The sequence below is a fragment of the Pantoea cypripedii genome, assembly GCF_002095535.1.
GTDB classification, from domain to species: Bacteria; Pseudomonadota; Gammaproteobacteria; order Enterobacterales; family Enterobacteriaceae; genus Pantoea; species Pantoea cypripedii.
On the sequence record NZ_MLJI01000003.1, the window covers coordinates 344,578 to 459,920 of the forward strand.

Sequence of the window (115,343 nt, forward strand, 5' to 3'; positions counted from 1 at the left end):
TCACCCGTCCCCAGCGCTGGGCCAGCATCGCTGGTAGCGCGCGCTGCGTGGCTAAAAATACGCTGCGCAGATCGACAGCCATCATCTCTTCCCACATTGCCAGCGTGATCGCCGTGCAACGTGCCTGGGTCAGCATACCGGCGTTATTCACCAGCACATCAATACCGTCATAGCGGGCAATACAATCGTCCACGCCCGCGGTGGCACCGGCGATTTCGCCGACATCCGCCACCACACCATGACAATCGGCACCGCGTTGCTGGCAGCGCGCCACCATCAGCGCAAGTTTGTCGCTGTCGCGATCGGTCAGCACCAGCCGCGCACCTTCGCGCGCAAACAACTCAGCAATGGCTGCGCCAATACCACTGGCAGCCCCGGTGATCACACAACGTTTATTTTGCAGTTGCATCACGGCTCCTTAGTCCGGCCAACGCACAGTCAGACCACCATCCACAATCAGGCTTTGTCCGGTGAGATAGCTGCTCTCTTCACTGGTCAGAAACGCGATCGCTTTGGCGATTTCTTCCGGGCGACCCACGCGTCCCAGCGGGATGGCTCCGGCAGCCTTTGCCAGCCCTTCCGGACCCAGTGAATTCTGCTTATCCAGCGACTGCGGCGTTTCGATCAATCCCGGAATGATGGCGTTGCAGCGTACCCCGCGCGCAGCCAGTTCCACTGCCAGCGATCGGCAGATACCCGGCACTGCGGCTTTCGCTGCGGCATAGTGAGCATGATCCTGCCAGCCGTAGACACCACCGGCGATGGAGGAAACCGCCACCAGACTGGCACCGGTGCGCAGATGAGGGGTGGCGGCACGGAAACAGCGCATCACCCCGGTCAGGTCAACATTGAGCATGTCGTCCCAGCGTGCATCGCTCATCTCTTCAATCGGCGCACGTCGCAAAATGCCCGCATTCGCCACCATATAATCGAGGCGACCAAAGTGCGCCACGCCCTGCGCGATAAAGGCATCCACCGAATCCGTTACGGCGACGTCGAGCGGCAGCCAGAGAGCATCGCCACCGGCGGCTTCCACCTGTGCCGCAGCGACGGCCGGATCGTGCGGATCGGCGGGATAGTAACCGGCGATCACCTTCACACCACGTTGTGCATACAGCGTTGCCAGCGCCAGGCCGATACCGCTGGCGGCGCCGCTAATCGCGGCGACCGGTTGAGCTGAAACAGAATCCTGCATGGTTATTCCTTAAGCTGAAGTGACTGCGGCGCGTGAGGCCGCACGCTGATGCGCGTTAGCCCGCGCGAAGAACATGATGATGCCGGAGATAAAGCACGGCACAGCCCCGAACCACAGCGCAGCATCCTGCCAGTGGCCGCCGCTGCTCAGGACGCTGGTCGTCCCGACGCCAGCGATAATCGCGCCGACCGGTCCCATCGCACCGATCAATGCCCCGGCGGTAGCGCGGATGGCAGTCGGGAAACTTTCACTGATAAAGAACAGCGCCGCCGCGTAAGGACCGATGAGGAAAAACAGACCGATGCTGTAGAGGGCAACGATAGTGGCGAAGTTGTCCGGGCAATACAGCATGGCGGCAAAGGAGACACCACCCAGCATCCAGCCCACGGCGATGGTGTTGCGACGACCGAAGCGGTCACCGAGCCAGCCGTGTACCAGGTAACCGCAGTAACCCACGAGATTGGACAGGATCAGAATCAGCAACGAACTGTTAAAAGAGACTTCGTGGGTTTTGGTGATCACGGTGGTACCCAGCACGCTGAAGATCTGGATGGCAAACCAGTTGATCAGCACCGCGCCGCCCAGCACCAGCGTGGCACGCAGCGAAGGGCCACGGAATGCCGCCGCCATACCCGCGTTATGCTGTTCTTCATAAGAAACCTGATAATCCGCCGCGACCTGGCGCGCATCGCTATCGTGACCTGCGGCGCGCAGCTGCTGGATCTTTTTCTGTACCTGAAACTGCGGGGTTTCTTTCAGCTTCAGCGCCAGTACCGCAATCACCAGCGACGGCAACGCGGCGAAGATAAAGCTGCCCTGCCAGCCGATAACGGGCATCAGAATGGCGGTCAGCGCTGAAGCCACCAGCGCACCCACCGGCCAGCCGCCCTGCACCAGGCTATAAACGAAACCTTTGCGTTTGTTGAGTTTTGGATCGTCCAGCGCGGTATACAGCTCAGACAAATAGGTGGCGTTAACGGTTTGCTCGGCATAACCCAACCCGGCGACAGAACGAATCGCGGTCAGCGCACCTTTACCCCAGGCACCGCCCACCGCCGTCAGCAGCGAGCACAGCGCCGCACCGCCCACGGTGATGACAATCCCCATGCGACGACCAAGGCGATCCACCAACGGACCAATCGCCAGCGCGATCACCGCCCCGCCGACAGCAACCCAGGTGGCGATTTCCGCCTGCTCGACCTCGCTCCAGCCAAAATGGCCACCGATTTCCGGCAACAGCGTGCCGAACAGGATGAAATCATAAACAGCAAAAACCCAGGCAAAAAAAGCAATCCAGGTGGCAAATTTTACATCCCTGATGGTCAACTGCTGCGGCTGCCAGCCATTTACGGAGATTTTTTTTAAAGATGCTCATAGCGCTATCACTCTGTCAGGGGTCAGGTCACCGTAAATGGTGACCCTGGGGGTTCTTGTAGGGAGCGCATTCATGCGCTCCGGGCTCAGCGCGGTTGGCGCTGTTTAAAGTCGTCGGCGATTTCGTCAAAAGTAACGAAACGCACGCCTTCATGGCTGCGGATGTACTGAATCAGACGTTCCAGCATCAGCAACACCTGCGGGCGACCGGATACATCGGGATGGATGGTCATGGTGAAGACCGCGTAGTCGTTTTCGCGGTAGACCCAGTCAAACTGGTCACGCCACATCTCTTCCAGATGGCGTGGGTTGACGAAACCGTGGCTGTTGGGCGATTTTTTGATGAACATCATTGGTGGCAAATCGTCGAGATACCAGTTGGCGGGGATCTCCACCAGGTCGGTTTCCGCTCCGCGTTCCAGCGGCTTCATCCAGGCATCGGGATGCTGGCTGTAATCGATTTTGGTCCAGCTATCCCCGACGCGGACGTAATAAGGATGGAAATCGTTATGCATCAGGCTGTGGTCATACTTGATCCCTTTCTTCAGCAGTAACTCATTGGTGACATTGCTGAATTCCCACCAGGGCGCAACGTAACCGGTAGGACGTTTACCCGCCAGCTGAGTAACCAGTTCGATGCTGCGATCCAGCACCGCTTCTTCCTGCGCCGGTGTCATGGCAATCGGGTTTTCATGGCTGTAACCGTGAATACCGATTTCGTGTCCGGCATCCACCACCGCTTTCATCTGCTGCGGGAAGGTTTCAATGGAATGTCCTGGAATAAACCAGGTGGTACGCAGGTTTTGCTCGGCAAACATCTTCAGCAAACGTGGTGCGCCCACTTCGCCGGCAAAAAGCCCGCGTGAAATATCATCCGGCGAATCTTCCCCGCCGTAAGAACCGAGCCAGCCCGCAACGGCATCAACATCCACACCAAATGCGCAAAGGATTTCTTTGGCCATATCTGCAACTCCATAAATGTACATTTAAATAAATATCCATTTAGTATTTGCAATTGGGATGCCAAAATCTTTGCCACGGTGGTCTGGCAGGATGGAAGCCGGAAATTAATATAAATTAATCAATGTGTTGAATAATTTGTATCATGCGAAATATTGTGTTGGTAAGATTTTTACGCCGAAAGGCTAAAGATGTACATTTGTAGTTATGATCCATTATCGTGCGAATTGCACCAGGATTGTGCCTTGCCGGTCGCGGCTTTGCAGCCCGTCAGGATGTGATAATGTAGCGCGATGAAAACAGGACCGATGAAATGACAATGCGGACAAAAAGCTCCCCGGCAGCGACAGAAGAAACCGCTTCTGCGCGCTATGAAGTTATTCGCCAGCTTTTATATACCGTGCTGAAGCAGAAACGCGTGCCGCAAGGTCTGGTGTTACTGGAAGGCCCGCTGGCGCAGCTGTTTGGCACCAGCCGTGTGCCGGTACGCCGTGCGCTGAGTTTATTACATGATGAGGGGCTGATTGCCCGCTTTGAAGGCCGTGGCTTTATCGTGGCGAAGGAAGCGCAGGAAGTGGAACCGCTGCGCATCGCCCTGACGCGAGAATTGCTCGGGCTGGATGAGCAGGAAGCGCTGGTGGATACCCGCAGTACCGGGGAGAAAGTGCTGGAGAACCTCCAGGTAGTGCTTTCCACCGCTATGGTGTTTGGCTGTTACCAGGTGGATGAGCAGCAAGCGGCGCAGCATTACAACATCAGCCGCGCGGTGATCCGCGAAAGCCTGATGCGCCTGCGTGATAAAGGACTGGTGGAAAAAGAGCCCTATTCCCAGTGGCTGACCGGCCCGCTGACCGCGCGTGAAATTGCCGACCATTTTGAAATTCGCGCCAGCCTTGAACCTACGGCGTTACGCAAAGCAGGCCGTCATCTGGCGGTCGATTGGCTGACGGCATCACTGGAAAAAGCGCAGAAATTCAAAGGCAAACAATTGACAGCCGCCGAGCTGGAATTGCTGGAGGAAGATTTGCACGTACGCTGCCTCGAACCGGCAGGCAATAAACTGATGATGCAAATTCTGCGACAGAATCAATCCCCCTTTATCGTCACCCGTATCTTTTATGATTTGCTCGCCATCCCGGTGGAAACCGCGATGCTGGAGGAGCACAGCCTGGTGTACGAAATGTTGCTGAAAGGCAACTGGGAGCTGGCGGCGGCTTGTCTGCGCGACCATCTCGAACGGGCGCAGGTACGTACCCTGCAACGCCTGAAAGTTCTCTCGGTGCTGCCGGTCCCTGCTCTGCCGTCATTTATGGAGCGTCGTTGAAAATATCCATTTTTGACAGCCCATTAGCTCTATAAATTGTGCCGCAACCACCTGGTGCGAGTTTGGGCTGTTTTTTACTTAAGATGTGATCGTTTTCTCATCAGACTGCATAACTATTCTTGTATGGTAGTAGGACGAAACTCACCTGCAGGTAATAATTATGTCTTCCTCTGCTGTAACTTCGACCCAGGCTTCTCAGACAACAGATACCTCATTAATTAAACGGGTTGCCGGGGCATCAGCCATTGGCACTGCGGCGGAATATTACGATTTCTTCGCTTACGGTACGGCTGCGGTACTGTTTTTCGGCCATCTGTTTTTCCCCAGCCATGATCCTCTGGTCAGTACCCTCGCCGCTTTCGCCACTTATGCGGTAGGTTTTCTGGCGCGTCCGATTGGCGGCATCGTGTTTGGTCATATCGGCGATAAAGTTGGCCGTAAAAAAGCGCTGGTGGCGACGATTCTGATCGTCGGCCTGGGGACTTTCTGTATCGGGCTGCTGCCAACCTACGAAAAAATTGGCCTTTGGGCGCCCGCGTTGCTGATTCTGATTCGTCTGTTGCAGGGTTTTGGCGTGGGTGGTGAACAGGCTGGGGCCGTATTGATGACAGCGGAATATTCACAATCTTCACGCCGGGGTTTCTTTGCCAGCTGGGTGCAGATTGGCGCACCAGTCGGCTTTCTGCTGCCGCTGGCGTTGTTTGCCATCCTTAACGCGACGTTATCTGCCGATCAGATGATGGCCTGGGGCTGGCGTGTGCCCTTCCTGTTAAGTGCGCTGCTGGTGATTGTTGGCTTGTTTATCCGCATGCGTATTGATGAATCGCCGGTTTTTGCCGCCATCCGTGCCACTAAAGCAGCAGAGTCACGCCCACTGAAAGAAGTGATTCAGGGAAATCCGCGCCTGGTGATCAACGGCGTGGCGGCCAAATTGATTGAAGCCTGCGCTTTCGCCCTGTTCACGGTGATCATCCTCGCATGGGGTAAAGCCAACCAGATCGACGCAGGTATTCTGATGAATAGCATGATCGTCGCGGTGATCCTGGAAGTGTTCTCGATCCCGCTGATGGGGGCGTTATCCGATAAAATCGGACGCAAACCGGTGTATATGATCGGTGCATTGCTCATCGTGTTATCTATCGTGCCATTCTTCCTCGCGCTGTCGCAAAACAGCTACTGGCTGACGCAAATCGCCATGATTGTGGCGCTGACGCTGGGTCACAGCATGTGTTACGCCCCGCAGGCCTCCTGGTTTCCGGAACTGTTTCCCACCCATATTCGCTGTAGCGGCATCGCGGTGATCTGGCAGGTCGGTTCACTGATCGGCAGCGGCGTGCTGGGACTGGTGGCGGTGAAGATTCTGCAGGCAACCGGTGGACACTGGTATGGTCTGGCGATTTATGTGGCGGTACTGGGGGTGATTTCCGTGATTGGCCTGCTGCGACTGCCGGAAACCGCACCGGGTCGGCGCAACGGCGAATATCAGGAGTGGCAGCAGCATTGATGTTACCGGGCGGCATGGCCTGCGCCGCCCATGAGTGACAACGTAACTAACTTACCAACCGATAATGCGCGACCAGCTTAACGGCTGGTCATTTTCCGCCTGTAACACCTGGTATTGCTGATGCATGGCGGCAGTGGCACAGGCGTGATTCGGCAGAATACGCACGCGTGAACCCACCGGGAAGTCTTGCACGCTCAGGCTGCCATCAGCGGGCAAAGCGATGATACCGTGTTCCTGATTGGTGGTGCTGAGGCAGACATCTAAAGGGTTTCCCTGCATATCACACACCAGCCCGTAACCATAATCCACCGGGCCAGCCGCAGTGCCACGATCGCGCGACATCGCCATCCAACCGGCATCGACAAAGACCCAGTTCTTTTCACTATTGTGACCAATCACCGTGCTCACCACTGACAGGGCAATGTCCTGCTTCTGGCAGACGCCGACGTTATGCATCACCAAATCAAAAGTGGTAAACACACCGGCACGTACTTCGCTGATGCCCTCAAGCTCTTCAGCGTAATGCGCGGTGGGCGTTGCACCGACGCTGAGAATCGGACAGGCGATGCCCGCCTCACGCACCCGGCGCGCGGCGAGACGAATGGCGTCGCACTCATTGCGCGCTGCCACGCGAATCGCCTCTTCACTGCGACAGTTGTAGGATTCACCGGCATGGGCCAGCAGTCCACGCACCACCGCACCCTTGCCTTCCAGCTGCTGTGCTATCTGCAACAACACCTCGCTCTCTGGTGGAATGCCACCACGGTGACCATCGCAGTCAATTTCGATAAAGACTGAAAAAATGACGTCGTGCTGACGGGCAAATTCCGTCACCGCCTGCGCCTGTTCAGGCGTATCCAGCAGGATATGCACATCCACCCCCTGCTGCATCAGGCGCGCAACACGCGGCAATTTATGGGGCGCGATGCCAACCGCATACAACAAATTGCGATAACCCGCCGCCGCAAAACCCTCAGCTTCGGCCAGGGTGGATACGGTAGCCGGATGTTCAGCATTCTTCAGGAGATAAGACGCGGCTTCAACCGAGCGCAGCGTTTTCAGATGCGGACGGACTACGCTGCCGAGGTGAGCAACACGCTGATACAGCCGATCAATATTGCGCTGATAACGCGCTTCGTCGATCAACAAAAAAGGCGTTTCAAGTTGATGAAGCCAGTCGGGGGTCAATTTCACGGACATCTCCTGCGGAAAAAGTGCGCTGAAGCAGCCAGGTCAAGCGCCTGGCCCTGAAATGACAAAATATATAAAATTAGAAAAAAATCTATCCCATTCGGGCATCCACGATGCCCGCCTTGAGATTATTTTTTGCCTGGCAGGGAGACGCAGAGCAGACCGGCGACAATCAATCCGACGCCAGCAAGGCTGCTCCAGCGGAAGGTTTCGCCAAACACCGGCAATGAGATCGCCGCCAGCCATACCAGTACATAACTGATACTGAGCAATGGATAGACCCGGTTCAGTGCCAGATGACGCAACGAAAGCATCCAGCACAGCATTGACAGCGCATAAGCGCTCAAACCAATAAACAGAAAAACCAACGGCTGCGGATGCTGCCAGAGTAACGGGGTGAGAACATCCGGCCACGCTGGAAATTGCAGCATCGCGCTGCGCATCAGCAACTGCGCCAGTGACACCAGCACCACGCTGCACAACGCCAGTCCATAGCCTTTCATAGATGACTTCCCATCAGGGCCACACCTGCCACAATCAGCAGCGTGCCGAAAATCTGTCGCGCGGTAAACGTTTCCCGCCAGATCAGACGAGCGGCACAGGCGACCAGTACAAAGTTAAGACTCAGCATCGGATAGGCCATGCCAACCGGAACCATGCGTAACACCGCGAGCCAGATCAGCATCGCTACGCCCAGCAGTAACATGCTGAGCGCAATCCACATCAGTAAACGTGCCTTGCCGTGGCGTCTGCCAATATATGCCGCCTGTTTCTGGCACAGCTGCGCAATGCAGCTCAACAGGCTAACCATCAGGATCAATAACAAGCTCATGGCAGTGAATGATATCCGTAATAGACCAGCCGCCCCTGACGATAGATAAAGTCAGGTTTCGGCAAACCTGGGTCCGGATTGGCATCGACAGACGACATCATCAGTACCAGTGAGACGTTACCGTGCTGACGATGCTCAGCCAGCCAATTGCTGAAGGCATCAGCCGATACATAACGTTGCTGTGCATCCGGGTAGTGCAAGCCGTATTCCACTTCACCCTGTTGATCGTAGAGAAAAATATCGCTGCGCTGCACTTGCCATGCCACCGCTGAAGCCACCCCTGGACCATTTACCAGAATATAACGGCTGTCGGCCAACTGCCCGGCGACCACATTGAGAAAGCTCTGGGGCTGCTTGGAATCACGTACCTTGTCCGGGATGGCAAACCCAATAATCAGCGCCAGTACCAGCGGGCAAAACGCAGCCAGTTGCCAGTTACGCCGACTTAACGCCCCCGCCAGGCCCCAACCGCCAAAGGCCAGCACGCCCAGCAGCAGCTTATAATGCTCAGTCACACTGAAAGGAGGACGGTGTGCAACGCCCCACGGTGCCAGCACCACAACCAGTGCCAGGGCCGCGATGCCGCCAAACACGATGTTGATCCAGGCATTCGCTTTCAGCGCTTTGATCACCTGCGGCGTCATGCTATGCGCATAATGCGCCATCAGCAGCGCCAGTGGCGCAAAGCACGAAAGAATGTAGGTTGGCAATTTGCCTTTGGCAATGCTGAAGAATAGCAGCGGCATCAGCACCCAGCTCAGCAGGTAACTTAACCCCGCCTGCTGACGGCGCTGACGCCAGCCCTGCCACAATGCGCCAGGCAGCAGCCCCAGCCACGGCAGTGAACCCGCCAGCAACACCGGCAGGTAATACCAGAACGGCGCTTTATGCTGTGCATCGGATTCGGCGAAGCGCTGGATGTGTTCAACCCAGAAGAAGTAATGCCAGAAATCACCTTGCTGACGATAAATCGCCAGTGACCAGGGCGCACTGACCAGCGCTGCGACCAGCACGGTCAGCGGGCCAAAGCGCAACAGCTCGCCAAATCGACGTTGCGCGATCGCCCAGGGCAAAATCGCCAGCACCGGCACCGCCAGCGCCAGAAATCCTTTGGTCATAAAACCCATGGCACAGGCGACACCCAGCAAAACGTAGCCGAGGAGCCGCTGCCGTGTGTCGCTGGCCTGAGCCACCAGCCAGTAACTCGCCATGGCGGCTACCAGCCACAACGTCAGGATCGGATCGAGTACCGCATAGGTACCCACACCGTAAACCAGCAGCGAGGTGAGGAAAATGATACTGGCGCTCAATGCTACCGTACGGTTGGCAAATAACCGCATGCCAAGCCAGAACACCAGCAGTGCCGAGAGCGTGGTGCTGATAATGGAGCCAGCACGGACGCCAAAATTCGTATGCCCAAATAGCAGCTGTCCGAGATTATTCACCCAGTAACCCGCTATCGGTTTTTCGAAATAACGCAGGTCAAAAAAGTGCGGCGTCACCCAGTTACCGCTGACCAGCATCTCCCGACTGATCTCCGCATAACGGGTTTCATCTGGTTGCCATAAGGCACGGAATTCGATGGGGATAAGGTAATAAAGTGCAAATACAAACAGAAGCAGAGCCGTTTTGGTGCCAGTACGCATCCGTGGTTACCTGTATTGTTCTTGCTGGCAGCCGAGCCAGCCTTCGCGTCCGGGAATTTGTCCGCGCACGATGTTGCCAATGGGCAATGTGCTTAAATCGTCAGGTAGCAGTTCACTCAGCGGACAGAATTGAATGCCCAGCTTTTCCGCCCGGGTCAGCAATTCCGCAAACGCCTGATGTCCGACAATCCCTTCCACCTCGGCGTGGATAGTGTAAACCGCTGAATCTCCTGCATCGCGCAGATGATCAAGCAGATAGTCGTTAAAATCAATCGCGCTGACTTTCGGGCCCACCACTTCATCCCAGGTGGGTAACGTCACCGGAATCTGCACCGTACCCAGCGTACCGTCACTCAGACGCGGCAGGAATGGTCGGGTACCGCGACAATCGCTGTTGTAACGAAAGCCAAACTGTTGTTTTGCTTCGACAACCCGGCCATCGGCACGCCAGCCAGCCACCGCCGAACAAGTGACATTGTCACCTATTATCGCTTCCAGTGCCTGCTTACCACGGGCAATCTCTTCGACTAATCGTTGCTCCGGCCATACCCCAGCCCAGGTTTGCCAGGCAAAATGGTCCCAGGCGTGCAAGCCAACCTCATGATGATCCGCCGTCGCGCTGATGATCTCCTCCAGGCCGCGGCCAATTTGCTTCCCCGGCCAGGCGGTACCGGCCAGCAAAATGTCCCAGCCATACAACGATGCTGCGCGTGAACGCAGCATTTTCCATAAAAAGCGCGGCTTCATAAGACGCCACAAGTGGCGTCCCATGTTGTCCGGCCCGACGCTGAAAAAGAAACTGGCCTGCACCTGATGCAGACTAAACAGTTCCAGTAGCGCTGGTACGCCTTGTTGCGTACCGCGCCAGGTATCGACATCAACGCGCAAGCCTACTTTTTTCATGACTTCTCAGCCTGCAACTCAACGGTGCGCAGGAAGAAGTCGAGGGTGTTGTCGATGGTGATATCCATCTGCACTTCTGGCGTCCATCCCAGCAGACGACGGGCGTTTTTGATCGACGGCTTGCGATGTTCAACGTCCTGATAACCTTTACCGTAGTAGCTGCTGCTTTCCACTTCGCGGAAACCGGCAAACGGCGGGAACTGGCTGCGCAGCGGATGGCGTTCAAAGCTGGCCAGCAACTGCTCGGCAAGTTCCTTGATGCTGGCTTCGTTATCCGGGTTACCGATATTGATAATCTGTCCATCACAATTGTTTTGCTTGTTCTCGATAATACGGAACAGCGCTTCCACGCCATCACGGATATCGGTAAAGCAACGTTTCTGCGCGCCGCCGTCAATCAGCTTGATCGGCGAACCTTCCACCAGATTAAGGATCAGCTGGGTGATGGCGCGCGAGCTGCCGATACGTGCGGCATTGAGGTTATCCAGACGCGGACCCATCCAGTTAAACGGACGGAACAGGGTAAAACGCAGTCCCTCTTTCTCACCATAGGCCCAGATCACGCGGTCCAGCAGCTGTTTGGATACGGAGTAGATCCAGCGCTGTTTGTTGATCGGTCCCACCACCAGGTTGGAGTTATCTTCATCAAAATGGCGGTCGGTACACATGCCGTACACTTCTGAGGTGGACGGGAAAATGATGCGCTTTTTGTATTTCACGCAATCACGGATGATTTTCAGGTTTTCTTCAAAATCCAGTTCGAAGACGCGCAGCGGATTTCGGGTGTACTCAATTGGCGTAGCGATCGCCACCAGCGGCAGCACCACGTCACATTTCTTGATGTGATACTCAATCCACTCTGAGTGAATGCTGATATCACCCTCAACAAAATGGAAGCTGGGGTGGCCCAGGAAACGGCTGATCGCATCAGAGCTGATGTCCAGGCCGTAAACTTCGAAGTTGTCATCTTCCAGCAAACGCTCAGTCAAATGGTTACCGATAAAACCATTCACACCGAGGATCAGCACGCGTGTACGACGTTTCACCGCAGCAACCGGCTTAGAGTAGAGCAGCGCACTCGGCACCATACCGAGGCTTTGCGCCAGCTGGCTACCGTTCATATAGACACCGTTCTCGCTCTGTCCGGTGATCACTTCCAGCGCACCTTCACCGCAGGCGATCAGGAAAGGTTCAACCGATAATACGGTCCCCGGTTTAGCACCGTGTGCCGCAGGATGAACGCGCCCTTTCCAGACGATAAATTTCACTGTGCCGGCATAACCAAAAGCGCCAGGCCAGGGATCGGTGACCGCACGAATCAGGTTATTGATTTCATGTGCAGGACGTGACCAATCGATACGTCCATCTTCCGGTGTGCGACGCCCTACTACCGTGGCTTCACTCTCATCCTGCGGTTGGGCATTGATCTCGCCGCGCTTCATCGCCGGTAATACGCTTTCCAGCAGTTGAGTGGCACTCAGCACCAGCTTGCGATGCAGCGTCAGCACATTGTCCTGCTCGTCGATTGGCACGCGAACCTGAGACACGATATCGCCAGCATCGGCGCGTTTAACCATGCGGTGCAGGGTCACACCCGTTTCGCTCTCGCCATTGACCAGTACCCAGTTCAGCGGCGCACGTCCACGGTATTTCGGCAGCAGAGAACCGTGCAGGTTATAAGCACCAAGACGGGCGCTATTGAGAATCTCGTCGTTCAGCAGGTTACGGTAGTAAAACGAGAAAATGATTTCCGGTTCCATCGCTTTAATGCGATCAACCCATAACGGATGATTGACATCATCCGGGGCATAAACCGGGATGCCCTGTTCTGCGGCGATACGAGCAACCGAACCAAAGAAGTGGTTTTCATTAGCCGCGTCCGGATGAGTGAAGATGGCACTAATCTCGAAGCCAGATTGCAGCAGGGCATTAATACCTGCACAGCCCATGTCGTGATAGGCGAAGACGATGGTTTTCATTGCTCAATTTCCTGTACAGATGCATCTTTTTGCGGATGGATAACACGTTGAATAAAGTAGCGCGGACGAGCGCGGACATCGTTGTAAATCCGGCCAATATATTCGCCGAGAAGTCCCATGCCGACGAACTGCGCGCCAACAAACATAAACAGCACGGCAAACAGCATAAACACGCCATCGCCAGCCCAGGCTGCGCCGAGGAATAAACGCAACACAATCAAAATTAAAGAAAAGGCAAAACCGGCCAGCGCAATGATGCTGCCCACCACACTCAACAGACGCAGCGGCGTGGTGGTCAGACAGGTCACCAGGTCGTACATCAGGTTAATCAAACGCATAAAGCTATATTTGGAATCACCAAATTCGCGTTCAGCGTGTTTAACCGGTAACTCAATGGTGCGGCGGGCAAAGGTGTTTGCCAGAATAGGAATAAAGGTACTGCGCTCGTGGCAATTCAGCATGGCATCAATAATATGACGGCGATATGCTCGCAGCATACACCCGTAATCACCCATGGCTTTGCCAGTAACACGTTGAATCAAATGGTTAATGGTGCGTGATGCCCGACGGCGGAACCAGCTGTCCTGACGGTTCTGACGAACCGTGCCGACCACGTCGTACCCTTGCAGGGCAGCGGCAACCAGATTCGGAATCTCTTCCGGTGGATTCTGTAAATCCGCATCCAGGGTGATAATCAGATCGCCGCTGACATGGCTGAATCCCGCCATAATTGCAGAGTGCTGACCATAGTTACGGTTGAGCAACACGCCCACCACGTGGCTGCCTGGCATATCGGCAGCATCGGCGATCATTTCACCTGAGCGATCACTACTGCCGTCATCGACCAGCAGGATTTCATACTCCAGATTAATGGTGTCGCACGCAGCGTGGGTACGACGGATCAGCTCCGGCAGGCTCTCTTGTTCGTTGTAGACCGGGATCACCACGGACACTTTACGAATCGGTTTTTCTTCCAGCATTTCAGACTCCGGCTAGCGTGCGCAGCGCTTTGATGACCCGCTCAACATCATCATCAGTCATATCAGGGAACAGCGGAATGGAGCAGATGCGGTCGCTGTTCCATTCAGTATTAGGTAAGGAGAGTTGCGGATACTGCTCGCGATAATATTTGTGGGTATGGGCGGCACGGAAATGCAGGCCAGTACCAATATCGACCGCCTTCAGCGCTTCCATCAAACCGTCACGGCTGATACCACAACGCGCCTCATCCACACGAATGATGAACAGATGCCAGGCGTGCTGATGTGACCATGTGGGTAATGCCAGCGGCAGGAACGGCGTATCAGCCAGTTCCGTCAGGTAGCGCTCTGCAATGGCTTTGCGACGTGCATTGATGTCAGCCAGTTTTTTCAGCTGTACCAGCGCAATGGCGGCACTGATATCCGGCAAATTGTATTTAAAGCCGGGCATGATCACTTCAGCCTGCGGCCTGCGTCCGTGGGTATGACGATCGTAAGCATCAACCCCCAGACCATGAAATTTCAGACTGCGAATGCGGTCTGCAAGGTCAGCATCATCCGTCACCACCACGCCACCTTCGGCGCAGGTAATATTTTTAATGGCGTGAAGTGAAAAGATGGCTGTGCCGACCTGCCCAACGTGACGCCCTTTATAAAGGGTGCCAGCCGCATGAGCTGCATCTTCGATTACCGGGATACCGTGACGTTCGCCGAGCGCGCGAATCGCATCGATATCAGCCGGGGCACCAGCGTAATGCACGGGAATAATGGCGCGTGTGCGGGGTGTAATGGCCGCTTCAACCTGCTCAGGCGTTACCATCAAGGTGTCACGATCAATATCTATCATCACCGGCGTAGCACCCATCAGGGTGATGATGTTAAGGGTTGAAACCCAGGTCTGTGAGGGGGTAATAACTTCATCGCCAGGCTGAATGCCCAGCCCCATCAGGGTTACGTGCATACCCGCCGTGGCGGAACAGACGGCAATCGCATGCTGGTTGCCGGTTAACTGGCAAAAGGCCTGCTCCAGGGCGGCACATTGTGGACCGGTGGTAATCCAGCCGGATTCAAACACCGCTTTAACCGCTGCTAATTCTTCTTCACCCAGCGAAGGGCGAGAGAATGGGAGAAAAGACATGGATTAGCTTCCTTAATGTGTAATGCCTTTCACTTCGTAAGGGTAAAAAACATAGCCAGAATGATGATATGAAAATGTTATGTTTAACGGGCTATATCTCTATGAGTTCACCAGATAAACAATTAGTACAGCATGTTAGACTTCGCAAATAATTCTCACATTTTGAAAGCATTAGAGACATTAGGTTGTTTCTCTGTAGACCAAAATACGATGGAAAACTTAACGGAACATTAAATAGAGTGCAGATGGAGTCACTTTTCAGACTAACGTTGAAGCTTTGTAGAAAAAGAGGAGCCAGATCACGCTGTTTTCTGCTGTGCAAGAAATGAGGTGCTATCGGGGTTTCAAGGCGATTCATCGCTGCGGTTTAGCGATTGAAGCGGTATGGATGATGTTGTGATGTTTCTGAAAACAACTGTTTAGGAGATTAACTATACTGTTCTTAAGGGAAAACTAAGGAAATTCTATTATGCTGATTTACTTAGCTTTTACTTAACCACAGGCACGGAGGTTGCTGCCGTGAAAACCGATACCGACCGTCTCTCACAAGCCGCGCTGCGTCGTCATCATATTGGCGTAAAAACAAAAGGATTGCGCTTCCGCGGTGCGCTTTATGTGTTTCGCTATAACGCCGGACACTATGACGTATTTCTGGACAATGCTCGCGTAATGCAGCTGGAAACCAGCAATGTGCAGGAAGCGATACAAATGTTTAAGCAACAGCAGTGACCCCGGCTACTGCTTGCTAAATATTGTGCTTATTATCGCGGGTTGCGGCGGCATTTTATTTGGCTTAATTTCCAGAATTTTGTGGCAGCGAAGCCTCTCGCGCGCCATCGCTTTCGCTCCCTGGCTATCTCTCGCTGCTATAAGTCTTTTTATTAACTCGATTATTTAATAGGCACGTCATACTGCCATGATAAAATAATCGGCCATTTCTTCAGCAAATCCCTGATTCGTATATAGAAGTAATAAACAATTCTAAACAAAATTAATCATTGCCCCCCAGGGTAAAAGGCTCTATATTGGCCGCGTTTTTTTCACAGCTGATACTTTTTTGTTCAATTAACCAACCGGTGCGCTTTTCCCGCCGTCGGTTGTAGGAGAGATATGATGACGGATAAAGTCCGTATTGATAATTTTGGTGCCAACTCATTCAACGGAAACAACGACGAGTTCTTAGCCCGTCAGGCTGAGTTCGAATCGAATGTCAGGAGTTACCCGCGCAAATTACCTTTAGCGATTGCCAAAGCGAATGGCGTATGGATTACCGATGTTGAGAATAAACAATATCTTGACTGCCTGGCTGGCGCAGGAACTTTGGCTCTGGGTCATAACCACCCGGAAGTTCTGCAAAGCATCCAAAATGTCATTACCAGCGGCTTGCCGTTACATACCCTCGATCTGACTACTCCATTAAAAGATCAGTTCTCTGAATCCCTGCTGTCACTGCTGCCGGGTCAGGGTAAAGAATATTGCCTGCAGTTCACCGGTCCTTCCGGTGCTGATGCTGTTGAAGCCGCACTGAAACTGGCTAAGAAAGTGACTGGCCGTAGCAGCGTGATCAGCTTCTCTGGTGGTTACCATGGTATGACCCACGGTGCGCTTTCGGTAACCGGCAACCTGTCACCGAAAGAAGCGGTCAACGGCATGATGCCGGAAGTCCAGTTCATGCCTTATCCGCATCAGTACCGTTGCCCGCTGGGTCTCGGTGGTGAAGCCGGCGTGAAAGCACTGACCTATTACTTCGAAAACCTGATAAACGACGTTGAAAGCGGCGTGCGTAAACCTGCTGCCGTGATCCTTGAAGCCGTTCAGGGTGAAGGTGGTGTGAACCCGGCCCCGGTTGAGTGGCTGCAACGTATCCGTAAAGTGACTCAGGAACACGGCATTCTGCTGATCCTCGACGAAGTCCAGGCTGGCTTTGCCCGTACCGGTAAATTCTTCGCCTTCGAACACGCTGGCATTGAGCCGGATATCATCGTGATGTCAAAAGCTGTGGGTGGCGGTCTGCCGTTGGCGGTGCTGGGCATTAAGAAACAGTTCGACGCCTGGTCACCGGGTCACCACACTGGCACCTTCCGTGGCAACCAGCTGGCAATGGCTACCGGTCTGACCACCCTGAAAATCCTGAAAGAACAGGATATCGCTGGCAAAGTTGCCGCACAGGGCGAATGGCTGAAAGCGCAGCTGGCTGCAATGCAGCAGCGTTATCCGGTAATCGGTCATATCCGTGGCATGGGCATGATGATCGGTATTGAGATCGTTAAACCAAACGAAGCTGCTGACCACATGGGTGCTTACCCGGCTGATGGTGAGCTGTCTGCCCTGCTGCAGAAAAAATGCTTCGAAGCGGGTCTGATTCTGGAGCGTGGTGGCCGTCATGGCGCAGTCCTGCGTCTGCTGCCGTCGCTGCTGATCACCAACGATGAGCTGGCGATTTTCCTTGATAAATTTGAGCAGGCGCTTCTGGGCGCAGGCATCAAACCTGTTTGATTCGGAAGAGTTAGATGACTGAAGTAAACCCGATTCTGGCCGCTTCTGCCCAAAGCATTGAAGCGTACCAGCAGGCGATTGCGCAGAGCAGCGCCGCGGTTGTGCAGTGGCTGAAGCAGCCTGAGATGTATCAGGGCAAAACGGTTGCCGAACTGCGCGAGCGTATCAAGCTCGACTTCAATCCGAATGGCCTGGGCAACCAGGCCGCGATTGAACGCGCGATTGAATACTTTCTGAAAGACAGCCTGTCGGTGCATCACCCACAGTGCGTAGCGCATCTGCATTGCCCAAGCCTGGTCGTTAGCCAGGCGGCGGAAGTGCTGATTAACGCGACTAACCAGAGTATGGATTCCTGGGACCAAAGCCCGTCAGCGACCGTCATCGAGATCAAGCTGATCGAGTGGTTGCGTGCGCAGGTTGGCTACCCGGCTGGCGATGCGGGTGTCTTCACCAGCGGCGGTACCCAGAGCAACCTGATGGGCCTGATGCTGGCGCGTGATGCGTTTTATGCGCGTCAGGGTCACTCAGTGCAGCAGGATGGCATCACTGGCGATCTGCGTAAGATTAAAGTGTTGTGCTCCGAAAACGCTCACTTCTCCGTACAGAAGAACATGGCTCTGCTGGGTCACGGCTACCAGTCGGTAGTTCAGGTGAAATCAGATCGTTTCGCCCGTATGGATGTTAACGACCTGAAAGCCAAACTGGCGCAGGCGGATGCCAATGGCGAGCAGATTCTGGCGATCGTAGCCACCGCAGGTACTACCGATGCCGGTGCGATTGATCCGCTGCGTGAAATTGCCGGTATCGCGGCTGAGCGCAACATCTGGGTTCACGTTGATGCAGCCTGGGGCGGCGCGCTGCTGCTGTCAGAGAAGTATCGCGATTACCTCGATGGCCTGGAGCTGGTGGATTCCGTAACTCTCGACTTCCACAAGCAGTTCTTCCAGACCATCAGCTGTGGTGCGTTCCTGCTGAAAGACGAACGGCACTACGAGCTGATGCGTTATCAGGCGGCTTACCTGAACTCAGAGTTCGACGAAGAGCAAGGCGTGCCGAACCTGGTCTCCAAATCCCTGCAAACCACGCGTCGCTTCGATGCGCTGAAACTGTGGATGGGCCTGGAAGCGCTGGGGCAGAAACAGTACGCGGCGATTATCGATCACGGCGTCACGCTGGCACAGGAAGTGGCAAAATATGTTGCTGACCTGCCGCGTTTCGAGCTGGTGATGCAGCCACAGCTGGCTAGCGTGCTGTTCCGTTTCCGCCCTGAGCAGCTGGCTGCCAGTGGTGATGCGGCAGTCGCGCTGTTCAACCAGCGTATCGGCGATGCCCTGCTGGAGTCTGGCCGCGCCAACGTCGGTGTGACCGAAGCGGATGGCATCACCTGCCTGAAGCTGACACTGCTGAATCCAACCGTAACGCTGGAGGATGTCAAAATCCTGCTGGCGCTGGTGGAAAAAACAGCGGATCAGCTGCTGAACGCCTAATTTTGCTTGGTGCGCAAAGCTAGCGAAAATATGAAAAGGGTGCTGAAAAGCACCCTTTTTATTTCGTACAGACAATCAAAACGATTAAAAGAAAAGAATTGGGTGCATTGAGGCCAGCCGCAACACTATAAAGAGTGGCGGGGATCACTCCCCGCCGGTTGCTCTTACCTGGGTTCGTAATCCATGAGTGCAGCAACCTCCATGTGGCCGGTTCGGATTCGCACCTCACAGAGGTCTTTCCTCGATACCAGTATGGCGGCTATGACCGCCCCTAATACGATGGTGGCGATCAGGATCGCCTTATGCTGCTTCATGGTTGCTTCCCCTTGCCTTTCGGCGCGTAAGAGGCTATCTTTATGTTGTCGAAGCATAAAGATGGGCCTCAAGTTGATTTATAGTCACTTGGGGCTTTTTTCTTTCTGCCGTCGGCAAATGCTTAAGGCAGAAAGCCTCAAGCACCCGTCGCGATTTTATGTCAACCCTCTGAACTATCCAAAATTTTTTATATATTACGCTGCGGTAATTTGCGTTTTTATCCCGGTTTTGCGACCCACGACCGACTTTTAACGATTCCGCGCCAAAAACTCACTCAACCGCGCCAGTCCCTGCTGCAACTTGTCCGTTGACGAAACCGCATGGCACCAGCGTAGCCAGCCGTTGCCTTCAGGACCAAACGCAGCACCAGGCGCCAACCCCAGAGCGCTTTCCCGCACCAGTCGTTTCGCCAGCGTAGTGGTATCGTCAAATCCTTCAATGCGAAAGAACGCATACATGCCGCCACCGCTTTCCGGTACGCTGACGCCCGGTAATTCCCGCAGGCCGTTCACCAGATACTGGTAACTGTGTGCCAGCTCGGCACGCAGGCTGATAATTCCGCTTTCCCCGCCCAGCAGCGCCGCCTGTGCCGCGCGTTGACAGGGTTCGAACAGGCAGCTGGTATTGAACTCAATCAACTTCTCCAGCGCGCCAATGATGGATGGCGGAGCCACCACCCAGCCGACGCGAAAACCGGTCATCAACCAGGCCTTAGAAAAGGTATTTACCGAAATAAGCCGGTCGTCCGGCGTGGCATAATCCAGAAATGAGGGCGCATAATGCCGATCGCTGGCATAGATCAAGCGCTGGTAGGCGTCATCACTGAGGATCCAGATACCGTGTTTACGACAATGCACAAGGATTGTCTGGACCTCATCATCGGTAATCGTCCAGCCGGTAGGATTACCCGGCGAGTTGATAATCAACATGCGCACATCGGGTGTTAGCGCACTCAGCAGCTGGTCCATATCCAGCGCCCATGCCTCGTCTTTCACCGTCAGCGCCACACGATCCACCGAGGCCCCAAGAATCTGCGGGATTTCAACCACATTCGGCCAGACCGGCGTGATCGCCACCACTTTATCACCGGGCGACAGGACAGTTTGCGCCACCAGCATCAGGCCGTTAATTCCGGCACTGGTAATCGCCAGTTGATCGCTGCTGATAGTATGACCGTGCAGCTGGCTCAGGTAATCGGATAACGCCTGACGCAAATAGGGTCGCCCGAGGTTCTGGATATACCGGGTCTCTCCCTGCTGTAACGAGGTAATGGCCGCATCGGTAATAAACTGTGGCGTGGGTTTGTCGGATTCGCCAAACCAGAAGGCGAGCATATCGGGACGATCCATCCCTTCATTGGCAATTTCGCGGATGAGCGAGGGTGAAATCTGGCTGATGGTGTGGCGCGAGACGAGGGGAAAAGACGACTGCATGAAAAAACCTCCAACGATTATCCCTGTTTAACTGTTATTTCAATACATAGCACCCACCTGGTATACCACGCAGCGCAAAAGTTCAGGAATAGCAATTTTGTCTGGCTGGGTTGTCATTCAGTTCACGCACATAATCGATAAACGCCTGTAAGGGGGCGGGGATCAGTCGACGATCGTTGTAGTAAAGCCATAACCCGGAAAAACTGAGCCACCAGTCGGCCAGAATCGGCTGTAGCTGCCCACTGGCGAACGCTGGTTGTAACCAATCTTCAAACAAATAAACGATGCCCACACCGGCGATGGCCGCCTGCACAGTTAAATCCATCGCCGCACCAATGCTACAGGTTAAGGGACCATTGGGCTGCAAACGCAGGATTTCACCATCGCGGGCAAACTCCCATTCTGCCATCACCCCGGTGGCGTAACGACCGCGCAGACAACGATGTTGCATCAGGTCGCGGGGATGTTGCGGGATGCCATATTGCGCCAGATACCCGGGGGCAGCCGCAGCAGCAAAGCGCTGGGTGCGCGGGCCAATGGGCAGCGCCACCATATCCTGCTCCAGATGGTCGTCATAACGGATACCGGCATCGCAGCCATCGCGAAAAATATCCTGCACGTTACTTTCGGCGACAATTTCCAGCTGAATATCCGGATAGCGTTGCAGAAAACCTGGCACAATCCCCGGAAGCACCAGACGCGCGGCGCTAACCGGCACATTCAGGCGCAATGTGCCACCCGGCGTGTTGCGAAAACGGTTCAATGCATCGAGCGCCGCATCCACCTCATTCATGGCCGGTAGCAGGCGAGCCATCAAGGCCCTGCCCGCTTCGGTCAGCGCGACGGTGCGGGTGGTGCGATTAAACAGACGCACGCCCAACTGCTGCTCAGCACGGCGCACCGCATCACTCAGCCGTGAAGGATTGCTGCCGATCATACGGGCCGCCTCACGAAAGCCCCCTGCTTTGGCTACCGCCACCACGGCGTGTAATAAGGCAATATCTAATGACATTGTGCGCCACTCCGTACACTGTGTCCTGATTTCACCGGATAGTTGCACAGCCCAGCCACCGTTACAATCTTCAGACACCCTATGACGGAGGTTCTTATGTCTCATCCCGTATTGACTTACCCACTCGGCGACCGCAACGTGAATCGTCTCGGCTATGGTGCAATGCAGCTGGCCGGGCCGGGCGTGTTTGGTCCGCCACAAGATGAAGCGCGCGCTTTACAGGTGCTGCGAGAGGCGATTGATGCCGGTGTGAATCATATCGATACCAGCGATTTCTATGGTCCCCATGTCACCAATCAGCTCATCAAAAAAGCGCTCTATCCGTATGCAGAGGATCTGGTGCTTGTGACTAAAGTCGGCGCGCGTCGTGACCAGCAAGGCGGCTGGTTGCCAGCTTTTACCCCAGTGGAGCTGACGCAGGCGGTGGAAGATAACCTGCGCAATCTGGGTCTTGAGGTGATGGATGTGGTGAATCTGCGCGCCATGTTTGATGTGCATGGTCCGGCGGAAGGCTCTCTGGAGGAACAACTCACCGCGCTTATCAAACTAAAAGAACGTGGGCTAATACGCCATATTGGTTTAAGCAACGTCACGGCGAAACAGGTGGCTGATGCCCAGGCCATGACTCCCATTGCCTGTGTACAGAACCTCTACAATCTGGCAAACCGCCAGGATGATGCGCTGGTGGATCACCTGGCAGCGCAGGGCATTGCTTATGTACCCTTCTTCCCACTCGGCGGCTTTTCCCCGTTGCAATCAGAACAGTTGACGTCGGTGGCAAACGAACTAAGTGCAACGCCATTGCAGGTCGCACTGGCATGGTTGCTGCAACGATCGCCGAACATCTTGCTGATTCCGGGCACCTCCTCGCCAGAACACCTAAAACAGAATCTGGCCAGCGCCGGGCTGCAACTATCGGACGACATCGTGGCAAGACTGGAGGGATTGGCCGCAGCCTGATCCCTCAATTCCTGTCTGGCCCTAAGATAAATAAATTTCTTTCAGCCGCTTTTTAAAGGTTTGGGGATCATGCTGCTGGCGGATCCTCAATATTGCCTGCGCCGAGCGCTGGTTGATACTTTCCGGGTCATGCAGGACATCAGCAATATATCCCTTTAGCTGGCTGACCACGGTATTCCTGATTTTCTGTTTAGTCTGCTCTGAATCGATAGTAAATTCATACATATCATTCAGTTTGTAATCGATAAGCCAGCCGGTGGTCGGAGGGTTAATTTCGGGTAATGCACGCACATTGGTGGTTATTACCGGACAACCACACGCCTGCATTTCCAGCACGGAAAAACCATAAGTGTCCTGCCAGGTGGGAAGCAGGCCAACATCCGTCTCTTTTAATAACGCAATGACAGATGAATTGGGTAACGAAGCGGAATGCTGGAAGAAAGGCCATTTTTTGATTAACCCTTCGATTTGACTGTAGAATTCTTCACGGTCCTGATATTGCCGATGAGCTATATTATGTTTGCGTGACAAATCACCAATGATATTCACCTGTATACGGTCAATATTGATGATCCCCTCGTTTGCCAGTTCAGAAAACGCCATCACCACTTCGGCCCCGCCTTTGCGGTAAAACTCATTGCCGATAAAGGTAAAAGTGACCTTATCTCCGGTGACTTCGCGCCCTTTATCTGTGAGTAAAGGCTGGGGGGGATGCATCACGCATAGCTTCGCGGCGATAACCTCTTTAAACGCCGGGAAGGCTTCCAGCAGCTTCAGCTGGATATTGCTGGTGGCTTCGGAAATGGCAATCAACTGGATGCACTCTTTACGGGCCGCAAGCTGCATCAGGTTATGAAGTTCGGGATTGTCTGTCTTGGCTACGCCTGCAACCGGCAGGACGCGTGGAATTTCGGTTTCGAAGGTCGAAACCCAGCGGTCCGACGTGCGGGCAACTTCATTAAAAAGATGAATGATATCCGCATCATTCGCCGCCAAACCGGGAACAGGCTGAAAGACAAATATCTTATTTTTCTTCAAAAATTTCTGACGCAGGGCATTGATGTAAAGATATATGTTTTTCTTTTTCAGATTCACATAATTGTTTTCAGAATCCACCATTATGTTTCTTTTTTCCGGATAACCATCACTACTCACTACAATTTTCATCAATCCTCCTTAACACTTGACGAGTTTATAAGAATTAAAAAATCGCCAGTAAGACAGTTATAAAATAATTTCGTCATGAGTAAAGGAGTTGCGGGAAAATTAGGAAAAGTAGTAGTAATTTGTTTGGGAAGTATTAACAGGATGATAGAGCCAAGTGTAAATTATGTTTCCAACGTTCAAACAGTGCCAGTTGATAATGTGGAATGTCAGCCTGAGCTGACATTCCGACCGTCTCAGCGCCCTTTCTTTTTCCGACCTGGCTGGGTGAAACGCTTACGTGATGCCGGATGCGCTTCTGCTTTGTCGCCTTTCTTCGGGCCATTGCTCACGGGTTTGTTCGCGTTGCTGGTCTTTGCCGGGGCCTTTTTCGTCGGCTTATCTTCTGAAGACGAGTTTTCAATCAGCTTAAACAGGTCGATCAATTCATCATCGGTCAAATCGCGCCACTCACCGAGCGGCAACCCTTTCAGATTGACGTTCATAATGCGGGTACGCTCCAGTTTGGTGACTTCAAAGCCAAAATGTTTACACATGCGGCGGATCTGACGATTAAGCCCCTGCACCAGCGTGATACGAAACACAAAGGTCGATTCCTTCTTCACTTTGCATTTTTTGGTCACGGTACCGAGCATAGGGACACCCGCGCCCATTCCGGTAATAAATTCGTCTGTGATCGGTTTATCGACCGTTACCACATATTCCTTTTCGTGGTTGTTGCCAGCACGCAGGATTTTGTTGACCAAATCACCATGGTTGGTGAGGAAAATCAGTCCCTGCGAATCTTTATCCAGTCGGCCAATCGGAAATACGCGTTTGCTATGGTTGACGAAATCACTGATGTTATCGCGCTCACCTTCTTCCATGGTGGTGATGATACCCACCGGTTTATTCAGCGCAATCAACACCAGATCGTCGGCGTCACGGGGTTCAATCAGCTGACCATTCACTTTAACTTCATCACCGGCAAACACCTGAGCACCCACAGAGGCACGTTTACCGTTGATAAAAACGTTGCCCTGCTCGATGTAACGATCGGCATCGCGACGCGAGCAAATGCCGCTTTCGCTGATGTATTTATTAAGGCGGGTGGATGAGTTGGTCAGCATGGTTCCTCCGAAAAAAGAAGCGGACTATACAACAACCTTTGGCTTTCTGTGAGTGCTTTACGCAAAAGATGATAGCGGCGTTACGCTTGTAACGCCGTCAATCCATCACGTTCGATCAGCGTACGCAGTGGCGCAAAAAGCGGTTGCGGCAGTTGCTCAGGGGAGAACCAATGCCAGCCCTCGCATTTCTCCGGTTCAAGGCACTGCGGCTCACCATGGTGGCTGTGCGCCACCATAAACAGCGTGATGTAGTGTTTTTGCACTTCGGGAAAAACATCACTGACGAATGCGCCGTTTCGCAAGTCCTGCAACTGCAATCCGGTCTCTTCCTCAGTTTCACGGCGGGCACATTCCTCCGGGGTTTCACCAAATTCCAGATGCCCGCCCGGTGCGGACCAGTCACCCGCACCATGGCTGCCTTTACGGCGTCCCAGCAACAGTTTTCCGTTACGGAAAATCAAAACACCAACACCAATTTTCGGTGACATCGTTATTCCCTTATTAAACCCCAATCGGTTGATAGCCCTGCCATTCAGGACGGAACGGCGTGCCGTTAGCGTCCGGGGTCAGATGCACAAACAGGTTACCTACTTTATCCAGCAGCAGACAATCGTCCACATCCTTAAGATTGTCTTTGTGCTGATGATCTGCCCCCTTCAGCAGGTTTTCCAGTCCCTTCGCTTTGGCCTCTGCGGCATCGTTAGCGACAAACAGGTCGAACGCGTGCAGCTCCGCGAGATTGGAAGGATGGTAAGCTCCGGCATTAACAAAGAACAGGCGCTGGCTACCGGTGGTGGGTTCCGGCAACAGGGAGATGCGGTAACCATCCGCCCAGGTGATGCGGGCATAACCATCGACATGGATCTTATCTGCATCGTCCAAACCAGGCTTCACGCAGTGCCGGGCCAGGCCTCCTCAGGTTGTTCTGCAGCGACAAACTGGATGTCATGCACTTCAATGTTCGGATTTTCCGGCATTGCCACCGACATAAAACATAAACAGATTACACCGAAGTCATTTCCTTGTGCTGAACGTAAATGGAAAAGCTGCGTTATAAAGCATGGTATATATCGATACAACTGTTTCGTGCTGATACCATGCCCGGCTATAGCCCAGGCCGAAAGCGCAGCGCCATTCCCATCAGCAACATAATCCCCGCGCTCATCAGAATCCATGCACTGTCCAGCGACGCTGCGTGGTCACGTACCATTCCGGCAATCAACGGCATCAGCGCTGCGATCAGATACCCACCGCCCTGCACAAAAGAGAGCAATGCCCCGGCCTGTTCTGCTGTTTGCGCATGGTCAAGGGTGACAATCAGGGAAAGCGGGAACAGCGCGCCGATACCCAGCCCAAGCAGCAATGTGGGTAGCCAGGCCAGCACACCACCGAACGTGATCAGGCAAATTAATCCACCCAGGATCAAGGCCAGTACCAGCAACAATGGACGGCGACGATCGGGAAAACGATGGATTAACGCCGAAAGCAGAAAGCCCGCCGCCACCTCCGTCAGCGTTAACGCCCCCAGGACATAGCCACTTTGCTCAGCGCTCCAGCCATGCTGCTGATAAAACGGCGGCAGCCAGGCCAGTACCAGCGTGTAGGCCGCAGTGCCGATGCCAAAAAACACCATCAACAGCCAGGCGCGCGCGGCATGGATCGCTTGTGGTTGTTTTGCCACCACTGCTGATACTGATAATGGCAACGCCCGTCTCCACAACAATAAAGCGACCAATGCGGGCAGTGCCGGTAGCGCCAGCGCCATTGCTAAACCCTGCCAGGATGCCAGCGGAACGGCACTGATGGCAGCCAGTGCCGCACCCGCCATAATCCCGGTGGTAAACAGCGCCATCAGCGTACTGGATTTGGCGCTGAAGCAACGTTTAATCAACGCGGGCATCAGCGCCTGGATCATGCCAATCCCTGCACCGGCCAGCAGCGCGCTGGCGATCAACACCACGGATTGCAGGGCCAGACCACGTACCAGACAGGCCAGCACCAGCAGGGTCAAGCCGAGGGCGATACCCTTGCTCTCCCCGACGGTGCGCAGCAGTCGCGGCCCAGCCAGCGCAGCAACCCCCATCATGATCACCGGTAAAGTCGTCAGCAGGCTAATCTGTGTAGCACTAAGATGGGCATCCTGTTGCAGGTAAGGATAAAGCGGCCCCAGCGCCGCCATCACCGGTCTGAGATTCAGGCCGATAATAAAAACCACTAAAGCAAACAACCCGATTGCGGGTAAGGTACGTTTCACATTGCTTCTCCGCCGATGATTTATCTTAACGTTAAGATAAATCATCAGGAAGAAATAGTCCGACCGCACAAAGCAACACAGTAACCACAATAAGTGAGGGGGAAAAGTGGCGGATCACGTCGATTTTGTGACACAACAATGGGCCAGCGCGATGCCTGAGCTGGATGCATCATCCATGGCGATATTTGGTCGCATGCTGCGCATCATGAAACATCTGGCGAAAACCCGAGCCGAGGCCCTGTCCCCGTTTGGTTTTCGTGATGGGGAGTTTGACGTGCTGGCCACGTTACGCCGGGCGGGCTCACCCTTCTGTTTATCGCCGACGCAGTTGTATAAATCGTTGCTGGTCACCTCCGGCGCGATGACGAATCGTCTGAACCATCTAGAAGAGGCGGGGCTGATCGCCCGGGTCGCTGACCCGCAAGATAAACGCAGTAGCCTGGTCGCGTTAACGGTTGCCGGACGGGAGAAAATCGAGCAGGCATTGCAGGTGCATACGCAAACGCAAAATACGCTGCTGGCTGCACTGGCACCCGCGCAGCAGCAGCAGTTGTCGGCCCTGCTCAGCCAGTTGCTGGTCGCCAGTGAGCACGAGGCGTAAGTAAACGGCTCAGCCATGTGTCAAAATATAAATTCATTCACCCTTTTTTCCGCTATGTTAGCGGTCCGCTTCGCTTTTTTACGGACAGGATATGCAGAATAAATTTGCTCCTTCACAGATTCTTCTCCACTGGCTGACATTTTTCCTGGTGGTCATTGCCTATTGCACCATGGAGTTTCGCGGGCTGGCAACGCGTGGATCCTGGCAGGGTTTTGCGATGATCATCGGCCATTTCAGTACAGGAAGCTGTGTGCTGGTGCTGATGTTATCGCGTGTATTGCTGCGCTTGCGTCATCGCAGCCCGGCCATCGTGCCAAAGCCAGAGGGCTGGCAAACCGGTCTGGCGCATTTGATGCATCTGGGGCTATATCTGTTTTTTATCGCGCTGCCGATTCTCGGTATTCTTTCACGATTTTATCTGGGGCGAACCTGGTGGTTGTTTGGTATTCCGATGCCGGTCAGCGCTGCGCCCGACCCGGATTTTGCCGATATCCTGACAGGATTGCATAAAACGCTCGCGCCTTACGGCTACTGGCTGGTGGGAATCCATGCAGTGGCGGCGCTAACCCACCACTATCTGATGAAGGACAACACCCTGCTGCGTATGATGCCGTCCCGACGCTCACGCTGACCTTCCACGCCCGGCTACCTGACTGGCCGGGCGACCGAAGTAGCGCTGGAACGCCACGCTAAAATTACGGGGATGCTGATAACCCACCTGCCAGGCTGCCTGTGCCACCTGATACCCTTCTTCCAGCAGCCGATGTGCCTGCTCCATTCGCAGTGCCAGCAACTTCTCACCGGGTGTGCAGCCAAAATGCTGCTGAAAGCCCTTTTTCAGCTGGTATTCACTCAAGCCCACCGCCAGTGCCAGCGCCGCCAGGGTAACAGGTTCAGCCAGATGCGCCCGCATCCAGTTATGTGCCTGTTCCAGCCGGTCGATATCCTGAGGATGGTGTTTCTTCGCCTGTGCAGCCGCAGGTTGCAGTTGATGGCGATGTAACGCCAGCAGATTCAGCGCCTGAATCTCGCGCAGCAACGGGTCGGGCTGCACCTCGTTAAGTTGTGCGCTGGTGGCGTGACCAAACAGGCTGAACAGATGGCGTTTCAATTGCGGCTGATGCAGCAAATTCTCCGCAGCATCTTCCCCGAGATAACGCTGCACGCTCTCGGCGTTCAGCACCAGCCGCAGCTGTTGCACCCGCTCCCCCGCACGATATAACCGTTCGCCGCTACCTAGCTAGCTAGGTGTCCCGCCTGGAACAACACTTCATAACCGGAATCGGTACGGAAACGCGAGCTGCCCAGCAAACCGAAGGTCAGTACCAGCTGCGGCGAGTTTCCGCCTGGCTGGGAGCTTTCTGCCAACGCTTTTAACGGCTGATAATCAGACTGTACCAGGCGTATCCCACTGACCAGGCTGAACTGCCGCGAACGAAAAACCCCCGCACCGGGCTGGTGTTCAATCCATGGCTCATCATCACCGCCAGGGTTCCGTTGCATCGTTTTCGCCTTCACGCAGAGTCAAATCGCCGTTTCGCAGACCAATGAGAATAAATTGCATTGGCATGAAACGCTAGTCTGTAGCCATCACCGTTACTTTGGAGACAGCTATGCCATCCCCGTTACCCTTTCTTGACAACCTGCTGGCGCAACACGCCCTGAGTGGCGCAGTGGTTCTGGCCTTTGAACACCAGCTATTTGATTTTCTGACGCGGGGTGCCGATGCTACTGCCGTCGCGCAACATTTTGGCTGGCAGCCTGAGCCGGTCGGACACTGGCTGCGCTTGCTGTGGAGTGGTGAATTGTTGCAGCAACAGGCGGAAGGTTACCGTACCCACCCTGACGCCCAGGCCTATCTGTGCCGCAGCGGTACACGTTATATCGGCGATGCCTGGCGTTATCGTCAGCAGTTGTTGCAGCAGTTTGCCCGCCGACTGCCCGATCTGCTGAACCGCAGCACGCCACGCAGGCAGGATCCGCTGGAAATCGACACCGCCTGGGCCGATGCCGCCCTCAGCCAGATCGCGCAGGAACAACGCGCGCTGAGTGGCGACACCGCCTGTGCCATCGCCAGCGATCTGGCTGATTTTCAGCGCCCGGTACAGCTGCTGGATATGGGCGGGGGCCCAGGATTGATTACGCTGGCATTAGCAGAACGTTTTCCGCAGCTCTCCGGTGTGGTGCTTGACCTGCCCAAAACCGCGACCGTGGCGCAACATAATATCGAACGCGCCGGGTTAAGCGCACGCTTCCGTGCGCTTTCACAGCTGCCGGAAACACAGCAGGTTGACATCATCTGGTGTTCATCCTTGCTGTACTTTATGGAGGACAGGCAGGCGATGTTGCAGCAGTTGTTCCGCCGTCTGAAGCCGGGAGGATTATTGATGAGTGCCCATGCGGAAGTGTCTTCCGACCCAGCAGAGGCGCGTCAGGTATTGCCATTTTTCACGCCATTGATGATGCGTGGTTACAGTGTCACGAATGAAGGTGAGTTAACGCAGCAATTACAGCAGGTGGGATTTACCATCGAAGCGATTAAGCGGCTGCAACCCTTCCCGATGTCGCCGCTGAATGTCCATCTGGCGCGTAAACCTAAAACGTCAGACTAAAACTGTCATCCAGCAGCGCGAAGATCTCTTCATCAGGCAGGCCATCAGCCAGCGTCAGGCTGAGCCAGTGTTCTTTATTCATATGATAAGCCGGGTAGATGCCCGCCTGCTGGCGCAGTGACCCGCTCAGCTCCGGGCGGGTTTTGATGTTCATCACCTGCACCACAGCGCCCTCCGGCAGTCCCAGTTTATGGCTCTCCAGTGGGAAAACCACGGCAAACCATTTACGGTGGCGCGGATGACGCAGCACCGCGTATTGCGGATTGGTTTTCCAGGGGTAATCAGGTTCGACCTGGTATTGCTGGTTAACCCAGTCAAACAATTGCTGGCGATTCATGCTTCACTCCTGTGGGCAAAAAAAAAGTCGTGGCGCGATGGCCACGACTTTACTCACTTCTGACTTATCAGGCCAGATGAAAGCGCCCTACCGTTTGCGCCAGCTGAGCAGCCTGATCTTCCAGCGAACTGGCCGCAGCTGACATCTGCTGCACCAGCGCAGCGTTCTGTTGTGTGGTGCCATCCATTTCGTTGACCGCAATGGTCACCTGGCTGATCCCCCGCGCCTGCTCATCTGAAGCAGTGACAATTTCGCCGATAATGGTACGTACAGAATGCACTGCCTGGGTCATTTCCTGCATGGTTTTACCGGCATCCTGCACCAGCTGAACACCGCTGCCCACCCGCTGGCTGGACTCTTCAATCAGCGCGGCAATTTCTTTCACCGCATTGGCACTGCGCTGTGCGAGGTTACGCACTTCAGAGGCCACCACGGCAAAGCCACGCCCTTGCTCACCGGCACGCGCCGCTTCCACAGCAGCGTTAAGCGCCAGGATGTTGGTCTGGAAAGCGATGCTATTGATGATGGCGGTGATGTCGCCAATCTTTTTCGCGCTGTCATCAATCTGCGCCATGGTTTGCACCACTTCACCCACCAGCGCCTCACCACGACTGGCGATTTGCGTGGCATTGTCGGTGAGCGTAGTGGCCTGATGCGCATTGGCAGCGTTGTGTTTCACCGTAGCGGTGATCTGCTCCATGCTGGCGGCAGTCTGCTCCAGCGCAGCGGCCTGTTGTTCGGTGCGAGACGCCAGGTTGAGGTTACCGCTGGCGATTTCTCCCGCCCCCTGACGTACCGACGCGCTGGCATCCTGAATCTGTCCCACAATGTCACGCAGCTGGTTTTGCATGGTGCCGAGGGCATAGAACAGGCTGCTGGTATCGCGTGATTTCACTGCGATGTGGTTATCCAGTTTGCCATCGGCAACCGCCAGCGCGATGGTGGCGGCTTCCAGCGGTTCACCACCAATCGGTTTCAGCACTTTGCGGCTGAACAGCAGGCCGAGCAGCGTACTGACCAACAGAATGCTGATGACCATCATTACGATGGCGTTGATCAACTGGCGATTGGCGGCGGCCATCACTTCACTGACCGGGGCGACGACGCCGAGATACCATTTCTGATCGCTGTTGCCGATCACAATCGGTTGCCAGGTCACCAGCGCGTCAGCACCGATAATATCGTCATGGCGTTCAATGACATGATTGCTGAAATCGTTGGTATTACCTTTCCATGCTTTGCTGGTCAGGCTTTTATCCGGGTAAGACACCACGTTTCCGGCGCTGGAAAGTAGCATTGCGTAGCCAGTGCCTGCCCAGGGTTTGATTTTATTGACCCGATCCTGCAACGATGCCAGCGAGATATCGGAAGTCACCACGCCCCACAATTTCCCCTGGCTGACAATCGGTGCCGCAACGGAGGTCAGCAGCGTTGGTACGCCGTTGTAAGCGTAGCTGTAGGGTTCGATCAGCATGTCCTTCTGACTTTTCTGCGGCAGCAGATAATAATCACCCTGCCCAGGGGTCAGAAAGGAGGCCAGTGGATGCATAGTAAAGTTGCCAGACTGGTCACGATCCACGAACCACGCGTAGCGCCCTGTCGGTGCCTGACCCGGTTTATCGGCAAACTCGGCATCGTGTCCGTCAAAGGCGTTTTCTTCCATGATCACGGAGACGGAAAGGTAGCTGGGATTGTCGCGCAGCGTCGATTCCATCATCTTGTCGATGACTTTGCGATCCTGCACTCCCGCACCAGGCAGCGCGATAATACTGTGCCCCAGGTTATGCGCCACATCACGCGCATAGCTGAGGTCCTGCTGGATTTGTAGCGCCTGACTTTGCGCAATTTGTTGCAGATAATTTTCTGCCAGCGATCGTTGTTCGTGGCTGGATTGCCAGTTAAGCACACCAATAGTTACGGTAAAGCCGAGGGTAATGGTTAAGGCGCCCGTCAGCAGCATTTGCGTGCGGGTGCTCATTTTTTTCTTATCAGACAGTCGTTTGGCCATGCTGGCGCTCCTGGAGTTGACACTTTCCGGTAAAAAGAACCACTCCCTGTGCACTCACATTCCTTCGAATAATCTATCGGCGATGTCCGGGGGAACTTGATGGCCTGGCAGGTCTGATCAGTGGCAGGTGAAGTATTAATGTGTTCAACTCGGAGAAATGTCAGAATAGACTCGCTGTGGAAATGCAGCAGTGACGAGACAATTACTACTGGAAAAGTAATGCAGATAATTAACATCAAGAAAATGCTTCCGACAGCCGTATCAATCGTGCCAAAAGCCATCAAATTTGACGAAACAGAATACTTATTACGCACTCCTGCTAATTCAAAACGCTTACTTAAATCTGTCCGGAGTTTGATTTGTTATAGCAATCAAGCTGCCAACGTTAAAAGCATACAGCAATGAATTCATAATCCGCTCTTACCTGTAGCAGCGTGATTTAACGCTCAAGGCGGGTATTGGCGCGGCAAACAACACCGCGCCAACTGATAAACCTTATTATTTAAAACTATCACTCGCCGCTTTGGCGATGGCGATTTCATTCGGGTTGGCCGAGCCACTGACGCCCACCGCGCCCAGTGTATTGCCCTTCCACACCACCGGGGAACCGCCGCCCAGCGGGATCACGCCCGGCAACGTGGCAATGGCGGGTTCTTTGCCATTAGCGCGATCCATATATTTGTCGGTTGGCGTGCGGTACAACGCCGCGGCACGGCCCTTCAGAATCGATGAATCAATACAGCCGACCGGGGCATTGTCCATACGCTGGAACGCCAGCAGTTCACCTGACTGATCCAGTACCGCGATACAGACGTTGGCATTCAGCGCGTGGGCTTTTTCCTGCGCGGCGGCAATCAGTTTCTGCGCGTCACTCTCTGTCAAAATGGTTTGTGTGGTAACGGCCTGGGCACCCGCCGCACCGAACAGAGCGGCACTCAGCAGCGCCAGAGACAGGATCTTTTTCATTTTCAATCACTCCATAATAAGGGAGCCAGATCGCGGCTCCCGTGGATTACCCGCGCCGACGGCGCAGAAGATAAATTAACCACAGCAGTACCATCACCGCGACAACAGCGCCAGCGATAGTTAGAGGTTGGGCGTAACGGATCAGCCAGCTGCCGCTCTCACCCTGCAATGTCTGGCTGACATCGGCGCTGGTGATCGCGTGCTGTGGATTGCCGAAACTGGTGGAGACATAATTCGCCACTTTCGCCAGCTGTTCCTGACTAAACTGAGTCCGGAATTCCGGCATAAAGGCGTGCCCAGCGGCAGTATTGCGATCAACCCCTTCGGCGATAGTCATGATCAGATTGGCCGGGTCAGCGGCCAGCACCGCCGACGATCCCACCAGCGACGGGTAAAAATGCTGCGCATCGTGCGTACCCCGACCATCGCTGGCATGGCAGGTGGCGCAGGCTCCGTTGTAAAGCTGCGCACCGCTCATGGCATCCGCTGAGACATAATCATTGATATCATCTTTCATGCCCGTTTCAATCGCCGACAGCGGCGTACTGGCAGGGGCAACGGCGGGGGCTTTACGATCGGCACCGCCGATGGCAGGCACCTGCTTCAGATAACGCGCAATGGCTTGCAGGTCACTGTCATCCATTTTCGAGAACGAGTTCTGGACCGCCGTGCCCATCTCTCCGGCGGCAATCGCTTTACCATGCAGCGCACCGGTGCGCAGGTAGGTTTCGATTTCGGCTTCGCTCCAGTCACCAATGCCAGCTTTGGCATCCGGCGTGATGTTGGGTGCGCTCCAGCTACCGACTTTCCCGCCAGACAGGAAACGATCACCCTGCTCCGCCATCATGCCGTTGCGCGGCGTATGGCAGGTGGAGCAGTGCGCCAGGGTGCGAACCAGATACTCACCACGTTCGGCACTGCCCGCTGCGGCATCGCTGCCCGGCACCGCGCTTTTATCGAGGAACATCAGGTTCCACATCGCCATCACCGGACGGAAAGAGAACGGGAATGGCAAATGGGTTTCCGGTGCCGGATGATCATCAGCAGGCACGCCCAGCATCAGGTAGGAATACAGCGCGTGGATATCCTCGTCTGACATCCCGGCAAACGCGGTGTAAGGCATAGCCGGGTAAAGATAATGATTACCCGGTGCTTTACCCTCACGCATCACCGCGGTGAAGTCGGCGAGGCTGTAGTTACCAATACCGGCGCTTTTCGATGGTGTGATATTTGAACCGTAAATCATACCCATCGGCGACTGGATGGCATAACCACCGGAAAAAGGCTGGCCGCTTTGTGGACTGCGATGGCAGGCGGAGCAGTCACCGGCGGTTGCCAGATATTCACCGCGTTTGACCAGATCTGGCGAGGCATCCTGCGCCAGACTTACGCCGCTCAGCAGCAACAGGCTGGCGCTGGCGATGCGAAATAACCTATTTAAGCGCATCGGTCAGATCTCCCTGGCAATGGTATCGGCCATACGGATCGCCAGAGCGATACCGGTCAGCGTCGGGTTAACGGTTGCCGAAGTGGGCATAACACCCGTGGTGGCGAGGAACAGATTCGGGTGATCCCAGCTGCGGCAATGAGCATCCACCACCGAATCCTGGCGGTTATCCCCCATAATGGTGGTGCCCATAATGTGGTACTGGTTGCGCCAGCCGGTGGGCGCTTCAATCACTTCGCCGTTAAACGCCTGTAAAAAGTTGGCAAAGTCTTTGTATGCCTGTGGGCGCATACCACGCACGTAATTGTCGAGGTGATAGTTCACCTTGAGCATTGGCAGACCAATGGAATCTTTACGGTCGTAATTCGGCACCACGCGGTTAGTCGGGCTGGGCAGGGTTTCGCTCATGGTACTGATATTCATAATGCGTGACGCGCGATCGCGGATAGCATCATCCAGCGCCTGGCCCATCATGCCCTGTTTCAGCAACGGCACCGTCACATCGACGTTGGGTACCAGGTTACGCAGCGAATAACGAATGGCGGAATGCTGTGCGCGGCTGGCTTCATCGCGACGATTGGCGATAGTGCCATGCTGGACCGAACCACGACCGGTCCACAGCGGTTCATCAGCCAGGAAAGTCAGGCTCAGACCGGTATGATCCATCAGATTACGGCCCACCTGATCGGAACTGTTGGCAATGTCATTCATCAGCAGCAACTTAGGTGTTTCCAGCCCGTGTGCCGCCACCACAAACACTTTCGCGGTGAGACGAGTATCTTTGCCATCCGGCTTGCGATAGGTCAGTGCGACAATTTTATTGCCCGCGCCCTTTTCCAGTTTCCAGGCAACACATTCGGTCAGCAGCTTCACACCCAGCGCGACTGCCTTATCAACATGCATATCACCGGAATACATCGCGCCAATCGGGCAGATCGGTTCGCAGTTGTTATTGCCGGCACAGGCCGGGCGGCCATCGTAAGGGCGAGAGACACGCGCATGAGGTTCATGCACCACCTGATACCCCATCGGGCCAAGTTTGGCCTGCATGCGCTGCACCATATAAGGTTTCGCTTCCGGCGGCAGCGGATACTCGGCAGATCGCGGAGGATAATGACCGCGCCCCTGGCCGCTCTGATCCTCTTCACCGGTGCCCACCACACCAATTTCACGTTCGGCTTTGACATACCAGGGTTCCAGCTCGGCATATTCAAACGGCCAGTCGCGCCCCACGCCATAGACGCTTTTCAGTTTGAAATCATTGGGTAACAGACGCCAGCAGGCGGATGCCCAGTGGCGGGTACTGCCCCCGGCCACGCGCAGGTAACTGGTGACATACTCAAAATCCTCATCCCCTTTGGCATCGATATAGCCTTCGGTGTAGGAGTTAGGCGCCCAGGGCAGATTCGGGTACGGTGCGCACCAGTTACGTTTACTGGCACCGTTGCGGTAGTTTTCCACCACTTTCCAGCGTGGGATATAGGGGCCGGCTTCCAGCATAATCACCGACTTACCCGCTTTAGCCAGCTGGTAAGCCGCATTAGCGCCGAGTGCGCCGGAGCCGATGATCACCACATCAGCATCAAATTCGCTCATTTTGTTTTCCTGCTCACGTTTCTTGTTATGTGTTGTTGTGCTGCGCCAGCAACGCCTCGGCTTCCACGAGGGTTTTGGCTTTTCCCTGGATCATTAACAGCCACGGGGCATCCGGTTCTTTGATGCTGCTGGCGGCAGCGGGCGAGCGATCGCCCCAGGCGCGGATTTCTGCTGGCATCGCGGGCGCATTAACCCCCGGCGGCACTTCAGCCCAGTAATCACCACCGGCTCGCGCGTAGGTAGGGCGGATGGTGTGATCGCGCGTGGGTTCGTACATCAGTGCGGACAGAAAGGTGACAAAATGCGCGTCATCCACCGCTTTGGTGGTCGAGGGATGACCGGTGTAGCCGAGATACCACGGTGAAATAATGGTCAGCGCGGTTTTAACCTCGTCATCGCTTAACTGGGCGACAATCTGTTCACGATCTTCGCTGCGCAGCGCATTCAGCCGCGTCATCAGGCTGGCGAGCTGGGCGGGGAATGTGCTGTCCTGCTGGCACAGTAAGGTCCACAGGCGTTCGGTGATGCCGATATCCAGCCCGCGTCGCCCGGTAAGCAACTCACTGGCACGCAGCAGCAAGGCTGCGCCACTGTCAGTGGGCGCCGCCAGCAAAGGTTGCATCGGGATAGCGACAATGACCGGTGTCGCCATCATCAGTTGTAAAAAGCGTCTTCTTTCCATTTTCAGCTTCTCACGCTAGCCAGCATTCAGGGCCGACAGCGCCCCTTTAGCGGCTTCGGCATCAACATTGCCATCTGGCGTGCTGACGCCAATCGCCCCCACTACCACGCCATTGAGTTTCACCGGCTCGCCGCCAGGCAGCGGCACCACCGCCGGATTGCCCAACATCCCGATATTCCCTGCCGCGATCTTCTGCTGGAAGCTGGCAGTCGGTACGCCGAACGCCGCTGCGGAATGGGCTTTTTTCGGTGCCAGCTCGCTGTTCGCCAGCGTCGCACCATCGAGACGGTCAAAGCTAATCAACTGACCAAAGGGATCAACCACCGCGACCACGCCACCAATCTGATGGCTACGGATGATTTGCTCAGCTTTTGCCACCAGCGACTGTGCCTGCTGATGCGTGAGTATGGAAACCTGGTTAACCGGTTGGGCGGCCTGCGCAGTGGCGCAGATCAGTCCGCTGCACAGCAGCGCTGTCGTAATCAATTTCATGATGGAGTCCTGAAATAATGGGTTAAGGGATGTTAAGTATTTTGCCCGCTCAGCTCCGGGCGAAGCGGCGTTGCAGCAGATGGTCGAGGCTCCATTTGCCGCCACCATGCAGGCACAGCAGCAGGAAACCGGCAGCGCAGGAGATGTTTTTCAGCCACACCATCAGGTGTGCATGGCTGTAGCCCTGGTAGAACAGGAAACCCGCCACCACCGAGAAAACCGCCATAAAAATCGCGGTGAAACGGGTGAGGAAACCCAGGGCAATCGCCAGTCCACCGCCGACTTCCAGCAGGATCACCAGTGGCAGGAAAAAGCCCGGTACGTTGTTACTGGCCATCAGTTGCAGGTTGTCGCTGTAGTGCGCAATTTTGTCGACGCCGGAGGTAAAAAACAGGCCGACAGCCATCACCCGACCAAGTACGGAAAGCAGATCTTTGGACTGATTCATGATGTAACCATTCTGATATGTAGTTGTTAATGAACCAGACAGTACATTTTAAATCTTTACTAACTTTTACCATTTCGTGCTGACACAAAAGGGGCGTTTTTTTGCGCGGGCGCGCGGATGACACAATTTTGTACCGAAGGAAGTAAGCAATTGTTTCTTTTGTAACAGGCGGTTGAGAGCAGAGTTTGAAGTCGATCACACTATAGGCTCGCGCCAGAACCTGACGATGCGCGGTCACACAATGCTGATTTCTGCAGCCTCCCGGCCCGATTGTTTAACAAAAAGCGTTAGCCAGTATGCAGCTATTGATGTCATCAGAAAGTGAACAAGTTGTTAACGCAGTATGGCGCGCTGTTTGCCGTGATTTTGCCCGAAGTTCTCCCGCTAAAAATGGCGATAAATTCCCAACAGGAATGAATTCATAACTAACACAGAATATTTTTTATCGGTTTCCGATGCCAGGATGACGCTAAACCCTATCGGAGAACCATCATGACTTATCGCTTTCTCGTGACGACCACGAGCCTCGGCCAGGGAGGCCGCAACTTACTCGCTGACGCCCATTGCGTCGTGGATTATCTGGACAACGCCAACGATGCGGCGGAAGTGGAACGTCGGATGAGCAGCGTACCTTATGACGCGGTGATTTCACGTACGGTTGAGTTAAGTGCCAAAGCGATAGCCGCCTGCCCGACGTTAAAAATCATCTGCAAACACGGTGTTGGCGTAACCAACATCGATGTTGAAGCCGCAACCCAGCAGGGGATCCCGGTGCTGACAACCCCGGCGACAAACGCGCAATCGGTCGCGGAACTGACGCTGGCGCTGATGCTGAACTGCGCGCGTCGCCTGCCATTCTTCCAGCAGGAAGTGGCTGCCGGTCGCTGGACACGCAGCGGTGATGGTGAAGAGTTGCAGGGGAAAACGCTCGGCCTGGTGGGCTTTGGTGAAATCGGCCGACGTGTAGCGCGCGTTGCTCACGCCATTGGCATGCAGGTAGCATTTTTCGATCCGGCCATTGCTGCCGATGCCGATTTTGCTGGCGCACAGCGCTGTGCATCCCTGGACGATTTACTGCCGCTGGCTGATGTGCTGAGCCTGCATTGCCCGGTGACACCGAAAACCCGCCAGATGATCAATGCGAACTCGCTCGCACTTCTGCCACAAGGTTCCATCCTGATTAACACCGCACGCGGCGAGCTGGTGAATGAGGAAGCACTGGCAACGGCGCTGCAAAATGGGCAGCTGCGCGCGGCGGCGCTGGACACCGTGGCCCAGGAACCGATGGCGGCCGATCATCCTTTCCGCACCCTGCCGAACCTGATTATCACCCCGCATATTGGCGGATCTACTCCCCAGGCACTGGACGCTGTGGCGCAAAGTGCGGCACGTCAATGCCTGGCCTGGCTCGATAACCAACATATTCACCTTCCTGCCTGTGTTAATCCGCAGGTACTTAACCGGAGTTAATTATGACGATGCGAAGTGACTGGCCGATTGGCTATTTTATTGGCGAACGTGGCCCACAAATTGATAACGCTCTGCTTGCAGCCTTCCGCCAGCTGCCGGTGCCCAATATTGGCGACTCAATGGGCCGTAGCGTCGGCGCATTAGGGCTGACGGCTTATCACAACGATCCGCAGCTGGTACTGTGTGGCCCGGCGCTCACCGTCAAGGTGCGTCCCGGCGACAACCTGATGATTCACAAAGCCATTGAACTGGCGCAACCGGGCGATGTGATCGTGGTGGATGGTTCTGGCGATCTGACCCAGGCGCTGATTGGTGGCCTGATGCGCACTTCGGCTGTGGCGAAGAAGATTGCGGGTTTCGTCATTGACGGGGCAGTACGCGATCTTAACGAATGGGCTGAGGGTGGCGTGGCGGTCTGGGCGCGGGGTAACACGCTGCGCGGCCCTTCAAAAGACGGCCCAGGTGAAGTGAACACCACGGTGCACTGTGCCGGTCTGGTGATTTCCCCTGGTGACCTGATCGTCGCCGACGCTGACGGCGTGATCGCCATTCCGCATGACGAGCTGAGCGTACTGCTGCCGCGCGTACAACAACATGCGCAGCGTGAAGAGAAAATCCGCGCCAGCAATCTCGCCGGAACCAACGATCCAGAGCGTTTTAATGCGATTCTGCGTGCCAAAGGTTGTCCTCTTTAAAGGCCCCTGAATCATTCAGGCTACAGCCAACGCCCCTGTAGCCTGAAACACCTGCGCCTTCATCATTATAAAAACAGTGGAGTACCCTACCGTGCTGAAGAAAATTTCACTGAGCGAGTCGTTACCGCCACCGATCACCTGGCGTGACAATTTCACACCAGAAGAAGGTAAAGCCTTTGGTGCGCAGCTTTCCGCGCGACTGGAGCGATTACCGGCCGCCCGCCCATTATGGTTAATTATTTTTGCGCTGGCCCTTGGCGGCTGGTTTGAAGTTTATGATGTGTTTCTCACCGCCTATATCGGGCCGGGCATGGTACGTGAGGGAATTTTCACCCACGGCAGCCATAGCTTCTTCGATCCCAGCAGCCTTGGGGCGTTTGTGGCGGCGATGTTTCTGGGTGTTTTTCTCGGTACGCTACTGATTGCCAATCTTGCGGATCGCATGGGACGGCGCAAAGTCTTCATCATCGCCTTGCTGGTGTATGCCATCGCCAGCGGCATTATGGCCTTCCAGCATCATCCCTATGCCATTGTGTTCTGGCGTATTGTCTCAGGGATCGGTGTGGGTGCAGAGCTGGTCACCATCGATGCTTACGTCTCAGAATTCATCCCGGCACGTCTGCGTGGTCGTTCATACGCGTTTGTGCAGGCGATTCAATATACCTCGATTCCGACTATCGCCTTTTTGTCATGGCAACTGGTGCCGCTGGCGCCATTTGGGCTGACCGGCTGGCGCTGGGTGGTGTTATTTGGTTGCATCGGGGCGGTGATTGTTTGGTTGATCCGTATGGGGCTGCCGGAAAGCCCGCGCTGGCTGGTTGAACAAGGTCGTTACAAAGAAGCCGAAGATATTGTGCGCCGCCTCGAAGCGAAGGTGGCCAAATCGACCGGCGCGGTATTACCCCCCGTCAATGTCGAAGCGCTGAAACCGGTGGAGAATATCCCGGCAGTGAAAAATGAGATGTGGCGGCCACCTTACCGTCGCCGCACCATTATGTTGCTGGTGTTCAACTTCTTTCAGTCAATTGGCTACTACGGATTTGCCAGTTGGATCCCGACCCTGCTGGCCGCGAAAGGTGTCACCTTCACCCATAGCCTGCTGTATTCGTTCCTGATTGCGTTTGCCAGCCCGCTGGGACCGCTACTGGCCATGACCTTTGCTGATCGTATCGAACGTAAATGGCTGGTGAGTGGGTCGGCGCTGGCGATAGCGCTGGTGGGTACGGTGTTTTCCTGGCAATCGCAGCCGGTAATGCTGGTCACCCTCGGTTTGTTGCTGTCACTGGCCAGCACCTGTATGACTTTCTCGTATCGCGCCTATCAGGCGGAATTGTTCCCGACACGTTTTCGTGCCAAAGCCATTGGCATGGTTTATTCGGTGAGTCGCATCAGCGGCATGTTATCAGGCTTTACCATCGCATGGGTGCTGCATGAGATGGGCGTGGGTTCGGTGTTTATGGTGATATCCACCGCGATGGCGATTGTGGTCTTCACCATTGGCATTTTTGGTCCACGCACTCTGAATCGTCGTCTGGAGGAGATTGCTTCATGATGTCCGGTTTGGCAAAAATTGCGTAAATCGCCTGATTTGATCGCAATTAAAACATCAGGGGGATGCTTGCATCCCCTTTTTTGATCCAGCGCAAAAACATTCAACGCATCTCCTGTCAGCTTATTCCTCACAGGGTCTTCACACCCACATAACAAGAGGATACGAAGATGAGCACTAAAGTGACTTTAGCAGGCGTGTTATTGGTCTGGCTGGTGTATGTCGGCTGGATGGTGAATTACTATGCAGGTACTTTCTCGTTGTTTACCCATTGATTGGCGCAATGGCGTAATTTAACGTGCGCGGTCCATCCCCGCGCGTTAAATTGCGCCGCTGCAAAATATAGCCCAAAAATTCCTGCCATTACGCCATTTATTGCCCTGCACTCAGATAAAGAATTTTGCCTCATCTCTCATTTTCATTTCATTCAACGTGAAAATTTCAGGCTGAAATCGCCAGTAATGAACAAAAAACCGGCACCTGTCGCGGCAGCGACAAACATATAAAACCGTAGCAATTACAATGTCTTTTTCATTCATTAAGCACCGAAAATACGCGAATTAACATGCTGATAAAATCAGGGAAAATTCATTACTGAAGCGTAGATGAGTGTGTTTACACTGCTGAAGTTGACGAGGTACCGTTCGTTCAACACTTCAGTCTGTGACCATTCAAACAATCATCTATTGAGAGGTTCGTTATTATGCGAATACAAACTCCCTATTCCCATCTGACAGCACATCTGGATAGCGTATTTTTTGATGAGACATCATCGAGATATAAAACAAATCAAACAATTAAGAACTTCTGTAAAAATCTAACGAACGTTATGAATGCTGGTGTAAGTTATAATAAACTGTTATCAAATTCATCAACAAGTCGTGTTCGTGGTGATTTATCACATATTAAAAAGCTTTCAAAAAAGATACCCGTGGCAGAAGAGGCAATTATTGCCAAAATAGAAAAAGCCAAGTCGGAGGGGGAAAACCTGACTTACTTTACCAGGACACAGGCAAAAATATCTGATGATATTGATAAACTTCAGTGTCTACTTAAAATGGCAGATTTGCTGACCCTGGGATTGCGTCATCCCGACCCCTCCTCTGTTATTGCTCCTGCGGGTAAACTTATTACTGTATTAGCTTATTTATACGAGTTTATTGATGACAGGAAAGTTTTTAAATATTTCTCGATCCATGGACATTATCAGCTTAATGCCCCTCGTCTTCCGCAAAATAATCAGGTTGTGAATCCTGTGCTACCCTCCGCCCCTGCCGCTGACGATCATTATTTAATGGGTCATCACAGTGGAATAGCCCCTGGTGAAGCCCCTCCCACCTACGAGCAGGCTATGCAACAAGGGCAAAATCAACGTATGAATGCCTATGCGAGTCGTGATTATCCCCGACCCGGCTGGTCAATGAACCGAATATGATCTACTATTCGACTCATTATATGAGCCGAATAAACATCCAAATCGGCTCGAATTCCGAGCCGAATAAGCATCCCATTCAGCTCAAACGCCATGAAATTTGAGGTGAATCATGTGGATATGGCAACAACCCAACTGGCCAGCATTCCACTGGCAGGATGAGATATTGCTGCCCCGGCTCCGGCATTTGCAGCAGCAGCGTGGCGTTTTGCTGGGACGAGCCAGTATTGCAGACAATAACGATCACCAGACGCTGGATACATTGCTGACAAATATTCTCTCTTCTTTAGCCATTGAGGATGAGCGAGTCAATGCCCAGTCGGTACGATCCTCACTTGCCCGCCGCTTAGGCGTATCGCTGGACCAACCCTATCCGGTGTCTGAACGTTCGGAAGGATTAGCCGCAATGATGATGGATGCCATTACCCTGCGCGACCAGCCTTTAACGCTGACACGTTTATATGAATGGCATCGCTGGTTATTCCCTGTGAGTGAATGGTCAATTCAACGTTTCAATGTCGGAGGTTTACGGGGTGAGGAGCCAATGCAGGTGGTGTCCGGACGGATCGATCGCCCCACGGTTCATTTTGAAGCGCCACCTCGTGCCGGGCTGGATTCACAGCTACAGCAGTTTATCGACTGGTTTAATCACAGTAGGCAAGACGTTTTGCTCGATCCTTTATTACGCGCCGGATTGTGTCATTTATGGTTCGTGACGTTACATCCCTTCGACGATGGTAATGGGCGCATCACGCGCGCATTGACCGACCTGGCTCTGGCGCAGGCTGACAGTCAAAGTATTCGATTATATGCCATGTCGGCATCCATTCTGGCTCGCCGGTCTGATTACTACCGCATTTTGCAGGAGACACAACGCGGGGAGATGGATGTGACAGCCTGGCTGGCATGGTTCCTGGAGGTGCTCAACGACAGTCTTGAACAAGCCCTGGTCGTGATAACCCGCACCCAGCAAAAAGCCCGCTTCTGGCTGAATCATCAGGGAGCCGCGCTCAGCATGGAACAAACGAAGGTGCTTAATCGCTTGCTGGATGGCGGTGAGCAGGGCTTCGCGGATGGCATTAGCGCAGGTCAGTATCAAAAAGTGGCAAAAGTGAGTAAATCCACGGCGACACGCCATTTGAACGAGTTACTGGAGAAGGGCTACCTGGAGAAACTTCCGGGCGGTGGCCGCAGCACTCGCTATCACATCAAACATTAATGCAGAAACAACAACGCCGTCATAAACGACGGCGTTGTTTCATATCAGGCGACCTTTACGGCGCGAACTTTCTTTTCCGGTGCATCGGCAGCCACTTCCCCGGCATCATCCGCTTCGGCTGTTTCAGCTGGCGCAGATTCTTCGGCGTTGACCGGTTCTGGCAACTTGCTGGTGCGCAGAATGTGTTGCACTGCGTCTTTCTGCTCAGCCAGTTGCAGGCCCAGCGCCTCGGCCTGGCTTTCATCCATCTCTGGATTATTTTGCAACAGCCAGTCAGTAAAGGCATCTGCCATATCGAGCATCTTGTCCCAGGCATCTGCGTCTTTTTTATTGGCAAACGTCATTTTCTCTTCACCCTTTCTGACCACAACATATTTGGTTTCGACTGCCATGATGCACCTCGTTAACTGTATTTATATACAGTATATTCCGAATTATCGTTGCAGGGCAATGGCTTTTTGCCCGTCAGGCGATCAATTCCTGCAAAAAATCCGCGAGTGCTTTACGCGGATCATCCTCTTCAGAGACGATCATCTCAATCCCCCACTGCCCCAATACCTCTTTTGCCACCGGATTATTACGGTTGGTAAACAGGTAGGATTTGGGCCGTGCTGACGCCAGACCGGTTCGTCCCCACATTTTCGTCAGCCGATAAAATAACAGACGGATATTAAAATCACTGATGCTGTAACCGACAAACAACACCGAATTCCCCATCACATCATGCGTCAGCTTAATATCCAGCGGGGAATCAAAATAGAGTCGTTCAAAGTAGCTGCTTTCGTCCAAAACAATCGAGGTATCATCATCGAAATCACCGTGTAATTTGATGATATGGCGCTTATCTTCCGTCAATGACACCAGATCAGCCGCGTTAGCCACTTTGCTGTAAGGTACATTATGCGCTTCGTGCGCCATCTCCAGCCAGCGATCGTAATTGGTGGTGTAAATCCGCGAGAAATTACCCTGAGTGATCATGGTATGAATTTCTGAACTGCGCACATCAATATCCGGGCGATGCCACTCGCGGTCCATCCAGCTGCGTAGCGGACCCAGTGACCCTTTACGTTGTTTGTAATACTCCGCCAGCGAAAGATGAGTGCCATAGGTATTGAAGATCTTAGGGTCATAACCGAGTTCATTGGCGAGATGCGCGATCAACTCATGCCACTCTGGCAACCCCAGGTTACGAGAGATACCCGCTCCGGCGAACAGGATTAGCTTACCGGCATCATAAGCACGTTTCAGTTCCGGTTTCATGCCAATCCCCGCGACGTTTTCAGAAAAGTGGCAAAACGATCCAGCGCCAGTCGCCGCATGGAAACCTCATTTTTTAACTCGCCCATTTCAGCAAAAGTTTGTGTATGTCCTTCAGGGATAAATACGCAATCCCACTGGAATTCACGCGGTCCGGCGGCCTCAGCAGCAATGGTGCCACGGACTTCACCTTCAAACAGATACATCTTACGACCATCACAGTAGCCGAGCACGGTTTTGGCCGTCACGCTCTGACTCTCCAGCCCCTGTACCAGCTTGGTAAAGCGCTCCGCCTCCAGGCGGTTCCAGAAGATGCGTGTCAGCCCGGCAGGCAGGCCGTTTAACCCGTCGAGGTATAAACCGGTATGTTCAACAAACAGCGGGCGGCCAATAATCGAGAACGCCTTGGTGAGCTTATCGCGCACCAGCTCGACCTCATTTTCTGTCTGGATTTCTTCAATACGGCGCGCGATGGGGAGCACCTCCACGCCCACCGGTTCGAGGATGGTACGTACCTCGGCCAGTTTATGCTCATTAGCAGAAAGAAAGCGTATTTTCATTGCAACCAGTTGATTTCAAATGGGTGAATAGCAGCAGATTATAAGTTTATGCCGCAGGATAGCTGCTTTCGATGACAGTTTATTGTGACGACGCGACTTTAGTCCCACCGTGTTTGTGAGGATAGTGCAGTTTATTCTGAATGCAACCGATTGACGCACAAAGGAGAAAAAGGATGGGCGGCGTTAATTATCTCTGGTTTGTCGGGTGCTTTGGCCGGGGCTGTCTGCCCCGGCGGTGACAATGAGGCATCACAACACCCGCGCCAGAAAACGTTTCGTGCGTTCGTGACGTGGCTGGTTCAACACCTGATGGCTGCTGCCCTGCTCAACGATGCGGCCATCGACCATAAACACCACGTTATCCGCCACCTCGCGCGCAAAGCCAATCTCGTGGGTGACAATCACCAGCGTGGTGCCGGATCGCGCCAGCTTTTTGATCACATCCAGCACTTCCCCCACCAGTTCCGGATCGAGCGCTGAAGTCGGTTCATCAAACAGCATCACACGCGGATTAAGCATCAGCGCCCGGGCAATGGCGATACGCTGCTGCTGTCCACCGGAAAGATGGCGAGGCCAGGCATCGGCCTTATGGCGTAAGCCCACAATATCCAGCAGCTCACCCGCCCGGATGACCGCCTCCCTGCGGGAAAGCTGACGATGTGCCACCGGTGCTTCAATCAGGTTCTCCAGCACCGTCAGATGCGGGAACAGATTGAAGTTCTGAAACACGTAGCCCACGTTGATACGCTGACGCAGAATGGCGTTCTCTTTCAGTTCATAAAGTTTATCGCCGCGGCGCTGATAACCGATGTACTCACCATCGATCTGGATAAACCCCTCATCCACCCGTTCCAGATGGTTGATGGTACGCAGCAGCGTCGATTTTCCTGAGCCGGAAGGGCCGAGGATCACCGTGACCGAACCCGGTGCCAGCTCCAGTGACACATCATCCAGCGCCTGATGGCTGCCAAAAAACTTGCTGACGCCAGTGATACTGATGGCACCGGTAGCGTGCAGATTGCGGTAATCAATGGCTTCGGACATGGGAGAACTCCTCGTTAGCGGCATCCGTTGCCACGCGATTGCGCCGTTGACGCCAGCGCGATGGTTGCGGTTCGCGGCTGACGCTACGCGCCAGCCAGCGTTCGACACTGTGTTGTAACAGCGACAATACGGTCGTGATGATCAGATACCAGACGGCACCGACCATCAGCAGCGGGATGACCTGCTGGGTGCGGTTGTAGATCATCTGAATGGTGTAAAACAGCTCCGGCATCGCCAGCACGTACACCATCGCCGTGCCTTTCGCGAGGCTGATCACTTCATTAAACGCGGTGGGAATAATGGCACGCAGTGCCTGCGGCAGAATGATGCGAAACGTACGACGCGATGAGGATAAACCCAGCGCGGAAGCAGCCTCAAACTGACCATGATCGACGCCGAGAAAACCGCCGCGAATGATCTCCGCACTGTAAGCGCTTTGCACCAGGGTCAGGCCAATCACCGCCGCCGGAAACTGCCCCAGCACGTTAATGGTCTGGAAGTGCCCCCATGATAACGCCGTGAACGGGACACCGAAGGAGAGCGTGTCGTACAAATAGGAGAAGTTATACAGAATGATCAGTACCACAATCAGCGGCAGCGATCGGAACAACCAGATATAGCCGAACGCCAGCGAACTCAGCAACCAGGATGATGACAAGCGTGCCAGCGCCAGCAGACCGCCAAATATCAGGCTGAAGAACGTGCCAAAAAGTGTCAGCAACAGAGTTTGCCCTAAGCCACTGAGGATCACCGGGTCGAAAAACCAGCGGGCAAACACGCCCCACTCCCAGCGTGGATTAAACGCTACCGAATCAATCACCCCTGCCAGGATAAACAGCGCGACAATGGCCCCGATAGTCCGAGCCGGATAGCGTGCAGGGACCACGGTTAAACGTTGTTCAGTTTTCATGCGGGTTCCTTAGCTGGCTTCGGCCACGCTATGCACATCGATCACCTTGAGAAAACGCAAACGCCCGTCATTGGGTGGCTGGCCATAGATCTCCATATCATCACGCAGTTCAAACTGCGGCTGATAACCATGGCCGATATACAACCGCACCGCTTCCGGCTGGCGAAAGCCGGTGGTGAGGTAGATACGCTGATAACCGGCGCGCTGCGCACGCCGCTCCAGCTCTTGCAAAATCAGCAACGCCAGCCCCTGGCGACGCAGATCCCCGCGTGTCCAGATGCGTTTCAGCTCGGCGGTGTGCTCGTCATAAGGTTTGTAGGCTCCCATCGCAATGATTTCTCCCTCCCGCTCCAGCACGATAAACAGGCCGCGCGGCGGTAAGTACCATTCGGTCAGTTCCACTTCTTTGCTGTTGCGGAAAAAATCACCGTAGCGGGCCTCATATTCACCAAACAATCCGTTCAGGATCGGTTGGAGTTCCGGCGCTTCCGGCGAAACCTCGCGGAAAAATTGCTGGCTCATCTCGTCTCCTTAATCGCCCAGACCGGCCGGATTCACTTCAGAATGATCGATGTGTTCTACACCCTCACCCCAGCGATTTAACACCCGCAGGTAATCACCGTTCTGCATCACGCCGTTAAGCGCGGTGCTGATCGGTTCTGCCAGGCCGCTGCCCTTTTTCACCGTCACCGCGATATGTGCCGCCTTTGGCCAGCCCCCGTCCACGCTGCCGACCAGACGTGTCTGCCCGGTCAGCGCGGCTTTCCATGCCCCAATCACATTCGGGCCGAAGTAAGCGTCAGCGCGACCGGATTGCAGCGCCAGAGTTTGAGCCGCGTCATCTTTGGTGTAGATCGGCGTGAACGGCTTCAGCCCTTTGGCCTGGTTCTCTTTATCCCACGCCAGCAGAATCGCTTCCTGATTGGTTCCGGAGCCGACGATGATGCGCAGCCCGGCGATATCTGCGGCTTTGGTCAGGGACTTAATCGGGCTGCTGGTTTTGACATAGAAACCGAGGGAGTCTTTACGGTAGGTGGCAAAATCAAAGCGCTCTTTGCGTTCTTTGGTCACGGTGATATTGCTGATGGCCGCATCGTATTTACCGGATGCCACTCCCAGCGGCCAATCCTCCCAGGAGGTCGGGACGATGTTAAGTTTCAACCCGAGGCTATCCGCCACCAGCCGGGCGATATCCACTTCACTGCCGAGTAACGTTTTGTTGTCATCGCTGAATACCGTTAGCGGCGGGGAGTTCTGCGCGGCCACTGCCACGGTAAAGCTACCCGGCACGGCAAAATGGTGTCCGGCGGGGATCTGCGCCACTGCTGCGCTATTTTTACCGGTGTTAATCGGGGTCTTGTTGGCTTCGAGACTGACCTGCTGACCATTCAGCGCCACCTCTTCGGCGATGGCGGCTGCGCTGCTGGTCAGTAATAACAGGGCGATGAGGGCGATCTTCTTCTGCATAGCGGCTACTCGCTTTTATTGTTGTGTGAACTGGTTTTGCGGATCCGGCAGGGCAAAACTGGCGCGTAACGTGCTGCCCGGGTATTCACGGCGCGACAAACCCCGCGCCTGTAAAATCGGTACCACGCGATCGACAAAACGTTCGAAGGTATCCGGCGTGCCACCCTGGATGATAAAGCCGTCTGTAGCTGCGCTTTCGAACCACAGTTGCAGGCCGTCGGCGACCTGCTCCGGCGTGCCGTGGAACAGCGGACGCGGCGTGGCCGCTTCAAGCGCGGCCTGACGCAGCGTATGGCCCTGCTCGCGTGCTTTGCGTTTGATCTCATCGGTGGTGCTGCGGAAGCTGTTCTGCCCAATATCACCAATATCGGGAAAGGGTTCATCCAGCGGATACTGCGAGAAATCGTGGTGATCAAAGAAACGTCCGAGATAATTCAGCGCATCGGTGATCGAGACCAGCGCTGCGGTGGTTTGATACTGGCGTTCCACATCGTCGGCATCATCACCCACAATCACGCTGACGCCCTGGAAAATATGTAAATCCTCTGGCTGACGACCATTCGCCACCAACTGCGTTTTCACATCCCGGTAGAATGCCTGGGCCTCTTCCCGCGTGGGCTGGTGAGTGAAAATCGCATCCGCATGGCGTGCGGCCAGCTTTTTACCGTCTTCGGATGCGCCAGCCTGGAAGATAATCGGGCGCCCCTGCGGCGTACGGGCGATGTTGAGCGGCCCCTGCACCTGGAAAAAATCACCATGATGATCCAGCGTGTGCAGTTTGGCGGGATCGAAGAACTGGCCGCTCTCCTTGTTGCGTATAAAGGCATCGCCTTCCCACGAATCCCACAACCCTTTCACCACCTGCAAATATTCATCGGCGATGCGATAGCGCAATGCGTGTTCCGGGTGTTGCTGACGCGAAAAGTTCTTCGCTGATCCTTCCAGCGGTGACGTCACCACGTTCCACCCTGCCCGCCCACCACTCAGATGGTCGAGACTGGCGAACTGACGCGCCACGGTAAAAGGTTCGCTGTAAGAGGTGGAAACGGTGCCCACTAATCCGAGATGCTGCGTCACGCCAGCCAATGCCGACAGCAGCGTCAGGGGTTCGAAACGGTTGAGGAAATGAGGAATCGACTTTTCATTAATAAACAGGCCATCGGCAACAAACAGGAAATCCAGCTTGCCCTGTTCTGCTTTGCGCGCGATATGCCTGGCGTAGTCAAAATTGATGCTGGCGTCTGCCTGTGCTGCCGGATGGCGCCAGGCAGACATATTGCCGGATGCGCCGTGCAGAATCGTGCCCAGTCGCAGTTGTCTTGTCGTCATAATCGTTTCTCTCTGTCCATAGCGCATGTCGATTAAAAGATGGGGTAATTTGTTAGCTCAGGATGACGTCACGACATCGTGCGTTGAGATGTTGCAACGCCTGCTGAGCCAGTTGTGCGAAGTAACTGGCAGCGGGAGCGATCAAGGCTTCATCCGGGTTAAATCCGCCATGATGCAGACCAAAATCGCTGGCGCTGCCGATGCTGACAAAAGCACCGGGGATCAGTTGCAGGTAAAAGGCAAAGTCCTCACCGCCGAGGTGCAGATCGGCGGTTTGCACCCGATAGCCGGCCTGTTGCGCGAGATGGCTGGCAAACGCTGCCCATTGTGGGTCGTTCTCCAGCACCGGCGGACCGGCGTGCCAGCTCAGAGTGGCAGTGGCACCCTGCGCGGCGGCGACACTTTCCACCAGACGACGCACGCGTTGTTCCAGCTGTTGCCGGACCAGCAAATCATGCGTACGTGCGGTACCACCAAACTCAACTTCCCCCGGCAGCACATTCCAGGTTTTGCCGCCGTCGATGCGGGTAATGCTGAGCACCAGGCTGTCGAGGGTATTAAAACTGCGGCTGGTCAGGGATTGCAGCGCCTGAATGATCTGGCTGGCGACCACGATGCTATCCACCCCCTGTTCCGGATGCGCCGCATGGGCCCCTTTACCGTTGACGCGAATCACAAAGCGATCGGCATTGGCATAAAAAGCACCGCCGCGCGTGGCGAAGGTACCCGTCGGCAATCCTGGCTCGTTGTGCATACCGAAAATCGCCTGCACATCCTGCAACACGCCCGCCCGGATAAATTGCCGTGCACCGGTGGCATTCTCTTCACCTGGCTGAAATAGAATGCGAATACGCCCCGGCAACTGCGCTTCCTGCGCTTTAAGTTGCAGTGCCGCGCCCAGCATCACCGCGCTGTGCACATCATGTCCGCAGGCGTGCATCACTCCGGTATGGCGCGAGCGATAGGGCAATCCGGTCGCTTCATGGATCGGTAAGGCATCGATATCTGCGCGTAGCGCAATCACGGTGTCACCCTGGCCGATTTCCGCCACCACGCCCGTTTCCAGCGCATAATCCAGCAGACGTATCCCTGCCGCCTGCAACCATCCACGCAGCCGTGCGGTGGTCTCAACTTCGTGGCTGGAGAGTTCCGGCCAGCTATGCAGCTCGCGCCGCCAGTCAATCAGCTGCTGTTGTGAAAATTGCGTCATGGGTGTCTCCGGAGTGCGTCGTTCAGGCTGCAACCAGACGATGGGTTGCCAGCAGTTCGAGGGATTTCAGACGGGCATGCTCATCCACCACCGGTGAATCAATCACAAACTCGTCGATGCCGAAGTTTTGATGCAGTGCCTCAAGCTGCGCATGTACCTGGGCGGCCGTGCCTTTCAGCAAAGAAGGTGTACGCGGTTCAATCACATAATCGTGGTACCCGCCCTGGCGTACATAGCGTTCTGCCTGCTCAATGCTGCCGACATTAACGCTTTGGCCGTCTTGCACCGTGACGCGATAAAAGCGCAGGTTGCTGACCAGCAGATCAGCTTCTGCCGGGGAATCCGCCACCACCACCTGCACCGCCACCAGCGCGCGCTGGCCGTGGCTGAGCTGGTGGTAACGTCCCAGCACCTTTTCCAGCAGTTGACGATCACCATTGAGATGGGCAGCAAACACCAGTTGCCAGCCGAGTTCTGCCGCCAGTTGAGCACTCTCTTCACTGGCTCCCAGCAGGAATCGATTGGCTGGACGGGCGGGCTGTGGAGTTGCGTTAAGGGTTTCCTCATCACTGTATTGCGCCGCGGGTTGTAACCAGCCATCCAGCAACGCCAGCTGCTCAGCAAAACTGCCTTTTTCATCCTGATGAACGCCCAGCTGGAGCGCCCGGGTGGACAGCGGCAGCCCACCGGGTGCCTTGCCAACGCCAAGATCGATACGACCCGGTGCCAGCGACGCCAGCAGATTAAAGTTTTCTGCCACTTTATACGGGCTGTAGTGCTGCAACATCACGCCACCCGAGCCAACGCGGATATGATGTGTCTGACCAATAATCCAGGCGATCAGTAATTCCGGTGCCGGGCTGGCCAACTGGGCCGAGTTATGGTGTTCAGCCAGCCAGAAGCGGTGATATCCCCATGCTTCTGCCTGTTGTGCCAAATGCAGGGTGCGGTGCAACGCGTGAGTTGCACTCTCTCCTTCGGCAATCGGCGATTTATCCAGCAAACTGAGTCGGTATGACATACGCCTTATCCTTTCTGCAATGAATATGGCGGCTAGTGTGGAACGGGGCTTTTATTTCGTAAAACAACAAATTCGACAAAGTGAATTAGGAAAATGGAAATAGGAGTGGCATTTTTGGCGGCCTGGCTAATAACCGTAGCGGCGTGATTTATCACGCGGGGTTTACCGCCACCCGGCAAAAAATTGCGCGATAAATCGCGCCGCTACGGATCCGCGCGGTAATTGACACTCAATTTTTGATGATTTACAGCCGGGTATCCATTGGCTGAGCGCTTCTGTTTTTAATTATCTCAAGGATTTTTTGCAGTTCTGGTTTATAGACTGAGGAAGAATTATTCAGACTGTCTTCATCTATCCTCAATTCTAACCTCCCCCAAATATCAATGATTTCCCTGACGACCTCACTGGAATCGCCCTGTGCATATGAGCGGTCAGCGATCAAAACCCCTTTCGGCGTGTTCGACATAATACCAGGCCGTTCGATAGTCGAACTCACTTCGCCATATTCTTTCGCAAGATCATGTAATTTTTTCACCCCACCCATATTTCTTAGCGTATAGGTCGGTACATCTTTAATGACATTGAATACAGGAATTTCTTTACCGACTATTTTAGACCCATGCCTGACGCCCGCCATACGCAAATAAACCTGCAACTCATCCTGGAGCTTTATTTTTTCAAAATAAAATGTTTTATGCTTTTCAAGAATTTCTCGTCCTTTATCCGGATGAATGATTTCAATCTGGGAAAAAATCGGTGGGCGTTGTTCAAACAAAACCTGGAACCGTGCGCCCAATTGTCTTATTTCCTCCACATGTTGTGACTCTTCGTAACTCAGAGGATTGGTATAGGCTTGAGGCGGTTGGAAATCACTCGGCCCAGAATAACCGTCATAGGATGGCGGCGCGACAGGCATCTGCGGATTATTCGATGCAGGTAATAGCGTTAGCTGAGATAATCGCGCAACCGGCAGGCGTGGTGCCGGACGGTTATTGCCCCGCCTGGCCGAAGAGGCTGCCATATGAACAAAAGGAAAACCGATACGATCGGACATGTTTACACTCCCTGGTTTAGATGATTTTTATTTCCAAAGTCGCTGCTATGGATTTATGTGCTTAACAGTAAGCGATACTGATAAAAATAAAATGGTATTGGTTATGATAATTCACTGAAGGTCACATCATAAAAATCATGTCAACCGCCAAAATGATTTATCTCTGAAATAAATTACATATAAGGTTTTATTTATGACAACTGAAAACATCTTCTGTACAGCGCCATTGGAATAAACCATTATCGGGAACAGCTGAAACTATTCGCTTTTGCTAACCGGAGATTCTGTCTATGTCACAGCATGCTTATAAACCTGGCGAAACGCGCCATCCCTTGTCTGCCCACGATCGCACGCGTGCGCCACAAATCATCGCGGCAATGGACCAGTTGCGAGCGAACTTTTCCGGCACGATGCGGGAAATGTATGACCAGATGCTGGCAGGGACACCTATTGCCCCAGGTATAGTCACCGAATACATCGAGCAGGACGGGATACAGGGTTGGTGGGTGAAACCGGAACAGCAAACAGATTCGCGAGCAGTAGTGTTTATTCATGGCGGTGGTTATACGCTGGGCAGTGCCATCGCCTATCGGGGTTTTGCCAGTCAGTTAGCGGCGCGCACCGGTATTGCCACATTTGTCCCGGACTATCCTTTAACCCCAGAACATCCCTTCCCGGCAGCACCGGAGGCGCTTGCGCGACTTCCTGGCTGGCTGGCGACCCAGGGAATGACTCAGCTGGCGTTAGCAGGGGATTCTGCCGGCGGTGCACTGGTGCTGGGATTGTTACAAAACCCGCAGGTGGCGGCTGATGTGGCTTCTGCCGTGGTGTTTTCGCCGTATCTCGACCTGGCGTTTACCGGGGACTCCTTTAATAATCCGGCGACTCACGACCCCATTTTCCATCCTGAAATACTGACTCAACTGGCAGGGATTTATCTCAATGGCACCCCCGCCACCAACGGCTTAGCATCACCGTTGTACGACGTACCCGAACGCTTACCCCCGCTGGCAATTCAGGTGGGAACAGACGAATTGTTGCTGGATGATGCCACACGTTATGCCGCCGCTGCGGCAGCACGAGGCGGTGAAGTGTGTCTGGATATTTATGAAGGTATGCATCATGTATTTCAGAGCGAAATAGAACTGGAAGCTGCGCGCCATGCACTGGATGCCGCTGCAGAGTTTATTACCCGCCACTGGCGATAAATAGACATGCTTGCATTCTGTCTGCTGTGCCAGATGCAGGGGGCGTTGCTCAACCGTCCCAAGGTTCGCGTTCCCGGTGGGAATGGATTAATGGCATACGGACGCATTGATGTTCGTGGTATCCCTGATTTCTCTAAATGCAGTGTGAAATGAAAATAATCATCTTTATCGTAATTGTCATTGCTGGAATCGTGTTTATACCTGACACAGTTGTCGGCCATGTTGTGGACAGTCTGGGTTTAGCTCAAGGTGATGGCGAGGAGGGAATGAGTAATTTCTTTTTTATCATTTTGTTAATCAAGACCGCTTTTTCAGCCGCCATTGCCCTGCTGATTCTATGCAGATATCGGAAGCCTCAATGAGGAATTAATTAATGGAATGGAGATTGAAGTGTACTCACCCTGTGACCTATCTGATTAAAGGACCAAATTAAGCTCCAGGCTATTGAGCATTTACCTTTTTCAGCAAAGCTTAGTGCATTTCCTTGGTTCAACTCCCCGACGCGGCGTTCGATGATAAAAACCGCCCGTCGGGTAATTGATAACAAAGGAATTCACCATCATGAAGCAACGTTTTCACTTGCAGGCATTCAGTTTTGCTCTGCTGACAGGGATATTCAGTGCTCACGCAGCGGACACGCCGGTTAAAGGCGGCACGCTGATTTATCTGGAGCAACAACCACATACCAACCTTTATCCTCCGGCGGGTGGTTTCTATCCCAACGGTGGCATCCTGAATCAGATCACCGATAAGCTCACCTGGCAAAACCCTAAAACCTTACAGGTTGAACCCTGGATTGCCGAAAGCTGGAGCAGCAACGCCAACAAAACCGAATACACCTTCAAAATTCGTCCGGGTGTGACCTTCTCCGACGGCACACCGCTGGATGCTAACGCGGTGGCAAAAAACTTTGATACCTATGGTCTGGGGAATAAAGCGCAGCGTTTGCCGGTGTCTGAGGTGATTAATAATTACGATCATAGCGAAGTGATTGATCCGCTGACGGTGAAGTTTTATTTCACCAAACCCTCGCCGGGCTTTTTACAAGGCACCGCCACCATCGGATCGGGACTGGTGTCCCTCAGCACTTTAAAACGCAGCTTCGATCAGTTGGGCGATGCGCGCCATATTATTGGCTCAGGCCCGTTTGTGGTCAGCAATGAACAGCTGGGCCGCGAGGTCGATCTGGTGGCGCGCAAGGATTACCACTGGGGGCCGAAAAATATTGCGCAGCAAGGCCCGGCCAATCTCGACGGCATCAAATTTATCGTTACACCGGAAGACAGCGTGCGCATTGGTGCATTGCTGGCAGGCCAGGCTGATTTTATTCGCCAGGTGCAGGCGTATGACGAAAAACAGGCCAAAGAACAAAACTTCCCGATTTATGCCGCTCCGACGCGTGGCGTCAATGACAGTATCAGCTTCCGCCCGGATAACCCGCTGGTCAGCGACCTGAAAGTGCGCCAGGCACTGCTGCACGCCACCAACGCACAACAGGTGGTGCAAACCCTGTTCTCCCCTAACTATCCGCAGGCCACCTCAGTGATTGCCGCAAGCGCGGCGGGTTACGTCAATCTGAGCGACAAACTCAACTATGACCCGACACTGGCGAAACAACTGCTGGATGAAGCAGGCTGGAAAGTGGGTAGCGACGGGATCCGCGAAAAAGGTGGCGAGAAACTGGCGTTGACGGTGTACGAATCCCCGCCGCAGCCACAGAACAAAGAAGTGCTGCAACTGGTAGCCCAGCAATGGCGTCAGGTGGGTGTCGCCCTGACGGTGAAAGCCGGTGATGCAGGCAGCAAAACGCTGGATAACCTGGACCCGCTGAAAACCCCACTGACGGTCTCCGAAGTGGGACGTGCCGACCCGGATGTGGTGAAAAGTATGTTCTATCCCACCAATCGCGATGCGTTGCTGCAAAAAGGCGGCTCCAGCGACAAAGTGAAAAGCTTCCGCGACGACAAACTGAATACGCTGCTGGTCAATATCTCGGCCGAGGTTGATGCGCAAAAACGCCTGCAACTGACCGGTGATGCGCAGCGTTATCTGCTCGACAACGCCTATGTCATCCCCATCTTCGAGGAACCGCAGGTGTTTGCCGGTGCGCCCTGGTTAAAAGGCGTCAGTTTTGAAGCGGTGGGCCGCCCGTCGTTCTACGGCGCGTGGCTGGAAAAACACTAAGGCAGGTTGATGATGCAACATTCTCTGCTGCACAGATTAGGTCAAAGCCTGCTGGTACTGTGGGCGGCGTTCACCCTGTCATTCTTGCTGCTGCAGGTGCTGCCGGGGGACGCGATTCTGATTAAGTTTCAGAACCCGGATCTTGGCCTTAGCCCGGCGCAAATTGCCGAGATGCGGCTGGCCTACGGTGCTGACAACCCAATCTGGCAGCAGTATGGGCATACCCTGTTTGCCATGCTGCGTGGCGATTTCGGTTACTCGGTGCAGGCGGGCGTTCCGGTCAGCGAACTGATCGCCAGCAATCTGCCCGCCACGTTAAGCCTGGCGCTGCCGGGCTTTTTACTGGCGGCGTTGCTGGCGTTTGCCCTGGCAGCGTTATCTCGGCTGCCGGGATTACGCCTGCTGCGCACATTTTTGCAGTCCATTCCGGCGTTGTTTGTCTCACTGCCGACGTTCTGGCTTGGTATCGCGCTCATCCAGGTATTCTCGTTCCAGCTGCGCTGGATTCCGGTCATCAATCCTTCAGCGTTACAGGGGCTGATTCTGCCAGTGATCACGGTGGCGGTGCCCATCTCCGCGCCACTGGCGCAGATCCTGCTGCGGAGTATTGATGACGTCTCCACCCAACCCTTCGTGGCAGTAGCACGAGCCAAGGGCGCGAGTGAAAACCGGGTGTTGTGGCGTCACGTATTGCGCAATGCGCTGCTGCCGGTGCTGAACGTGGCCGGTTTACTGCTCGGCGAATTGATTGCCGGAGCGCTGATTACCGAAACAGTATTTGGCCTGAGCGGGCTGGGACAGCTGACGCAACAGGCGGTCAACAATCAGGATGTCGCGGTACTTCAGGCGGTGGTGATGATCTCCGCGCTGGGGTTTGTGCTGATTAATTTGCTGGTCGATTTGTTGATGCCGCTGCTTGATCCCCGGCTCCAACCGATCGCAGGAGGTCACTGATGAGTCTGGTGGATTACGCGGCGGCCCGTCTGAGTTCGCGCAGGAAACATCGCTGGCACGGCGTACAACTGCAACCCGGCCTTTGGCTGGCATGGGTGGTGATGATACTGGCGCTACTGGCGGCTTTTGCGCCCGGATTGTTTAGCCACTTCAGCCCCACGGAAGGCATTGCTGGCGCACAGCGCCTGCCTCCGCAGGCAACTTACTGGCTCGGTACTGACCAGTTAGGCCGCGATCTGTTCACCCGCATCGTTTATGGCGCATCGCAGTCGCTGGCGGCGGCATTTGCTGCGGTGGCGATGGGCCTGATTGTCGGCACCGCACTGGGCGTGATCGCCGGAGCGGTCGGGCAGCGCACCGAAACCTTACTGATGCGGCTGGTGGATGTACTGCTCTCCATCCCGTCCCTGCTGCTCTCGCTGAGCATCCTGATTTTGCTGGGTTTTGGCACGGTACACGCTGCGCTGGCGGTGGGGATTGCTTCCATTGCCAGTTTCGCCCGCCTGGCGCGCGGTGAAGTGGTACGCGTGCGGCGTAGCGAGTTTGTCGAGGCTGCCTACGGCAGTGGCGGCAGTTTCTGGACCGTGCTGTGGCGGCATATCCTGCCGAATTCGCTGACAGCAGTGATCGCCTACGCGGCATTGCAATTTGGTCAGGCGATTCTGGCGCTTTCAACTCTGAGTTTTCTCGGCTATGGCACGCCGCCACCGACCCCGGAATGGGGGTTACTGATCGCTGAAGGCCGCAACTATCTGGCAACCGCCTGGTGGCTGACGATCTTCCCCGGCATTGTGGTGGTGGCGGTGGTGCTGGCAGCCAATCGTATTAGCCAGCAACTGGCGGGAGGGACGAAATGAGCACGATCCTGGCAATTGAAAACCTCACCCTGAGCTATCGCCAGCAAGGCGAATGGCGTCCGGTGGTGCATAACGTCAGTTTTAACCTACAGGCGGGGGAAATGGTGGCGCTGGTGGGTGAATCGGGTTCCGGCAAAACCACCACCGCACAGGCGATCATCGGCCTGCTGGCGGAAAATGGCCGCCGCGACAGTGGCCGCATTGTGCTGAACGGAACTGATATCAGCGGCTGGTCCGCCAAACGGCTGGACAGCCTGCGCGGCGTGCGCATCAGCCTGGTGCCGCAGGATCCCGGCAACTCACTCAATCCGGTGAAAACCATCGGTGAACAGGTGGGTGAAATGCTGCAACTGCACCTGCGTATCAGCCGTAAAGAACGCCAGCAGCGGGTGATTGAGCTATTGAACCGCGTGGGATTGAGCCACCCTGAGCAGCGCGTGGATCAGTACCCGCATCAACTCTCCGGCGGCATGAAACAACGCGTCCTGATCGCCATCGCCCTCGCCCTGCGTCCGCAAATCATCATTGCCGATGAGCCGACCAGCGCACTGGATGTCACGGTGCAAAAACGCATTCTCGATTTGCTCGATATCCTGCGGCGCGAATCCGGCACGGCGGTGTTATTTGTCACGCACGACCTGGCGCTGGCGGCTGAACGCGCTGACCGGCTGCTGGTTTTTCGTCACGGCGAGATCCAGGAACAGGGCGATACCACGCGGGTGATCAATGCCCCACAGCATCCCTACACCCGGCAGCTGTTGCAGGATGCCGCGCTGGATTCACTGGCGCTGTTGCCGCCACCTGCGACAGCGCTTGCTACCCCGGCAATTCAGCTTGCTGCCATCAATAAACGTTTCCGGCTTGGGCGTCAGCAGCAGTTTCAGGCATTAAACGCCGTCAGCGTCAACGTGCCGCGCGGCACCACCCATGCGCTGGTTGGTGAGTCAGGATCGGGCAAAACCACGCTGGCGCGCATTCTGCTGGGATTTGAACAGGCCGACAGTGGCCGCGTGGTGATTGACGGTATCGATGCCAGTGGCCTGAGTAACGAAGCGCGACGTCAGCTGCGGCGTAAAATTCAGTTCGTGTATCAGAACCCCTATGCCTCACTTGATCCACGTCAGACGTTGTTTGCCATCATCGAAGAACCGCTGCGCAATTTTGCCCGCCTGACAGCGGAACAACGTCGCCAGCGTGTTACCGCCGTCGCACAGCGAGTGGCGTTGCCACTGGAGTTACTGACGCGTAAAGCGCGCGAGTTGTCCGGCGGCCAGCGTCAGCGCGTGGCGATTGCCAGGGCGTTAATTGTTGAACCGGCGATTCTGGTACTGGATGAAGCCACCTCGGCACTGGATGTCACCGTGCAGGCGCAAATTCTGCAACTGCTGCAACAGTTGCAGCGCGATCTCGGCCTGACCTATCTGTTTATTACTCACGATCTCGCCACCGTACGGCGACTGGCGCATAGCGTCACGGTGTTGCGCGCCGGGGAAGTGGTGGAGCAGAGTGACGTTGTCACGCTATTTGCTGCCCCCCGTCATCCCTACACCCGGTCATTAATTGAGGCGATTCCCGCTTTCCGTCCGCTGATTAAGGAGTCTGCATGACGTGTAAACGCATTGGTTTTTTCACCCGCCTGCTCGATGAAGGTAGCGCACAGCTGCGCTACCGGCTGGCTACCGAGCAAATCCAGCACGCAGAACGCTTTGGCTTTGATAGCGCATGGATTGCGCAGCACCATTTTCACGAGCATGAAGGTGGCCTGCCATCACCGCTGGTGTTTCTCGCGCATATCGCGGCCCATACCCGCACCATTCGTCTCGGTACCGGCATCATTACCCTGGCACTGGAAAATGCGCTGCGCGTCGCTGAAGACGCCGCGGTGCTGGATTTGCTCAGCAACGGACGCCTTGAGGTCGGTTTTGGTTCCGGCGGCACTGCCACTTCCTTCCTGCCGTTTGGCCTGACCATCGAGCAACGCGCCCCCTTCTTTGCCGAACAACTGCATAGCGTACTGAGCGCCTGGCGTGGCGATACCCTGGCGCATCCGGATAACCATCTTTATCCCGCCGCACCGACGTTATCGCAACGCGTCTGGATCGCGACGTTTTCCGTTGAGGGCGCTGCGCGCGCCGGTCAGGCGGGGCATGGCCTGATGTTATCGCGCACCCAGCCGCGTCCCGTCGGACAAGAAGATTTGCCACTGGATGCGTTGCAGAACCCGATGATCGACGCCTATCTGGCTGCGCTGCCGGAAGGGATTGCGCCGCGTATTCTCGCCTCACGCACCGCCTTCGTCGCAGACTCCACCCACTATGCGCGTCGCCTCGCCGAACCGGGCCTGCAGCGCCAGGCTGACCAGTTCCAGGCCAGCGGGCACAGCATCCTGGGCGCGTCACTGGATGATCATATCCGTCAGTTTGACGCCCATCTCGGCGATCCCGCCGCGGTGCTGGCCTCGCTGGCGCAGGATAGCGTGCTGGCACGTGCCACCGATATCACCTTCCAGGTGCATTCGATTGATCCTCCCCATGCCGATATTTTGCGTTCGATTGAACTGATTGCCGACCACATCGCGCCACCGCTGCGCAACGCATAACAGGAGAAATTCATGTCTCAACCCGATGATTTGCTGGCAGCGCTGGCCGATATTGATCCCGCCTCAGCGCTGGCGCAGGCACGCGCGCAACGTGATGCCGCCACCCGTCACACTCAGGGCAGCTATGAGGTGTTATTTAGTCAGCATGATGACGATTTCCCTTTGCCGGAACGTTTCGCACTGGCTGCTCAGGTTGCCGCCTGGCATGGCGAAGTGACTTTACAGGCGCACTACCAACGTCAGATACAGGATGCGCAGCACAGCGCGCGCGAAGAAGCGGGACGGGCTTTCGCCGAGCTGCTCACTTTCCATCCGGTAGAGGCCTCGCCGCAGCACATTGCCAATCTGCAAAGCGCAGGCTGGACAGCGCGCGGTATTGTCACACTGGCGCAACTGATCGCGTTTGTCAGCTTTCAGAGCCGTCTGCTGGCCGGTTTCCGCCTGCTCAACGGCGATGACTTACACACCCAGCAGCACGCCGTAGCCGGAAAATGGCATAGCGCGCCACTCACCTTTAGCGGCAAAACCGCCCTCACCGCCTTTACCCAGCAGAAACTGGGATGGGAACCCTGGCTGGCCGCCAAACCGCTTGAAGAATTTGACGCCACGGAAAAAGCCACGCTGGCGCGTTTTGGCCATAGCGATTCTGACTATTTCCGCCTGCTGGGGCGCAACCTGCCGCTGCTGGAGCAGCGTACCCTGGCCGATAAAGGCATCTTTTATACCGCAGGTGGCCTGCCACGCGCCGAACGTGAACTGGCGGCCACGGTGGTCAGTAAGGTCAACGGTTGCATCTATTGCGCCTCAGTCCATGCCCGTAAAGCCAGTCAGCTGGCGAAACAGGAGGCTGCGGTGCAGAAGTTGCTCAACGTGGTGCCGGGCGCGGAACTGTCACACGGGCAGTCACCGCGCTGGCAGGCGCTTATCGATTTCAGCGCCGCGTTGTCCGTCACCCCGGCCAGTGCCAGCCAGGTACAGTTGCAGGCGCTACGCGCGCATGGGCTGGATACCTTGCAGCTGCTGGATCTGGTGCAGTCCACCGCCTTCTTCGCCTGGGCCAACCGCCTGATGCTGACGCTGGGCGAACCCTTCCTGCCTGAAGACGCCAAAGGATAACTATGACAGCCCTTTCCACTGAACAACTTGTCCACTGGCGACGTGAACTGCATCAGCATCCTGAATTATCTAATCAGGAACACGCCACCACCGCGCGCATCACCCGCTGGTTGCAACAGGCTGATATTCGTTTGTTACCGCTGGCACTGGAAACCGGAGTAGTGGCGGAGATGGGTCAGGGCGACACGGTGATTGCCCTGCGCGCCGACATCGATGCTTTGCCGATTGAGGAAATCACCGACCGTCCGTGGAAATCACAGCAAAAAGGGGTGATGCATGCCTGCGGCCATGATCTGCACAGCAGCGTGATGCTCGGCGTGGCGCATCAGCTCAAACGGATTGAAGCGCAGTTGCCAGGCCGGGTGCGGATTCTGTTTCAACCCGCCGAGGAAACCTTTAATGGCGCACAGCAGCTGATTGATGCCGGAGCATTGCAAAACGTGCAGGCTATTTTTGGTTTGCACAATGCACCGGATTTGCCGGTGGGTACGTTGCGCACGCGCGGCGGTGCCTTCTATGCCAACGTGGATCGTTTTCAGATACACATTCACGGCAAAGGCGCGCACGCGGCGCGACCTCACGAAGGTGTTGATGCGATTGTCATCGCCAGCCATATCGTCACTGCGCTGCAAAACCTGCCTGCTCGCGTGTTTAGCGCGCTGGAATCGGTGGTGGTCAGCGTGACGCGCTTCACTGCCGGTAATAGCTGGAATGTCCTGCCACATCAGGTGGAGCTGGAAGGCACGGTACGTACCCATAACGCGCAGATTCGTGAACAGGTAGCGCATAAAATACGCAACCTGATCGCGGGTATCGCGGCCGGGTTTAATGGCGAGGCTGAGCTGCTGTGGCAGCCAGGCCCTCCTTCGCTGGTGAATACACCCGCCTGGGCCGACTTCGCGCTGCGTCTGGCGCAGCAGCAGGGATATCAGACGGAAGTGGCAATCCCACAGATGGGCGGTGAGGATTTTGCGTTTTATCTGCACCATGTGCCCGGCACCTTTGTCAGTATCGGCAGTGCCAGCACGCAGGGCCTGCATCATCCCGCATTCGACCCGGATGAAGCGATGCTTGCACCCGCAGTGGCGTACTTTACCGCTCTCGCACAACAGGCGCTGGCTGAGGTGCAGCAAACTCAGGAACTGGCCTCGTGACGGTACGAACAAGGAGAAAACCCATGGCAATTATCGCTCCACTGCCGCAACTGGATCATGTGGTGATCAATGTGGCAGATCGACTGGATGAAGCGCGTACGTTGTATCAAAGGCTGGGTTTTCAACTCACCGAACGCGGCCATCATTCGCTTGGCTCCAGCAATCATCTGGCGGTTTTTGGCGAAAACTATCTGGAGCTGCTGGGTTATGAACCGCAACGCGGCAACCTGCGCCAGGATTTGTGGCAGTCCCCACTGGGCTTAAGCGGGCTGGTGTGGAAAAGCGACGATGCTGACGCGGTGTGGCGCTATCTGGAAAGCCAGGATATCGATGGCGAACCCCCTGCCAGTTTTTATCGTCCGGTTACCCTGCCTGATGGATCACCGCAGCAGGCACGCTTTCGCACCGTGCGTATACGTCCGGCACTGGTGCCGAATGGTCGCAGTTTTTTCTGCCAGCATGAGACGCCACAGGCGGTGTGGCAAGCGGCGTGGCAACAACATCCCAATGGCGTCAGCAATATCATCGAATTTGTGGTGGTCGCGCAAGACCCAGCCGCCGCCGCGCTGGTGTACAGCCGCTTATTTGGTGCCGGAAGGTTGCTGGCCTGCCAGGAAGGCGCTTTCGTGTTAAAAGCCGGGGCCGCAACGGTGCGTTTCGCCGCAGCCGACTATGTGCTGCAACGCTTTAATAGCCTGCCAGCAGATTATGACGGCAGCGCGCGCATGGCGGCATTGAGCCTGCAAACTCACGATCTCAGTAAGGTGAAAGCCAGCCTACTGCTGGGGGATGTGCCTTTTAGCGAGACGGAACACGCGGTGATTGTGGCGGCAGAGCAGGCATTGGGTGTGGCATTGCGTTTTCAGCAATAACCCGTCGCCGCGCGACGGGAGATGATTTAGGCCGCAGCCCGTTCTGCCCCCAGCAAATCCAGAATGCGGCTGCGCAGTGCGACCAGTTGTACGTCATCGCGACGGCGCGGCCAGGGCAGATCCACCGTAATAATGTCCAGCACCCGCGCCGGACGCGGACTGAACACCACCACGCGATTCGCCATCACCAGCGCCTCTTCAACATCATGGGTCACCATCAGCGTGGTAAATTGCTGCTCCTGCCATAAATCGACAATCTCCTGCTGCATACGCAGCCGGGTGAGTGAATCCAGCTTACCCAGCGGCTCATCAAGGATCAGTAAACGCGGATGGTTGACCAACGCCCGTGCCAGCGCCGCACGTTGCGCCATACCACCGGATAACTGATGTGGCCAGGCGCGGGCAAATTGCGTGAGTCCAACGCGTTCCAGCATGGCGTTAATGCGCCGTTCACGGGTGGCCCGACTTTCGCCACGAATCTGGAGTCCCAGCCCGACATTGTCGTAAACCGTGCGCCACGGATAAAGTGTCGGATCCTGAAAGACCACCACACGTGAAGGGTCCGGGGCCGTGATTGCACGCCCTTCTTCTGCCAGCAATCCGCTGACCGGCTGTTCAAGCCCTGCCAACAGCCGTAACAAGGTGGATTTGCCACAGCCGGATGGCCCGAGCAATGCGACAAATTCACCGGTTTTCACTTGCAGATTAATGTTTTCCAGCACCGGTAAGTCTCGCCCTTCAAGGCTGAAATGATGGCTTACCTGCTGAATATCGATATTAACGCCTGATAATGCGCTCGCCATTTATGTGCTCCACCCATTTGCCAAATAAAAAATATCCGCTACCGCAGTCAGCCAGGGAAATATAAATTCCAGCAATCTTTGTGTCTGATTTTCATAAAGAGAAACTGCATGAAGACATGCGGGATTGTTATTTTGTTGCGAGCCAGGCGTTTGCCATATTAACTGCAATGTTTTTTTACAAGGAAGGAATATGGCAATGCAAAATATCTCTCTGACTCGTCGTTCCTTATTACGTGGGCTGGGTTTATTAGGTGCCGCAACGGCAGTGAGTCCCTCAGTATTTGCAGCAGATGCACCGCTGAAAACCATCAAATTGGCCTGGGGACAAACTGCAGTTTGTCAGGCACCGATTTCCGTCGCGTTAAAGCAGGGATTCTTCAAAAAATATGGCCTCAATGTGGAGCCAGTTAATTTCAGCGGGCCAACCGATGCGCTGTTGCAGGCGATTGCTACCGGCCAGGCCGATGGGGGGATTGGCATGGCACTGCGCTGGCTGAAACCGCTGGAACAAGGGTTCGATGTTGACCTTACGGTGGGAACGCACGGTGGTTGTATGCGCCTGCTGGCCCCGCAAAATAGCGGCATTCACCAGGTTAAAGATCTGGTGGGTAAATCTGTCGCGGTGAGCGATCAGGCCAGCCCTATCCGTAACTTCTTTGCTATCCAGCTGGCGAAACAAGGGATTAATCCCGACACGCAGGTGAACTGGTTGCAATATCCGTCTGATCTGTTTGGGGAAGCCCTGCGCAAAGGTGAAGTTCAGGCGCTGGCAACCGACGACCCACAGGGCTGGCTGCTGAAAAAAGCACATAATCTGGTTGAGGTCGATAATAACCTTAACGGCGAATATGCTCACCTGACCTGCTGTGTGCTTGGCCTGCGTGGTTCGCTGGTCAGGGATGATCCCGCCACCGCGCGTGCGATCACGCAGGCCATCGTCGATGCTCAGCAGTGGACTGCCGATCACCCGGAAGAAACCGCGCGAATATTCCAGCCTTTCGTGCCGGGTTCAGTGCCGGTGGACGATATTGCCGCCATGCTCAAAGAGCACACCCACCATCATCATTCCACCGGTACGCAGCTGCGCAGTGAAGTGGCGGTATACGTTGATGAACTGAAGAAAATCAACGTCATTCGGCCAGATACGGATGCGCAGCGTTTTGCCGAACACTACGTACCGCAACTGCTGACGGAGACCGCGACTCATCAGCACGCCAGCAATATGGCATCGATGAGCAACATGTCCAGTTAAGGAGAGGATGATGGCCAGTGATACCCTGACAATAACCCGCAGTCATCAGGTGGCACGCCGGGTTCAACCCGCTATCTGGTTAGCGCTGGTGCTGTGGTGGGCGCTGGTGGCACTGATGGTGATGGTGCCCGATAAGCCAGTGGGTTTTGCGCCACCCCGCTTCGTCAATGAAACCCATGAGTTATTTGCTGCATGCGCCGGTTTACTCAGCTTGCTGGCGGTTGTTGCCGGGATATTTCCCCGCCTCCGTCTGGTGGCTTCCCTCAGCCGCAGCGGCCCCTGGCTGATTGCGCTGGCGTTGCTCATCGGGCTGTGGGAAACGGTCACGGCCAAACTGGCATTATTACCCGTTCCCTTCTTCGCGCCGCCGCGCGCGCTGGTTGAAGCTTACGCGACAGACTGGCCGCGCCTGCTCGACAGCGTGTTAAATTCACTGCGTCTGCTGGCGCTGGGCTTTCTGTATGGCAGTCTTGTGGGTTTCATCACCGGAGTGGCGATCGGCTGGTCACGTGGGCTGGGGTACTGGGTGCACCCGATATTGCGTTTCCTCGGCCCGGTGCCCTCAACCGCGCTGCTGCCTCTGTCGCTCTATTTCTTTCCTTCCAGCTTTTCCGCCGCCGTCTTTCTGATCGCTCTGGCGACCTGGTTTCCGGTCACAGTGCTGACCTGGTCAGGTGTCGCCAGTGTCGATAGCCGTTATTACGATGTGGCGCGCACCCTCGGTGCCAACGCGTTGTTCCTGGTACTGCGGGTTGCCGTACCCGCGTCACTGCCCCATCTGTTTGTTGGTCTGTTTATGGGGCTGGGTGCGTCCTTTTCGGTGCTGGTCGCCGCGGAAATGATGGGAGTGAAATCTGGCCTGGGCTGGTATTTGCAATGGGCGCAAGGCTGGGCCGCCTACGCCAATATGTATGCCGCGTTGATTGTTATGGCACTGCTGTTTTCTTCTCTGATTTCTCTGTTGTTCCTGGTTCGGGATCGCACGCTGGCGTGGCAGCGTAGCGCAGTAAAATGGTGACCCGCACCGTCACTCCTTAACTGTATGAGGTTAACTATGACTGCAAAGATAGCTGGCTCGATCACAGAACTGATTGGAAACACGCCACTGCTGCGACTGTCGCGCTATGCATCCCGGCACCACATCAAGGCAGAACTGATCGCGAAGCTTGAACTGTTTAATCCCAATCACAGTGTGAAAGATCGTATTGCGCTGAGCATGATTGAGGCCGCCGAACGCAACGGGCAAACTCTGAAATAAAAATTACTGATATCTCATATCATGACTGCCCATTTCACTTATATGAGAAATTCGCCCATGCTGGTCACATCAAATCGATGAGAGGTGACCAACATGAAAATGAATGCAATTGTCTGGCCGGAAGGCTTTGTACCGGGTTTTACCGATAATTACTGCTCGAATGAAGTGATTGTCGCGGGTCTGACTGCGGCTGAGATCTGGCCATTGCTGGCAACACCGTCGCTGTGGCCGACCTACTACAAAAACTCAGCCAATGCGCGTTTTTACGACAACAAAGGCCCGGTGCTGGCGCAGGATGACCGTTTCTACTTTGAGACCTTTGGTTTCCCGGTGGAAGCGCGTGTGACTGAGTATGTTGCGCCGTCAGCCGGTGAGCCCGGACGTGTTGCATGGCATGGCTGGGCAGGCGAAGAAGGTGCCGATGATCGCCTTGACGTGCTGCATGCCTGGCTGGTGGAAGATCTGTCGGACAACCGCGTGCGCATTCTGACCCAGGAAACGCAGAACGGTAACCCGGCGAAAGAACTGGCAAAAGCGCAGCCGAACCCGATGATTAATGGACATCAGGACTGGCTGGATGGCCTGGTGGCGGCAGCCAGAGCGAAAAAAGCGTAATCAAGTAAAAGCCAGTCAGTTTCATCTGACTGGCATATATCATTATCGGTAACAGTTAGCCTGCCATCAAAACAGAATTACTTATCTAAAATCTCTCATCACGTCTGCAACACACCATCCCTCATTTTTATCACATTGAATCAAATATATTTTAGTAAAAAACTAAAGTTGAAGATTTTACGGACGATAACAACAGGTGAATTTTTTTTATTGATTTGGGACTCACTCAAACTACGTACTGATGTTTTTTTAATCAAGGAACAGATGTGAATTCACCCTTTGTTAAGAAGGCTGCATCCGTATTGGTCGCAGCTTCTCTCACCAGCAGTTGCTCATCCATGCATGATTTCGCCCGTGATTACGGCACAGCAGCCGGTTGTATTGGCGGTGCCGCATTAGGCGGTGGCATAACCTATCTCGTTACTCATGACGCTAAAAAAGCGCTGGTCGGTGGTCTGGCAGGTGGCGCAGCAGGATGTGTAGTTGGCAACGTCTGGCAGAGTCGCGAACAGGCGCTGGAAAAAATCGCCCAGGAAGAAAAAATCCGAATTAGTACCGAGGCATTGAGGACGCAGGAAAATAGCAAACAGGATCAGGTTGGGTTCGTCGCTCAGGTTGAAGATGGCTCCATGTTTAACAGTGGTAGCGCAGACCTCACCAGCACTGGGCTGCGGCAGGTACAGAAAATTGCTGCCGCGATGAGAAGTGGTCAACAGGATGACAAAGGCGTGCTGCTGGTAGTGGGGCATACCGATGCCACCGGCAGCCCGGCGTATAATCAGCAACTTTCCGAGGCTCGTGCTCATAATGTGGGGCTGGTACTGGAACAGAGTGGTATCAGGGCCAGTCAGCTCTATTTCCAGGGCGTAGGTTCATCCCGCCCATTAGCTAACAACGACTCAGATAGCGGGCGAGCACAGAATCGCCGGGTGGAAATTGTGGCACTGGCCAATGAAGGTCTGTTACGCCAGCGTCTGGCCCTGGAAGATAACAACCCACGTTATTTGCGTTACAGTTCAGCCGCCGAAAATACACTGGCTCGCACAGTACCGCCTAAGAAAACGCAAACTAACACCAAAAAACCGCAAGTTTCGTCGACGCAGGTGATCACGACGCCAAAGGCAAGTGCCGTTGTGACCAATCCTGCCAACTTTATCGACTTTGGTGGTTCACCCGCCTCCACACATCCGACAGGCCTCGCCAGTAACCTGAAACCGCTCTCCCAGGGATTCAGTCTGATTAGCCAGGCACAGGCCAGCAATGTCGCGGGCAGTTGCCTGACCGACCTGCCACGCGTCAGCGGATTGGCGAAAAATCTCGCCAGTGGCCAACCGATTGAGAAACATGCAACGCAGGAATTCCTGCCGAATATGAATGGCCGTGCCTGGGCCGGATTGGTTAATGGCAACCTCGTCACCCTCACTCCGGTATCGGTCTTGAAAGACGGGGCAAAAGTGACCAAAAATCCACAGGTAATCATTACGCCCGGCTACGCCCAGGGAAAACGCACCTCACTGACAGCGATGTCCGGTATCGCGAATAGCTGGGAAGGTGAGGACAGTATTCTTTACCGTGTCTACATCGAAAACGCCCAGCAGCAACCTGTTTCCTGTCTTGACCTGCTGTTGCCAAAGTCCGGTCATCCGGCTCAGCAAGGCCAATTGTTTTACAGCAACCACCGCCAGCCCTGGCTGGCTGACTATGCTCCCCAGCGTGGATAACGGAATATTATCGAATGGATATTTTAACGACCTTATTTCAGACTATCGCGACATATCGCTATATTTTCTGGCCACTTTTCGCCCTACTAGCTTTAACGATCACAGCAATAAAATGGTGGGAGCAGGTACGCTACTTTTTCCTTAACCTTTTTTGTTCGTTACCCGTGATTGGGACTATCAGCCGCCTGGCCCGCAGCCATGAAGCACGCCGCCCTGGTACGGGCAAATTAATCTGGCATCCGGCAGAAGAAGCGCTGTGCGGCAAATTTTATCAATTTCACAGTATTTCAAACCGCGACGCCGATTTTTATCTCCGCTGCGTCAATTATCTCAACAAAGTTGATGAACGCGGACGTAAACCCACCAGCGTGGTGTTATGGCTGTGCAGTATCGCTCTGGTGATCCTTGAAGCGTTCATCTTTGCGCTGGTTCTGTCCCCTTTCATTGCTAACAATATTTCAGCGAACCAGGCTGAATTGTCCGCCATTGTGGTTTCGGTGTTGATTGGGGTGATCCTCGTCCCCGCGACACATTTGATGGGGACACAACTGCACAAAAATACGCTGCTGAAAAAAATCCGCTACTGGCATAAAGAAGCGCGTCTTGACGATAATGCTCAGGCGCTGAAGAAAGATCCTGAAGTTTCGCTGGAGAACACCCGTATCGATGATAATGCCCCCAGCTATCTGCAAATGCTTAACCGCGTTCAGCACGGCATCGGGGCAAAACCTCAGTATGTTCAAACCGTTGTCACCCTGCTGCTTATTATCACCTTTGCGATTGGTGCCTATTTTATTCGCGCTGCCACCATCAATGCTGCTGAAACTCAGGCAGTGAATGGCACGCCTTTTAGCCAGACCAGCGCTGTCAGTACAAGCTCGCCATTTGAACTGCCACAACAGGCCGTTGAAGATAATCAGCAAGCCGATCAGCAGGCTGCAAAGGAAGTGACTGACAATCGCGTCTTTGCGTCAAAACTGACGTTTATTATCCTTTCGGTGATCTTTATTGGGGTGCAGCTGATTGGCATTCTGATTGGCTATTACCGCTCTCTGGTGGGTATTGAATCCCGGCAGGCGGCGAAATACGTCGGTAACTTCAGTGGCTCAGAAGAGTTCGCGGCATGGTATGCCATGCGTCGTGAGCGTGTTGAACGTGATGCCCAGGATAAACTGGCCAGTTTGCAAAATCGTATGGCAATGCAGCGAGCCAGCAGTGCCAGTAACGCCAGAAATGACGTTCGCACCTTCGATGAATATGTTCGCGGTAAACAGCGCGACAAAATCGAGGCCGATGAACATGCTGCATCGCGTCAGTCTTATGTTCCTCCCGCCACTGTTCGCGAGATGCATAAGTCAGAACCGGCATTGGTGGTAGAACCTGCACCCGCAGCCCTCACCCCGGTGGCTCTTGAACCAAACAATGCAGATGATAAAGCCCGCATTGCGGAGCTGGGGGATTTGACCGTACTTAACGATGAGGAACTCCTGCTGGTTGCTGAAGACGCTGGTCTGCCGTTAGAAGCTTTGCAACGCCGTCGCAAAGTTCAGCTGGTTTTGCATAAAGCAAAAGGTGGATAAGGTGAGGCTTATCACAGCATGTCTGTTGCTGCTGGCCGGGGCAAGCGCCCTGGCTCAGGCAGCCGAACGCAATGACATTCCCGGCTGTTATGATTTCACGAAATTAACCCAATACCGCCCCGCCAGCAGTGGCCGTGAATTGGTGGTGATTATCGATCAGACGGTAAAAGTCCCGCTTGAGATCAAGAACGCCAGCTGGCAGCAAATCCTGCGTTTTAGCCAGCCTGGCGATCGCGTGGTGCTGTATCAGTTCTCCGCGTTGCTGCAAAATAATTTTATGCAGCGATTGTTTGATGGTCGCCTTGAGCCACTGCTGGTGGATAAGAAAATCCGCGACAATCTGGGTATGGAAAGCCTGAAGCAACTCGACCAATGCCTGGCAGAACAAAAAGGGTACTTTGCTAAAACCGTCGGTTCTTTGATGGCGAAGAGTTTTGCCGAGAAAGGGGACAACATCGCAAAAAGCGAAATCCTTGATAGCCTGAAACGCATAAGCCTCGATCTGCAACAGGATTCTGTTCAATCACGTACGGTGTTCCTGATCTCGGACATGCTGGAAAACAGCGCGTTCGATAGTTTTTACCGCAATAACGCGTTGCGTTTGCTATCGCCCAAAAAGGAACTCGAACAGGTCAAAAGTCAGAACCTGTTGACAGATTTTGCCGGGGCAAAGGTTTTCGTCGCTGGCGCAGGTTTGATTGATACCGATGCGAAAAATAACTATCGCTCAGGGAAAGTGTTGCAGCAGCTGGAAGGGTTCTGGCGCGATTATTTCACCGCCTCAAACGCTGTGCTGGTCAGTTTTGGTGCGCCTGCACTGAATGTTGATCTCCAGTAAAAACAGAGGGGATGACACAGCATCCCCTCCTTTTTCACATAATTAGAAACGATAGTTTGCCGAAATGGAGACGTTACGCGGCGCACCGTACACCGTGTTTCTGCCCACATCAATGTTGTAGGTTTTGTCGAACAGGTTATTCAGGTTCGCCTGGATTGACAGCTGTTTGTTCACGCGATAACGCGTAAACAGGTCAACCAACGCATAGCTGCCCTGATCGGCATACAGGGTGCTGGCGCCATCCGGACCGGCCACATGATCCCAGGTATGGGTCTGCCAGTTGACACCGCCACCTACCGTCAGATCCTGCAGCATCGGCAAGCGATAGCTGGTGAAGAACTTCAGTGATGTACGCGGCTGAGTTGGATTCAGCGCTTCACCATCACCGTCTTTCGCCACATAACGGGTCGCACCGAAGGTCATTTGCAGGTTATCCGTCACCGCCCCGTTGATTTCAAATTCGATACCTTTGCTGACCGTGCCGTTCTGCTCATAGTAGGCATAATCCGTGCCGCCATTAACCAACGCGTAATCCGTGGCACCCAGGTGATCCTGCTCGATACGGAAGACAGCCACTGAGGCGGTCAGTCGGCTGTTCAGCCAGTCACCCTTGATCCCGGTTTCATAACTTTTACCCGTAACCGGCGAAAGGTAAGCGCCGTTTACATCGCGGTAGGTCTGCGGTTTAAAGATTGAGGTGTAGCTGGCGTAGGCGGAATACGTATCGTTGATGTCATACACCAGGCCCGCGTAAGGCGTGATGTTGTTCTTTTCCATATTCTGCGTCAGCGTATCGGCGGTGTATTTGGTGTAGCGCGCGCCGAGAATCAGATGCAGCGGATCGGCCAACGAAATGCGCGTCGCCAGATAGGCTGATTTCTGATGGATGGTATTGTCCTGCGACAGCGACTGAGGATCCCAGTCTGGCTCCGGATAATTACCCCACTGATTAAAATCACCGACATCGGCTGAGGTGAAGCTGGTAGATGAACTGAAGTAGCGATCATTCTGGCGAATATAGGTCACGCCAGCCATCATTTCATGCTGACGACCAAACAGTTCATACGGTCCGCTGACGTAAGCATCAACAGAATTTTCCTTGCGCTTCGCGGTGTTGTAACCGGTGCCGCCAAGCAAGTCATAACCCGCATAAGGCCCAATACCGATGCCGGTAGTTTTATCAAAGTAACCATCGATATACAGCAGTTTACTGTCCATGGTGGCTTCGGTATGGGTGCCACTCAGGGTGAACTGCCAGCCGTTGTTAAATTCCTGCTTCAGGCTGGCGAAGACGGATTTTGAGTCGCTATTGTTGTACGCCCAGTCAGGTGCCAGGTTAGTGCTGCGGGAATAATTGGTTTTACTGCCATCAAGATAGAATGTGGGCAGGCCACCCCAGGTTGCGCCCGAGATGTTGGTTTCCTGGTAATCGTATCCCACGGACAGCGTGGTGGAATCGGTCAGATCGGCATCAACCACGCCATACAGGAATTTCTTCTGGGTATGGTAACGATCCAGCCAGCTGTCGCCATCCTGATAACCGGCCACGACACGACCACGCACATTGCCTGACTCCGTCAGCGGCGCGGAGAGATCGGCAACATAACGCTGATTATCCCAGCTGCCGTAGCTGGCTGAGACATCGGCTTTAAATTCTTTGCTGTCGGCACGTTTACGGACCATATTCACCGACGCCGCCGGGCTACCAGCTCCGGTCATTAAGCCAGTCGCACCACGCACCACTTCGACCCGGTCGTAAATAGCCGTATCAGACAGGGTGTCGCCGATATTCCACTGGGAATCAATCAGCACCGGGACGCCATCGATCTGATAGTTATCGATCATAAAACCGCGTGAGTAGAAATTGCTGCGGTTAGCGCCGGAATTAAATTCGCTGATGCCGGTGGTATTTTTTAAAACATCATTCAGCGTTTCCAGCTGTTGATCCTGCATACGCTGTTTGCTGATAACGCTGATGGACTGAGGCGTGTCACGCGCGGTCAGGGCCATTTTGGTGGCAGCTCGCGTGACCGGGACATTGTAATCGCTGGCGGCCTGTTGCTGCTGATCGTCGGTGCTGGCGTTTACCGTCAGTGTTTGGTCTTTGCTATCGGCTTCAGCCGCATGAGCAATTCCTGATGCAATCAATAACGCCAGCACAGAAAGGCGCAACGCTGGTTGCGATCCCCTGACCCGCTTAACTTCGAAAGACATAATATTCCTCAATCAACTTATTTTTATTTAGATGACGACATACCCGCTGACGTCTGCTGGCATCCCGCCGCAAAAGGAGTTGAAGAATAAATGTCAGGTAAGAGGAAGCGCCTGACTGTGCCGTCCGGGCACTCACAGCGCGACAGTAAATATGTCGTTAAGAAAGCAAATGAGAAATATACGCATTAAGATTTCTATTGCAAGAAATTGTTACTCTGCAGCCAAAAGTTTCCTGCGTGAAATTCGCTTATTCTTCAATGAGTAATAAAGCGAAAGAGTTGAGGGAGGTAATTGTCACAATAGTAAATCTGTGTGCATGTGTCGTAGCGGCGCGATTTATCGCGCGGGTGTATTCCGGCGATGCTGCCAAAAACGCGCAATAAATTGCACCGCTACATAACGGGCGCTTACCAGTGCCAGCGTTTTTCCGCTAACTCAACCAATAAACGCGATGCCGGGGACAACTCACTTAATGATCGGAACTGCCAGCCAAAAGTACGGGGCATGATCACCAAAGGTAACGGGATTTCCACCAGCATGGCGTCATCACCCTCGCCTTTTAGCAAGCGGCGCGAGAGAAAACTCAGGAGTTGCGTACTGGCAATCACCTGACGCAATGGCGACAAGGTATTACTTTCCATCTGGACCCGTGGTGGCGCATAGCCACCGCTCCGCAGGCGCTGTTCCAGCCACTGGCGCGTAGCGACGTTCGATGATGGCAGCAACCAACTGTATTGATCCAGTTGCTCCGGCGTGGGGTGAATATTCGCCAGCGGATGACGACGGCTGGCAGCGATTACCACCGGATCATCAATGAGTGGGCGGGTGACAAACTCACTGTTGCCGTCCGGCAGAAATCCGAGGATCAGATCGATCTTGTTTTCCCGCAGCAGTTTCTGCAGCAGATCGTTCATGCCTACCGTCACTTCAAGCCGGGCTGTCGGTGCTTTGTGCAGCAGATCGCGGCTCAGCATAGGCAGCATAAATTCCGCCGCCGTCGCGGCCACCCCGAGCCGAATCACCCCAGCAGTACCTGCCCCCAGCGCCTGCAAATCCTGGCGCGTCACCTGCATCATGTGCACCACTTTTTGAGCACGTTCACAAAGTAGCAGTCCCGCTTCCGTCAGTTGCATACCCCGCCCGACCTTTAAAATCAGCCGTGTGGCATAGAACTTTTCCAGCCGCTGGAGACATTTGGTCAGCGCTGGCTGGGTGATACCAAGGGATTGTGCCGCTTTGCCAAGGTGTCCGGTTTCCTTCACCGCCAGCAAATAATGCAGGTCTTTTAGCTCCATTCATTCCCACCAGGAATTAATTGATAAAAATCAGAGAATATAATTTATCACTGCGGCCTGCCAGGATGAACAGACATTAACAACAGAGCAACAAATAACCTGCAATGTTAAGTACAAGGGAGAGAAGGATGAAACATTCACTCAAGGCGCTGGTAGCCGCGCTGACATTAACCGCCGCTGGACAGGTGCTGGCACAGGATACGTTGCCGGTAAAATTGCCGACGCAGCAGGACAGCCGTCTGCAACAGGTTACTACCTCGCCTCGCGTGTGGAATGGCATCACCGTGAGCCATGATGGCCGCATTTTCGCTTCGCTGACCCAATCAGAAGGCAGCGGTTTGCAACTGGCCGAAGTGGTTAACGGCAAGCTTAAGGCTTATCCCGACGAAAGCTGGAATCAGTGGCAAAGCCAGGATCCTGAACATCATTTTTACCATGTGAATGCGTTACGTATCGGCCCGGATGGCGATCTGTGGGTAATGGATGCGGGTAATAAAGGCATTGGCACGGGCGATCAGGCGGTGCCAGGTGCGGCCAAGCTGGTGCGCATCAACCTGCAAAGCGGCAAAGTGGTGGGCAGCTATGTGTTTAAAGCCCCCACGCTGAAGGCTACCAGCTACCTGGACGATGTGCGTTTCAATGGTGATTTCGCCTATCTGACCGATCCTGGTGCGGTAGGTCTGGTGGTATTGAACATGAAAAGCGGCAAAAGCTGGCGTGTTCTGGACGACCATCCGCTCTCCATCGATCACCAGCCAATCTATGCCGACGGCAAGAAACTGTACCTGCGCGACGGTCGTGAAAAACGTGTGGGCCTCGATCAGCTGGAAGTCTCACCGGACGGTAAATGGTTGTACTACCAGGCCATTCCCGGTCCACTGGCTCGCATTGAGACGCGTTATCTGAACGATGAGAAACTCTCAGCACCCGAGGTAGCGAAACATGCTCATAAAGTCCGTGATACCTGGAGCACGGGCGGCACGGCGATTGATGCTGAAGGGAATATTTACGCCTCGGACATCAATACCCGCAGCATAAAACGTATTGCGCCTGATGGTACGGTCACGACCGTGATTCAGGACCCGCGCCTGGTGTGGATCGATGCGATGTGGATCTCCAAAGGTGCGTTGTGGATGCCGTCGGCACAAATCAACCGTACGCCTGCCACTACCGGCGGTAAACCTTCCACCGTGGAATACCCGGTAAAACTCTATCGTCTGCCTTTACCGATTGCGCCGTCACCGCGCGATCACGGGTAACAGCGTCGCCCGGCTTTGTCGGTCGGGCGGTTTTATTTATCACCGGGATCATTGAGGAGCGGAAATAACACCAGGAAAAATCATCACCCAACGAGAATTTAATTTTATTAAAACTAAGAAGTTGCACACATTTTTTACCCGCAATACATCTTGTTATGTCTGGAACACTCTTCAGATAATAGCGTATGACTGTCGAGGGCAAAGAAGGCGCTTCTGCACATTAAATAATCATTTTGCTGTTTTTTATTTATACCCGAATATTTTCCTCTGAACAGGATACCTCGCCATGCTGCTAATTCTCAGTGTGCTTATGATTGGCTGTTTTATCGGCTTATTAATGAGCAAAAAACTCTCTGCCCTGACGGCATTGATTATTATCCCAACACTTTTCGCGCTATTTTCCGGGCATGGTGCGGAGATGGGCAGTATGGTGATTAAAGGATTGCGCACCGTCGCCCCTACCGGCGTGATGCTGATTTTCGCCATGCTTTATTTTATGAGCGTTACCGATGCCGGGATGTTTGATCCAATAATTAAACGCATTGTCTCTGCCGTCGATGGTGACCCGGTCAAAATATTCATCGGCACTGCCCTGCTGGGCTTTATTGTGGCGCTGGATGGTGATGGCGCAACGGTATATATGATTGTCCTGTCGGCATTTATGCCGATATATGAACGTGTTGGCTTATCTAAATTGAGCGTTGCCTGCCTGTTATTACAATGTACCGGGTTGGGGAATATGTTTCCGTGGGGTGGTCCCACCGCCCGTGCCGCCACCGCCGTTCATGCTGATGTCGCCACCTTATTCGTACCCATGTTATTACCGCTGCTGGCCTGCGTAGTATGGACCTTTGTGATGGCGTGGCTGCTGGGCCGCAATGAGCGCAAGCGGATTGGTTTTGCTGCCGGGTCATCGGCCATGATTAGCGGCCTGCAATTTGAAGAAAAACCCTGTGTAGCCTGGCGCTTCTGGTTTAACTGGGTTCTGACCATCGCCCTGATGACGCTGCTGATGCTGGATGTGGTGCCGATGGCGTATCTGTTTATGCTGGCAACGGCGATCATGTTTGTCGTTAACTACCCCCAGCTCAGCCAGCAACAGGAGCAGATGGCACGCCATGCGCCAGCCATCCTCGCCGTGGCCGGTTTAATTTTCGCCGCTGCGGTGTTTACCGGGATCTTCTCCGAAACCGGTATGGCAGATAGCCTGGCAACCGCCATTGTGAATGTGATTCCCCCGGCACTGGGGCCTTATCTGGCGGTGATTACTGCGGTGATCAGTATTCCAGTGACCTGGATGGTCTCCAACGATGTGTTTTATTTCGGCATGTTGCCGGTGCTGGTTCAGGCAGCGGGACATTATGGTATCGAACCGATTGAAATGGCGCGCGCCGCGTTAGTGGGCCAGCCGGTGCATATTCTCAGCCCGCTGGTGGCCTCAACTTATTTACTGATCGGTATGCTGAAACTGGATTATGCCCAGGCGCAACGTTTCACTCTGCGCTGGTCATTTATTACCTGTCTGGTATTACTGCTGGTTGCACTGATTACCGGATGTTTCCCTTTTTATCGCGATGCTTAAATAATCCCCATGTAGCCCAACGAGATATCAGGTTATAATTTCAATGCCTGCTGTCTCGTTATTTTCAAGACAATTCTGCATACACGACAATATTTTCTTTTGTGTCATTTTCCCGTAGAATGCCCTTTTTTGCATGTGTAAGACAATAATCAAGGGTTTTTTATGAGCGATGCACTGAAGGCATTGAACAATCTTCGCACACTGCGTGCACAGGCACGAGATGTTGAGGTTGAAGTTTTAAACGAAATGCTGGAAAAACTCAGCGCGATAATCGCCGAACGTCGTGATGAAGTGGCTGCGGAAAATGCCGCGCTGCGTGAGAAAGAAGAGAAACTGGCACTGTATAAAGAGATGCTGCTTAACGACGGTATCGATATTTCTGAACTGGCGCAATTAACCCAGGGCGAAAGCAAACCTAAAGCGAAACGCGCACCGCGTCCGGCCAAATATAAATTCACTGATGAAAATGGTGATGAGAAATTCTGGACGGGTCAGGGTCGTACACCATCGCCAATCAAAAGCGTCATTGACGCTGGCGGTTCGCTGGATGATTTCCTGATTTAAGTCTTCAGGCCCTTTTATGGGCCTGAATCTTTTTGTCACGTCGCTACCGTATCAAACATCAAACCCCGTAACCAACGGTATCCGGCATCACGATGCGTCCTTTCATGCCAGGCCACGTTTTTGGTGAAGCCTGGAATACTTAACGGTGGCGGCAGTATCCGTAAATCTTCGGTATTCACCGCTAACCTGCGCGGCACCACAGCAATCAAATCACTGACCCGTAAAATCTCCGGTAACACCAGGAAGCTGCTCACTGATAACGCGACGCGCCGGGATTTACCCAGCGCTGCCAATGCATCATCAGTCACACCGTGAAACTGCCCACCGTGATAGGAAACCAACGCATGATCAAGGATGCAGAAATCTTCCAGGGTGATGCCACTGCCCTGCGCTGCCGGATGGTCGCGGCGCAACAGGCAGACATACTCTTCATCATATAACGCGCGAGCATGTAAATCTGGCGGCGTGGTGTCCGGTGTAATCAACGCAATGTCGATATCACCACGCTCGAATTGAAAAGTCAGTTGATCATTATTGACGGGCACGACGGCAACACGGATACCCGGCGCGAGTTTACGTAATGCTTCCATATACGGCACCACCACCGCCCGCAGGGCGTAGTCGGTCGCGGCGATGGTAAACGTCATTTCTGCGCTGGCCGGATCAAAGGCTTTAGGTTGTAGCAGCCCGTTAACTTCAGCAAGGATCTGTTTAACCGGCGCAGCCAGCTCCAGCGCCCGCAATGTAGGCACGATACCGCGTTGCGTCCGGGTAAATAGCGGATCATCGAAACACTCGCGTAGCCTTGTCAGCATGCCACTGACCGCAGGTTGCGTCAGTGCCAGCCTGTTAGCCGCACGCGTCACGTTGCGCTCATCAAGCAGAGCATCCAGTGCTTTCAGCAGGTTGAGATCCATCGTTCTGATATCAATTGGCATGATGGTTATCACTAAAAATAATGGTGAAAGTTATTTCAGCACGAGCCCCGCCATTGGGCAAGCTTCTCTGTTATCGCACACGCTGATAGCTGCAATCATAAATGACGATAATGCTGATGATCGGCAATACGCCATACTGGCGACCCGAATACTTCTGTCGCTAAGGAACAATGATGTCTGCTAAAAAAATACTCTTCGTGCTCACCAGCCACGACAAACTGGGTTCTACCGCTGGTGTAACAGGCTTCTATCTTCCCGAATTAACCCATCCTCTTGAACAGCTGGAAAACGCCGGGTTCAGCGTGGATTTTGCTTCAATTAAAGGCGGCACACCTCCGGTCTACGGCGTCGAGCTGGATGACGCAGTCAATGCACATTACTGGCATGACGAGACTTTTCAGCACAAGCTGGCGCATACCGCAGCACTGGAGCAAGTTGACGCTGCACAGTATGCTGCTGTGCTGTATGTGGGTGGACATGGCACGATGTGGGATTTCCCGCAGAGCGAAGCGGTACAACGCGTGACGCGCGAGATATGGCAGCACCATGGTGTGGTGGCTGCGGTGTGTCATGGCCCTTCCGCATTGGTCAATGTCACCCTTGATGACGGCAGCCTGCTGGTTGCGGGCAAACAAGTCAGCGCCTTTACCGATGAAGAAGAACATATTGTGCAGCTGGAAAAAGTCGTACCGTTTTTGCTGAGCAGCAAATTGCAGCAGCAGGGCGCGATTATTGCTGGTGCTGCTGCATGGCAGGATCAGGTGTCCGTGGATGGACGTTTAATTACCGGGCAGAATCCGCAATCTGCCGCCAGCGTGGGTAAAGCGATAGTCAAAATTTTGCAGGGATAATGTTCTTCTTCTCCGCATCTGAGGTCTGTAACGTCAATCCCCGTGCGCCAGCCAATTCGCGCCCCGCAGTCATTGGGTCGGCATCATGCCGACCCGCTCAATAATAGCCTTTCTCACCACCTGCCTAACCTGTAGCCAGGATGATATCGCGAGCACGGGACTTGCTATTGTGACGCCGTCACAATTAGTATGTTGTAATTATATAACACACTTTTCCCAGCTCTCATCCCTTTAAGCATCAACACACCGCCAGACTTGCTCATTTACCAACCAAAAGAGGAGAAATAAAGGAGATTCTACAATCACGATATACAATGATAATCATTCTCATTATCATGCGCATTTGCTTACAAACGTTAACAAAACAGGGAGAATGATTAAGTGAATGCAACCAGATGTAACCAGAAGCACCCCATCGCGTTGCTTTTGGCCGGACTGTTGAGTACGTCAGCGTATGCCGCCAATGAGGAACCCACCGAAAAACTGGCTGACGATGAATCGATGATTGTCACAGCGGAAGAAGAACTGAAACAACAGCCTGGCGTTTCAACCATTACTGCGGAAGACATTCAAAAAAGCCCCCCTGTTAACGATTTATCAGACATCATTCGCAAAATGCCAGGTGTCAATCTCACCGGCAACAGCGCCAGTGGCAGCCGTGGTAATAATCGTCAAATCGACATTCGCGGCATGGGACCAGAAAATACCTTAATCATGATTGATGGTGTCCCTGTCACCTCCCGTAACGCTGTTCGCTATAGCTGGCGCGGTGAGCGTGATACCCGTGGCGATACCAATTGGGTGCCGGCCGAAATGGTAGAGCGTATCGAGGTTATTCGTGGACCGGCAGCTGCCCGCTATGGTTCGGGTGCAGCAGGTGGCGTGGTGAACATCATCACTAAACGCCCAACGAATGACTGGCATGGTTCCCTGTCTCTGTTCACCAATCAGCCAGAAGATGATAAAGAAGGTGCCACTAAACGCGCCAACTTTAACCTGAGTGGCCCGCTGGCCGGTGATGTACTGACCATGCGTCTGTACGGCAACATCAATAAAACCGACGCCGACGCTTATAACATCAATACCGATGAAAACGGGTCTTATGCAGCAGGCCGTGAAGGCGTACGTAATAAAGATATCAATACGGTGTTCTCCTGGAAGATTACCCCACTGCAAATTGTCGATTTCAGCTACGGTTACAGCCGTCAGGGCAATATCTATGCTGGGGACACCCAATATAGTAACGGTAATATCAGCCCGGATGGCTTAGTGGAATCTTTGTACGGTGATGAAACCAATCGTATGTACCGCCAGAGCTATGGTCTGGCCTGGAATGGCATCTGGGATTGGGGTACATCAAAATTCAATTTCAATTATGAGAAAACCAACAACACCCGCCTGCAAGAAGGTTCAACGGGGCGTGTTGAAGGGATGATCAATAGCGATGATTATGCCACCAGCCGTCTCGAAAGTTATCGTGCTGGGGGCGAAATCAATTTCCCGGTGCAGTTGCTGGTTGATCAAACGGTCACATTAGGTGCGGAATGGAATCGCGATGAATTAAACGATCCTGCCTCTATGAGCGCAACCGATCAATCCGGTGTGATTATTGATGGCGTATCTGGCAACCCATCAGAACGTAGCAGTAAAAATAGCGCCACCATCAGTTCGCTGTTTTTTGAAGATAACATTGCCGCCACCGACAGTACCGAAGTTATCCCAGGCCTGCGCTTTGATTATCACGATAAGTTCGGTGCCAACTGGAGTCCGAGTCTTAATATTTCGCAAGGTCTGGGCGATGACTTCACCTTAAAGGCAGGTATTGCGCGCGCATTTAAAGCACCGAATCTTTATCAGTCCACCGAGGGGTATCTGCTTTCCACGCGTGGTAATGGTTGCCCGGTCGGTCTCACCAGCGGTAGTTGTTATTTATTAGGTAATGAAAACCTCGATCCGGAAATCAGCGTCAATAAAGAAATCGGTATCGAATTTAATCACGATGGCTATATCGCCGGGATTACCTGGTTCCGTAATGATTACAAAAATAAGATTGTCGCGGGTGATGACCTGGTGGGTTATGCCTCTAACGGCTATAACGTGTTACGTTGGGAAAATGGTGGTAAAGCGATTGTTGAAGGCCTGGAAGGAAATCTGACGATTCCGCTGGTGCGCGATACGCTGGAATGGCGCACCAACGCGACCTATATGTTCCGTTCAGAAAGTAAGAAAACTGGCAATCCGCTCTCCGTCATCCCGGAGTTCACCATTAACTCACAACTTGACTGGCAGGTTACCGAGAAGCTGGAGGCGAATATTAACTGGACCCAATATGGCAGGCAGAAACCGCGTCAGTATGCCGAAATCCGCAACGAGGTTAATGCGATCTCTAACCGCGAAATTAGTCCCTACTCCATCTTCGGTTTAAACATGAATTATGACATTACTAAAAACCTGCGCGCCAATGCAGGGATCAATAACCTGTTTGATAAACGTATTTATCGTGAAAATGATGGTGCATCTACCTATAACGAACCAGGTCGCGCATATTATGCCGGATTAACCCTGTCGTTCTGATGTTATCCACTATCCTGCCAGCACTGCGCTGGCAGGATATTTTCCCCACTCAGATTTATTTATCTGAGGGGTGGGAGATGATGTTAAGCTCGATTGCCAGACTGATAGCATGCTTTGCATTCTTAACACCCAGCTTCCTGACAATATTTCCCATATGAAATTTTACCGTACTTACGGTGATATTAAGAATACGGGCAATCTCAGGGTAGGTTTTACCGGTACTGCTCCAGTAAAGGATCGAGTTCTCACGAGAGGATAAGGTACTCTCTGTATTCTGCTGCGGTTTGTTTTCATCACGATAGAGATGGAGTAGTAATTCATGGGTATCAATTAAAACCCCCTGAATTTCATTCCTGTTTCTTCTTATCGTTTCGTCAAGCTCAGGCATCAAAAACTTATTTACATACAGAGATAACACTACAACATTATTATTCTGGTCATGCAGAATGAAACTCTGGCCACTGACTACATCATAAGGTTTAATGGATTCAAAAATTTTGCTAATTTTCCACTGAGAGTTAATGGTCAGACTATCATCCCAGATTAGAGGTGATATACGATTCAGCGCATTAATCATCACTGGATCGATGCTTTGATATTTAGCCTCCAGATAGATATCAGAGAAATAGTCTGGAAAGCTGGTGACGATAATCATATCATCGATATTACGCTTATTCATTACCGCGTAAGCGTAATTCAGTTCCCCGTATTTCGATAAGTATTTTTCCAGATTATTTTTCATGATTTCATTTTTTTGGGAATCTGAAAAAAAATTTCTGCTCATTAACTTATTCCTCTAAGTTCACTAACCTGCATTATATTAACTTTAGATACAGCATCATCGACGATAGTATAGCAGAAAGTTGTCGTCATTTTGGAGCAGGAATATCTATATTTATATGAGAACCAGCTTGCTGGGCTGGCCTCATACCCGTTACTTTCGATGGACACAACTATCTGAAAATAAATGATTACTTAAGATAAAGTCCTTCTGGAGCAAGTTTAACTCATTGCGGCTCGCGCCAGACCGGGAAAAGCTCAGGAAAGCCTTCAATGACTAAGGGATTTCCTGCATCCCGATAGCCAAATCGCCTGATTAGCGTCCTCGTACTGAAAGTTGTACATTCTGCGTAGCACGGCATTTTTTCCTCATCAAGAATACCATTCATCTCCCGGAACAACTTTGCTACCAGATCACCTCCTCTATCAGAACGCAAGACTGCAAGCAGGAAGATATAATAATGTTCTGGCTCTCGTGGATGAAAATGGTCGAGGCCGTTCATAAACGCCAACGTGGTCACATAATCTGCTCCACATGCCTGACGTAGCTGATTATCAATAAGCTGATTATCCTCTTCCGTCATCTCAAGTAATTTAGGTCCGAAATAAACCAGGGTACCGGCGTTGTTTTCTGTGAGCAGGACGCCTCCAAGCTTGTGAGCGAGCTCAACATAAACCCTGAAAAAACCATACATCGCCGTTATGCGCTTTTCTTTATCGCTGCCAGTAAATGCATATTTTAGCACTGGGTCATTATAAAACTCTGATGTCAGAAGATCACAGGCAATATCCAGTTCAGAGAACTTAGCATGTCTACATCCCATGATTATGCTCCTGAATATTTACTACTGGCATCGTTGATAAATTAACCTGCTCAGCAAAGGCATCATTTTGCTGTAACGCTTCAACCAGGCTATCAATCGCTAAACGGGTAACGTGCGGCATCACCACAATATGCGCCAGACCGCCTCTGCCACTAAGGTGGAATTTTTTGAATATCTCTTTTTCGGGGCGAGTAAAAACCACCACCAGCGACTGAGGACCTCGTTCCACGCGGAATAATGGGTGAATAGCGTTAATGGTGGTTAACCGTTCATAAGCATAAGCGGCTAATTGCTCGCATTGCGCAGCAATCTCACTCTGCATTGGCTGAGATACCGTATTCACCATATACCAGAGAAATAATGCGGACATACCATTACGCGTCCCTCCCAGCGTAGTATCGGGAGAGTGAATATATTCAGGCAGTGTGGCGGGCTGCATCCGGTACTTTTCTTTCGTCATATATACGCCGGATGCAAAGGGAGCGCCGTACCACTTATGGGAACTCATCACTATTGAACTCACAAAGGGAAGACGAAAATCAAACTGAGGCCCCTTAACTTCGCTTATTTTTTTCTGATGGGCCATTTCGAGATAGGGCAAATACGCTGCGCCAAGCGCTCCGTCAATATGGATCCAAAAATCGGGTCTGCTGTCACCTGTAGTCTGGACATTGAAATTATGTTGTTCAAGGATGGGCGATAACTGTTGCCAGACAATCTGCGCATCATCAAATCCGCCCTGAAATGTGGTGCCCACATTCAGTACCATGATCGGTGGATGCCCATGAGCCGCAAAGAAATCGACCAAAGCTGTTAACGATTCAGGATTAACCGCGCCATGTTGATCCACGGGCACCCCATGTGGCCAACTGCCATCGGCGGTGATCGGGCACTGGCCGGGGTAGTCTTTATCACCCATTTCCTGAAACGTGGTAATACCCAAAATGCTGGCACATTTTTCTAATGAATAATGCGATTCCTGAGAATAATAGAGTACAGGAACAGATAACGCTTTTCGTCTTGTTTTACCTGCAAGCTGTTTCGCCCGGAAATACTCGCGTGCGCTCCACAGCGCATACATATTCCCTTCCGTCGAGCCCATTGCCAGCACATAACCCCAGAATGACTCCTGAGTTAACGGTTCGCGTAATTCAGCATGCCAGAGCTGGCGAAAATATTCGAGCACCTCCTGCTCCAGTTCACGCGTATGCAGCAGCATTGAGCTGTTTTCAAACGGATCACCAATATTATTCAGGTGGATATTAATAAATGGTGCGATTGCTGAATAGTCGAACTTTTGATTAAGTGGATATCCTAAAGATAATTCCTGGCGACTGACAAGATTAGTATGTATTTTATCAAGCCGCTTTCTCACCTTATCTGGCAGACAAAAATTCGTCATCGGAAATGTATGAGGACGTATTACATGTTTGATGAAAGAATGTGGAATTACCCTGCCGAACGTTGTTTTCTCGACTGCAAAATTTCTATTTACGCCCAAAGAATTATCCATAAAAACATCTCCATTAAGGGGTGTGGAACGTATTGAAGCTACAACCATAAACATCAGCATGTTATGGCTGCTATGAAAAAAGTGAGTAGCTCAATTTGCCATATTTATAAAGCTTATGCTGTGCACTGGCTAACAAATTGACCGCATGGTGTCAGACAGCAAGCTAATGATATGAATTTGGTGTCTCATAAATAGGGGTAACAAAAAATATTTGTACCTTTAGTCGGCCAGCACCAGCACGCGACACCAGCTCTCCAGCCGCCTCAGCTCTAACTCTGGCTGGCTTCAGCCGGGCAATTCTCCCGGATGAACAGGTTAAACGGTGTGATGTTGTCGTGCAGAGAAAACTCATCGCTGCGGTTGAAATGACGCGCCAGTAACGCCAGTGCGCGACGTGCTTCCTCGCGCGGATTTTGATCGATAATCGCCGCCAGTGAGCCTTCCAGCAGTAACAGACGTCTTTCCGGAGTGAGCTCATGCGTAATCAGTTGCGCCTGTCGCCCCAGCGATTGCAGCGTCGCAACAATGTTGCTGTTACCCGACGACGTATTGTAGATACCACAAATACGCGAATTCTCCAGCAACGCCTGACGTACCACGTCTCCTGCTCGCTGTTGATTTTCTGCACTTTCCAGCGTTGCCGCCCAAATGCATGTCGGGAAACGCTCACGTAACACCGCACGGAAACCGCGTTCACGTTCCTCATGACCAATCATGTTATGCATCCCCAGCACTACCACCACCTCACCGCCGCGTTCACCGAGAAAACGCCCCATCAACTCCCCTGCCGCCCGCCCCATTTGCCGGTTATCGGGTCCGACATAGGCCAGACGGCCACTGGACGGGATATCGGTCGCCAGCGTTAAAATCGGTAATTGTCCGGAAACGCGCTTAAGCGCATCCGCCAGTTCGGGATCATTCGGACACACCACAATCAAGGCGTCATGACTGGCGGCGATGGTTTCCACCTGTTTTATGGTGGCGCGAATATTGCCAGGATTGTGGTAATGCATCACGCCATTGATACGCATCTCAGCCATCTCCGCACCGAGATCGGCAAACGCATTGCGTAATCCTTTGTAGAAAGGATTTTTGGGTGATTGCAGCAGAATCGCCACGCGTAACGCACGCAGATAACCACGAAACAGCACGCGATCAACATTCAGTTTGCTGGCCCATTCCAGCACCCGTGCTTCTTTAGCCGGAGAGACACCACCGCGCCGATTCATCACCCGATCTACGGTACTGAGACTGACACCAGCGGCGCTAGCTATCTGTTCCAGCGTCGTTTTTTTGCTATTGATCACAGTAATTTCCATCTGAAGGTTAGACGTCAAATATTGAAGGTTTCCCTTCAAATTAGACATAGCAGCAGAAAATTGCATCCGCTATTTTCGTCCTCATCGCAATCAAGGGTGGAGAAGAGAATGATTAAGGATGCGTTTTATCAGACCGGACAACCGGCACCTAAACTCGGCGTCAGTCCGCTCTCATGGGTGAATGAGGTGCTGCAACAGCTGGGAGCTGGCACCAGCGCACAGCAATGCCTGGAAGAAGCCGCTCTGGCTGGCTATCAGGGAGTGGAGTTGAGTCGCATCTTCCCGCGTGAACCCGGTGCGTTGCGTGCTCTGCTGGCGCAGCACAAGTTACATCTGGTCTCCGGCTGGCACGATGGTTTTCTCACCGAACGCAGCGTGCAGCAGGAGCTGGAGGCGGTACATCCCCATGCTGCGTTATTACAGGAAAATGGTGCCGAGGTGATGGTGTATGGCGAATGTGGCTGGATGACCGCCAATGCGCTCGATGTCCCGCTGGCCCAGCGTCGCCTGCTACCGGAAGATCAGGTCCTGGGCTATGCAGAGCGCCTGTCTGCCTTTGCCGAGGCGTTGTATCAGCAATATGGCCTGCGCCTTGCTTATCACCATCACCTGATGATGGTGGCCGAAACCCTGCCAGAAATTCGCGCTTTGCTGGCCGCCTGTGCTCCGTCGGTGGGCCTGTTACTCGACACCGGACATGCCACCGCTGCCGGTTTTGCTTATACCCAGTTGATCGATGAATTTGCCGACCGCATTTGCCATATCCACCTGAAAGACGTGCGACTGGATCGACTCCAGCAGGTGCGTCAGAGCGGAATGACATTTAACCAGGCCGTGCTGGCGGGCATGTTTACCGTGCCGGGGGACGGCGGCATTGATTTTCGCCCGCTGGCAAAGTTTATCGCCCGTAGCGGCTACCGGGGCTGGATGGTGGTGGAAGCAGAACAGGACCCGGCAAAAGCCCCGCCGCTCGCTACCGTCACGCGCGCGCAACGCTATGTTGCCGAACATATTTTACCTGCAGTCCAATAAAGGAAAGAGCACATGACCGGAAAAAAACTCAACGTTGGCCTGATTGGTTCGGGTTTTATGGGCCAGGCCCATGCCGACGCCTGGCGTCGTGCAGGCTTGTTATATCGCAATTTGCCGCTGCAACCGGTGCTGCATACGCTGGCTGATGCCACCCCGGCGCTGGCGGAAGAAGCCGCACAGCGTTTTGGTTTTCAGCACAGCACGGCAGATTGGCGGGCCATGATCGCTAACCCGGCAATCGATATTGTCGACATCACCACCCCTAATAATATGCATTACGACATGGCGCTGGCGGCGATTCGCGCGGGCAAACATGTTTACTGCGAAAAACCACTCACGGTTTCGTTACAGGAAGCGCAGACCCTGACGCAGGAAGCGGAACTGGCCGGAGTGAAAACCATGGTGGCGTTTAATAACATCAAAACCCCGGCGGCCCAGCTGGCGAAACAGATGATCGAACGGGGGGATATCGGTACACCTACCCGTTTTCGTGGCTGGTTTGATCAGGGTTTCTTCAACGACCCGGAGCTGCCGTGGAGCTGGCGCTGTTCGCGCGAGCAGGCCGGTTCTGGTTCCCTCGGTGATCTCGGTTCGCATGTGGTGAGTGTGGCGCAATATCTGATGGGACCGATCATCAGCGTTATCGGCCAGGAGCAGCTGTTTATTGACTCGCGACCGGCCGCCGGTGCCGGTTCTGGCTATGGTGCGCAAGCCAGCAAGGACGCATCACGGCTGAAGGTTGAAAACGATGATCAGTTTCAATCGCTGATTACCTTTGCCAACCATGCCGGGGGCGTGATTGAAGCTTCAAGGATTTCGGCGGGAAAAGTGTTTGGTATCGCCTGGGAAGTGTCGGGCACCGAAGGTACCATCATCATGGACGGTGAGCGTTTTAACGAACTGAAAATTGCCCGCTATCGCGATGAAAAACACGATCGCGGCTTCAAAACTCTTTACGCCGGTTCTCAGGTGGAGCAGTTTGGCGGCTTCTTTGGCTTCGACTTTGCGGGCGGTGGCCTTGGCTATTTTGACGTTAAAGTGATTGAAATCTATGACCTGATTAAAGGCCTGAGCGGAGCAAGCGGCTGTTTCCCGGACTTCCGCTTCGGCCTGGAAAATCAGCAGATTATCGAAGCGATGGTGCGCTCCTCTGCCAGCGGTACGCATGTTGAAGTGGCAAGTCTGCGGGCTTAACGGAAAAACGTCGCCAGCGCGTCAGCCAGCGCCTGCGGCTGCTCATCAGGGATGAAGTGGCCGCTATGGGCAATGGTTATGCCAGTCACGTTATCCGCAAACTGCCGCAACGGCGCAGCCATATCGGGGATGGAACCCTGATCGGCACTGATTGCCAGCAGCGGCAATGTTAACTTGCCCTGCTCGCGTAAGGCCCGATTCTGTGCCGCTGAGAGCATCACTTCACGATACGGTGCCAGCCCGGCACGCAACGCGCCGTTTTGTTGCAGCAGACGCACGTATTCCGCCATATCCGCATCGCTAAACACCATCGGACTGGCGGTTTTACGTCGCAAAAACCACTCCAGATAAATCTCTTCACGACCGCTGATCAGCGCTTCCGGCAGGTCCGGCAACAAATGGAAGGCGAAATGCCAGGTTTTCCATGCTTTATCCGGCGTCGCGGGCAAGGCATCCGGCAGCGTAACGCCGGGAATGCCCGCATCGAGCAGTGCCAGTTTGATCACCTGCTGGCTGTAACGCATGGCATAGGGCCACGCCACCCAGGCCCCGACATCATGGGCGGCAAGGTAGTAGCGCTCAATCGCCAGCTTTTGCATTAAGCCCTGCACTTTTTCCGCCAGCGACTGGGTATCGTAACCGGCTTGCGGTTTGTCGGAGTCACCCTGCCCTGGCAAATCAGGAGCGATGATAAAATAACGATCCCCCAACTGAGCCATTACCTGATGCCAGGCGTACCAGCTTTGCGGAAAGCCCGCCAGCAGCAGCAACACTTCGCCCTGTGGGTTGCCTCCGCTGACGTAGTGCAGGCGAACACCGTCCACCGTGGCATAAAAATGAGCGAAGCCGGGCAAATGCGCGACGGGTTGTGACCAGGGTTGTGCACGTTCAGACATTCAAACCTCTCATTATTTAGGAAATGATTATTTCCTTATTAGACAAAAAATTTTTAATCAAGCAGCGTCAACGCGGTGGCAATCAACTGATCGCGTGCCGGTAAATCCTGCATTTTCCCAGCAACGCGCATACCCAGCACCAGACACAACAACACGCCTCCCAGCGCCTGGGCATCATGTTGCGGATTAATCGAACCCTCCTGCTGGCCCTGGGTGATCAATTGCAGAATCGATTGCTGATTACGCAGCAGCGCAGCGCGCACGCCTTCAGCCAACTCGTTATCCAGCAGTTGCAATTCAACGGCGCTACCCACCACCAGACAACCCCGTCGCCCTTCTATGTCACTGGCGGATTCGAGGTAAAAGCGCAGCAGTTCAGCGATACGCGACCGGCCATCGGGTTGCTGTGCCAGTCGCTGACGCAAATCATGATTACGCAGCGAGGTGTAGCGTGCGAACACTTGCAGAAACAGACCGCGTTTGTCACTAAAGGCTTTGTAGATACTTCCGGCAGTCAGCTGCATCGCCTCACTCAGATCGCTGATCGACGCGCTGTGATACCCCTTTTCGCGGAACACCAGCATGGCACGATCCAGGGCAACATCCAGGTCGAACTGACGTGGCCGACCGCGCTCGCGCATGATCCGTGGTTGCTGTGACATCACTTCACCATTTAGGAAACGTTCAATTCCTAAATGGTGCCACAGTTGCCTGATAATAGGAAGCTTGTCAGTTAAATATGATTCGGGCCGTCCTTGCACGGATCCGTAGCGGCGCGATTTATCGCGCGGTTATTTGGATGCAGGGACTCAAAGGCGCGCGATAAATCGCGCCGCAACAAAATGTGCCCAACGTTATTTTTTGCCGGGCTTCATGCTGCGATTCAGATCCTGAATACGCTTCATGGTTTTGACGGTTCGCGACGCAGTGGCCGATGCTACCGACAAAATCAGCATTTCAAGACACACCAGCACCGTGCCATGCAGCGGCATACGGCCATCTTCCCCACCGCGTGGCACATTAATCACCACATCAGCCTCCTTCGCAAAAAACGAATCTGTGGCGTTGGTCAGCAGAATAATCGGGATACCGAGGCGTTTTGCCTCTTTAACCGTGGTGATCCCCTCACGATGGGCCGATTTTTGCGCCATCATGATCAACACATCACCGCGCTGTAGCGCAATCAGCTGCTCTGCCAACGCCACCCCGGAACGGTTAAGTGCTACCGCCGGAATACCGATACGCACAAATAAGCGGCGGCTGTAATCCGCCAGCACACCTGACGCATTAATACCAAATAGCCCCACCTGACGTGCTTCAATTAATAACGCCACTGCCGCAGAAATCGCCTGGCGATTATGCGGCTCAGATAACGCATCGCAGGCACGTTTATGTCCGCCTAAGACAAAATCAATGCCGGAATTAATATCACAGGACAGTTCGCCGACCGTGGTAATCATTTTTTCTTCGGAATTCATCGCCGGTCCAAACCAGGCGACCAGCGTTTTTTTTAAATCACGTAATCCGGCAAACCCTAATGCCTGAACGGCACGCACCACGGTGGCATCCGAACTCTGCGTCGCGGCAGCAATTTCCATGGCTGTCGCTTCTACCACCGCCTCACGATTTTCGTGGATATAACGCACCACCGCTTGCAGCTGAGGGGAAAGTCCCGCAGCGCGTGCACGATAACGCTCACCTAACACATCGACCCGGTTTTTTATTTTATTGCCTGATGCCATTTTTATATCCGAACTGATTGTTTTACCTAAGATTGTTGGTTAATTAACCACAGGCTCCTTACACAGCTGTAGTAACAATCATCCATTACGGCTATCAAAACTACACAATATGAAGCAAGAAATCATTAAAAAAATCACGCAACAATTATTAAAAACCTATTTAATTCATGAAGTTAAATCCACCACTCATCATCAACCCCTTACTTTAACACTGATGTAGCATTACGATGATTTTTTGCATTTACTACTACATTGGTTCATGTTTGAATGATTCTCAATTACATTGAGGTCGTCTCACAACGGCTTCCTGCATTAAATAAAATAATAATACCCAGATAATTAGCAATGTTTATCAGAGCAACACATCTGGCCTGATGATTAAAAAGGCCGGCGATTTCTTCATGGATGAAAATAACCAGACAATGAATACCAGGTTTACATTAAATGAATAACAATCAGCCGTTCACTTTTAAAAAGAAACCTCATCCGGCCATTATTGCGGCTATTTATGGGGTGGCGATTTTTACACCAGGAATCAGTTTTGCCGCTGAGGAAAATAATACTCTCACGGTAACGGCACAGGAAAACAGCGAGCAGGGTTATAACGCCACCAGCAGTTCGGTTGCCAGTAAAACCCCGACACCCCGCGTCAATGAAGCGCAATCCGTCAGCGTGGTGACGCAGCAACAGCTGGAAGATTACCAGGTCAGTAATCTGTCAGAAGCCATGCGTTTTGTCAGTGGCGTAACCGAAGGTAATACCCTCGCGGGCACCGAGGATGGTTTTGTGCGCCGCGGCTTTGGCAGTAACTCGGATGGCTCCATCTACCGTGATGGCGTCCGCAGCAGCCAGGGGCTGAACTTCGATGCCACCACCGAACGCGTGGAAGTGTTAAAGGGATCGGCGTCGCTGCTGTACGGCATTCAGAATCCAGGTGGGGTGATCAATGTCATCAGTAAAAAGCCGCAATATGAATGGCACACCAAAGTCAGCGGTCGTTACGCCAGCGAAGGTGGCGGTGCGGGCACAGTGGATGTCACCGGCCCACTCGGCAACGGTTTTGCTTTCCGTTTAATCGCGGAAAAACAAAACCAGGATTACTGGCGCAACTTTGGCGTTGAAAAACACACACTGATCGCCCCATCGCTGCAATGGTATGGCGAAAAAGCCAGCTTCCTGATCAGCTATGAAGATTATCAGTACGATATTCCCTACGATCGCGGCACGGCATTTATCAACGGTAAGCCGGTAAATATCGGTTATAAGGATCGTCTGGATGATAAAGCCAACCATGCCTGGGGCCACAATAAGACCCTGAATGCCCATTATGACTGGCAGTTCAACGACGACTGGAGCACCCGTCTTACCTTCGGTATGAATCAGCGTCAGTATGACAACAACGAAGTCAGGGTCACGGCGATCAACACCACCACCGGAGCCGTGACGCGCCGGGCTGATGCCAACCGTGGTTTTAACCACAAAACTAAATATGTCTCCTGGGATGTGATGGGCACGCCGGAAATCTTCGGCATGACACACAATCTGGTGGTCGGTACCGATTATGAGATGAACCAGACCTACCGTGCACATCAGTATCAGGGCAAATCCAACAGCGATTTCAATCTGTATGATCCACAGTACGATTTGCTGTCGCCGGTGACCGATAGCAGCACCGAGAAAACCGCCAACGCTAACCTGCTGAATCGCATTCACAGCCGCTCGGTGTACGCCAAGGACAGCATCTCTCTGACCTCCAACTGGATCGCCGTCGTCGGCGGTCGCTACCAGCATTATGAGCAACGCGCTTCACAAGGCTGGGATCCGGTGGTCGAGACCCTTAACGATGAAGGCAACAAGTTCCTGCCGCAGGCCGGGTTAATCTACAAACTTACGCCAGATGTGTCGCTGTACGGCAGCGTCAGCAAATCGTTCACTCCGTCAACCGATGTGGATGATGATGGTAACGTGGGTAAACCCGAACAGGGCACCACCTGGGAAGTGGGCAGCAAGTGGCAAATCTCGCCGCGTCTGTTCGCCAGCGTGGCACTGTATCGTATCGATGAACGTGATATGTCGCTTAACATCAACGGCGAAACCCGTGCCATCGACAAAGCGCGTTCCAGTGGTGCCGAGTTTGAGTTGAATGGTGAAATCCTGCCGGGTTGGGATCTCAGCGCCAACTACAGCTACGACAAGGCGGAAATCGTTAATGATGGCGAGAACTCTGCCAATAACGGCAACCGCCTGCAAAATGCGCCGCGTCATTCGGGTGCGCTGTATCTGAGCCATAACCTGACGTTTAACGCAATTCCGGGTGATTTTCGCGTTGGCGGCGGGGCACGCTATGTTGGCGCGCGTGCGGGTGATCCCGAAAACAGCTTCACCATGCCGGACTACATCGTGGCTGACAGCTTTATTGCCTGGAACAACCGTCTGCTGGGCAACAAAACCCAGCTGAAACTGAACCTGAATAACCTGTTTAATAAACATTACTACACCTCAAGCGGCGGTAATCTGCGCGTGCGTGAAGGTGCCACCCGTAACTTTATGCTAGAGGCGAGCGTTGAATTCTAAGGCGATCATTCTCAGGATGGTGGCGCTGCTGCTGCTGATGTTCAGCAGCAGCACGCTGGCCAAAACCATCACCGATATCGACGGCAACCCGGTGACGATTCCCGATAACCCCCAGCGTATCGTGCTGGGGGAAAGCCGCATGCTGTACACGCTGGCGGTGTTGGAACCTGGCGATCCTTTCCAGCGTATTATCGGCTGGCCGCAGGACCTGAAAAGGTACGACAGCCAGATGTGGGACATTTTCGCCCGCAAGTTCCCGCAGATGCTGAAGATCCCGGTATTGGGTGCGGGCGGCACCAACGACATCAACCCGGAACAGGTGCTGGCGCTCAAACCGGATGTGGTGATCCTGCCCAGCCTGGCACGTTATGACGATGGGGATTTGCGTCTGGTGGCGATGTTGAAGGCAGCACACATCCCGGTGGTGAAGATCGATCTGCGCGTGCATTTGCTGAAGAACACCACGCGCAGCGTGCAGATCCTCGGTGAAGTATTGAACCAGACGGCGCGGGCCGAATCGTTCAACCGTTTCTATCAGGCGCATTTACAGGTGATTCAGCAGCGGCTGGCGAGTTATCACGGACCAAAGCCGGCGGTACTGCTACAACTGCACCTTGGACGCCGCAACGAATGTTGCGTCACGGCCGTTAAAGGTAGCCTTGGTGAGTTACTCAACGCCGCCGGTGGTGACAACATTGCCAGCAAAACCGTGCCGGGGGTGTTTGGGCGGCTGAGTGAGGAAAGCGTGATTGCCGCACAGCCGGAATATTACTTCGCCACCGGCGCGGGTGATAACGATGCACAAGGCGTGCTAAAGCTGGGTCCTGCAGTGGCACCTGAAGCCGTACAACGCAGCTTCAGCGCCCTGACGGCAAAACAGAATGGTCTGCGCGAGTTGCAGGCATTGCATAACGGCCATGCGGCGGTGATCTGGATGAATTTCTATCTCAGCCCGTGGCACATCGCCGCGACCGAATTTATGGCGAAGACGCTCTATCCGCAGCTGTTTAACGATGTACAGCCCGAAGAGACGCTCAAGCAAATCTTCCACGATTATCTGCCCATTCCCTACAGCGGCACCTGGTTTATGCCCATGCGCCCGTAGCGGCGCGATTTATCGCGCAATTCTGTGCACGGTGCCGGTAAACCCGCGCAATAAATTGCGCCGCTACAACCCAGTGCGATATTGGGTCACATCGCTGCGAGATCTATCGCGCGGGTTTTGGCAGCCCATGCAACTCCCCCTTCGTGGTCTATGCTTGACTGTCACAGGTTATTTCCTGACCGGCGAGGCGATAAAATGGAGTCCTGTTTATTTCATAAAAGCTGGGGTGCTGAGTACGCACCAGATGGCAGTGTGCATTTCCGTCTCTGGGCCTCCGGCCAGCGCCAGGTAACGTTACAGTTGGCAGGCGTTGACATACCGATGCAAGCCTGCGGCGATGGCTGGTTCGCATGGCGGGAAGCGCAGGTCGCACCCGGTACGCCCTATCAATATCTGCTTGCCGACGGCACTCCGGTGCCTGACCCCGCCTCACGCGCTCAGCAGGCTGGGGTGAATGGCCCTTCGCTGGTTATCGATCCCACCACCTATGCCTGGCAGCACCACGACTGGGCCGGTCGCCCGTGGGAAGAGACCGTGGTGTATGAGCTACATATCGGCACCTTCACGCCACAAGGCACCTTCCAGGCGGCAATAGAAAAACTGCCGCAGCTGGCTGCCCTGGGGATCACCATGATTGAGGTGCTGCCGGTTGCGCAGTTTGGCGGCAACCGTGGCTGGGGCTATGATGGCGTGCTGCTGTACGCGCCGCATTCCGCCTATGGCACCCCGGATGATTTCCGCGCCTTCGTGGATGCCGCGCACGGCTCTGGTCTGTCGGTGGTGCTGGATATCGTGCTTAACCATTTTGGCCCGGAAGGTAATTATCTGCCGCTGCTGTCGCCGGACTTCTTTGATCAGCAAAGAATGACCCCGTGGGGCGCAGGCATTGCTTACGATGTTGATGCTGCCCGCCGCTATATCACCGAAGCCCCGCTGTACTGGCTGACGGAGTTCAAACTTGATGGCCTGCGTTTCGATGCCATTGACCAGATAAAGGATCAGGCCGAACCACAGGTTCTGATTGAAATTGCCGAACGCATTCGGCGCGAAATCCCTGACCGGCCTATCCACCTCACTACCGAGGACAGCCGCAACGTCATTTTTCTCCATCCGCGCAGCTCAGACGGCTCCGTACCGCTGTTCACCGCGGAGTGGAATGATGATTTCCACAACGCCATCCATGTCTGCGCGACAGGGGAAACCCACGCGTACTATCAGGATTTCGCCGATCAGCCAGAAAAGCACCTTGCCCGCATTCTGACTGAAGGCTTCGCTTACCAGGGGGAAGTCTCTCCCCACAGTGGCAAAAAGCGTGGTGTCGCCAGCACCGGCCAGCCACCGGTCGCCTTTGTCGATTTTATCCAGAATCATGATCAGGTCGGCAACCGTGCCCATGGCGACAGGCTGCTCACCCTTGCCGGGGCCGCACGGACCCAGGCATTGCTCGCCACCCTGCTGCTTTCCCCCCATATCCCGCTGCTATTTATGGGCGAGGAGTTTGGCGAGACGCAGCCATTTTTGTTCTTCACGGATTTTCACGGCGATCTCGCCAGAGCGGTGCGTGAAGGACGCGCCCGTGAGTTTACCGGCCATGCCGGACATGAGGGGGCCAGCGTGCCGGATCCCAATGCGCAACACACCTTTGAGATGTCAAAACTCGACTGGTCAAAACCCGACAGCCCCGAGGGCAGGCAATGGCTGGCGCTGACCAAACAGCTGCTGGCGATGCGTCAGCAATTTATCGTGCCACTGATCCGTGACGCTGTCACTCATAACGGTCACGTTATCGCCGCAGACGATGGCTTTATCGCGGTCAGCTGGCGCTTCCCTGGCGGCACCCTTGCGCTGGCGCTGAATTTAAGCCAAATCGCACAACCCCTGACGGAGCTGCCGGGTGAAACGCTGTTTGCCTGGCCGCAGGCGGCAGACCCACTACCACCTAATGGGATGACCGTACGTTTGTCTGCCGGAGATACGCCATGATTTTGCCAACGGCAACGTACCGACTTCAGTTCCGCAACGGCATGACATTTGATCGCGCTGCCGCCCTGGTGCCGTATTTAAAAAAACTCGGCATCAGCCATCTGTATGCCTCGCCAGTCTTTACCGCGCCCCACGATTCGACCCACGGCTATGACGTCACGCATGCCACGCAAATCGACCCCTCGCTCGGTGGCCGCGCGGGTTTCGAGCGCATGGTGCAGGCACTGAAAAGCGCCGGTCTTGGCCTGATACTCGATATCGTCCCCAATCATATGGCGGCCTCGCTGGAAAACCCGTGGTGGCGCGATGTGATAGCTCACGGTGAACACAGCCGCTACGCCCACTATTTTGATATCGACTGGTCACGCCCGCTGACGCTGCCGTTTCTGGGTGACACCTTTGCTGAAGCACTGGAAAAAGGCGAGATCAACGTCCGCGCCGATCCCCAGAGCGGCTTACCGACGCTTGCGTATTTCGACAATTTTTACCCACTGGCGCTCGACAGCTGGCAGGGACTGAATCTTCAGGACAAGGTGGACATTGCCGCCCTGCACGAACGCCAGGCTTATCGGCTGATATGCTGGCGTGATGCCGCAACGGACCTTTCGTATCGTCGTTTCTTTGAAATCACCGGTCTGGTGGGGGTGCGGGTTGAAGATCCCGAAGTCTTCGCTGCCACGCATCGCTTGATTCTGGAACTGGTGCACAGCGGTGCCGTTGCGGGTCTGCGCATCGACCACGTTGACGGGCTTGCCGATCCGCAGGGGTATCTGGAGCGTCTGCGCCAGCAGGCAGGGCCGGACTGCTATATCACAGTGGAAAAAATCCTCGGAACCGGGGAGGCGCTGGCCGCAGACTGGCCCGTTGCGGGCACCACTGGTTACGAATTTATCACCGCGCTGGCTGATGCCCTGGTTGTCAGTGGCGGCATCAACGCCCTGCGCCAGGCTTATCCTGCCGGAAACGATATGGCTGCTGAATTGCGGGCGGCAAAAGCGTTAATGGTTGATCGAAACTTTGCCGGAGAATTCACCCGTCTGCTGACGCTGGCAAAAGCTATCGCTCAGGAGGCGATCGCTGAAAACGCACTGCGCAACGCGCTGCGTGAACTGTTGCTGGCTTTTCCGGTTTACCGCACTTACGCCACTGTGGAAGGCTTACCCGCTGCCGATGAGGCGTTGCTACAAACTGTGGCGGCAAACATAAGCGCGGTGACATCCCCCGAGGCCCTTTCTTTTATCATCGGCCTGTTTCACGGCGCAGCCGCTGATAGCCAGGTCGCGCTGTTTCGCACCCGTTTCCAGCAATTAAGCGGCCCTTTGATGGCAAAATCGGTGGAGGATACCCTGTTCTTTCGCCAGTGCACGGCGCTGGCGTTAAATGAAGTCGGCGGCGAACCGCTGCCGCAAGGCTTCTCGCTGGCGCGTTTTCATGCCGCGATGCAGACACGACAGCAGCAGCAACCACAGGGGATTTCCAGCACATCAACTCATGATACCAAGCGCGGCGAGGACGCCCGTGCGCGGTTGTATACCCTGAGCGAAGCGCCTCAACGCTGGGCGACTGCCGTTAGCCGCTGGCGGCAGATGCATCAGGCACATATCAAACTCCTGCCCGCAGGCCCAGCACCCGGCCCGGCGGTGGAATGGATGCTGTATCAGGCACTGGCAGGTGCCTGGCCAGTGTCGCTGCGTCCGGATGATGCTGCCGGATTGCAGGATCTGGAAAACCGTTTTGTTGCCTTTGTGGAAAAAGCGCTGCGTGAGGCAAAACAGCGCACCGATTGGGCCGAGAGCAATGAATCCTATGAAGAGGCGGTGCTGGCCTATGCCCGCCAGCTACTTTCACCCGCCAGCCAGGCCTTTTTGCAGGATTTTACCGCCACGCTACAACCCTTTCTCCACGCCGGGCTGGCGAACAGTCTGAGCCAGACTATCATCAAACTGCTGGCACCCGGTGTGCCGGATATTTATCAGGGCAGTGAAGCGCTGAACTTCAGCCTGGTCGATCCTGATAATCGGCAACCTGTGGATTTTGCGCGGCTGGCACAGCTGCTGACCAGCCACCCGCCGCAGCCCGATAACTGGCTAAGTGGCCAGCTGAAGCAGCAGATGATCGCGACCCTGCTGCCACTACGTCAGCAGCATCCGCAATTATTTCTTGCCGGTGATTATCTGCCGCTGGCGGCCAGCAGCGAACATCTGATTGCCTTTGCACGGGTGGACGCGCATGCAGCGTTGATCGTGGTGGTGCCTCGCCTGCCGTTAACCGCCTTTGCTGGCAACCTGCCGCAGCCGTTACCGACGTGGCAGATTGCCCTGCCCGCGCCCCTTGCAAATCGTCGTTATAACAACGTTATAAGCCATGAAGAATTGGCCCTTGCCGATGTCCTGACCAGCGAACAGCCTTACCTGGTGTTGCTAAGCGGCTAAAGTCAGCTGAACCGGTCGGCATAAATGCCGCCCCTACATCCGTAGGGTGCGAATTCATTCGCACCTGGTGATTTAGTATTTATCGCGCAGGTTTTTACCAGGTGTTTATTTACAGGAGTGGGGAAAAAATGTCGCATGCTAAGCCTTTTGTGATTACCGCCGGTTACAGCTACCCGCTGGGTGCCAATTTCGATGGTGAAGGCGTCAACTTCGCCCTGTTTTCCGCCCACGCAGAACGCGTTGAACTGTGCCTGTACGATGACAGTGGCCGCCATGAAATCGCCAGATTTGATTTGCCCGAATTTACCCACGAAGTCTGGCATGGCTATATTCCCGGCCTGCAACCCGGAGCGCTTTACGGCTACCGGGTGCATGGCCCCTTTGATCCGGAAAATGGTCACCGCTTTAATCCGCACAAGCTGTTGCTCGACCCCTATGCGCGTGACCTCTCCGGCGATATCGCCTGGAACGAAGCGCATTTCGCCTACGATTTACAGCACGACGGTGAAGACAAAGATCTCACCTTTGATACCCACGACAGCGCCGATTTTACCCCCAAATGTCGGGTCATCGATGCCAACGAATTTGACTGGCATGACCAGAATCGCCCGGTTATCCCGTGGTCCAGCGCCATCATCTATGAAACCCATGTCAAAGGCTTTACCCAGCTTAACAGCGCAATCCCACAACCCCTGCGCGGCACCTATGAAGGTATGGCGCATAAAGCCAGCGTCGATTATTTGAAAAGCCTTGGCATCACCTCCGTCGAGTTGTTGCCGGTGCACTGGTTTCCCGATGATCAGCATCTGCTGGACAAAGGGCTGAAAAACTTCTGGGGCTACAACACGCTCAACTTTTTCGCCCCTGCCGCACGCTATTTCGGCCCGCGTGGTATCCAGGGTTTTCGTGACATGGTGCGCGCGCTGCATGACGCGGGAATCGAGGTGATTCTCGATGTGGTTTACAACCACACCGCAGAAGGCAATGAACTGGGACCGACGCTGTCGTTTAAAGGCATCGATAATTATTCCTACTATCGCACCCTGGCTGACCAGCATCGTTACTACGTTAACGACACCGGCACCGGTAACACCGTTAACACCTCACATCCCCGCGTGTTGCAGATGATTATGGACTCCCTGCGTTACTGGGCCGAATCGATGCATATCGATGGTTTTCGCTTTGATCTGGGCACCATTCTGGGCCGTGAGCCTGGCGGCTTCGACCCACGCGGCGGTTTCTTTGACGCCATGACCCAGGATCCGGTATTGGGCAAACTGAAACTGATCGGTGAACCCTGGGACATCGGTCCGGGCGGTTATCAGGTTGGCGCGTTCCCACCAGGCTGGGCCGAATGGAACGACAAATATCGTGATACGGTGCGGGAATACTGGAAAGGCGACAATGTCTCCAGTGATTTTGCTGCCCGCCTGCTGGGTTCGGGTGATCTTTACGATCAGCGCGGACGCCGCCCCTGGGCCAGTATCAACTTTATTACCGCCCATGACGGCTTCACCCTTAATGACCTGGTGTCCTACAACGAAAAGCATAACGAGGCCAACGGCGAGGATAACAATGACGGGCACAACGACAACCGTTCTTATAACTACGGTGCAGAAGGCCCGACCGATGACCCGCAAATCATAGAAGTCCGTGAACGGCAGAAACGCAATTTTCTTGCCACCCTGCTGTTTTCCCACGGCACGCCGATGCTGCTGGCCGGTGATGAGTTTGGCCGCAGCCAGATGGGCAACAACAACGGTTATTGCCAGGACAGCGAGATCTCGTGGTTCCACTGGGATGAGCTGCCCGCCAGTGCCGAAGCGTTGCGCGAATTCACCCGCCAGATTATCCACCTGCGCGCCAGCCAGCCGTTGCTGCATCGGGAAAACTGGCGCGACGGTATGGAGATTGAATGGTTCAATGCGGGGGGCGGCTTGCAACAACCGGAGCATTGGGATGAAGGCACCACGCTGGGTATGTACATTGGCCGCCCGGACTTGCAGGAAGCCGAAGGTATCTGGCATGACGTGCTGATGCTATTCAATCCGTTTGAAGGCGAAGTGCCCTTCCGCATCCCGCAATTTGGCGAAGGTGGCTGGGTACTGGAACTCACCACCAGCGATTGCAGCAAAAAGGGGCTGGTGATCACCAAAGAAAAAGATTTCACCCTGGAGGGCCGTAGCATCGCCTTGTTCAGACGGCCCTGAGCCGCTGCGGGAACACCTCCATCAGCCAGCTAATAAACACCCGCAGCCGTTGCGTGACGTGGCGGTTCTGCGGGTACACCACATGAAACGGATAAGGCGCAGGTCGCCACCCGGCTAGGATCTCCACCAGCGCCCCACGTTGCTGGGCTTCAAAGGTGGCATAGGTGAAGGTCTGAATAATGCCCAGTCCGGCCAGCGCCGCCGCCAAATGCGCGTTGCTTTCGTTAATCCCGATACGATGTTCGGTTTTGATCTCACTCTTTTCGCCGTTACGCGCGAAGCGGAAAGGAAACGGACGCCCGGTTTGCGGTGACAGATAACTCACCAGCCGGTGGCCGTTTTTTAACTCATCAGGATAAGCCGGGACACCAAAGGCTTTCAGGTAACCCGGCGTTGCGCAGGTTATCAGGGTGGCATCGCCAATATGGCGCGCGATCAGGGAGGAATCGCTGAGCGGCCCGCCACGAATCACGCAATCAACGTTGTCGCTGATCAGGTCAACCGGCCGGTCCGATACCCCAAGATCCAGACGAATATCCGGGTAGCGTGCCATAAAATCCGGCAGCGCCGGTATCAGCACATCCCGCGCCGTTGAGCCACCGACATCCACGCGCAGATAGCCACGCAACCGGCCACTGACCACATTAAACGAGGCATCGATATCCTCCAGATCGCGCACGATACGCAACGCTTTCTCGTAGTAATCCCGCCCCTCTGCCGTCACCGTCACACGCCGGGTGGTGCGTTGCAGTAAACGAATCCCCAGATGGGCTTCAAGCTCCTGCACCATCTTGCTGAGCGTGGCGTTGGGCATATCGAGCGAATCCGCCGCGCGAGTGAAATTTCCGGCCTCCACCACGCGTGCAAATGCCTTGATTGCCATCAGTTGGTCCATCGTCCTTCACCTATTATCCACACACATGAATAGTCATTTCCATTTTACACGATTTATCGATAAACGTCGCCACGGTACATTGCCTCCATGCACTACGAAGCCCGTTGAAAATCACTTAATCACTTATCTGGAGAGACAAACATGAACGCATCACTGAAAGGTAAAATTGCTCTGGTTACCGGCGGCACCACCGGTATTGGTCTGGCTGCAGCACAAACGCTGGCAGCACGCGGCGCACAGGTGTTTATCACCGGACGCCGTCAGGCAGAACTGGACGCAGCCGTCGCCAGCATTGGCGCTGCTGCCACCGGGATTCGCGCCGATGCCGCGCAGCTGAGCGACCTCGACGCGGTTTATGCGCAGATTGCCCGTCAGGCAGGTCGCCTTGATGTCCTGTTTGCCAACGCTGGTGGCGGCGATATGCAGCCGCTGGGCAGCATCACCGAAGAACATTTTGACCGTATCTTTGGCACCAACGTACGTGGCGTGTTGTTCACCGTGCAAAAAGCACTGCCGCTGCTGAGTGACAAGGCTTCGGTGATCCTCACCGCCTCTACCACCTCAGTGAAGGGCACCGCTGGCTTTAGCGTCTACAGCGCCAGTAAAGCTGCCGTGCGTAACTTCGCTCGTTCCTGGGCGCTGGATGTGAAAGATCGCGGCATTCGTATCAACGTCGTCAGCCCTGGTCCGATTCGTACCCCTGGTTTAGGTGGCCTGGTCAGTGAAGATCAACGTCAGGGATTGTTTGACGCGCTGGCATCCCAGGTACCGTTGGGTCGTCTGGGTGAACCGGAAGAGATTGGTAACGTGGTAGCGTTCCTTGCCTCTGATGATTCCAGCTTTATCAACGCCACCGAGTTGTTTGTCGATGGTGGTATGGCGCAGATTTAATCGTGCTAATGCAGTCAGGTCCCCCCTTTCTACCGGCAAAGTAACGCCGGTAATTAAGGCGGTGGCCGGACTGTACGTTGCTTACTATGCGGACAAAATCAAAAATCTGACATGTTATATTGATTATAGTTTTTGCATATTTGAAGGTGCGGACTGTAGAAAAAGCCTTTTTAAATGGCATTTGTGATCAATATCTAAACAATAAATCCCGCTACTTGCTGGCAAGCCAACCGTCATGATTAATATTCTGACATGTCAGTTAATCATAACGGGAACCCTCTATGTCATCGCACCAGGTTGTGGGTAAAAAACGCTGGTTTGTTGCCTTTGTGTTACTTATTGGCGGCTTCATCAACTATCTCGATCGTGCCAGCCTGGCGGTGGCGGCACCCTCGATGATGAGCGACCTTCATCTCAGCAACACCGATATCGGTCTGATGGGATCGGTGTTCTCCCTGTTTTTTGCCTTCAGTCAGTTCCCGGCCGGCTGGCTGGCGGATCGCTTTGGTCCGCGCAAGGTTTATGCTTCCGCCGCGTCACTGTGGGGACTCTCGACCATGATTACCGGGCTGTGCAGTACGCTGCCCGCGTTACTCTGCGCGCGCGCCCTGCTCGGCATGACAGAAGCACCCGGCTGGCCAACCTCAGCCAAAATCACCTCGATTTGGTTTCCGCGCAAAGAACGGGCGCTGGCGAGTTCGATCTGGGATGCCTCCTCCCGCTGGGGACTGGCCTTTGCCCCGCCGTTGCTGGTGCTGATGAGCATCCATTTTGGCTGGGGGGCGTTGTTTTACCTGGCGGGGAGCCTCGGGGTGATTTTCGGTCTGATCTTCTTCTGCATCTACCGTCACCCGGAGCAGCATCAGGGCATCAGCCGCGCGGAGAAGCAGTACATTCTGGCCGGTGGCGGTGGCAGCGTTTCAGCCATCCCCGCCGGTAAGCGTGTGAAGTGGCGCGAGTGGCCGCCAGTGAGATAATCGCGCAGGAAGTGTTGCCGCCGATCCTCGCACAATTACGCGATAGCCATCCGGGCCTGAGCCTTGAGCTGGTGGTGTCTAATCAGATACAGGATCTACTGCAACACGAAGCGGACATCGCGGTACGTATGGTGCGCCCACACCAGAATCAGCTGGTGATCCGCGCGGTGGGTGAGATTGCACTGGGTATGTATGCCAGCCCTCTCTATCTGGAAAAACATGGCACACCAGATTCGATTCAGGCGCTGCGCCAGCACAGCCTGATTGGATTCGACCAGCCGGACGCCTTTGTGCGCAGCGTGGTAAAGGCGCATCCGTTACTGGCACGGGAACATTTTGCTTTTCGCACCGACAGCGACCCGGCACAACTGGCGCTGATTCGCGCCGGAGCGGGTATTGGTTTTTGTCAGGCGGGGCTGGCACAGCGCGAACCCCAGCTGGTGCGTATTCTGCCCGAGGCGTTTTCTTTGCATCTCTCCACCTGGATTACCATGCATGAAGATCTGCGCACCCGCCCGCTATGCCGCACGGTATTTGATGCGCTGGCCGAAGGGTTGCAGCAATACATTCACATCAGTTAAAAATGCCAGGCAAGGAACAGCGCATAGCTTACCTGATCCTTCTGCTGGGTCAGGGGGCTGTCAGCCGCATCACCTTCCAGACGCTGGGCCATCACCCGCGCCCCCACCTGCCAGGCCGCGGTCATGTCATAATCCATCCCTACTTCCCAGCCAATTTTTTCCAGGCCAGACCCGGCATCGTAGCGGGCAAAACCGCTGCGGGAGGATTGCTGCGCCGACACGCCATACTGGGTCTGCATATAATCGCTATTCGCCCAGCTCAGGCTCGGACCGGTGAACAAACGCAGATCTTCAGAGGGACGCCATGACAGATTCGCGTATGACGTCAGCCGAAATCCCTGCTGATTACCGCCTATATCCTGGGTCAGGATCACTCCGGCATTGAACAAGTCGTTGCGGTAAATGGCGGAGGTAAACGCGTGCGGTGAGCGTTTGATGTCGCCCATGCCACGCAGGTAGTCATCATCTGACTCCTCGCGGGGGAAGAGATCCAACCCTGCGCCAACGGAAAAGGTCCAGTGTTCGGTTCGGACAAATTGCCAGCCCAGCGCGGTCAGAGTATCGACACCACCGAAGAAAAAGGGCCCATAGTTCAGCCTTGCCACCGGCAGAAACCGGGTCTGGTTGTGCTTCGCCCCGGAGTATTTGGGTTGAACACTGACACCTGCGCCAAGAAAGCCGTTGAAGTTTTGATCGGATTGATCAGCAAAAGCAGGCAACGCGGCGGTGGAAAACAGCAATATCAGCGGAAGGGATTTCGCTGGTGTGAAACGCATGTGACTTCATCCTTATGGTGACGGTTGACCGCCAGCCATTACACCAGCCTCCTGTAACGCCTCTTTTTACCTCAGGTAAAGTTATGTAACAGCGGGATGTGCACGCTAAAGCTGGCACCACCACCAGAACGGTTATGCACGCTAACCTCACCGCCATGATATTGGCTAATGGAGCGCACCAGCGCCAGACCAAGCCCGGAACCGTTACCGCTGCGCGCCAGGCGATAAAAAGGTTCAAAAATGCGCACCATTTCCGACTCGGGAATCCCCGGCCCACGGTCATTCACCGTCAGCAAAAAACCGTGATCCGGCGTGCACTTAAGATTGACCGTCACCTCTCGCCCCGCATAACGCAGCGCGTTTTCAATCAGGTTACGCATTAAACGGCGCATCAGACGGGCATCAACCTGCGCCACAATGTGCTCGGCATTCAGCTCCACCTCAACGCTGGCGCACTCCTCGGCGGCCAGTGCCGTGATATCGGTGGCAAGTAATTCACCCACGATAACGTTATCCGCCATCTCCAGTCGGCTCAGGGTGAGAATTTCCTCTACCAACGCGTCCAGTTCCCTGACGCTGCGTTGCAATTCATTGCCTGCCTGGGAGTGTTCAGTGCTGAGCAATGCCGAGGCCATCTGAATACGCATCAGCGGTGAACGCAGTTCATGTGAGGCATTGGCCAGCATGGTTTTCTGTGACTGAACCAGAGTCTCGATTTGTGTCGCGGAACGATTAAAACTGGCAGCCAGCTGGCCCACCTCATCGCGACCCGTCACCTGCACCCGCGCCGCCAGGTTGCCTTTGCCCAACGATTCGACGCTATGTTGTAGTGATTCCAGTCGCGCAGTGAGTCGACGAATCACCGGGAAAGAGATCACCACCACCGCCGCCGCCAGCGCTAACAGCATCAGGATAAAAGTCCACGGACGTTCAATGCGATCGACACTGAACTGGATCACCAGCAAACGTTTATCCTGCAACTGCCAGACAAAGCGTGAGCTGTACCAGTCATCAAAGTAACCCCCGGCTTTCACCTGATGCGGGAATGGGATCGCGGGTGAAAGCATGCGGCTCAGCAATGTGCCGTTAGCCGCAAACAGGGCGAAACGGGCATTGGTACGTTGCATCCAGCTATCAATCGCCGTCGACTGCGCATCTGCCGGGGCCGATGCGGGAGGTAACGTTTGTTCCACCATGCCGCTGAAAGTGGCAAACGCGTTATGGTGGCGATTTTCATCATCCGTCCATAGCCACAGCATGATGGTACAGAGCACCACCAGCGAAATAGCGCTGATCACAGCAAAGAAGATCTGCAAATGCATCGGAAGGTCGGTAATGCGTTTCATACGCTTAGCGATCCGCCTGAGCGGAAAACACGTAACCCACGCCGCGTACCGTGATGATACGCTTCGGAGTACGGGGGTCGTCTTCAATCACCTGACGAATACGCCCGATATGCACATCAATGGCCCGGTCAAAACTGTCATAACTTTCACCGCGTACCGTCTGCCAGATTTGTTCGCGATTCAGCACGCGCCCAGCCTGGCGCGCCAGCGAAACCAGCAAATCGAATTGCAATGAGGTCAGCGCACAGGGCTGCTGATGCAGCGTTACCGTGCGCGCAGCAATATCAATCTCCAGTTCACCTGAACGGATCAGACCGGTATCAGCGGTTCGGGTGCCCGGCCGCATGCGGCGTAGCACAGCACGCATCCGTGCCAGCAGCTCACGCGGTTCAAAGGGTTTGGGCAGGTAATCATCAGCGCCAACTTCCAGCCCAATAATGCGGTCAGCCGGATCGCCACGTCCGGTGACCATAATGATGGCGGGATCGTCGTGGCTTTCGGCGCGTATCTGCCGACACAGCGCCAGCCCATCGGCATCCCCCAGCATCAGATCCAGCAGTACCACATCAAAGCTGCGCAGTTTCATGCGCGCCTGTGCATCGGTAGCGCTGGCGCTATGCATCACCTCAAATTCGTGTTGTGCCAGATAAGGCACAATCATCTGCGCCAGACGGACATCATCCTCAATCAGCAATACAGAGGTCATGACTTTTATCTTCCAAAACAATGATGAGTAACAGACAGCGGCGTCCGCTATTAAGTTTCGTCAACGCTGGAAGAGAAGATCAGATGATCAAAATCTCAGCTGTGATCGCTCATTATAAAAACGTCGATACGCCAGGTAGACCGCAATTATCGTGGACAAGCTGGCCGTACCAATCAACATAAAAGTCACCATGATTTGGTATTTGATGGCTTTCACCGGGTCGATGCCAGCAAAAATTAGCCCCGACATCATGCCCGGCAGGCTCACCAGCCCCACGGTTTTCGCCGCATCTATCGTTGGGATCATCGCGGCGCGGATACTGTCCCGAATCAGCGTGCCTGATGCCAGCTTGATGGACGCCCCCAGACTCAGCATCTCCTGAATTTTCTGGCGGTTATCCGCAAAGCGCTGGTTGAGATTGCTGTAACACAACCCCACCGCCACCATGGCATTCCCGGCAATCATCCCGGAAATCGGGATCACCTGCATCGGCATAAATTCGATCGCGCCACTCAGCACCAGAATCACCAACGTCAATGTAGTACCGCTGGTAATGGCGATAAATGAAATCAGGAAAGCATGATCAATATTGCGGCTGCGTTTACGGGCGTTCAGCGCGGCATTGACGCAGATAAACAACACCATCAGCACCGTAAGCCAGTCATTATTGATGTCGAAAATCGACTTCAGCACATAGCCAACAATGACCAACTGCACAATGGCGCGACACACGCTCCAGATAATGTCTTTGCCCAGCCCCAGCTTCTCTTTCTGGCTAATCAGCAGCGCGATCATCACCAGCACCAACGCCAGTACCAGTGAAGTGTTAGTGATATTATGCTGGCTCATGGTTTTTCCTCTCCGGGGCTTCCAGGTGCAATACCCGCTGCGCCTGGCGAATTTCCGCCGGGTCATGGCTGATCCACACCACAGCCAACCCTTTGTCGCTGACAATCCCCTTGATCAGGTTGTTAATCAGGCCCTTGTTATCTTCATCCAGTGCGCTGGTCACTTCATCCAGCAGCAAAATGTCCGGCAGAAACTGCAAATTGCGTAATAAGCCGACGCGCTGTTTTTCGCCGCCGGAAAGCTGGTCAATTTTTTTATCCAGCATGTCAGCAGGCAGATTCACTTTGGCTAAATCGGCTTCCAGCTTGCTACGCGTGGGTTTCTGCTGCCGGATTTGCCACGGCAGCGCCAGGTTATCGAATACCGTGTTGCCAAACAGCACCGGGGTTTGAAAGCAGTAGGAAACCCGCTGCCGATACTCTTCTGGCTTGAGTGTTGCGATGTCCTGGTGGCGAAAAAAGATACGTCCCTCGCTGGGATCTAACAGTGAAGCCATAATCTTCAGCAATGTGCTTTTGCCACTGCCTGAGGGGCCGGAGAGCAAAACAAAATCACCTGGGTTAAGCGTTAATGAGACCGGAGCCAATAACTCGCGGTCCTCCAGTGAGAACGTCACCCCTTGCACATCAAGCAAAGGAAAATCGGCGGCCATAGTTATTTATCCACAAAAATGAGCGATTGCGTTAACGGGCCGCATTGCGGCCCTGCGCATGTTAGCAGAATTGTGAAGCCTCTGAGCTTAGGGTTCAGGGCCGTATTGCAGTAAAAGCATGCGATCGCGGCGATACACCAGATCGGGAGGGGGAATGTCGGTGGGCGTTGCCTCACCACGGCCCAGCATCAGCACCACGGAAACCGTTCCTTGCTTACGGTGCATCGCCAGCCATTGGGGGAAGTCAGCTTTGCTGACAAAACGCGACTGAGAATCGGGATAGCTCAGGCCATAGCGGACTTCGCCCTGTTTATCATAGAAATACATATCGCTACGTTGCAGCGTCCAGGCGATGGTCGAGGCGATGCCGGGGTCGTCACTCAGAATAAAGCGACTTTCCGCCAGTTTATCCGCAACGCTTGCCACAAAGACCTGGGGTTGTTTGGTGTTCTGTACGCTTTCCGGGATCGCATTACCGACACAAAGTGCCAGTGCCAGCGGGCAAAGCGCCGCAAGCTGCCAGCCTTGACCTTTCGCCCTGAGGCTGACAAATCCAGCCAGTCCCCATCCGGCAAAAGTCACCGCCGCCATGATCAATGCGCCCACTTCATGCTGCTGATACAGCGGGCGATGGCTGATGCCCCAGGGCGCAAACACCACCAGTAAGGCGAACAGGCTCAGTGCGCCGAACAGGATATTAATCCAGGCGTTCACCCGAAGAATGCGACTCGCCTTGCCCGCCAGCCGATGTCCGTAGCAGGCCATCAAAATCGCCAGCGGCGCAAAGCATGGCAGGATGTAAGTCAGCAATTTGCCTTTGGCAATGCTGAAGAACACCAGAGGAATAAGGATCCAGCACAGTAAATAAAACCCACCGGGGGCGCTCTTACGCTCCGTCCAGCCCTGACGCAAAGCACCGGGCAACAACGCCAGCCACGGCAGGGAACCGGCGATTAAGATCGGTATGTAGTACCAGAACGGTGCTTTGTGTTGGGCATCGGAGTCGGCAAAGCGCTGAATATGCTCTATCCAGAAAAAGTAGTGCCAGAAATCCGGTTGTTGCTGATTAATCGCCAGCGCCCAGGGTGCACTGAGCAGAGCGGCGCACAGCACGGTAAGCGGACCAAAGGTCAGTAACTCACGGAAACGCTGGTTGCAGATGGCCCAGGGAACAATCACCAGTACCGGAACAGCCAATGCCAGAAACCCTTTGGTCATAAACCCCATACCACAGGCCAGGCCAAACAGGATATAGCCCACCAGCCGCTGGCGCAGAGTGACCGCACCGGCGGCATACCAGTAACTGCACATAGCCGCGACTAACCACAGCGACAGAATCGGGTCGAGCACGGCATAGGTGCCCACGCCATAGACCAGCAGTGAGGTGAGAAAGATAACGCTGGCAGTCAGGGCGACAGCCCGGTCGGCATAGAGACGGCGGGCGAGCCAGAAAACCAGCACCGCGCTAACCAGCGTGGAAAAGACCGCGCCAATGCGTACAGCGAAATTGTTATGCCCAAATAACCACTGGCCAATGTTGTTGAACCAGTAGCCTGCAATCGGTTTTTCGAAATAACGTAAATCAAAGAAGTGTGGCGTGATCCAGTTGCCGTTTTGCAGCATTTCCCGGCTAATCTCCGCATAGCGCGTTTCATCCGGCTGCCAGAGATGGCGAAATTCAAGTGGCACAAAATAATAGAGCATCAGTAACGCCAGTAGCAGTAGCGTTTTTGTTGTTGCGGTCATACGCGATTCCCTGTGAGTTTTTCACACCACACCGAATTTTCCGGCCCGCACATGTTCTCAGGCCTGCTATGCAGTAGTTTCATTAAAGTATCCAGTAATAACAATTTAGCATAAAGTGCTATATATGAAACCCCGGCACAGAGAAATTCAAGAATTTATTTCCCCGTTTAATTAACTTCGGGACGAAGAAAATTTTGCAGCCATTAATTTATTGAGGTTGAGAGCATAACGCCTGATTCTTAACTGAACATTAAACGGCGAATTTTCATGCCCGTTCCGTGAGCACAACACTGGCTTAAGGTTAACTTAATCTTTGGCGGTAAAAATTGTCGGGTCTGATAATGAGGTTCCCTATGCAATCCATGTTCTCCCGTCCCGCCAGCGAATATGCTGCTGTTATTCTCAGCGTGGTCAGCGTTATTAGTTTTTTGGTCATCTGGTTTTCACTGTAATCCTGCGAGGATTACTGGCCGGTAAAGGTCACTCTGGCCCGGCAACCTGGCACACTGCCCCGATTTTCCAGTAAAAACTGCCCTTTATGCAGTTGAACAATACGGGTGACGATACTCAGCCCCAGCCCGATGCCACCAAACCGACGATCCATGCGGACAAACGCCTGGCTCAGTTCGCCAATCTTGCTTCCATCAATCCCCACGCCCTCATCTTCCACCACCAGCACCGGAGATGGCTGCTTGCTGATGCGGATGGTGATGCAGGTATCGTGTGGGCTATAACGATGGGCATTCTCCACCAGATTTCGCAACATCACCTTCAGTAAGGTGGCATCACCGCGCACCACAACCTCTTGCGGTATATTGAGAATTAATACCTGCTGATGCAGCGCCAGCATGGCTTCGAATTCCTGTTTCATCGGCTCGACCACATCCCGCATCAGCCTGACATTCTGGTAGCTACCCGATGAAAAAGATTGCCCTGCGCGCGCCAGCTGTAGCAGTTGGGTCACGCTGCTGGTCATCTGGTCGAGGCGCTGCATCAGAGGCTTAACATCGCACTGATGGGTTCTTTCCAGCAGTTCCAGATGGAGTCTGAGACCGGCCAGCGGCGTGCGCAGTTCATGGGCAACGTCTGCGGTAAACATGCGTTCCCTTTCAAGGCTGGCGCTCAGACGAGACACCAGGCGGTTGATCGCCAGAGTCACTGCATCAATTTCCTTCAGCGAACTGTGATAGTTCACCGGTGTCAGTTCCTCCTCGCCACGATCCTCAAGGCGTTTTTGTAATTCTGATAAAGGTCGGGTCAGGCTGGTTATCGCCTGAAAGCAGAGAAATAACGCCATGAAAATCATGACAATGCTGGGAAGCGCCAGGCTGATGATGGCTTCATGGATTTCCTTTTCCATATGCTGGTGT

General features: G+C 54.1%; 104 protein-coding genes and 2 pseudogenes (2 of these 106 only partly in view). 46 read left to right on the forward strand and 60 right to left on the reverse strand.

Going from position 1 to position 115,343, the window contains the following annotated elements:
* The 4 genes and pseudogenes from HA50_RS29620 to HA50_RS29635 all read right to left on the reverse strand — a co-directional run.
* A protein-coding gene (locus HA50_RS29620; RefSeq protein WP_084880956.1) for an SDR family NAD(P)-dependent oxidoreductase crosses the window boundary here: on the reverse strand, positions 1-409 show its 5' portion. Its footprint begins 338 nt before the window's first position; 409 of the gene's 747 nt are visible here — the first part of the coding sequence; it begins with the start codon at positions 407-409; its stop codon lies beyond the left edge, outside the window.
* A 9-nt stretch (positions 410-418) separates the two neighbouring features.
* Complete coding sequence (locus HA50_RS29625) at positions 419-1,195, reverse strand: SDR family NAD(P)-dependent oxidoreductase (protein ID WP_084880957.1); 777 nt, start codon at positions 1,193-1,195, stop codon at positions 419-421.
* Positions 1,196-1,204: 9 nt separating this feature from the next.
* A pseudogene (locus HA50_RS29630) lies at positions 1,205-2,570 on the reverse strand (MFS transporter).
* A gap of 85 nt (positions 2,571-2,655) precedes the next feature.
* Positions 2,656-3,531, reverse strand: coding sequence for a polysaccharide deacetylase family protein (locus tag HA50_RS29635; RefSeq protein ID WP_084880959.1), 876 nt, complete (start codon positions 3,529-3,531; stop codon positions 2,656-2,658).
* Positions 3,532-3,842: 311 nt separating this feature from the next.
* Between HA50_RS29635 and HA50_RS29640 the strand changes: the two genes are divergently transcribed.
* Positions 3,843-4,853 carry a GntR family transcriptional regulator gene (locus tag HA50_RS29640; protein ID WP_084880960.1) on the forward strand — a complete coding sequence of 337 codons (1,011 nt, stop codon included), beginning with the start codon at positions 3,843-3,845 and terminating at the stop codon, positions 4,851-4,853.
* Between the two features lie 160 nt (positions 4,854-5,013).
* Positions 5,014-6,357: an MFS transporter gene (locus HA50_RS29645; RefSeq protein WP_084880961.1), complete on the forward strand. Its 1,344-nt coding sequence runs from the start codon at positions 5,014-5,016 to the stop codon at positions 6,355-6,357.
* A 51-nt stretch (positions 6,358-6,408) separates the two neighbouring features.
* On the opposite strand, the gene HA50_RS29650 is transcribed toward HA50_RS29645, so the two are convergent.
* The 8 genes from HA50_RS29650 to arnB form a co-directional block, all read right to left on the reverse strand.
* Positions 6,409-7,551 (reverse strand): DSD1 family PLP-dependent enzyme, encoded by a 1,143-nt coding sequence (locus HA50_RS29650; protein WP_244193718.1) that lies wholly within the window; start codon positions 7,549-7,551, stop codon positions 6,409-6,411.
* A gap of 125 nt (positions 7,552-7,676) precedes the next feature.
* Positions 7,677-8,051 (reverse strand): 4-amino-4-deoxy-L-arabinose-phosphoundecaprenol flippase subunit ArnF, encoded by a 375-nt coding sequence (gene arnF, locus HA50_RS29655; RefSeq protein WP_084880963.1) that lies wholly within the window; start codon positions 8,049-8,051, stop codon positions 7,677-7,679.
* A complete protein-coding gene (gene arnE / locus HA50_RS29660; protein ID WP_084880964.1) occupies positions 8,048-8,380 on the reverse strand; it encodes a 4-amino-4-deoxy-L-arabinose-phosphoundecaprenol flippase subunit ArnE in 333 nt (110 codons plus the stop codon). The genes arnF and arnE overlap by 4 nt, the downstream gene beginning before the upstream one ends.
* Complete coding sequence (arnT, locus tag HA50_RS29665) at positions 8,377-10,026, reverse strand: lipid IV(A) 4-amino-4-deoxy-L-arabinosyltransferase (RefSeq protein WP_084880965.1); 1,650 nt, start codon at positions 10,024-10,026, stop codon at positions 8,377-8,379. Before arnT (HA50_RS29665) ends, arnE begins: the two co-directional genes overlap by 4 nt.
* 6 nt (positions 10,027-10,032) lie before the next feature.
* Entirely contained in the window at positions 10,033-10,929 is an 897-nt protein-coding gene (gene arnD / locus HA50_RS29670; RefSeq protein WP_084880966.1) for a 4-deoxy-4-formamido-L-arabinose-phosphoundecaprenol deformylase, read from the reverse strand.
* On the reverse strand, positions 10,926-12,908 hold the full coding sequence (gene arnA, locus HA50_RS29675) for a bifunctional UDP-4-amino-4-deoxy-L-arabinose formyltransferase/UDP-glucuronic acid oxidase ArnA (protein WP_084880967.1): 1,983 nt from the start codon (positions 12,906-12,908) through the stop codon (positions 10,926-10,928). The genes arnD and arnA overlap by 4 nt, the downstream gene beginning before the upstream one ends.
* Entirely contained in the window at positions 12,905-13,888 is a 984-nt protein-coding gene (arnC, locus tag HA50_RS29680) for an undecaprenyl-phosphate 4-deoxy-4-formamido-L-arabinose transferase (protein WP_084880968.1), read from the reverse strand. The genes arnA and arnC overlap by 4 nt, the downstream gene beginning before the upstream one ends.
* A gap of 1 nt (position 13,889) precedes the next feature.
* Positions 13,890-15,026, reverse strand: coding sequence for a UDP-4-amino-4-deoxy-L-arabinose aminotransferase (arnB, locus tag HA50_RS29685; protein WP_084880969.1), 1,137 nt, complete (start codon positions 15,024-15,026; stop codon positions 13,890-13,892).
* 519 nt (positions 15,027-15,545) lie between these two features.
* Here arnB and HA50_RS29690 point away from each other — a divergent pair.
* From HA50_RS29690 to HA50_RS29700, 3 genes are all read left to right on the forward strand, one after another.
* The gene (locus HA50_RS29690) at positions 15,546-15,755 is read left to right on the forward strand and encodes a hypothetical protein (RefSeq protein ID WP_084880970.1); all 210 of its coding nucleotides are present in this window, start codon (positions 15,546-15,548) and stop codon (positions 15,753-15,755) included.
* Between the two features lie 381 nt (positions 15,756-16,136).
* Positions 16,137-17,522: a diaminobutyrate--2-oxoglutarate transaminase gene (locus tag HA50_RS29695; protein WP_084880971.1), complete on the forward strand. Its 1,386-nt coding sequence runs from the start codon at positions 16,137-16,139 to the stop codon at positions 17,520-17,522.
* 14 nt (positions 17,523-17,536) lie between these two features.
* A complete protein-coding gene (locus HA50_RS29700; protein ID WP_084880972.1) occupies positions 17,537-19,009 on the forward strand; it encodes a pyridoxal phosphate-dependent decarboxylase family protein in 1,473 nt (490 codons plus the stop codon).
* A gap of 164 nt (positions 19,010-19,173) precedes the next feature.
* Here the strand turns inward: HA50_RS29700 and HA50_RS29705 are convergent, their stop codons facing one another.
* The 3 genes from HA50_RS29705 to HA50_RS29715 form a co-directional block, all read right to left on the reverse strand.
* On the reverse strand, positions 19,174-19,323 hold the full coding sequence (locus tag HA50_RS29705) for a Hok/Gef family protein (RefSeq protein ID WP_084880973.1): 150 nt from the start codon (positions 19,321-19,323) through the stop codon (positions 19,174-19,176).
* A 249-nt stretch (positions 19,324-19,572) separates the two neighbouring features.
* Positions 19,573-20,757, reverse strand: a complete 1,185-nt coding sequence (locus HA50_RS29710; protein ID WP_084880974.1) for a pyridoxal phosphate-dependent aminotransferase — start codon at positions 20,755-20,757, stop codon at positions 19,573-19,575.
* 82 nt (positions 20,758-20,839) lie between these two features.
* A complete protein-coding gene (locus HA50_RS29715; protein WP_084880975.1) occupies positions 20,840-21,769 on the reverse strand; it encodes a LysR family transcriptional regulator in 930 nt (309 codons plus the stop codon).
* A gap of 96 nt (positions 21,770-21,865) precedes the next feature.
* On the opposite strand from HA50_RS29715, the gene HA50_RS29720 reads away from it, so the two are divergent.
* Positions 21,866-22,729, forward strand: coding sequence for an aldo/keto reductase family oxidoreductase (locus HA50_RS29720; RefSeq protein ID WP_084880976.1), 864 nt, complete (start codon positions 21,866-21,868; stop codon positions 22,727-22,729).
* A 21-nt stretch (positions 22,730-22,750) separates the two neighbouring features.
* On the opposite strand, the gene HA50_RS29725 is transcribed toward HA50_RS29720, so the two are convergent.
* From HA50_RS29725 to HA50_RS29745, 5 genes and pseudogenes are all read right to left on the reverse strand, one after another.
* Complete coding sequence (locus tag HA50_RS29725; protein WP_084880977.1) at positions 22,751-23,896, reverse strand: glycosyltransferase family 4 protein; 1,146 nt, start codon at positions 23,894-23,896, stop codon at positions 22,751-22,753.
* Between the two features lie 233 nt (positions 23,897-24,129).
* Positions 24,130-25,002, reverse strand: a complete 873-nt coding sequence (gene rluF / locus HA50_RS29730; protein ID WP_084880978.1) for a 23S rRNA pseudouridine(2604) synthase RluF — start codon at positions 25,000-25,002, stop codon at positions 24,130-24,132.
* 80 nt (positions 25,003-25,082) lie between these two features.
* Entirely contained in the window at positions 25,083-25,490 is a 408-nt protein-coding gene (locus tag HA50_RS29735; RefSeq protein ID WP_084880979.1) for a nucleotide triphosphate diphosphatase NUDT15, read from the reverse strand.
* A gap of 13 nt (positions 25,491-25,503) precedes the next feature.
* A pseudogene (locus HA50_RS29740) lies at positions 25,504-25,998 on the reverse strand (DUF1543 domain-containing protein).
* Between the two features lie 109 nt (positions 25,999-26,107).
* A complete protein-coding gene (locus tag HA50_RS29745; RefSeq protein ID WP_084880980.1) occupies positions 26,108-27,256 on the reverse strand; it encodes an MFS transporter in 1,149 nt (382 codons plus the stop codon).
* Positions 27,257-27,362: 106 nt separating this feature from the next.
* Here HA50_RS29745 and HA50_RS29750 point away from each other — a divergent pair, with 106 nt between their 5' ends.
* Together HA50_RS29750 and cybB are read left to right on the forward strand one after the other, a co-directional pair.
* Positions 27,363-27,857, forward strand: a complete 495-nt coding sequence (locus HA50_RS29750; RefSeq protein ID WP_084880981.1) for a MarR family winged helix-turn-helix transcriptional regulator — start codon at positions 27,363-27,365, stop codon at positions 27,855-27,857.
* A gap of 91 nt (positions 27,858-27,948) precedes the next feature.
* Positions 27,949-28,488 (forward strand): cytochrome b561, encoded by a 540-nt coding sequence (cybB, locus tag HA50_RS29755; RefSeq protein ID WP_084880982.1) that lies wholly within the window; start codon positions 27,949-27,951, stop codon positions 28,486-28,488.
* On the opposite strand, the gene HA50_RS29760 is transcribed toward cybB, so the two are convergent.
* Both HA50_RS29760 and HA50_RS31950 read right to left on the reverse strand, forming a co-directional pair.
* Entirely contained in the window at positions 28,480-29,058 is a 579-nt protein-coding gene (locus HA50_RS29760; RefSeq protein ID WP_244193719.1) for a helix-turn-helix domain-containing protein, read from the reverse strand. The two genes, cybB and HA50_RS29760, sit on opposite strands and share 9 nt — an antisense overlap.
* 35 nt (positions 29,059-29,093) lie before the next feature.
* Positions 29,094-29,360: a hypothetical protein gene (locus HA50_RS31950; protein ID WP_244193720.1), complete on the reverse strand. Its 267-nt coding sequence runs from the start codon at positions 29,358-29,360 to the stop codon at positions 29,094-29,096.
* Positions 29,361-29,470: 110 nt separating this feature from the next.
* Here HA50_RS31950 and HA50_RS29765 point away from each other — a divergent pair, with 110 nt between their 5' ends.
* Positions 29,471-30,469 (forward strand): class I SAM-dependent methyltransferase, encoded by a 999-nt coding sequence (locus HA50_RS29765; RefSeq protein WP_084880983.1) that lies wholly within the window; start codon positions 29,471-29,473, stop codon positions 30,467-30,469.
* Here HA50_RS29765 and HA50_RS29770 read toward each other — a convergent pair.
* The 8 genes from HA50_RS29770 to HA50_RS29810 form a co-directional block, all read right to left on the reverse strand.
* On the reverse strand, positions 30,453-30,806 hold the full coding sequence (locus HA50_RS29770; protein ID WP_084880984.1) for an MmcQ/YjbR family DNA-binding protein: 354 nt from the start codon (positions 30,804-30,806) through the stop codon (positions 30,453-30,455). The genes HA50_RS29765 and HA50_RS29770 overlap by 17 nt on opposite strands.
* Positions 30,807-30,873: 67 nt before the next feature.
* Positions 30,874-32,814, reverse strand: a complete 1,941-nt coding sequence (locus HA50_RS29775; protein WP_084880985.1) for a methyl-accepting chemotaxis protein — start codon at positions 32,812-32,814, stop codon at positions 30,874-30,876.
* Positions 32,815-33,312: 498 nt separating this feature from the next.
* Positions 33,313-33,780 carry a GlcG/HbpS family heme-binding protein gene (locus HA50_RS29785; RefSeq protein WP_084880987.1) on the reverse strand — a complete coding sequence of 156 codons (468 nt, stop codon included), beginning with the start codon at positions 33,778-33,780 and terminating at the stop codon, positions 33,313-33,315.
* Positions 33,781-33,826: 46 nt separating this feature from the next.
* Positions 33,827-35,227 (reverse strand): c-type cytochrome, encoded by a 1,401-nt coding sequence (locus HA50_RS29790; RefSeq protein ID WP_084880988.1) that lies wholly within the window; start codon positions 35,225-35,227, stop codon positions 33,827-33,829.
* A gap of 3 nt (positions 35,228-35,230) precedes the next feature.
* Positions 35,231-36,823 (reverse strand): GMC family oxidoreductase, encoded by a 1,593-nt coding sequence (locus tag HA50_RS29795; protein WP_084880989.1) that lies wholly within the window; start codon positions 36,821-36,823, stop codon positions 35,231-35,233.
* Positions 36,824-36,848: 25 nt separating this feature from the next.
* Positions 36,849-37,505 carry a sugar dehydrogenase complex small subunit gene (locus HA50_RS29800; RefSeq protein ID WP_084880990.1) on the reverse strand — a complete coding sequence of 219 codons (657 nt, stop codon included), beginning with the start codon at positions 37,503-37,505 and terminating at the stop codon, positions 36,849-36,851.
* Positions 37,506-37,520: 15 nt separating this feature from the next.
* On the reverse strand, positions 37,521-37,997 hold the full coding sequence (locus HA50_RS29805) for a GlcG/HbpS family heme-binding protein (protein ID WP_084880991.1): 477 nt from the start codon (positions 37,995-37,997) through the stop codon (positions 37,521-37,523).
* Between the two features lie 49 nt (positions 37,998-38,046).
* Complete coding sequence (locus tag HA50_RS29810) at positions 38,047-38,445, reverse strand: DoxX family protein (RefSeq protein ID WP_084880992.1); 399 nt, start codon at positions 38,443-38,445, stop codon at positions 38,047-38,049.
* Between the two features lie 492 nt (positions 38,446-38,937).
* Between HA50_RS29810 and HA50_RS29815 the strand changes: the two genes are divergently transcribed.
* The 5 genes from HA50_RS29815 (at position 38,938) to HA50_RS29835 (ending at position 44,810) form a co-directional block, all read left to right on the forward strand.
* The gene (locus HA50_RS29815) at positions 38,938-39,915 is read left to right on the forward strand and encodes a hydroxyacid dehydrogenase (RefSeq protein ID WP_084880993.1); all 978 of its coding nucleotides are present in this window, start codon (positions 38,938-38,940) and stop codon (positions 39,913-39,915) included.
* A gap of 2 nt (positions 39,916-39,917) precedes the next feature.
* Complete coding sequence (locus tag HA50_RS29820) at positions 39,918-40,610, forward strand: RraA family protein (protein WP_084880994.1); 693 nt, start codon at positions 39,918-39,920, stop codon at positions 40,608-40,610.
* Positions 40,611-40,701: 91 nt separating this feature from the next.
* Complete coding sequence (locus HA50_RS29825; RefSeq protein WP_084880995.1) at positions 40,702-42,162, forward strand: MFS transporter; 1,461 nt, start codon at positions 40,702-40,704, stop codon at positions 42,160-42,162.
* 700 nt (positions 42,163-42,862) lie between these two features.
* Complete coding sequence (locus tag HA50_RS29830) at positions 42,863-43,594, forward strand: hypothetical protein (RefSeq protein ID WP_139811098.1); 732 nt, start codon at positions 42,863-42,865, stop codon at positions 43,592-43,594.
* 109 nt (positions 43,595-43,703) lie between these two features.
* Positions 43,704-44,810 (forward strand): Fic family protein, encoded by a 1,107-nt coding sequence (locus HA50_RS29835; protein WP_084880997.1) that lies wholly within the window; start codon positions 43,704-43,706, stop codon positions 44,808-44,810.
* A gap of 44 nt (positions 44,811-44,854) precedes the next feature.
* Here the strand turns inward: HA50_RS29835 and HA50_RS29840 are convergent, their stop codons facing one another.
* The 11 genes from HA50_RS29840 to HA50_RS31340 form a co-directional block, all read right to left on the reverse strand.
* The gene (locus HA50_RS29840) at positions 44,855-45,202 is read right to left on the reverse strand and encodes a YebG family protein (protein WP_084880998.1); all 348 of its coding nucleotides are present in this window, start codon (positions 45,200-45,202) and stop codon (positions 44,855-44,857) included.
* A 73-nt stretch (positions 45,203-45,275) separates the two neighbouring features.
* Positions 45,276-46,070, reverse strand: a complete 795-nt coding sequence (locus HA50_RS29845; RefSeq protein ID WP_084880999.1) for an SIR2 family protein — start codon at positions 46,068-46,070, stop codon at positions 45,276-45,278.
* On the reverse strand, positions 46,067-46,627 hold the full coding sequence (locus HA50_RS29850) for a non-canonical purine NTP pyrophosphatase (protein ID WP_084881000.1): 561 nt from the start codon (positions 46,625-46,627) through the stop codon (positions 46,067-46,069). Before HA50_RS29850 ends, HA50_RS29845 begins: the two co-directional genes overlap by 4 nt.
* Positions 46,628-46,876: 249 nt before the next feature.
* Positions 46,877-47,671, reverse strand: a complete 795-nt coding sequence (locus tag HA50_RS29855) for an amino acid ABC transporter ATP-binding protein (RefSeq protein WP_084881001.1) — start codon at positions 47,669-47,671, stop codon at positions 46,877-46,879.
* Positions 47,655-48,581 carry an amino acid ABC transporter permease gene (locus tag HA50_RS29860; protein WP_084881002.1) on the reverse strand — a complete coding sequence of 309 codons (927 nt, stop codon included), beginning with the start codon at positions 48,579-48,581 and terminating at the stop codon, positions 47,655-47,657. Before HA50_RS29860 ends, HA50_RS29855 begins: the two co-directional genes overlap by 17 nt.
* Positions 48,582-48,590: 9 nt before the next feature.
* Positions 48,591-49,103 carry a GNAT family N-acetyltransferase gene (locus HA50_RS29865; RefSeq protein ID WP_084881003.1) on the reverse strand — a complete coding sequence of 171 codons (513 nt, stop codon included), beginning with the start codon at positions 49,101-49,103 and terminating at the stop codon, positions 48,591-48,593.
* A gap of 9 nt (positions 49,104-49,112) precedes the next feature.
* The gene (locus HA50_RS29870; RefSeq protein ID WP_084881004.1) at positions 49,113-50,048 is read right to left on the reverse strand and encodes an ABC transporter substrate-binding protein; all 936 of its coding nucleotides are present in this window, start codon (positions 50,046-50,048) and stop codon (positions 49,113-49,115) included.
* Between the two features lie 15 nt (positions 50,049-50,063).
* A complete protein-coding gene (locus HA50_RS29875) occupies positions 50,064-51,377 on the reverse strand; it encodes an LLM class flavin-dependent oxidoreductase (protein WP_084881005.1) in 1,314 nt (437 codons plus the stop codon).
* A gap of 52 nt (positions 51,378-51,429) precedes the next feature.
* Positions 51,430-52,587: an amidohydrolase gene (locus HA50_RS29880; RefSeq protein ID WP_084881006.1), complete on the reverse strand. Its 1,158-nt coding sequence runs from the start codon at positions 52,585-52,587 to the stop codon at positions 51,430-51,432.
* Between the two features lie 22 nt (positions 52,588-52,609).
* Positions 52,610-53,608, reverse strand: coding sequence for an MsnO8 family LLM class oxidoreductase (locus HA50_RS29885; RefSeq protein ID WP_084881007.1), 999 nt, complete (start codon positions 53,606-53,608; stop codon positions 52,610-52,612).
* A 244-nt stretch (positions 53,609-53,852) separates the two neighbouring features.
* Entirely contained in the window at positions 53,853-54,662 is an 810-nt protein-coding gene (locus HA50_RS31340; protein WP_139811099.1) for a hypothetical protein, read from the reverse strand.
* A 290-nt stretch (positions 54,663-54,952) separates the two neighbouring features.
* Between HA50_RS31340 and HA50_RS29900 the strand changes: the two genes are divergently transcribed.
* The 10 genes from HA50_RS29900 (at position 54,953) to HA50_RS29945 (ending at position 65,606) form a co-directional block, all read left to right on the forward strand.
* Complete coding sequence (locus tag HA50_RS29900) at positions 54,953-55,870, forward strand: alpha/beta hydrolase fold domain-containing protein (RefSeq protein WP_084881010.1); 918 nt, start codon at positions 54,953-54,955, stop codon at positions 55,868-55,870.
* A 149-nt stretch (positions 55,871-56,019) separates the two neighbouring features.
* Positions 56,020-56,232, forward strand: a complete 213-nt coding sequence (locus HA50_RS29905; RefSeq protein ID WP_084881011.1) for a hypothetical protein — start codon at positions 56,020-56,022, stop codon at positions 56,230-56,232.
* A 199-nt stretch (positions 56,233-56,431) separates the two neighbouring features.
* Positions 56,432-58,054: a TIGR04028 family ABC transporter substrate-binding protein gene (locus tag HA50_RS29910; protein ID WP_084881012.1), complete on the forward strand. Its 1,623-nt coding sequence runs from the start codon at positions 56,432-56,434 to the stop codon at positions 58,052-58,054.
* 12 nt (positions 58,055-58,066) lie between these two features.
* The gene (locus HA50_RS29915; RefSeq protein ID WP_208617362.1) at positions 58,067-59,008 is read left to right on the forward strand and encodes an ABC transporter permease; all 942 of its coding nucleotides are present in this window, start codon (positions 58,067-58,069) and stop codon (positions 59,006-59,008) included.
* The gene (locus HA50_RS29920; RefSeq protein ID WP_084881014.1) at positions 59,008-59,865 is read left to right on the forward strand and encodes an ABC transporter permease; all 858 of its coding nucleotides are present in this window, start codon (positions 59,008-59,010) and stop codon (positions 59,863-59,865) included. The genes HA50_RS29915 and HA50_RS29920 overlap by 1 nt, the downstream gene beginning before the upstream one ends.
* A complete protein-coding gene (locus tag HA50_RS29925; protein WP_084881015.1) occupies positions 59,862-61,472 on the forward strand; it encodes a dipeptide ABC transporter ATP-binding protein in 1,611 nt (536 codons plus the stop codon). The genes HA50_RS29920 and HA50_RS29925 overlap by 4 nt, the downstream gene beginning before the upstream one ends.
* Positions 61,469-62,464: a putative FMN-dependent luciferase-like monooxygenase gene (locus tag HA50_RS29930; protein ID WP_084881016.1), complete on the forward strand. Its 996-nt coding sequence runs from the start codon at positions 61,469-61,471 to the stop codon at positions 62,462-62,464. The genes HA50_RS29925 and HA50_RS29930 overlap by 4 nt, the downstream gene beginning before the upstream one ends.
* A gap of 12 nt (positions 62,465-62,476) precedes the next feature.
* Complete coding sequence (locus tag HA50_RS29935) at positions 62,477-63,580, forward strand: alkylhydroperoxidase domain protein (RefSeq protein WP_084881017.1); 1,104 nt, start codon at positions 62,477-62,479, stop codon at positions 63,578-63,580.
* 2 nt (positions 63,581-63,582) lie between these two features.
* A complete protein-coding gene (locus HA50_RS29940) occupies positions 63,583-64,734 on the forward strand; it encodes an amidohydrolase (protein ID WP_084881018.1) in 1,152 nt (383 codons plus the stop codon).
* 23 nt (positions 64,735-64,757) lie between these two features.
* Positions 64,758-65,606, forward strand: a complete 849-nt coding sequence (locus tag HA50_RS29945) for a VOC family protein (protein ID WP_084881019.1) — start codon at positions 64,758-64,760, stop codon at positions 65,604-65,606.
* A gap of 26 nt (positions 65,607-65,632) precedes the next feature.
* On the opposite strand, the gene HA50_RS29950 is transcribed toward HA50_RS29945, so the two are convergent.
* Complete coding sequence (locus HA50_RS29950) at positions 65,633-66,409, reverse strand: ABC transporter ATP-binding protein (protein ID WP_084881020.1); 777 nt, start codon at positions 66,407-66,409, stop codon at positions 65,633-65,635.
* A 196-nt stretch (positions 66,410-66,605) separates the two neighbouring features.
* Between HA50_RS29950 and HA50_RS29955 the strand changes: the two genes are divergently transcribed.
* From HA50_RS29955 to HA50_RS29985, 7 genes are all read left to right on the forward strand, one after another.
* Entirely contained in the window at positions 66,606-67,661 is a 1,056-nt protein-coding gene (locus tag HA50_RS29955) for an ABC transporter substrate-binding protein (RefSeq protein ID WP_244193721.1), read from the forward strand.
* Between the two features lie 10 nt (positions 67,662-67,671).
* Entirely contained in the window at positions 67,672-68,679 is a 1,008-nt protein-coding gene (locus HA50_RS29960) for an ABC transporter permease (protein WP_208617363.1), read from the forward strand.
* A 36-nt stretch (positions 68,680-68,715) separates the two neighbouring features.
* A complete protein-coding gene (locus tag HA50_RS29965) occupies positions 68,716-68,919 on the forward strand; it encodes a pyridoxal-phosphate dependent enzyme (protein ID WP_420851478.1) in 204 nt (67 codons plus the stop codon).
* Between the two features lie 99 nt (positions 68,920-69,018).
* Positions 69,019-69,534: an SRPBCC family protein gene (locus HA50_RS29970; RefSeq protein ID WP_084881217.1), complete on the forward strand. Its 516-nt coding sequence runs from the start codon at positions 69,019-69,021 to the stop codon at positions 69,532-69,534.
* 266 nt (positions 69,535-69,800) lie between these two features.
* The gene (locus HA50_RS29975; protein WP_084881023.1) at positions 69,801-71,255 is read left to right on the forward strand and encodes an OmpA family protein; all 1,455 of its coding nucleotides are present in this window, start codon (positions 69,801-69,803) and stop codon (positions 71,253-71,255) included.
* Positions 71,256-71,419: 164 nt separating this feature from the next.
* Positions 71,420-72,835, forward strand: coding sequence for a hypothetical protein (locus HA50_RS29980; RefSeq protein ID WP_244193722.1), 1,416 nt, complete (start codon positions 71,420-71,422; stop codon positions 72,833-72,835).
* Position 72,836: 1 nt separating this feature from the next.
* Complete coding sequence (locus HA50_RS29985; protein WP_084881025.1) at positions 72,837-73,673, forward strand: hypothetical protein; 837 nt, start codon at positions 72,837-72,839, stop codon at positions 73,671-73,673.
* A 42-nt stretch (positions 73,674-73,715) separates the two neighbouring features.
* Here the strand turns inward: HA50_RS29985 and fhuE are convergent, their stop codons facing one another.
* Together fhuE and HA50_RS29995 are read right to left on the reverse strand one after the other, a co-directional pair.
* Positions 73,716-75,887 carry a ferric-rhodotorulic acid/ferric-coprogen receptor FhuE gene (fhuE, locus tag HA50_RS29990; RefSeq protein ID WP_084881026.1) on the reverse strand — a complete coding sequence of 724 codons (2,172 nt, stop codon included), beginning with the start codon at positions 75,885-75,887 and terminating at the stop codon, positions 73,716-73,718.
* 407 nt (positions 75,888-76,294) lie between these two features.
* Positions 76,295-77,182, reverse strand: a complete 888-nt coding sequence (locus HA50_RS29995; RefSeq protein WP_084881027.1) for a LysR family transcriptional regulator — start codon at positions 77,180-77,182, stop codon at positions 76,295-76,297.
* 128 nt (positions 77,183-77,310) lie between these two features.
* Here HA50_RS29995 and HA50_RS30000 point away from each other — a divergent pair, with 128 nt between their 5' ends.
* The 3 genes from HA50_RS30000 (at position 77,311) to HA50_RS30010 (ending at position 80,587) form a co-directional block, all read left to right on the forward strand.
* Positions 77,311-78,441, forward strand: coding sequence for an L-dopachrome tautomerase-related protein (locus tag HA50_RS30000; protein ID WP_084881028.1), 1,131 nt, complete (start codon positions 77,311-77,313; stop codon positions 78,439-78,441).
* A 286-nt stretch (positions 78,442-78,727) separates the two neighbouring features.
* Positions 78,728-80,023 (forward strand): CitMHS family transporter, encoded by a 1,296-nt coding sequence (locus HA50_RS30005; RefSeq protein WP_084881029.1) that lies wholly within the window; start codon positions 78,728-78,730, stop codon positions 80,021-80,023.
* Positions 80,024-80,185: 162 nt separating this feature from the next.
* Positions 80,186-80,587, forward strand: a complete 402-nt coding sequence (locus tag HA50_RS30010; RefSeq protein ID WP_084881030.1) for an H-NS family histone-like protein — start codon at positions 80,186-80,188, stop codon at positions 80,585-80,587.
* A 35-nt stretch (positions 80,588-80,622) separates the two neighbouring features.
* On the opposite strand, the gene HA50_RS30015 is transcribed toward HA50_RS30010, so the two are convergent.
* Positions 80,623-81,525 carry a LysR family transcriptional regulator gene (locus tag HA50_RS30015; protein ID WP_084881031.1) on the reverse strand — a complete coding sequence of 301 codons (903 nt, stop codon included), beginning with the start codon at positions 81,523-81,525 and terminating at the stop codon, positions 80,623-80,625.
* A 173-nt stretch (positions 81,526-81,698) separates the two neighbouring features.
* Between HA50_RS30015 and HA50_RS30025 the strand changes: the two genes are divergently transcribed.
* On the forward strand, positions 81,699-82,376 hold the full coding sequence (locus HA50_RS30025) for a type 1 glutamine amidotransferase domain-containing protein (RefSeq protein ID WP_139811100.1): 678 nt from the start codon (positions 81,699-81,701) through the stop codon (positions 82,374-82,376).
* Between the two features lie 381 nt (positions 82,377-82,757).
* Complete coding sequence (locus tag HA50_RS30030; RefSeq protein WP_084881034.1) at positions 82,758-84,950, forward strand: TonB-dependent siderophore receptor; 2,193 nt, start codon at positions 82,758-82,760, stop codon at positions 84,948-84,950.
* Between the two features lie 55 nt (positions 84,951-85,005).
* Here the strand turns inward: HA50_RS30030 and HA50_RS30035 are convergent, their stop codons facing one another.
* The 4 genes from HA50_RS30035 to HA50_RS30050 all read right to left on the reverse strand — a co-directional run bounded on the left by HA50_RS30035 (position 85,006) and on the right by HA50_RS30050 (position 89,374).
* Positions 85,006-85,734, reverse strand: a complete 729-nt coding sequence (locus tag HA50_RS30035) for a helix-turn-helix transcriptional regulator (RefSeq protein WP_084881035.1) — start codon at positions 85,732-85,734, stop codon at positions 85,006-85,008.
* 223 nt (positions 85,735-85,957) lie between these two features.
* Positions 85,958-86,554 (reverse strand): hypothetical protein, encoded by a 597-nt coding sequence (locus HA50_RS30040; RefSeq protein ID WP_084881036.1) that lies wholly within the window; start codon positions 86,552-86,554, stop codon positions 85,958-85,960.
* Positions 86,544-88,067: a pyridoxal-dependent decarboxylase gene (locus HA50_RS30045; RefSeq protein ID WP_244193723.1), complete on the reverse strand. Its 1,524-nt coding sequence runs from the start codon at positions 88,065-88,067 to the stop codon at positions 86,544-86,546. Before HA50_RS30045 ends, HA50_RS30040 begins: the two co-directional genes overlap by 11 nt.
* A gap of 269 nt (positions 88,068-88,336) precedes the next feature.
* A complete protein-coding gene (locus HA50_RS30050) occupies positions 88,337-89,374 on the reverse strand; it encodes a LacI family DNA-binding transcriptional regulator (protein ID WP_244193724.1) in 1,038 nt (345 codons plus the stop codon).
* Positions 89,375-89,494: 120 nt separating this feature from the next.
* Between HA50_RS30050 and iolE the strand changes: the two genes are divergently transcribed.
* Together iolE and HA50_RS30060 are read left to right on the forward strand one after the other, a co-directional pair.
* The gene (gene iolE / locus HA50_RS30055; RefSeq protein WP_084881039.1) at positions 89,495-90,418 is read left to right on the forward strand and encodes a myo-inosose-2 dehydratase; all 924 of its coding nucleotides are present in this window, start codon (positions 89,495-89,497) and stop codon (positions 90,416-90,418) included.
* Between the two features lie 12 nt (positions 90,419-90,430).
* On the forward strand, positions 90,431-91,612 hold the full coding sequence (locus HA50_RS30060) for a Gfo/Idh/MocA family protein (protein WP_084881040.1): 1,182 nt from the start codon (positions 90,431-90,433) through the stop codon (positions 91,610-91,612).
* Here HA50_RS30060 and HA50_RS30065 read toward each other — a convergent pair.
* The 3 genes from HA50_RS30065 to HA50_RS30075 all read right to left on the reverse strand — a co-directional run bounded on the left by HA50_RS30065 (position 91,609) and on the right by HA50_RS30075 (position 94,250).
* On the reverse strand, positions 91,609-92,508 hold the full coding sequence (locus HA50_RS30065) for an alpha/beta fold hydrolase (protein ID WP_084881041.1): 900 nt from the start codon (positions 92,506-92,508) through the stop codon (positions 91,609-91,611). The genes HA50_RS30060 and HA50_RS30065 overlap by 4 nt on opposite strands.
* A gap of 53 nt (positions 92,509-92,561) precedes the next feature.
* Positions 92,562-93,170: a TetR/AcrR family transcriptional regulator gene (locus HA50_RS30070; protein ID WP_084881042.1), complete on the reverse strand. Its 609-nt coding sequence runs from the start codon at positions 93,168-93,170 to the stop codon at positions 92,562-92,564.
* A 192-nt stretch (positions 93,171-93,362) separates the two neighbouring features.
* The gene (locus HA50_RS30075) at positions 93,363-94,250 is read right to left on the reverse strand and encodes a MurR/RpiR family transcriptional regulator (protein ID WP_084881043.1); all 888 of its coding nucleotides are present in this window, start codon (positions 94,248-94,250) and stop codon (positions 93,363-93,365) included.
* 444 nt (positions 94,251-94,694) lie between these two features.
* On the opposite strand from HA50_RS30075, the gene HA50_RS30080 reads away from it, so the two are divergent.
* The 5 genes from HA50_RS30080 to glgX all read left to right on the forward strand — a co-directional run bounded on the left by HA50_RS30080 (position 94,695) and on the right by glgX (position 104,554).
* Positions 94,695-96,824: a TonB-dependent siderophore receptor gene (locus HA50_RS30080; RefSeq protein ID WP_084881044.1), complete on the forward strand. Its 2,130-nt coding sequence runs from the start codon at positions 94,695-94,697 to the stop codon at positions 96,822-96,824.
* Positions 96,825-96,840: 16 nt separating this feature from the next.
* Positions 96,841-97,929, forward strand: coding sequence for an ABC transporter substrate-binding protein (locus tag HA50_RS30085; protein WP_084881045.1), 1,089 nt, complete (start codon positions 96,841-96,843; stop codon positions 97,927-97,929).
* A gap of 195 nt (positions 97,930-98,124) precedes the next feature.
* Complete coding sequence (treZ, locus tag HA50_RS30090) at positions 98,125-99,912, forward strand: malto-oligosyltrehalose trehalohydrolase (protein WP_084881046.1); 1,788 nt, start codon at positions 98,125-98,127, stop codon at positions 99,910-99,912.
* Positions 99,909-102,344: a malto-oligosyltrehalose synthase gene (treY, locus tag HA50_RS30095; protein WP_084881047.1), complete on the forward strand. Its 2,436-nt coding sequence runs from the start codon at positions 99,909-99,911 to the stop codon at positions 102,342-102,344. Before treZ ends, treY begins: the two co-directional genes overlap by 4 nt.
* 128 nt (positions 102,345-102,472) lie before the next feature.
* On the forward strand, positions 102,473-104,554 hold the full coding sequence (gene glgX / locus HA50_RS30100) for a glycogen debranching protein GlgX (RefSeq protein ID WP_084881048.1): 2,082 nt from the start codon (positions 102,473-102,475) through the stop codon (positions 104,552-104,554).
* On the opposite strand, the gene HA50_RS30105 is transcribed toward glgX, so the two are convergent.
* Positions 104,541-105,449: a LysR family transcriptional regulator gene (locus HA50_RS30105; RefSeq protein ID WP_084881049.1), complete on the reverse strand. Its 909-nt coding sequence runs from the start codon at positions 105,447-105,449 to the stop codon at positions 104,541-104,543. The genes glgX and HA50_RS30105 overlap by 14 nt on opposite strands.
* A 141-nt stretch (positions 105,450-105,590) precedes the next feature.
* Here HA50_RS30105 and HA50_RS30110 point away from each other — a divergent pair, with 141 nt between their 5' ends.
* The 3 genes from HA50_RS30110 (at position 105,591) to HA50_RS30120 (ending at position 107,898) form a co-directional block, all read left to right on the forward strand.
* On the forward strand, positions 105,591-106,340 hold the full coding sequence (locus HA50_RS30110) for an SDR family NAD(P)-dependent oxidoreductase (protein WP_084881050.1): 750 nt from the start codon (positions 105,591-105,593) through the stop codon (positions 106,338-106,340).
* 281 nt (positions 106,341-106,621) lie between these two features.
* The gene (locus tag HA50_RS30115; protein ID WP_244193725.1) at positions 106,622-107,317 is read left to right on the forward strand and encodes an MFS transporter; all 696 of its coding nucleotides are present in this window, start codon (positions 106,622-106,624) and stop codon (positions 107,315-107,317) included.
* Complete coding sequence (locus tag HA50_RS30120) at positions 107,290-107,898, forward strand: LysR substrate-binding domain-containing protein (protein WP_084881051.1); 609 nt, start codon at positions 107,290-107,292, stop codon at positions 107,896-107,898. The genes HA50_RS30115 and HA50_RS30120 overlap by 28 nt, the downstream gene beginning before the upstream one ends.
* On the opposite strand, the gene HA50_RS30125 is transcribed toward HA50_RS30120, so the two are convergent.
* The 7 genes from HA50_RS30125 to pmrB all read right to left on the reverse strand — a co-directional run.
* Positions 107,895-108,674 (reverse strand): MipA/OmpV family protein, encoded by a 780-nt coding sequence (locus HA50_RS30125; RefSeq protein WP_084881052.1) that lies wholly within the window; start codon positions 108,672-108,674, stop codon positions 107,895-107,897. The two genes, HA50_RS30120 and HA50_RS30125, sit on opposite strands and share 4 nt — an antisense overlap.
* A gap of 71 nt (positions 108,675-108,745) precedes the next feature.
* Positions 108,746-110,020: a HAMP domain-containing sensor histidine kinase gene (locus tag HA50_RS30130; protein ID WP_084881053.1), complete on the reverse strand. Its 1,275-nt coding sequence runs from the start codon at positions 110,018-110,020 to the stop codon at positions 108,746-108,748.
* Between the two features lie 4 nt (positions 110,021-110,024).
* Positions 110,025-110,726 carry a response regulator gene (locus HA50_RS30135; RefSeq protein WP_084881054.1) on the reverse strand — a complete coding sequence of 234 codons (702 nt, stop codon included), beginning with the start codon at positions 110,724-110,726 and terminating at the stop codon, positions 110,025-110,027.
* A gap of 87 nt (positions 110,727-110,813) precedes the next feature.
* Positions 110,814-111,575 (reverse strand): iron efflux ABC transporter permease subunit FetB, encoded by a 762-nt coding sequence (gene fetB, locus HA50_RS30140; protein ID WP_084881055.1) that lies wholly within the window; start codon positions 111,573-111,575, stop codon positions 110,814-110,816.
* Entirely contained in the window at positions 111,562-112,227 is a 666-nt protein-coding gene (gene fetA, locus HA50_RS30145) for an iron efflux ABC transporter ATP-binding subunit FetA (protein ID WP_084881056.1), read from the reverse strand. The genes fetB and fetA overlap by 14 nt, the downstream gene beginning before the upstream one ends.
* Before the next feature lie 87 nt (positions 112,228-112,314).
* Positions 112,315-113,973: a lipid IV(A) 4-amino-4-deoxy-L-arabinosyltransferase gene (gene arnT, locus HA50_RS30150; protein ID WP_084881057.1), complete on the reverse strand. Its 1,659-nt coding sequence runs from the start codon at positions 113,971-113,973 to the stop codon at positions 112,315-112,317.
* A gap of 463 nt (positions 113,974-114,436) precedes the next feature.
* Positions 114,437-115,343, reverse strand: partial view of a two-component system sensor histidine kinase PmrB gene (pmrB, locus tag HA50_RS30155; RefSeq protein WP_084881058.1) — the 3' portion only. The gene runs 173 nt beyond the window's last position; 907 of the gene's 1,080 nt are visible here — the last part of the coding sequence; the start codon falls outside the window, past its right edge; the stop codon is at positions 114,437-114,439.

What these genes read in the sequence shown, in the direction of transcription:
- HA50_RS29625 (WP_084880957.1), bottom strand. Translation starts at nt 1,195, where the DNA reads ATGCAGGATTCTGTTTCAGCTCAACCGGTCGCCGCGATTAGCGGCGCC.
- HA50_RS29635 (WP_084880959.1), bottom strand. Translation starts at nt 3,531, where the DNA reads ATGGCCAAAGAAATCCTTTGCGCATTTGGTGTGGATGTTGATGCCGTT.
- HA50_RS29640 (WP_084880960.1), top strand. Translation starts at nt 3,843, where the DNA reads ATGACAATGCGGACAAAAAGCTCCCCGGCAGCGACAGAAGAAACCGCT.
- HA50_RS29645 (WP_084880961.1), top strand. Translation starts at nt 5,014, where the DNA reads ATGTCTTCCTCTGCTGTAACTTCGACCCAGGCTTCTCAGACAACAGAT.
- arnF (WP_084880963.1), bottom strand. Translation starts at nt 8,051, where the DNA reads ATGAAAGGCTATGGACTGGCGTTGTGCAGCGTGGTGCTGGTGTCACTG.
- arnE (WP_084880964.1), bottom strand. Translation starts at nt 8,380, where the DNA reads ATGAGCTTGTTATTGATCCTGATGGTTAGCCTGTTGAGCTGCATTGCG.
- arnT (WP_084880965.1), bottom strand. Translation starts at nt 10,026, where the DNA reads ATGCGTACTGGCACCAAAACGGCTCTGCTTCTGTTTGTATTTGCACTT.
- arnD (WP_084880966.1), bottom strand. Translation starts at nt 10,929, where the DNA reads ATGAAAAAAGTAGGCTTGCGCGTTGATGTCGATACCTGGCGCGGTACG.
- arnA (WP_084880967.1), bottom strand. Translation starts at nt 12,908, where the DNA reads ATGAAAACCATCGTCTTCGCCTATCACGACATGGGCTGTGCAGGTATT.
- arnC (WP_084880968.1), bottom strand. Translation starts at nt 13,888, where the DNA reads ATGCTGGAAGAAAAACCGATTCGTAAAGTGTCCGTGGTGATCCCGGTC.
- arnB (WP_084880969.1), bottom strand. Translation starts at nt 15,026, where the DNA reads ATGTCTTTTCTCCCATTCTCTCGCCCTTCGCTGGGTGAAGAAGAATTA.
- HA50_RS29695 (WP_084880971.1), top strand. Translation starts at nt 16,137, where the DNA reads ATGATGACGGATAAAGTCCGTATTGATAATTTTGGTGCCAACTCATTC.
- HA50_RS29700 (WP_084880972.1), top strand. Translation starts at nt 17,537, where the DNA reads ATGACTGAAGTAAACCCGATTCTGGCCGCTTCTGCCCAAAGCATTGAA.
- HA50_RS29705 (WP_084880973.1), bottom strand. Translation starts at nt 19,323, where the DNA reads ATGAAGCAGCATAAGGCGATCCTGATCGCCACCATCGTATTAGGGGCG.
- HA50_RS29710 (WP_084880974.1), bottom strand. Translation starts at nt 20,757, where the DNA reads ATGCAGTCGTCTTTTCCCCTCGTCTCGCGCCACACCATCAGCCAGATT.
- HA50_RS29715 (WP_084880975.1), bottom strand. Translation starts at nt 21,769, where the DNA reads ATGTCATTAGATATTGCCTTATTACACGCCGTGGTGGCGGTAGCCAAA.
- HA50_RS29720 (WP_084880976.1), top strand. Translation starts at nt 21,866, where the DNA reads ATGTCTCATCCCGTATTGACTTACCCACTCGGCGACCGCAACGTGAAT.
- HA50_RS29725 (WP_084880977.1), bottom strand. Translation starts at nt 23,896, where the DNA reads ATGAAAATTGTAGTGAGTAGTGATGGTTATCCGGAAAAAAGAAACATA.
- rluF (WP_084880978.1), bottom strand. Translation starts at nt 25,002, where the DNA reads ATGCTGACCAACTCATCCACCCGCCTTAATAAATACATCAGCGAAAGC.
- HA50_RS29735 (WP_084880979.1), bottom strand. Translation starts at nt 25,490, where the DNA reads ATGTCACCGAAAATTGGTGTTGGTGTTTTGATTTTCCGTAACGGAAAA.
- cybB (WP_084880982.1), top strand. Translation starts at nt 27,949, where the DNA reads ATGCAGAATAAATTTGCTCCTTCACAGATTCTTCTCCACTGGCTGACA.
- HA50_RS31950 (WP_244193720.1), bottom strand. Translation starts at nt 29,360, where the DNA reads ATGCAACGGAACCCTGGCGGTGATGATGAGCCATGGATTGAACACCAG.
- HA50_RS29765 (WP_084880983.1), top strand. Translation starts at nt 29,471, where the DNA reads ATGCCATCCCCGTTACCCTTTCTTGACAACCTGCTGGCGCAACACGCC.
- HA50_RS29770 (WP_084880984.1), bottom strand. Translation starts at nt 30,806, where the DNA reads ATGAATCGCCAGCAATTGTTTGACTGGGTTAACCAGCAATACCAGGTC.
- HA50_RS29775 (WP_084880985.1), bottom strand. Translation starts at nt 32,814, where the DNA reads ATGGCCAAACGACTGTCTGATAAGAAAAAAATGAGCACCCGCACGCAA.
- HA50_RS29785 (WP_084880987.1), bottom strand. Translation starts at nt 33,780, where the DNA reads ATGAAAAAGATCCTGTCTCTGGCGCTGCTGAGTGCCGCTCTGTTCGGT.
- HA50_RS29790 (WP_084880988.1), bottom strand. Translation starts at nt 35,227, where the DNA reads ATGCGCTTAAATAGGTTATTTCGCATCGCCAGCGCCAGCCTGTTGCTG.
- HA50_RS29795 (WP_084880989.1), bottom strand. Translation starts at nt 36,823, where the DNA reads ATGAGCGAATTTGATGCTGATGTGGTGATCATCGGCTCCGGCGCACTC.
- HA50_RS29800 (WP_084880990.1), bottom strand. Translation starts at nt 37,505, where the DNA reads ATGGAAAGAAGACGCTTTTTACAACTGATGATGGCGACACCGGTCATT.
- HA50_RS29805 (WP_084880991.1), bottom strand. Translation starts at nt 37,997, where the DNA reads ATGAAATTGATTACGACAGCGCTGCTGTGCAGCGGACTGATCTGCGCC.
- HA50_RS29810 (WP_084880992.1), bottom strand. Translation starts at nt 38,445, where the DNA reads ATGAATCAGTCCAAAGATCTGCTTTCCGTACTTGGTCGGGTGATGGCT.
- HA50_RS29815 (WP_084880993.1), top strand. Translation starts at nt 38,938, where the DNA reads ATGACTTATCGCTTTCTCGTGACGACCACGAGCCTCGGCCAGGGAGGC.
- HA50_RS29820 (WP_084880994.1), top strand. Translation starts at nt 39,918, where the DNA reads ATGACGATGCGAAGTGACTGGCCGATTGGCTATTTTATTGGCGAACGT.
- HA50_RS29830 (WP_139811098.1), top strand. Translation starts at nt 42,863, where the DNA reads ATGCGAATACAAACTCCCTATTCCCATCTGACAGCACATCTGGATAGC.
- HA50_RS29835 (WP_084880997.1), top strand. Translation starts at nt 43,704, where the DNA reads ATGTGGATATGGCAACAACCCAACTGGCCAGCATTCCACTGGCAGGAT.
- HA50_RS29840 (WP_084880998.1), bottom strand. Translation starts at nt 45,202, where the DNA reads ATGGCAGTCGAAACCAAATATGTTGTGGTCAGAAAGGGTGAAGAGAAA.
- HA50_RS29845 (WP_084880999.1), bottom strand. Translation starts at nt 46,070, where the DNA reads ATGAAACCGGAACTGAAACGTGCTTATGATGCCGGTAAGCTAATCCTG.
- HA50_RS29850 (WP_084881000.1), bottom strand. Translation starts at nt 46,627, where the DNA reads ATGAAAATACGCTTTCTTTCTGCTAATGAGCATAAACTGGCCGAGGTA.
- HA50_RS29855 (WP_084881001.1), bottom strand. Translation starts at nt 47,671, where the DNA reads ATGTCCGAAGCCATTGATTACCGCAATCTGCACGCTACCGGTGCCATC.
- HA50_RS29860 (WP_084881002.1), bottom strand. Translation starts at nt 48,581, where the DNA reads ATGAAAACTGAACAACGTTTAACCGTGGTCCCTGCACGCTATCCGGCT.
- HA50_RS29865 (WP_084881003.1), bottom strand. Translation starts at nt 49,103, where the DNA reads ATGAGCCAGCAATTTTTCCGCGAGGTTTCGCCGGAAGCGCCGGAACTC.
- HA50_RS29870 (WP_084881004.1), bottom strand. Translation starts at nt 50,048, where the DNA reads ATGCAGAAGAAGATCGCCCTCATCGCCCTGTTATTACTGACCAGCAGC.
- HA50_RS29875 (WP_084881005.1), bottom strand. Translation starts at nt 51,377, where the DNA reads ATGACGACAAGACAACTGCGACTGGGCACGATTCTGCACGGCGCATCC.
- HA50_RS29880 (WP_084881006.1), bottom strand. Translation starts at nt 52,587, where the DNA reads ATGACGCAATTTTCACAACAGCAGCTGATTGACTGGCGGCGCGAGCTG.
- HA50_RS29885 (WP_084881007.1), bottom strand. Translation starts at nt 53,608, where the DNA reads ATGTCATACCGACTCAGTTTGCTGGATAAATCGCCGATTGCCGAAGGA.
- HA50_RS31340 (WP_139811099.1), bottom strand. Translation starts at nt 54,662, where the DNA reads ATGTCCGATCGTATCGGTTTTCCTTTTGTTCATATGGCAGCCTCTTCG.
- HA50_RS29900 (WP_084881010.1), top strand. Translation starts at nt 54,953, where the DNA reads ATGTCACAGCATGCTTATAAACCTGGCGAAACGCGCCATCCCTTGTCT.
- HA50_RS29905 (WP_084881011.1), top strand. Translation starts at nt 56,020, where the DNA reads ATGAAAATAATCATCTTTATCGTAATTGTCATTGCTGGAATCGTGTTT.
- HA50_RS29910 (WP_084881012.1), top strand. Translation starts at nt 56,432, where the DNA reads ATGAAGCAACGTTTTCACTTGCAGGCATTCAGTTTTGCTCTGCTGACA.
- HA50_RS29915 (WP_208617362.1), top strand. Translation starts at nt 58,067, where the DNA reads ATGCAACATTCTCTGCTGCACAGATTAGGTCAAAGCCTGCTGGTACTG.
- HA50_RS29920 (WP_084881014.1), top strand. Translation starts at nt 59,008, where the DNA reads ATGAGTCTGGTGGATTACGCGGCGGCCCGTCTGAGTTCGCGCAGGAAA.
- HA50_RS29925 (WP_084881015.1), top strand. Translation starts at nt 59,862, where the DNA reads ATGAGCACGATCCTGGCAATTGAAAACCTCACCCTGAGCTATCGCCAG.
- HA50_RS29930 (WP_084881016.1), top strand. Translation starts at nt 61,469, where the DNA reads ATGACGTGTAAACGCATTGGTTTTTTCACCCGCCTGCTCGATGAAGGT.
- HA50_RS29935 (WP_084881017.1), top strand. Translation starts at nt 62,477, where the DNA reads ATGTCTCAACCCGATGATTTGCTGGCAGCGCTGGCCGATATTGATCCC.
- HA50_RS29940 (WP_084881018.1), top strand. Translation starts at nt 63,583, where the DNA reads ATGACAGCCCTTTCCACTGAACAACTTGTCCACTGGCGACGTGAACTG.
- HA50_RS29945 (WP_084881019.1), top strand. Translation starts at nt 64,758, where the DNA reads ATGGCAATTATCGCTCCACTGCCGCAACTGGATCATGTGGTGATCAAT.
- HA50_RS29950 (WP_084881020.1), bottom strand. Translation starts at nt 66,409, where the DNA reads ATGGCGAGCGCATTATCAGGCGTTAATATCGATATTCAGCAGGTAAGC.
- HA50_RS29955 (WP_244193721.1), top strand. Translation starts at nt 66,606, where the DNA reads ATGCAAAATATCTCTCTGACTCGTCGTTCCTTATTACGTGGGCTGGGT.
- HA50_RS29960 (WP_208617363.1), top strand. Translation starts at nt 67,672, where the DNA reads ATGGCCAGTGATACCCTGACAATAACCCGCAGTCATCAGGTGGCACGC.
- HA50_RS29965 (WP_420851478.1), top strand. Translation starts at nt 68,716, where the DNA reads ATGACTGCAAAGATAGCTGGCTCGATCACAGAACTGATTGGAAACACG.
- HA50_RS29970 (WP_084881217.1), top strand. Translation starts at nt 69,019, where the DNA reads ATGAATGCAATTGTCTGGCCGGAAGGCTTTGTACCGGGTTTTACCGAT.
- fhuE (WP_084881026.1), bottom strand. Translation starts at nt 75,887, where the DNA reads ATGTCTTTCGAAGTTAAGCGGGTCAGGGGATCGCAACCAGCGTTGCGC.
- HA50_RS29995 (WP_084881027.1), bottom strand. Translation starts at nt 77,182, where the DNA reads ATGGAGCTAAAAGACCTGCATTATTTGCTGGCGGTGAAGGAAACCGGA.
- HA50_RS30000 (WP_084881028.1), top strand. Translation starts at nt 77,311, where the DNA reads ATGAAACATTCACTCAAGGCGCTGGTAGCCGCGCTGACATTAACCGCC.
- HA50_RS30005 (WP_084881029.1), top strand. Translation starts at nt 78,728, where the DNA reads ATGCTGCTAATTCTCAGTGTGCTTATGATTGGCTGTTTTATCGGCTTA.
- HA50_RS30010 (WP_084881030.1), top strand. Translation starts at nt 80,186, where the DNA reads ATGAGCGATGCACTGAAGGCATTGAACAATCTTCGCACACTGCGTGCA.
- HA50_RS30015 (WP_084881031.1), bottom strand. Translation starts at nt 81,525, where the DNA reads ATGCCAATTGATATCAGAACGATGGATCTCAACCTGCTGAAAGCACTG.
- HA50_RS30025 (WP_139811100.1), top strand. Translation starts at nt 81,699, where the DNA reads ATGTCTGCTAAAAAAATACTCTTCGTGCTCACCAGCCACGACAAACTG.
- HA50_RS30035 (WP_084881035.1), bottom strand. Translation starts at nt 85,734, where the DNA reads ATGAGCAGAAATTTTTTTTCAGATTCCCAAAAAAATGAAATCATGAAA.
- HA50_RS30040 (WP_084881036.1), bottom strand. Translation starts at nt 86,554, where the DNA reads ATGGGATGTAGACATGCTAAGTTCTCTGAACTGGATATTGCCTGTGAT.
- HA50_RS30045 (WP_244193723.1), bottom strand. Translation starts at nt 88,067, where the DNA reads ATGGATAATTCTTTGGGCGTAAATAGAAATTTTGCAGTCGAGAAAACA.
- iolE (WP_084881039.1), top strand. Translation starts at nt 89,495, where the DNA reads ATGATTAAGGATGCGTTTTATCAGACCGGACAACCGGCACCTAAACTC.
- HA50_RS30060 (WP_084881040.1), top strand. Translation starts at nt 90,431, where the DNA reads ATGACCGGAAAAAAACTCAACGTTGGCCTGATTGGTTCGGGTTTTATG.
- HA50_RS30065 (WP_084881041.1), bottom strand. Translation starts at nt 92,508, where the DNA reads ATGTCTGAACGTGCACAACCCTGGTCACAACCCGTCGCGCATTTGCCC.
- HA50_RS30070 (WP_084881042.1), bottom strand. Translation starts at nt 93,170, where the DNA reads ATGTCACAGCAACCACGGATCATGCGCGAGCGCGGTCGGCCACGTCAG.
- HA50_RS30075 (WP_084881043.1), bottom strand. Translation starts at nt 94,250, where the DNA reads ATGGCATCAGGCAATAAAATAAAAAACCGGGTCGATGTGTTAGGTGAG.
- HA50_RS30080 (WP_084881044.1), top strand. Translation starts at nt 94,695, where the DNA reads ATGAATAACAATCAGCCGTTCACTTTTAAAAAGAAACCTCATCCGGCC.
- HA50_RS30085 (WP_084881045.1), top strand. Translation starts at nt 96,841, where the DNA reads ATGGTGGCGCTGCTGCTGCTGATGTTCAGCAGCAGCACGCTGGCCAAA.
- treZ (WP_084881046.1), top strand. Translation starts at nt 98,125, where the DNA reads ATGGAGTCCTGTTTATTTCATAAAAGCTGGGGTGCTGAGTACGCACCA.
- treY (WP_084881047.1), top strand. Translation starts at nt 99,909, where the DNA reads ATGATTTTGCCAACGGCAACGTACCGACTTCAGTTCCGCAACGGCATG.
- glgX (WP_084881048.1), top strand. Translation starts at nt 102,473, where the DNA reads ATGTCGCATGCTAAGCCTTTTGTGATTACCGCCGGTTACAGCTACCCG.
- HA50_RS30105 (WP_084881049.1), bottom strand. Translation starts at nt 105,449, where the DNA reads ATGGACCAACTGATGGCAATCAAGGCATTTGCACGCGTGGTGGAGGCC.
- HA50_RS30110 (WP_084881050.1), top strand. Translation starts at nt 105,591, where the DNA reads ATGAACGCATCACTGAAAGGTAAAATTGCTCTGGTTACCGGCGGCACC.
- HA50_RS30115 (WP_244193725.1), top strand. Translation starts at nt 106,622, where the DNA reads ATGTCATCGCACCAGGTTGTGGGTAAAAAACGCTGGTTTGTTGCCTTT.
- HA50_RS30125 (WP_084881052.1), bottom strand. Translation starts at nt 108,674, where the DNA reads ATGCGTTTCACACCAGCGAAATCCCTTCCGCTGATATTGCTGTTTTCC.
- HA50_RS30130 (WP_084881053.1), bottom strand. Translation starts at nt 110,020, where the DNA reads ATGAAACGCATTACCGACCTTCCGATGCATTTGCAGATCTTCTTTGCT.
- HA50_RS30135 (WP_084881054.1), bottom strand. Translation starts at nt 110,726, where the DNA reads ATGACCTCTGTATTGCTGATTGAGGATGATGTCCGTCTGGCGCAGATG.
- fetB (WP_084881055.1), bottom strand. Translation starts at nt 111,575, where the DNA reads ATGAGCCAGCATAATATCACTAACACTTCACTGGTACTGGCGTTGGTG.
- fetA (WP_084881056.1), bottom strand. Translation starts at nt 112,227, where the DNA reads ATGGCCGCCGATTTTCCTTTGCTTGATGTGCAAGGGGTGACGTTCTCA.
- arnT (WP_084881057.1), bottom strand. Translation starts at nt 113,973, where the DNA reads ATGACCGCAACAACAAAAACGCTACTGCTACTGGCGTTACTGATGCTC.